This window comes from Sphaerisporangium album, from assembly GCF_003323745.1.
Classification (GTDB): Bacteria; Actinomycetota; Actinomycetes; order Streptosporangiales; family Streptosporangiaceae; genus Sphaerisporangium; species Sphaerisporangium album.
The window spans coordinates 56,840-149,660 of the sequence record NZ_QOIL01000024.1 but is presented as its reverse complement, the minus strand read 5'-3'; the positions used below and the strand labels follow the sequence as shown (position 1 = coordinate 149,660).

Sequence of the window (92,821 nt, the reverse complement as noted above, 5' to 3'; positions counted from 1 at the left end):
GTCCAGCTCGGGTCCAACGCCGACGTCAACCAGGTCGTCGTCAAGCTCAACCCCGACAGCTCCTGGGGCCCGCGCACCCAGACCATCCAGGTCCTCGGACGTGAGCAGAGCGCCACGGCGTTCACCACGCTGAGCCAGCCGATCACCGCGCAGTTCGCGCCCGCCAGCGGCAACACGGTGACGATCCCGGTCAGCGGCCGGGTCGCCGACGTCCAGCTCAAGTACACGAGCAACTCCGGCGCCCCCGCCGGCCAGGCCGCCGAGTTCCAGGTCATCGGCACCCCCGCGCCGAACCCCGACCTCACCGTCACCGGTCTCACCTGGTCCCCGGCCTCGCCGAACGAGACCCAGGCGATCACGCTGTCGGCCACGGTCAAGAACCAGGGCACGCTGGCCTCCCCGGCGGACACCGTCAACTTCAACCTCGGCGGCGCGCTGGTCGGCACCGCCAACGTCCCCGCCCTGGCCATCGGCGCCACCGCCACGGTGACCGCGAACATCGGCACCCGCGGCGAGGGATCGTACGCGGTCAGCGCCCGGGTGGACGCGGACAACAGCGTCTTCGAGCAGGACGAGACCAACAACCTCTTCACCGCCCCGTCGCAGCTCGTGGTCGCGCAGGCTCCCGGCCCCGACCTGCAGGTGCTGAGCGTCACCTCCAACCCGCCTAACCCGGCCGTCGGAGCCGCCGTCACGTTCACCGTGGCCGTGAAGAACCGCGGCACCGCCGCGACCGGGGCCACCACCGTCACCCGTGTGGCGGTGGGCGGCACGACGCTCAACACCAACACCCCGTCGATCGCCGCGGGCGCCACGTCCAACGTGGCCATCAGCGGCAGTTGGACGGCCACCGCCGGCGGCGCGACCATCACCGCCACCGCCGACGCGACCAACGTCGTCGCCGAGACCAACGAGACCAACAACACGTTCACGCAGGCCATCGTGGTCGGGCGCGGCGCGGCGGTCCCGTGGGTCGAGTACGAGGCCGAGGCCGCCCGCTACCAGGGCACCCTGCTGGAGGCCGACCCGCTGCGCACCTTCGGGCACACCAACTTCGCGACCGAGTCCTCGGGCCGCAAGTCGGTGCGGCTGAACAGCACCGGGCAGTTCGTCGAGTTCACCTCGACCAACCAGTCCAACTCGATCGTCGTGCGCAACTCGATCCCCGACGCGCCGAACGGCGGCGGCATCGACGCCACCATCAGCCTGTACGTCAACGACACCTTCGTCCAGAAGCTGACGCTCTCGTCGCGCCACAGCTGGCTGTACGGGACCACGGACGACCCCGAAGGGCTGACCAACACGCCGCAGGCCAACGCCCGGCGGCTGTTCGACGAGGCGCACGCGCTGCTGTCGACGAGCTACCCCCCGGGCACCAGGTTCAAGTTGCAGCGCGACGCGGGCGACACGGCGTCCTTCTACATCATCGACCTGATCGACCTGGAGCAGGTGGCGCCCCCGGCGAGCCAGCCGGCCGGTTGCACCTCGATCACGCAGTACGGCGCGGTGCCCAACGACGGGATCGACGACACGGCCGCCATCCAGCGGGCCGTCACCGACGACCAGAACGGCGTCATCAGCTGCGTCTGGATCCCCGCGGGGCAGTGGCGGCAGGAGCAGAAGATCCTCACCGACGACCCGCTGAACCGGGGCCAGTACAACCAGGTGGGCATCAGCAACGTCACGATCCGCGGCGCGGGCATGTGGCACTCCCAGCTCTACACGCTGACCGAGCCGCAGGACGTGGTGGGCGGCATCAACCACCCGCACGAGGGCAACTTCGGCTTCGACATCGACGGCAACACCCAGATCTCCGACATCGCCATCTTCGGCTCGGGCCGGATCCGCGGCGGGGACGGCAACAAGGAGGGCGGCGTCGGCCTCAACGGCCGGTTCGGCCTGAACACCAAGATCAGCAATGTGTGGATCGAGCACGCCAACGTGGGCGTCTGGGTCGGCCGCGACTACGACAACATCCCCGCCCTGTGGGGTCCTGCCGACGGGCTGCAGTTCAGCGGCATGCGCATCCGCAACACCTACGCCGACGGCATCAACCTGACCAACGGCGCGCGCAACTCGCGGGTGTTCAACTCCTCGTTCCGCACCACCGGCGACGACGCCCTGGCGATCTGGGCCAACCAGGCCGTGAAGGACCAGGTCGTCGACAACACGCACGACAACCACTTCGTCAACAACACCATCCAGTTGCCCTGGCGCGCGAACGGCATCGCGATCTACGGCGGCTACGACAACTCGATCGAGAACAACCTGATCTACGACACCATGAACTACCCGGGCATCATGCTGGCGACCGACCACAGCCCCCTGCCCTTCTCGGGGACCACGTTGATCGCCAACAACGCCCTGTACCGCGCCGGCGGCGTCTTCTGGGGCGAGCAGCAGAAGTTCGGCGCCATCACGCTGTTCGCGGCGAGTAAAGACATCACCGGCGTCACGATCCGCGACACCGACATCTACGACTCGACCTACGACGGCATCCAGTTCAAGACCGGCGGCGGCAACATGCCGAACGTCGCGATCACGAACGTGAAGATCGACAAGTCCAACAACGGGGCCGGAATCCTGGCCATGGGCGGCGCTCGCGGCAACGCGACGCTGACGAACGTGACCATCACCAACTCGGCCACCGGCAACATCGTCAAGGAACCGGGCAGCCAGTTCGTCATCACCGGCGGCTGACCCGATGACCGCCTGACAGCCGGTTCCTCCGGCCTGGCCGACGCAGCGTCCTGCGACGGCCAGGCCCTCGCCGACGTGGCGCCTTCACCGGGCGCCACGTCGGTGAGAGCGAGGACACCCGCTCACCCCACCACCATCCAGGACAGAGGGCCCGTCGCCATCAGCGCGACCAGGACGGCGAACGCCACCAGCAGGCCCGCACTCCACGGGAAGGTACGCCGGAACAGGGTTCCCTCCCGGCCCGCCATCCCCGCCATCGCCGCGGCCACGGCCAGGTTCTGCGGGCTGACGAGCTTTCCCAGCACACCCGCCTCGCTGTTGGTCGCCGCGAGCAGGACCGGGCTGATCCCGATCTTCTCCGCCGCCGACACCTGTATCGCGCCGAAGAGCGCGTTCGCCGAGGTGTCCGAGCCGGTCGCCGCGCCTCCGAGCCAGCCGAGCAGCGGAGACAGCAGGACGAACGCGCCGCCGGCCCCGGCCAGCCAGGTGCCGATGGTCATGACCTGGCCCGAATAGTTCATCAGATAGGCCAGCGCCAGCAGCAGGGTGACCGTGACCCCGGCCCGCCGGATCCGCGCCGCCGCCAGGCCGTACTCGCGTAGCGCCACACGGACCGGCAGCCGCAGGATCGCCGTCGAGACGAGCCCGGCCACCAGGACGACGGTTCCGGTGGCGGTGAGCCAGTTGAACTGGAAGACGTCCAGGCTCAGCGGCCTGCCGTGGACGTCGGCGACCTCAACGCCCGGCCAGCGGAACGTCAGCGCGAGCCGGTTCGCCGCACGGGCCACGGGGTTGTCGATCGCGACCAGCGCGAGGAGCACGATCAGCATCAGGTACGGCGTGAACGCGCGCAGCGTGGTCGCCGGAGAGCCTCGCGCGGGCGCGGAGTCCTGGAGCGGAAGGGCCCCCGGGCCGGCCGTCCCGAAGGCCGGCGCGGGATCGGACGGCGGCGCGGGGTCCCTCATGGGCTCGGACTGCGGCGCGGGGTCCCTCGTGGGGTCTGAGGCCGTCGCGGGATCCGAGCGCGGCCACAGTCTCAGCACGGCGGCGGTCGCCCCGCCGGCCAGCAGCGCGCCGATCAGGTCCGCCAGCGGGTAGGCGATGAAGTTGGACGTCACCGCCTGACCGGCCGCGAAGCCGAGCCCGGCCACCAGGCCGATCGGCCACAGTTCCCGCACCCCGCGCCTGCCGTCCAGCACGAGCAGGATGACGAACGGCACGCAGATCGCCATGATCGCGGACTGGCGGCCGACCATCTGCCCCAGTTCCGCCGCCGGCAGATTCGTCGCCTTGCCGAGGGCCGCGATGGGATTGCCCATCGAGCCGAAGGCGGCCCCTCCGGCGTCGGCGAACATGGCCACGGTCGCGGCCCGGATCGGCGCCAGGCCCAGCGTCATGAGGATCGCGGTGATCACGATCACGGGCGCGCCGAACCCGGCCATGGCCTCCAGCAGCGCGCCGAAGCAGAAGGCCACGACGAGCGCCTGGACCCGGCGGTCGGGTGACAGTCCGGTGAACGTGCTCCGGACGACCGTCAGGAGGCCGGAAGCGTCGATCAGCCGGTTAACCCATACCGCGTTCAGCATGATCCAGGTGATCGGGAAAAGGCCGAACGCCGCCCCCTGCGCCGTACCGCTCACCAGCGGCGTCACGGGCACGCGGTACACGAACACGGCGATCAGCACGGCGGCGAGCAGGCCGAACGCCGCCGCGACGTCGGCACGCACCCCGAAGACGCCGAGCAGCACGATCAGGACGAGCAGGGGTAGCGACGCCACCGCGGCGGACAGGCCCAGGGACCCGCCGATCGGGGCGAGGATCTGCTGGTACATCGGCCGTCCCCCCTCCGTGGCTGATACCCCGATCGGGCCGATGTGCTGCTCAGCGACGACAACTCAGGGGACGACCACTCAGGGGACGACCACTCAGCCGACGGTGCCCAGGGACGACCACTCAGGGGACGACCACGACCTTCAACGGGTCGCCCTCGCGCTCGCGGAGCACCCGGAACGCCTCGGTGATCTTCTCCAGCGGGAAGCGATGGGTGACCAGTTCCCGGCCCCGGATCATGCCCGCGGCCGCCAGCGCGACGGCGCGCCGGACGTTGTCGCCTCCCTCGCCGCGCGAGGTGAACATGGTGACGCCCTTGCGGACCAGCCCGCTCAGGTCCAGCCGGACGGCCTCCGGGTAGAACGCGACGAACAGGATCTTTCCCCCGCGCTTGGTCACCTGACCACACTGCTCGGGCACATCGGAAGATCCGGACGCGTCGATCGCGAGATCCGCGCCCAGGCCGCCGGTGAGGTCGAGCACCGCTGCCACCGGCTCGGCCTCGGTCGCGTTCACGGTGTGGTCGGCCCCCAGATCACGGCCGAGCCTCAGCCGGGACTCCCTGGTGCCGACCAGAACGACGCGGGCCGCGCCCATGCGCTTGCAGACCTGCACGGTCATCAGCCCGACCGCACCGGGGCCGAAGATCACGACGTCCTGGCCGACGATGTAGCCGCCGGCGACGTCCAGGCCGTACAGCCCGGTTCCGGCCGTGGTGAGAAGCACGGCGTCTTCGGCCGTGACCCGGTCCGGCAGCCGGTACAGCGCGCTGACGTGGTGGACGGCGTACTCCGCGAAACCGCCGTTCGACGTCATGCCGCTCGCCCGGTGCCCCTTGGCGGGGTCGCCGTAGTTGAGGCAGGCGGTGTACTTGCCGGTCAGGCAGTTGCCGCACCGGCCGCATCCATGGTGCGCCTCGATGCACACCCGGTCACCGGGCGCCAGCTCGTCCACCGTGGAGCCGCAGGCCACCACGGTGCCCGTCCACTCGTGGCCCGGGATGTACTCGCCGTACGGCGGAGTCTGCGGAAAGTGCCCGTCGAAGATCTTCAGATCGGTGCCGCAGATGCCGCACAGAGCGACCCGGACGAGAACCTCCTCCGCCTGGGGCTCGGGGACCGGACGGTCGACGACCCGCAGGTCCCCCGCACCGAACAGAACGGCCGCACGCATGGTGTCCGGAGCAACGTCGTCCAATCGGCTCATCGCCCCACCTCCCGACCTCGGCGCTCCGGTCGAACCGTGACCATCTGTACACACTAAGCGACGAGCCGGGCCGCCTCCCGTCCCGGCCATCACCACGTACTGCTTCCTACGGTTTCGGGGAACGTTCCTGATGAGCGGCGGTGGCCGTCGCGGGCCGCCGCCGAGGAGCGACGAGGGTAAGGCCCTCGCCACATCGCCACAATCGCGACGAAGGAAGTACAGCCATGACCGACACGCCGGCGAACCGCAGCGTCCACGTGGCCCGCAGCGGCACGTTCGACCGCAACACCCCGCAGACGCAGGGCCTGACCCGGGAGGTGGCGTTCGACAGCCGCAACCCGGACGCCGAGCACCTTTCCGCGTTCCGGAGCACCGTCAAACCCGGCGCGGCCACCGGGGCCCACCACCACGGATCCCAGGAGACCGTCCTCTACGTGATCAGCGGGAGCGGGCGCTATCGGTGGGGCGACAAGCTGGAGAACGTGGTGGAGGCGGGCCCGGGGGACTTCGTGTTCATCCCGGCCCACGTGATCCACCAGGAGATCAACCCGTCCACCGAGACGGAGACGGTCTGGGCCGTGGTGAGGTCGGGAGTCGATCCGATCGTCGTCAACCTCCCCGAGCTTGACGCGCTCGCGGAGGCCCCGGCGACCGAGTACGCGCCGTCGGAGTAAGAAATATCCCTTGACTTCCTCGGAGCCTCTTCGGCCGCAACCTCCTGGAAGGGCTGATCGTCCTCAACGACCTGTTCCAGCAAGGCATCGGCGTCAAGGTCCTGGAAGGCATCGCGGCCGGCGAGCACACCGAACGGTCCCTGATCCTCGACATCGCGCTCGCCCTGGCCGAGGACCGGCGCCGCGACATCATCCGCAAGACCAAGAACGGTCTGGACGCCGCCCGCGCACGCGGCCGCGCCCAGCTCGCCGCCGCAGAGGGCAACCCCCGCTGACCAGCCCGACCACCCTGGAGAACGTCGTGCCGCCGCCCCAGATCCCGACCGGCGACCCGCGCGCACTGGCTGTGTCGCACACCGATCGCTAGCGGGGCGCCCCGTCGCGCTCGCTTCATTGGGCGAGGCGCTGGAGTTGCCCTTCGTGCACGTCGCTCACCCACTCCCAGCCAGGCTTGGCCGATGGGCCGACCCGTGGGTCGGCGGGGATATGGCCGTTCCGCAACGCGAGTACGTACGCCCGATCCTGGTCGATCCGTGCCTGTACCTGGTCGGATCCGCCGACGGAACCGTGGCCCGGGACGACGACATCGACGTCGCTCGCCACGCTCTCGAGCAGCCGCAGCGCGGTGAGGTAGTCCTCGATCGGGTCCGCGGTGTCGTCCAAGTCGAGCATCGGAATCAGGACATCAGAAAGCATGTCGCCGGCGACGAGAACCCCGCGTTCCTCGATCAACAGCGCCGCGTGGCCCGGGGCATGCGCTTGATGCTCGATGATCCGGACTTGAGGGCCATCCCAAGGAATCTGCGCAGTTTCCGCGGGCAGGCCGGTAATGAGGCCGAGTAGGTCCAGCGGTACCTGCCCGGCGATTTCCGTCTCGAGCAGGTGGGCGGCGATGCGGGCCTTCGCACCTGCGTCCGACAGCTGATCTCGGACAGTGGCCGCGCAGCGCGCCGTGCCGTAACGTGGCGCCTCGCCGAGCCGGGCGTGCCAGAGCAGGTGATCCCAATGCGGATGCGTAGAAAACCCTGCCACAACGGGCTGACCCAACTCGCGAAGGTCGTTCGCGAGGCAGTCGATCTCGGAGCCGGTCACCCCGGGGTCGATGAGCAACACACCGGCCCGGCCCCGCACCACAACGGCGTTGCTCTGCACGAACCCGCTCTCGTGGACCAGCACACCCTCCGCGACCTGCCTCAGCACGAGCTCGCCTCCTTTGCATTCTGGATGGCGTAGCGATGCATCGTGACGCCCTGCTCGAACGATCGCTGCTCGAGCAGGTCGAGCTCGATCGGCACGTCGTAGTCGTCGAACAGCGGCCTGCCGAAGCCGAGGATCGCGGGATGGGTGAAGAGCAGCAGCTCGTCGAGAAGCCCGGCCCGGAGCAGCTGTGTGGCGAGCGCCGCGCCGCCCACACTGATGCTGCCGTCGGTCCCGGCCCGCAGGGCGGCGAGTTGCTCGATCGCGTCGTCTCCGCCGATGATCCGGGTGTTGTGCTCGGCGCTGCGGCGGGTGCGGGAGACAAGCATCTTGGGCTTGGCTGTCCAGATCTCGCCGTATTCACGCATGTAGTCCGGCAGCGACGCGTCCTCGCACGCCCGTGGCCAGTACTCCTCCATGACCTCGTAGTAGACCCGGCCCTGGACCATGAGCGCGAGCGCCTGCGTCTGCGCGTTGGCTTCGCGGTGCAGTTCCTCGTCGATGCGCAGCCACTCGCCAGCACCGTTGTCCCCAGGAACTTGCTCGATCCGCAGGTCGAGGGACACGTTCATCGAATAGACGAAGCGGCCCATCATCTCCTCTTCCCAAGAGTGATTGCAGCCTGCAACTACTATCGTTGGGACGAAATATCTGTCAAGGAGGAATCGTGGAACCACGGTCCGGGTGTCCGATCAACGCCGCCGTCGAGATGCTCGGAGATCGCTGGTCGTTGCTCGTGCTTCGCGACGTCATCTTCGGCGACCGCCGCTACTTTCGGGCGCTGCTCACCGGGTCGATCGAGGGCATCGCTTCGAACATCCTCGCCGACCGCCTCGTGCGGCTCGTCGACGCTGGGATCCTCACCCGCGGCACCGCCGCGCGGGGGCAGCGCGCTCGCTACAGCCTCACTGAAGCTGGTATCCAGACTCTTCCGATCATCTATGCCCTCGGCAACTGGGGCCTCGACTGGCGCCCGGGCAGCGACGAGCTCCGGAGCCGGCAGCAGCTCATGCGCGATGAGGGTCCGGCGTTCATCGAGGAGCTCATGGACGAGCTTCGCGTCCGCCACCTCGGCGCCCCGCCGAAGCCGCACGACGGTCCAGGCCCGTTCGAGCGCCTCGACGCCGCCTACGCCGCGGCCGCCGAGCAAGAACACGTCGATTAACGGTGACGGAACGGCCCCCGCCCTGACCTTCTTGGGCTCCGGTAGCTTGCCGTCACCGCGCACAAGACGTCACCGCCATGGGACAGGCACGCTGCCTGCCCGACGTCGGATGACTTCGCAACGCCCCGGAGCCGTTTGAACTCGGACCTTGCCGGAACCCCTGGTTGCTGACGAGGTGGCGCCAAGACGCGGTGGCGTACGGCTGTCTTACGCTCAACTTGCTGCAGTTCGGCCGTCCGCCACGATGTCGTTCGACGTCCCCGACTCCGGCATCGGTCAGCTCCTCATGCAGCGCGGCGTTGTCCCGGTGCGCTTTAGCGGGGACGCCGTCGTGGCGTGGGCCGACGGACGCACAATCTACTACAAAGGAACTGCCTGATCCGCAGAGATAGCGCGCAGTGAGCGTGACCCAGTTACTTCACGGGGTGGCTGAGCTAGAAGCACTGCGCTCGTCAGAGGATTTGGCATGCCGCATAGCGTCCATCTCGGAGGCCCTAATCACTGGAACAAGTGCAGCATATATGGCATAATCTATGATGCCACCCAAAGTGTTCAGGATGAGATCGTCGACGTCGAAGATCTGCAGGCGCCCACCGTATGGCGATTTCGTGGATTCCTGGCGGCGGATCGGAGAAATCGCGCGCTCTCCCACGATGGCCGGCGCATACGCGGTGGACCGGCTAATCGAAAGTCACGAATTCAGGCATCGCCGGGTATGCCCCGCACGGGCGGTGTGCCCGGACCCGGGGAGATGGCCGTAGCCGATACGACACAATCCGTTCCCGAGGAAAGTCCATACTAAGTTGGCGCATTCGTGAGTCCGGCGCGGACAGCGTGAAGTCGCCGGAGTGGGGCCGGTATCCGCATAGCGGGGTATCGGGTCAACGGGGACGGCAGGATACTCCGAACCATTCACGGCAAGGAGATTCACGTGTCAAAAGTGCTATTGTCCCCCGTGCGGTTCGCCGCGGCCGGAGCGGCAGTGGTCGCCGCCCTGGTCCACGGAGTCGTCCTCGATGACCACTTACAGAAGGCGCCGTACCTCGGCGTGACCTTTGTTGTTCACATCGTCCTCTGTGCGGCCCTCGCCCTTCTGCTCGTACGCCGGGACAGCGCCTGGGTCTGGTCGGCGACCGGCGCGCTGGGCGTGGCCGCGCTCGGCGCCTACGGGTTGAGCCGTTCGGCAGGGCTCCCGAACGTCCGTGGTGACCTGGGAAACTGGACCGACCCTGCCGATCTGCTGGCGATCACCGCTGAACTGACCATGGCCGGCCTCGCCGCGTTCGCCTTCTGGTGGCACCGCCACGGGCGGGCGGGCGAACGGCCGACGCGGGCACTGGCGCCGTGGGCCGCCGGCGCGTTGGTGGTGGCGCTCGGCATCGCCACGGTCGGTGCCACCACGACCGGAACCGCGGCCGGCGGCGCGTCGGCGAGCAGCGGTATGTCGATGTCGGACGTCACCGACTGGAACAACATGGGCGCGGCCTTCCACACCAACGGCACCACGCGTACGTACTACATCAGTGCCGACGAGGTGACGTGGGACTACGCTCCGCTCGGCCGCAACGGCACCACGGGACAGCCGTTCGACGAGGAAGCCGACACATTCGTCAAGTCCGGCCCAGGCCGTATCGGCTCCAAGTACTACAAGTGCCTCTACCGGGGGTACACCAACGACTCGTTCAGCACGCTGACCACGCGCAGCACGGACGACCAGTACCTGGGACTGCTCGGGCCGGTGATCCGCGGGGTGGTCGGCGACACCATCCGGGTGGTCTACCGTAACGCCTGCTCGATCCCCACCAGCGTGCATCCGCACGGCGTCTTCTACACCAAGAACGCCGAGGGCGCGCCGTACGACGACGGAACCTCGGCCGCCGACAAGTACGACGACGCGGTACCGACCGGCGGGCGGCACACCTACGTCTGGCAGGTGCCCGAGCGGGCCGGGCCCGGTCCGCACGACGGCACGTCGGTGATGTGGATGTACCACTCGCACACCGACGAGATCGGCGACACCTACGCCGGCCTGATGGGCCCGATGGTGATCACCAGGGCCGGGTCCGCACGCGCGGACGGCAGCCCCAACGACGTCGACCGGGAGGTGTTCGGGCTGTTCTCGGTGATGGACGAGAACAACAGTCCCTACCTGGAGCGCAGCATGGAGACCTTCGCCGCCGAGCCGTACCCGGACCTGGAGGACGAGGACTTCCACGAGTCCAACCTGATGCACTCCATCAACGGGTACGTGTACGGCAACATGCCGATGGTGAAGCTCCGCAGGGGGCAGCACGTGCGCTGGTACCTGATGGGCATGGGCACCGAGGTGGATCTGCACACCCCCCACTGGCACGGCAACACCGTCACGGTCGGCGGGATGCGCATGGACGTGGTCAACCTGCTTCCGGCGTCCATGGTCATCGCGGACATGGTGCCGGACGCGGTCGGCACCTGGCTCTACCACTGCCATGTCAACGACCACATCTCGGCGGGCATGATGGCGCGCTACCAGGTCACCACCTGACCCGGCGCCCCGGCCGCCCCTGAGCCCGGCCGCCGTCCCCGGACCGGCCTCCGCACCCCCGCCGCGCCGGGTGGGGGTGCTAGGCGGGCCGGGACACGGCGGCCCATGCGGGAAGTGTGAACCACCCGGGCACGGCGCGGCGTAACGCTTCGGGACCCCGCACCTCGACCGCCTGGGCACGCAGCGCGTCCGACCAGCTCAGGTCGCCGCGCCAGACCTCGACCATGCTGCGCACACCGGCGATCACCGTGACGGCGACGGCGTGGCCAGGGTCGGTGTCGCAGACGTCCACCTCGTCACGTGTGATCACGATCCACCAGCGGCGACTGCTGGGCGGCACGTCCGGGAACTGGAACTCGATCACCGTCCGCCCGTCCGGGACGGCGGTCTGGTCGACGTTGCGGTGCATGTCCCACAGCAGCAGCTTCGGGTCCAGGTCCTCGTCGCCCAGCTCTCCGATCCAGCGGATGCCCCAGGCGGCGAGCGCCTCGACCACTGGTCGCAGTTCGTGGCCGGCCTGGGTCAGGACGTAGCGCACATCGTTGTCCTTGACGTGCCTCTCCACGATGCCGGCGGCGGTGAGCTGGTGCAGCCGCCGGGACAGCAGCGTGGGTGACATACGCGGCAGACCGCGACGCAGCTCGTTGAAACGCTCCGTGCCGCACACGAGTTCCCGGATGACGAGCAGCGTCCAGCGTTCGTCGAGCAGTTCGACGGCCTTGGCGACCGGGCAGAACTGGTGATACGAGGAGCCCATGCCCCGAAGTCTAGATTCAGCCGCCATGAACGCCAGTGGCGGCAGAGCGGGCCTCGGCCGGCTGCCGGTACAGATCGTGTACTAGATGACGAATCCGTGCTTCCTTACCGTCGATTCCAGTCCGACGCAGATCACGATGAGGGAGAAGAACGATGACCGTGGAGAGCGACCCGCTAGAGGCCGACCGCGCCCTGAAGGCCAGGCATCGCGACATGTGGGCGCTGGGCGACTATCCCGCCGTCGCCGCCGAGATCATCCCTGATCTGGGCGCGGTCCTGGTCGATGCCTGCGGGGTGGGACGCGGGCACCGGGTGCTGGACGTGGCCGCCGGGTCCGGGAACGCCGCCATTCCGGCGGCGCTGGCAGGGGCCAGTGTGGTGGCCAGTGACCTGACCCCGGAACTGCTGGAGGCCGGACGGGTCCTGGCCGCGCGGCGCGGCGCGGAGGTCGAGTGGCGGCAGGGCGACGCGGAGGCCCTGCCGTACGCCGACGGCGAGTTCGACACGGTCCTTTCCTGTGTCGGGGTCATGTTCGCTCCCCACCACCAGGCCGCCGCCGACGAGCTGATCCGGGTCTGCCGCCCGGGCGGCACGATCGGCCTCCTCAACTGGACGCCGGAGGGATTCATCGGTCAGATGTTCAAGGCGATGAAACCGTACGCGCCCCCGCCTCCGCCCGGCGCGCAACCCCCGCCGCTGTGGGGCAGCGAGGATCACGTCCGTGCGCTGCTCGGCGAGGCGGTCACCGATGTCACCGTGCGTCGGCAGACGGTCACGATCGACCGGTTCGGGTCCCCCGGCGCGTTCGTCGACTACTTCAAGGCCAACTACGGCCCGACCGTCGCCGTCTACCGAGGAATAGCAGGAGATCCCGACCGCGTCGCCGCCCTGGACCACGCCCTCACCGAACTGGCTCGCGGCCATCTACAGGGCGAGGAGAAGGCGGTGATGGAGTGGGAATACCTCCTCCTCACCGCGCACAAGCGCGACTGACGACAAGCCTGGAGCCGGGCCGGCGCCGCCCCCGTTTCGACATCGACGGCAACACCCAGATCTCCGACATCGCCATCTTCGGCTCGGGCCGGATCCGCGGCGGTGACGGCAACAAGGAGGGCGGCGTCGGCCTGAACGGCCGGTTCGGCCTGAACACCAAGATCAGCAATGTGTGGATCGAGCACGCCAACGTGGGCGTCTGGGTCGGCCGCGACTACGACAACATCCCCGCCCTGTGGGGTCCTGCCGACGGGCTGCAGTTCAGCGGCATGCGCATCCGCAACACCTACGCCGACGGCATCAACCTGACCAACGGCGCGCGCAACTCGCGGGTGTTCAACTCCTCGTTCCGCACCACCGGCGACGACGCCCTGGCGATCTGGGCCAACCAGGCCGTGAAGGACCAGGTCGTCGACAACACGCACGACAACCACTTCGTCAACAACACCATCCAGTTGCCCTGGCGAGCGAACGGCATCGCGATCTACGGCGGCTACGACAACTCGATCGAGAACAACCTGATCTACGACACCATGAACTACCCGGGCATCATGCTGGCGACCGACCACAGCCCCCTGCCCTTCTCGGGGACCACGTTGATCGCCAACAACGCCCTGTACCGCGCCGGCGGCGTCTTCTGGGGCGAGCAGCAGAAGTTCGGCGCCATCACGCTGTTCGCGGCGAGCAGGGACATCACCGGCGTCACGATCCGCGACACCGACATCTACGACTCGACCTACGACGGCATCCAGTTCAAGAGCGGGAACATCCCCGGGGTCGCGATCACCAAGGTGAAGATCGACAAGTCCAACAACGGTGCCGGCATCCTGGCCATGACCGGAGCGCGCGGCAGCGCGACGGTGCTGCCCGCGTGCGCCGAACCGGGGTAGCCTCCCTGGCCGGGGAGCCGGGCAAGGACGTTCGGCGCGCGTCCCGAGAGTGGCGCGCCCCCGCCGGACGTGACGTCGGTCACGGACGTGTGACCGACGTCACGGACGTGCGGGGCGCGCCGAGGTCCGGCGGCGCGGTCAGGAGTTGGTGATCGTGATGTCGTCGAGGTAGGCGTTGAAACTACCGCCCGCGCCGCTGCGGTCGTAGCCGACGAGGATCTTGTCGATCGTCTTGCCGTTCAGCGCGGGCCCGAAGTCGCTCTGGATCCTGGTCCACGTGCCGACCTGGCCCTTGGGCGCGCCGGGGTGCATGTCGACGCCGGTCGTCGTGGTCGCGGCGCTGTCCCGGAGCGTGCTGCCGTCGGTCATCACGAAGTCGACCGCCACGCTGCGGCCCCCCTCGTCCTTCGGCAGGAAGGAGTAGGACAACTTCGTCGCCGCCGTCACCGGGATGTTGACGTCGAACGCCTGGTAGTACGCGTGGGAGTGGGCGGTCGCGGTCGCGCTGCCCTGGAACCGCAGGGCGGACACGCCGAGCTGGTTGTCCTCGTTGATCGCGACGGTGAAGGTCGGAGTCCCGCTGCCGCCGGGGCCGGCGACGTTCTGCGTGCCGCCGGGTCCGGCGGTGTTGGTCCAGGTCGGCTGGGCGTCGGTCTCCCGCTCGACGCTGGTGCGCAGGAAGACCGGGCCGGGCGCCAGCGGGATGGGCACCTGGGTGACCAGCGGGTCAAGACCCGTGATCATGCGGGTGATCCGGCCGGCGAGCCGGAGGTAGAAGTCGGACGAGACGTACCTGCCGTCGGCGCTGGTGGTCAGGAAGTACTGGTTGGTCGGGATCATCGAGGAGTCCTCGGCGGCCGGCAGGATCGCCGTGCCCTCGTCGTACTCGTCGAACATGGCGATGAACGCCTGCGGGACACCGGCCCTGCGCACGCTGGCGGCCTGCTCCCAGAAGTAGTCGCCCCCGCGGCGCGGGATCTGGTTGCGGGTGCCGCCGTTCCAGTTGGACCAGGCGAAGCCCGGGTAGATCACCGGCTGGTACCCCTGGCCGGTCGCGTTCAGCGCGTCCCGGTCGGCGGTGAGCTGGCCGGAGATGTCACCGACGTTGCCCACCATCCACGGCGAGATCATGTCGAACGTGCGGTAGACCTGGCCGAAGCCGGGCTTGGCGTTGGCGTCCGTGCGCCAGCCGCGCGGCACCCCGCCGATGACGTACAGCCCCTGGTTCTTGAACCACTGGACCACCCGCTGGGCCTGCGCGGCCGTGCCGGGCCGGTCGGAGAAGCCGAAGCCCCAGATCTCGACGACGGGCTTGCCGCCCTCCCGCGCGTACGCCGGGGAGTCGGTGAGGTGGAGCTGCCCGGTGATGACGTTGGTCCAGTCGGTCGTGAGGACCTGCTCCACGTTGGCGTCGGTGAGGCCACTGATGTCGTACTCGACGTAGAAGCCGCGGCCGTACTTCACGGCGGCGTCCCTCACCTTGGTCGTGACCGAGTTGCGGACCTGGGCGCCGGCCGAGGTCGGGGAGGCGATGTCGGTGCCGAACCGCTGGAGCGCGGCCCCGTCGATGCCGTACTCGCTCATCCACCGGAAGTGCTGGTCGACGACGGCCGTCGGGTAGGAGGAGAACAGCGTCGCGGGCTGGCCGTTGCCGAGCGCGGCGTACCCGGTCTGGAACCTCTCGGAGGCCGCGTACTTGCTCATGTCGGGGTACAGCTCGAAGGTCTGGCGGCCGGGCGCGGGCTGCGAGCCGGCCCAGTGCCGCCAGGAGTTGAGCGGCGAGCCGTCACCGGGGGCGTTGAACCACCCCTGGTAGCCGGCGTAGACCTTGTTCTTCACGGTCGGGGCGGCGAGTGCCTGCGCACCGAACGCCGGGGACATGGCCGACCATCCCAGGGCGGTCGACAGGAGGGAGAGGGCGAGGATCACTCTCAGCAGGGGTTTGCGGCGGTTATCCACGATTCGCCTTCAGGTGGGGGGTGGGTGATGGTGCCACGCGGGCGGAGCCTGGCCTCCACATTGCGGGCACATTTCGGATATTAACGGAATGTCGTAGTCAATGCCGCAGTAAACCCCATGCCGGGTTTCGTCGGAGATACACCGGAACCCTCCGTGATCCCGGCCACGAGCGGGGTTTCTCCTGCTTCCCGGCCGTTTCGGGGGGCTACTTGGCGGCCTTGACGAACTCGGTGGTGTAGGTCTTGGACAGGTCGATGCTGTCCTTCTTGCCCTGGACGTTCGGCGAGAACGAGCTGAGCACCTCCAGGACGTTCTTGGCGCCCTCCTCGTCCATCAGGCCGTCGGGGCGGAAGATGCTCTTGGTGTCGTTGATCGACTTGGCGTACAGCGCGGGGTCGCCGCCGGCGTACTCGGCGGGCATCTTGGCGGCGATCTCCTCGGCGGAGTGCTCGTTGATGAACTTAAGCGTCTTCACCAGGGCGTTGGCGAGCTTCTGCACGGTCGGCTTGTTGGCCTGCACCCAGGCGCAGTCCATGTAGAGCGAGCTGGCCGGGTAGAGGCCACCGAGCGCCGCCCGGGTGCCCTCCTCGGTGCGCATGTCGATGATGACCTTGCCCTTGCCCGACGAGGTGAGCTTCGCGGCGGTGGGGTCGGTGGTCATGCCCGCGTCGATGCCGCCGTTGTCCATGGCGGCGATGAACGTGGGACCGGCGCCCGCCTTGACGCGGGTGATGTCCTCGGTCTTCAGGCCCGCCCTGACGGCGAGCGCCTGGGTGAGGAAGTCGGTCGAGGAGCCGGGGCTGGTGATGCCGAGCCGCTTGCCCGTGAAGTCGGCGGGCGACTTGATCTTGTCGGCCTGCGCGGTCGAGACGACCTCGACCTCTCCCGGCACGTCGGCGAACTGCACGACGCTCTGGATGCACTTGCCCTTGGTCTGCAGGTCGATCGTGTGGTCGTAGAAGCCGACGACGCCCTGGACATCGCCGCTGATGAGGACGTTCTCGGCCTGCGCGCCCGAGGGCTCGGTGAGCAGCTGGACGTCCAGGCCCTCCTGCTTGAAGTGGCCGAGCTGCTCGGTCAGCTTGGGCGGCAGGTAGATGACCTTGTCGATGCCGCCGATCATGATCTTTACCTGGGGGGCCTTGCCGCCTTCGGCGGCGGTGGCGGTGCGGGAGTCACGGCAGCCGGTTGCGGCGGCGACCATCGCCAGGCCGGCGACGGCGGTGACCACGAGGCGGGAGGTGGGGTTCATGGCGGGTCTTGCTCCGATCAGATTCTTGCTTCGGTGGCGGCGGACGGCGGGCGCCAGGCGAGGAGCCGGCGTTCGAGGAGGGTGAGCAGCCATTCGGCGAGCAGCGCCATGACCGTGATGATGATCATTCCGGCGTAGATCCCGGCCGAGTCGAAAGTCCCCTGAGCGTGGTTGATGAGCAGGCCGAGGCCCTTGTCCGCGCCGGTGTACTCGCCGACGATCGCGCCGATCAGCGCGAAGCCGAAGGCGACGTGGAGGCTGGCGAGGATCCACGACGTGGCGCTGGGCAGCACGATCGTCGTCAGGATCTGGCGCGGCCCGGCGCCCAGGATGCGCGCGTTGTCGATCAGCGTCTTGTCGACCTCGCGCGCGCCCTGGAAGGCGTTGAAGAAGACCGCGAAGAAGACGAGGACGACGGCGGTGGCGACCTTGGAGGACATGCCGAGCCCGAACCAGATCACGAACAGCGACGCCAGGACGATGCGCGGGATCGCGTTCGCCGCCTTGATGAACGGCGCGCACACCTCGGCCAGGAACCGTCCCCGGCCGAGCAGGACGCCGAGGACGACGCCGGCCAGCGAGCCGATCACGAACCCGGCGACCGCCTCCTCCAGGGTGACGGCGATCTGCTCCCAGATCGTGCCGAACGCCGTGCCGGTGGTGAACCAGTCGACGATGCGTCCCCAGATGGCGCTCGGCTTGGAGTAGTAGAACGGGTCGAGGAACGTGCTCGCCGACAGCTCCCAGCTTCCGAGCCAGAGCACGACCAGCAGCACGCGCGTCGCGGTGATCTTCGGGGCGCGCAGGGCGCGGCGGCGGGGGCGCGCGGAGTCGTCCGCGACGGGACGCGCCTCGGTGGCGGGGGTCTCGACCTGGGCGGGCACGGCGTGCTCCTCCTTCGCGCCGCGTACGGCGTCCTTCGTCATGGGTGCGGGCTCAGGCGACACGGCCGGCTCCCCGGGCGCGGGTGATCTCGACCTCTTCGCGCAGCGAGTCCCAGACCTCGCGGTAGACCTCCAGGAAGGACTCCTCCAGCCGGATCTCCTCCACGCGGCGCGGCCGTTCGAGCCGTACCGGGATGACGTTCTTGGTGGTGGCGGGGGCGGCGGTCATGACGACCACCGTGTCGGCCAGCGCGATGGCCTCGGTCAGGTCGTGGGTCACGAAGACCACGGCGGCGCTGGTGCCCGACCACAGGTCGAGCAGCAGGTCCTGCATGTGCTCGCGGGTCTGGACGTCCAGCGCGCTGAACGGCTCGTCCATGAGCAGGATCGACGGCTCGTTGATCAGGGTCTGGGCCAGCGCGACCCGCTTGCGCATGCCGCCGGAGAGCTGGTGGGGGTAGTACCGCTCGAACCCGGCGAGCCCGACCTTGGCCACCCAGTCACGGGCGCGGTCGCGGGCCTCGGTCCTGGAGGCGCCACGGTAGCGGGGGCCGGCGGCGACGTTGTCGAGCACGGTACGCCAGGGCAGCACGGCGTCCTGCTGGAACATGTAGCCGAGGCCGTCGGGGATGCCGGTCACGGGCCTGCCCTGGACGAGCACCTGGCCGTCGCTGGCGGGCGCGAGGCCGGAGATCATCGACAGGCTCGTGGACTTCCCGCAGCCCGTGGGCCCGACCACGCTGACGAACTCGCCCTGGCGGACGCTCAGGGTCATGTTCCTGGCGGCGGTGTAGTCGCGGCCGTCGCGGGTCGGGAAGCGCTTGGTGACGCCGCGCAGCTCGATGGCGTCGCCCCCCGTCCGGGGTACGGCGGCGGGGGCGCTGGGGGTGGTCAATTTCGGCTCCTTCCGGACGAGGTCCGGCTCCTGACACGCGGAGGAAACATCGGCCTGGTAGTCATGAGGGGCACGGGGGATTCGTTTCCCGGGACCGTAGGCCGGTGTGACAGGCCTCACCAGCCTTGTGCCGGTTGTGTGAGCAATGCGCGTATTTCGCGTTTTGCTCTTTTTGCGCGCGGGCTCGCACGGGGCACGCGGAGGTATCGTGCTCCCATGTCCTGGCCTGGGCGGCGGCCCCCGCTGCGCTTCGCGACACAGGCCCTGCTCGTCCAGGTCGCCGTGCTCCTGCTCATCCTCGGATGCGGCTTCGCGCTGGTCGCCTACCTGCTCCACGCGGAGCTGGAGACGCAGTACGAGGAACGCGCCCTCGCCGTCGCGCGCTCCGTCGCCGCCGACGCCGACATCGTGCGCGCCGTCGCCGCCCACGACCGGTCCGGCTCCGTGCAGCGGCACGCCGAGGCGGCCCGGCGGCGCGCGGGCGTCCTGTTCGTCGTCGTCGCCGACGACCACGGCATCCGCTACTCGCACCCCGACGCCGACCGGCTCGGGCAGCGGGTCAGCACCGACCCCGAGGCCCTCGGCGGCCACGAGATCGTCACCTTCGAGACCGGGACGCTCGGCCCGTCCGCCCGGGGCAAGGTCCCCCTGCTCACCGCCACCGGCCGCGTGGTCGGCCAGGTCAGCGTGGGAATCGCCGCCGGCGAGGTGTCCCACCGCATCGGCGACCTGATGCGCCCCGCCGCCGGGTTCACCGGGCTCGCGGTGGCCCTCGGCGTCGTCGCCGCCGCCGGGCTCGCCCGCAGGCTCAAGCGCCAGACCCTCGGACTGGAACCGACCGACCTCGCCGACCTGCTCCGCGAGCGCGAGGCCGTCCTGCACGGCATCGACGAGGGCGTCCTCGCCGTAGACCCCGCCGGGCGGGTCACCATCTGCAACGACGCGGCCGCGCGCCTGATCGGCGGCCGGCCCGTCCTCGGGACCCCGGCCGCCGACGCCGGCCTGCCCACCGGTCTGCGCACGCTGCTGTCCGAGCGGGCCAAGGCGCGCGGCGTCCTCGTCGCCACCGAGGACCGCATGCTCGTCGTCACCGCCGCCCCCGTACGCCGGGGCGACCGGGACCTCGGCCACGTGCTCACCCTGCGCGACCGCACGGACCTGGACGCGATGGCCCGCGAGCTGGACGTCGTCCGCGCGCTCTCGGACGCGCTGCGGGCGCAGGCGCACGAGTACACCAACCGCCTGCACACGCTGTCGGGCCTGCTCAGCCTCGGGCACCGGGACGAGGCGATCGCCTACCTGCGGGAACTCGCCGACGACCCGCTCGCCACCGAGTACGGCGACGGCGGGCGGCTGCGCGACCCGTACATCCGGGGGCTGCTCGCCGCCAAGACCGCCGTCGCCTCCGAACGCGGGGTCGATCTGCGGCTGAGCGCCGACTCGTTCGTCCCCGCGCAGCTCAACGCGCCGCTGGACGTCGTCACCATCCTCGGCAACCTGGTCGACAACGCCACGGCCGCCGCGCAGGCCGGATCACGGCGGCCCGCGTGGGTCGAGGTGTCGCTGGTCGCCGAGGCGGGCGTCCTGCACATGGTCGTCGTGGACAGCGGCGACGGCGTCCCCGCCGAGGCCGTCGACCGGCTCTTCGACCAGGACTTCACCACCGCCGCCGACGACGCCCGGCCGCACGGCGTCGGCCTGGCCCTCGCCCGGCGGCTCACCCTGCGCCACTGCGGGGAACTGACCCTCACCCGCGCGTCCGGGGCCGACTGCGGCGCCGTCTTCGTCACCCGCCTCCCCGACGCCATCTCCCGGGGGGACGAGGCATGACCGGTCGGAAGGGGACACCATGACGTACGGGCCCGTGCGGGAAGGCGCGCCGATCCGGGTGCTCGTCGTGGACGACGACTTCCGCGTCGCCGACGTGCACGCCCGGTACGTGCGGCGGGTGCCCGGCTTCGAGGTCGCCGGCATCGCGCACACGGCCGCCGAGGCCGTCGAGATGGCCGGCCGCCTGCGCCCCCACCTCGCGCTGCTCGACCAGTACCTGCCCGACGCGCCCGGCACGTCCATCGCGCCCCGACTCGGATGCGACGTGATCATGCTCACCGCCGCCGCCGAACGCGCCGTCGTCCGCGAGGCCATGCGGCGCGGCGTCGTCAACTACCTGGTCAAACCGTTCAATGAGAACGACCTCGCCGAGCGGCTGCGCGCCTACGCCCGCTTCCACGGGCAGCTCGGCGGCGACCGGGCACTCGACCAGGCCGAGATCGACCGCGCGGTCCGCGTCCTGCACGAGGGCGACCGGGTGGACGCCGCCATGCGCAAGGGGCGGTCCAGCCAGACGGCGCGGCTGGTCATCGACGCCGTGCGCGCCGCCGGCGAACCCGTCACCGCCGCCGACGTCGCCGCCCGCCTCGGCATCTCACGGGCGACCGCGCAGCGCTACCTGTCGGACCTCGCCGCCGACGGGCGCGTCGCCGTCGGCCTGCGCTACGGCACCACGGGGCGGCCCGAGCACCTCTACCGCCGGCCCGCGCCGGAGTAGCCCGCGTCAGCGGGCGCGGCGCTCGGCGGACTCGACGACGTTGGTCAGCAGCATCGCGCGGGTCATCGGGCCCACGCCGCCCGGGTTCGGGGCGAAGAACCCCGCGACCTCCTTGACCTCGAGGGCCACGTCGCCGGCCAGCTTGCCGTCCAGGCGGGACACCCCGACGTCCAGGACCGCCGCGCCCGGCTTCACCATGTCCGCCGTGATCAGGCCGGGCACCCCGGCGGCGGCCACGACGATGTCGGCCCCGCGCACGTGGGCGGCGAGGTCGTGGGTGCCGGTGTGGCACAGGGTGACGGTGGCGTTCTCGGTGCGGCGCGTGAGCAGCAGGCCGAGGGGACGGCCCACCGTGATACCCCGGCCGATCACCGTGACCTCGGCGCCCTTGATCGGCACGCCGTACTCCTGCAGGAGCGTCACGATGCCGCGCGGCGTGCACGGCAGCGGCGCGTCCACCATGTGGACGAGGCGGCCGAGGTTCACCGGGTGCAGGCCGTCGGCGTCCTTCGAGGCGTCCATGCGCTCGATCAGCGCCTGGGTGTCCAGGTGGCGTGGCAGCGGAAGCTGCACGATGTACCCCGTGCACGCGGGGTCGGCGTTCAGCTCGTCGATCGCGGCCTCGACCTCGGCCTGCGAGGCCGTGTCGGGGAGATCCTTGCGGATCGAGGCGATGCCGACCTCCGCGCAGTCGCGGTGCTTGCCGGCGACGTAGATCTGGCTGCCCGGGTCCTCACCCACCAGGATGGTGCCGAGGCCGGGCGTGACGCCTTCGGCCGCGAGCCGGGCGACCCGCTGCGCCAGGTCCGCCTTGATCTTCGCCGCGGTGGCCTTACCGTCGAGAATCTGCGCGCTCACAACTCGCCATCCTTCCATGTCACCCCCGCAGGTGTGGTCCCGGCTCCCGCGGCACTCCTCCGGCGCGCCGGGCGCGGCCGGTACGGCCGCCGCGCCCGGCGGGGAGAGGAGGATCAGGTCAAATGCCCGGGAACGACCGCCGCAACTCGTCGAGGTCGACGCCCTGGACGGTGACCTCGGGGGTGTGCGCCGGGTCGAGGCGGCCGAAGACGAGGCGGACGAACGCCTCGGCCGGGAGCTCGACGGCCGCCGGGGTCTCCCCCGCGTCCGCCGCCTCCTCCAGCGTGACCGTGTCACCGAACCGCAGGACGAACCGGCGGTCCGGGCCCGTGGTGGTGACGGCGACGCTCGCCGGCGTGGCCGCCGGCTTGCCCGACCTGCTCACGATCGGGCCGAGCAGGTCCACCAGGTACTCCACCGGCTCCGGCGCGACCGTCGCCCGCGGATCGAGGGCGACGGCGATGTCCCAGCTGTGCAGAGCGTGCTCGCTCAGCCGCATTCCGGTGAGGATGGGGAAGTCGAACTCCATGCCGAACGCGGAGAGGCGCAGGCGCGCGCGTTCCGCGGAGCCGAGTGCCTCGAACCTCGTCAGCAGCGCGGCGTCGGCCGCCAGTCCGTCATCGGCCTGCTCCCGTGCGGCCTTGGCGTTCCAGCGGTCCCAGATGGCGCCGACCACCTCGGGGGCCGGCGGCTCCGCGAGGCCGAGCCCCGCGTCCACCAGCAACTCGGTGATCTCGGCCTGCGAGCCCAGGTGCGACAGCACCTCGGCGATCGACCACGCGGAAGCGTAGGAGGGCCGTGCCAGCGTCGCGTCGTCCAGGGGAGCCACCAGCTTCTTGAGCCGCTCGTGGGAACCGCGCAGGACACCGATCATGTCGTCCATGTCTCAGCCTTTCTCGTCGTAGCGCCGTCGGGAGTCGGAGATGTACGCGTAGTGCTGCTCGGCCCAGCCGATCAGCTCGCTCACCTGTCCGGAGAGCGTGCGGCCGACCTGGGTCAGCGAGTAGTCGACCTTCGGTGGCGTGGTGGGAGTGACCTTGCGCAGGACCAGCCCGTCGCGCTCGAGGCCGCGCAGGGTGAGCGTGAGCATTCGCGGCGAGATGCCGTCGATGACCCGCCGCAGGTCCGAATACCGGCGGGGGCCGTCCAGGAGCAGGGACATGATCAGCACGCTCCACTTGTCTCCGACCCGGTCGAGAACACCCCGGAGCAGGCAGTTGTCCGTGTTCGCGGATACGGAGTAAGGAACATCAATGTGCCTAACGCTCATTCTTGTGCCGTCTTCCGCCATGCCCGATCATCACCAACAATCTCCATTGGGAACAAGACTTAACGGAACACAGAAAGTCCGTCAGAACGCATGCTAATTGACCTGAGCGCACCCCCGGCCCGGACCGGCCCACGACCGGCGACCACCGGCGTGGCGATTCCCCATGATCAGCTCGAGCAATTCTCACCTCCGGACGTCCGCGAGGAGCTAATCGCGCAGGTTGAGGCGATGGACGGTGTCTTCACGGGCCCCAGTCAGGTATCCGACCCCCGCTCTCTCGCCTTTCGTGTCCGCGAGCCGCGGGGGCCGTGGGAGGCGTTTCTGACGCCCACCAGGGATGAATTCGGACACGTCCATACCTCCGGCTTCCTCCACCTCATGCTGCCCCTGCAGGTGATCACCGTCCTCGCCGAGGCCGGCTGGGTGGAGATGCATCCCATCACCCGCAGGCCGGACTTCCCCGACACGGCGGTGATGTTCTACGCCCCGCGCGACCACGACGAGCTGGCCGTCGCGCTGGCCGCCATCAGAGCCTCCCTGGCCCACGCCGCCGGGACCGGCTTCATCCGAACCTGACCAAGGAGATCACACAATGCGAGCCGTAGCTTTCGGCGCCATCGGAGCCGACCCGTCGCTGGTCGAGGTGCCCACGCCGGTGCCCGGTCCGGGCGAGGTGCTCGTCCGCGTCGAGGCCGCCTCCGTCAACGGCTTCGACCTGGCCACCATCGGCGGCATGTTCCAGGGGATCTTCGAGTACAAGTTCCCCGTCGTGCTCGGCAAGGACTTCGCCGGGACCGTCGAGGTGACCGGTGAAGGCGTCACCCGGGTGGCCCCCGGCGCCGCGATCTTCGGTGTGGTGGCCAAGCCGGTGCTGGCCGACGGCGGGTTCGCCGAGTACCTCGTGATCCCCGAGCAAGGGCCGTGGACCACCGTCCCGGACGGCCTGGAGCTCCAGAAGGCCGCGGCGCTCGGCCTCGCGGGCGCGGCCGCGCAGACCGCGATCGACGCCCTGGGCCTTTCCTCGGGGGAGACCCTGCTGGTGTCCGGCGCGACCGGCGGCGTCGGCGCCTACGCCGTCCAGCTCGCGAACGACCTCGGCGCCGTCGTCATCGCGACCGCCCGGCCGGGCGAGGAGGAGACGTTCGTCCGGGGACTGGGCGCCAGGCACGTGGTCGACCACACGGCCGATCTGGACGCGCAGGTCCGCCAGATCGCGCCGGACGGCGTGGCCGCTGTGCTCCACCTCGCGGGGGACGGCCCGCAGCTGGCCGCGCTCCGCTCGGCGAAGGGCCGGCTGGTCTCCACGCTGAACTTCGCGCCGGACGAGTCCGCCACCGCGATCCTGGCCCAGCCGGACCCTGGCACGCTCGACCGGCTCGCCCTCGCCGCGGCCGGGGGGCGGCTGCGCGTTCCCGTCCAGCGCACCTACACGCTCGACGAGGCGCCGCGGGCGATCGGCGACTTCGCCGCCGGCACGCTCGGCAAGCTGGTGGTCGTCACCGGCTGAGCTCCGCCTGTCCCGGGGGCGGTGCGCCGCCCCCGGGACGTTCACCACACGGGGGGAACGTGGACAACTCAATGGATCGACCATTCGAGCAGGTCATGGGGATGATCTGCGGATTCTGGGTTTCTCGGGGGATCTATGCCGCGACCAGGCTCGGGATTCCCGACCTGCTGGCCGGCGGGCCGAAGAGCAGCGCGGACCTGGCGGCGCTGACCGGGTCGCATCCCCGGTCGCTGTACCGGCTGCTGCGCGCGCTGGCCGGCGTGGGGCTTTTCACCCAGCAGGACGAGGTGTTCGGGCTGACCGAGCTCGGCGCCACCCTGCGCAGCGACGTGCCCGCCTCGCTGTCGTCGTTCGTGCTGATGGAGCTGGGCCCGAGCCACCATCGCGCGTGGGGAGAGCTGGTCCACGCCATCCGGACCGGCGAGCCCGCCTTCGACGAGGCGATGGGCATGTCCGCCTGGCAGATGTTCGCGCGTGACCCGGAGATGGCCGGGCATCTCGGACGCGCGATGCACGGCCTCACCGAGAACGTCGTCGCCGCCGTGCTGGAGACCTACGACTTCTCCGGGTTCTCCCGGGTCGTGGACATCGGCGGCGGCGAGGGCGGGTTCCTCACCGCCGTCCTCAAGGCCCAGCCCGCCGCCACCGGCGTGCTCTTCGACCTGCCCTACGTCATGGACAACGCCCGCGACAGGCTTCGCGGAACGGCCGAATTCGAGCGGTGCGAGCTGGTCGGCGGCGACTTCTTCGAGAAGGTGCCCGACGGCGGCGACCTCTACCTCCTCAAGTGGGTCCTGCACGACTGGGGAGACGACGAGTGCCGGGCCATCCTCGGCAACTGCCGTCAGGCCATCGCGGAGGGCGGGACGCTGCTGGTGGTCGACACGGTGATCCCGGCCGGCTCCGAACCGGCCCCGGGGAAGTTCATCGACCTCAACATGATGGTGCTCGGCAGCGGCCGGGAGCGCACGGCCGAGGAATTCGCCGCCCTCTTCGCCGCGTCCGGTTTCGAGCTGACCCGGGTGCTGCCCATGCGCTCGCCCAGCGGCCTCGTCGAGGCACGCCCCGTTTAATTCACCATTTGAGCGCCACGGAAACCCGGAATTCACATTCGCTCCGTATGATAGAGGCAGGGTAATTCATCCCGGGGTGTCCTCGCACATTGATCCACCCTTCTTCGAGCGTTCCGCTTGCTTTCGGTGACCGCACCTTCTCCAAGCGTTTCCGCTTGCTTTTCATTCACTTAGACGGGGGTCTTTGTCGTGCATTCAGAAAAGTCATTCCATTCCGCTGACGTCGCGAATCTCACGGAACTGCTGCTGCAAGCGGTTCACCGGCGGCCCGCCTCAGGTGTCCGCTATCCCACCGGCTCCACGCCCGGCGACACCGAGTTCCAGACCTATCCGGAGCTCCTGGCGGAGGCGAAGTGCGTGCTCAACGGGCTGCGGGGGCGCGGCCTGAGGCCCGTCACCCGCGTCCTGCTCACGCTCGACCGCCCGGCCGACTTCATCAAGGCGTTCTGGGGCTGCGTCCTCGGCGGCTTCGTCCCCTGTCCCGTGGCGCCGATGCGCGCGGACCCGCAGCGCTGGGCCGCACACCTGGAGTACCTGACGGGCCTGCTCGACGCGCCCCTCCTGGTGACCACCAAGGACATGGCCGACGAGGTCCCCGAGGTCACGGGCCTTCCGGTCGCCCAGCTGGAGGATCTGGCCGGCGCCGTGCCGGCCGACGACCTGCACCGGGCGGAATCGGACGCCCTCGCGCTGCTCATGCTCACCTCGGGTTCCACCGGCAACGCCAAGGCGGTCATGCTGACCCACGCCAACCTGCTGGCGTCGATGGCGGCCAAGGCCGAGCGGCTTGAGGTCACCGAGGACGACCGTCCCCTGAACTGGATCAACTTCGACCACATCGCGGCCTTCGAGGCGCACCTGCTGCCGATGCGGGCGGGCGCCACCCAGTCGCACGTTCCCCCTCAGGCCGTGCTCGGCGACCCGCTGAACTTCCTGCGGCTGATCGACGCCCACCGGATCAGCCTCACCTTCACCCCGAACTTCCTGCTCGGCCAGATCCTCAAGGAGCTGCCGCGCGCCGCCGGCCTCACGCTCGACCTGTCCTGCCTCCGCCACATCATCTCCGGTGGCGAGGCGACGGTCCGCGCGACGGCCACCGCGTTCATCGACGCGCTGGGCCCGCACGGCATGGCGCGCACCGTGCTGAAGCCCGCCTTCGGCATGACCGAGACCTGCGCGGGCAGCATCTTCTCCACCCGGTTCCCGCAGGTCGACGCCGGCCGCGAGTTCGCGTCACTGGGGCACCCGGTGACCGGACTGCGGATGCGTGTGGCCGACGGAGACGTCGCGGTGCCCGAGGGCGAGACCGGCGAGCTGCAGGTGCGCGGCCCGATGGTGTTCGGCGGCTACCTCAACAACGAGGCCGCCACCAGGGCCGCCTTCACCGCCGACGGCTGGTTCCGCACCGGCGACCTCGGCACCATCACCGAGGACGGGCTGGCGCTGAACGGACGCAGCAAGGACAGCATCATCGTCAACGGCGTCAACTACTTCAGCCACGACATCGAGTCGGTCATCGAACGGCTCGACGGTGTCGAGAAGTCGTACGTGGCGGCCTTCCCTTCCCGCGCACCGGGCAGTGACACCGAGCAGCTCGTCATCGCCTTCGCCTGCGCGTTCCCCGTGACGGACGAGGACCGGCTGCACCGGCTGCTCACCGCGATCCGCAACAGCGTGGTCCTGCACTGGGGCTTCCGGCCCGGGCTGATCCTGCCACTGACCAAGGCGGACCTGCCCAAGACCAGCCTGGGGAAGATCGAGCGGTCCCGGCTGCGCGCGCGGTTGCAGGCCGGCGAGTTCGCCGGCATCGAGGCGGGTCTCGCCGAGATGACCGAGCGCCAGCTCGGCGGGTACACCGCCCCGCGCACCGAGGCCGAACGCGACCTGGTCGAGATCTACGCCGACCTGTTCGGGCTCGACCCGCGGACGATCGGCGCCACGGTGAGCTTCTTCGATCTCGGCGGGACCTCGCTGGACATCCTGCGTCTCAAGCACCGGGTCGAGGAGCGCTTCGGCGTCCGGGACGTCCCGGTGATCTGGCTGCTGCGCGAGCCCACCGCCGCCGGGCTGGCCGCCCGGCTCGACTCCCCGCGGCCGTCCGGGGACGCCGACTACGAACCACTCGTCCCGCTCCAGCTCACCGGCTCCAAGACGCCGCTGTTCTGCGTGCACCCCGGCGTCGGCGAGGTGCTGGTGTTCGTCAACCTGGCGAAGTACCTGGTCAACGAGCGGCCGTTCTACGCGCTGCGGGCCCGCGGTTTCGGCGAGGGCGAGACGCACTTCACCAGCTTCGGCGAGATGGTCGACACCTACGTGGCGGCGATCACCGCCAGGCAGCCGCACGGCCCGTACGCCATCGCGGGGTACTCCTACGGCGGGGCGGTGGCGTTCGAGATCGCCAAGGTGCTGGAGGCGCGCGGCGAGCGGGTCGACTTCGTCGGCATCTTCAACCTGCCGCCGTACATCCGCAGCCGCATGAACGAGCTCGACTTCACCGAGGGCGCGGTCAACCTGGCGTTCTTCCTGGAGCTGGTCACCAAGCAGCAGGCCCCGCAGGTCGTGGCCCTGCTGCGCGCCTCCGGGATGACCGAGCGCCAGCAACTTCAGCACCTGATCGACCTGGCCCCCCGGCACCGCCTCGTCGAGCTCGACCTGGACCTGGAGAAGTTCGCCGCCTGGGTCGCGATCGCCCAGTCGATGGTGATGCTCGGACGCGACTACGAGCCCAGTCCGGGCGTCGAGTCCGTGACCGTCTTCTACGCGATCCCCCTCAAGGGCACCAAGGAGGACTGGCTGTACCACCAGTTACGCAGATGGGACGACTTCACCCGCGGGCCGAACCGCTACATCGACGTGCCGGGCGAGCACTACACGCTCATGGGCCCGAAGCACGTCGTGAGCTTCCAGGAGATCCTGCGGCAGGAGCTCGACCGCGCGCTGGGCGGGAACTGACACATGATCGCGGGCAAGAAGATCCTCATCACCGGCGCCACCGGGCAGGTGGCCCGCCCGGTGGCCGAGGCCCTCGCCAAGGACAACGAGGTGTGGTGCCTCGGCCGGTTCGGCGACTCCGGCGCCGAGCGCGAGCTGCGCGATCTCGGCATCCGCACCTGGCGGTGGGACATGGCCGAGCTCACCAAGGAGGGCCTGGACGGCCTTCCCGACGACTTCACCCACGTCATGCACTCGGCCGCGCACCGCGGCGACGGCACCGACTTCGACGCCTCGGTCGAGATCAACTCCGTGAGCGCCGGCCGGTTGATGACGCACTGCCATAGGGCCGAGGCGTTCCTGTTCGTCTCCTCCGGAGCGGTGTACGCGCCGCGGTCGCAGGAGCACCTGGTGCGGGAGGACGACCCGCTCGGCGGGCGGATGCCGTGGCTGCCGACCTACCCGGTCGGCAAGCTCGCCGCCGAGGGCGCGGTACGGGCCTTCGGCGCCACGCTCGGCCTGCCGACGATCATCGCCCGGCTGAACGTCGCCTACGGGCCGCACGCGCACGGCGGGATGCCGATCCTGCTGTTCCGGCGGATGCTGGCGGGCGAGCCGGTCGAGGTGCCGCTCCAGGGGCAGAACTGGTGCAGCCCCATCCACACCGACGACATCGTCCGGCAGGTCCCCCTGCTGTGGAACGCCACGACCGTGCCGGCGCGCGTGGTCAACTGGGCGGGTGACGACACCGTCGGCATCCAGGACATGCTGACGTACATGGCCGAGCTGACGGGCGCCGAGCCCCGGTTCTCGCCCAGCGAGGTCTACCGGGCGACCAGCGCCTTCGACAACACGCTGCGCGCGTCGCTGATCGGCGGATGCGAGGTCGGCTGGCGCGAAGGGCTTCGCGCGACCCTGCGGGCGCACTTCCCCCACCTGGTGAAGGAGTCCGGCGATGCCGTCCAACACTGAGATCATCCAGGCGTCCTACGCCGCGTTCCGCCGCCGCGACCACCGGGCCGCGCTGGAGGCGTTCGCCCCCGGCATCGAATGGACCCACCCCGAGGGGATGAGCGACCACGGGCTCGGCGGCACCAAGAAGGGCCACGCGGAGATCCTGGCGTTCATGGCCCGGGCCAGGACCGTCTTCAGCGAGCTACGCCCGGAGCCCGCAGAGTTCGTCGAGCAGGGCGACCGCGTCGTGGTCTTCGGCGTCCACCACATGCGGGGAGCGCGCAGCGGGGCCTCCGGCATGGTGCCGTTCGTCCACTCCTGGCGGCTGGCCGCAGGGCTGGCCACCCACTTCGAGGACATCCACGACACCGCCCTGGTGCGCAGGATCGTCGAGGGCGACAAGCCGCCCGTCGCCCGGCTGCTGGAGACGCACGAGGGGCACATCCGGGCCCGCGTCGTGCAGCTCATCGCCGAGCTCGGGCTCGGTGACCTGATCGGCGACGGCACCCGGGACGTCGCCGGCCTGGCGGCGGACACCACCACCGACCCGCGGGCGCTGCTGCGGCTGATGCGCACGGCGGCCGGGTTCGGGCTGCTGACCGAGCCGGAGCCCGGCCGGTTCGCCCTCACCGAGCTGGGCGCGCACCTGCGCTCCGGCCACCCGCTGTCGGTCCGGTCCGTCATGATCATGGGCGGCCTCTTCGGCCGCGTGTTCTCCGACGCCGAGCACAGCCTGCGCACCGGAGAGCCGGCGTTCCCCAAGACGCTGGGCCTGCCGCTCTTCGCGTACCTACGGCGCAACCCCGAGCTGGGCGCGGTCTTCACCACCTCGATGGCGGAGTTCAGCCGGCTGGAGACCGGCGGGATCGTCGCGGCGTACGACTTCGGCTCCGCCCGCCGGATCGTCGACATCGGCGGCGGCGACGGGACGCTGCTGTCCGCCGTGCTGGACGCCGTCCCCGAGGCGACCGGGGTGGTGTTCGACCAGCCCGAGGTCGCCACCGCCGCCCGGGAGCGGATCGCGGCCGCCGGGCTCGGCGGCCGGTGCGCGGTGGAGGGCGGCGACTTCTTCGCCGCCGTCCCGTCCGGCGGCGACCTGTACGTGCTGAAGTGGATCATCCATGACTGGCCGGACGAGCAGGCCGTGGCCATCCTGCGCAACTGCCGCGACGCCATGGCGCCCGGCGGGCGGCTGCTGCTGGTCGAGCGGGTGATCCCCGAAGGGGACGCGCCGCATCCGGGCAAGGTCACCGACTTCACCATGCTGGTCGTCCTCGGCGGGCGGGAACGGACCGAGGCCGAGTACTCGGCCCTGCTCGCCGCGGCCGGGCTACGGCTGGAGCGGGTGGTGGACGGCCCTGCCGGGAGCAGCCTCCTCGAAGCCGTACCGGACCGGCGACCATGACGAACCCCCTGGCCGCGGCTCCTCCGTGCCCGGCCCTGGGCGGGCGCCCGGGCGGAGAGCCCGTGGACGGCCTGGACAGCGCCCTGGTCGTCGGCACCGGCCTGATCGGCACGTCGGTGGCGCTCGCCCTGCGCGAGCAGGGGGTCGAGGTCTGGCTCGCCGACCGCGATCCGCAGGCCGTGCGGCTGGCCCGCGATCTCGGGGCCGGCCGGCCGTGGATCCCTCCGGGCGAGGGCGGCCCGACGGCCGACATCGCGGTGGTGGCGGTGCCGCCGGACGCGGTGGGCTGCGTGCTGCGGTCCCTCCAGGACCTCGGCGCCGCGCGGGTCTACACCGATGTCGCCAGCGTCAAGCGGGGGCCGCTGGCACGGGCGACGCGACTGAGATGCGATCTCGCCGGCTACGTTCCCGGCCACCCGATGGCGGGCCGGGAACGCTCGGGCCCGGCGGCGGCCAGCCCCGACCTGTTCCTCGGCCGGCCGTGGGCGTACTGCCCGCTGGAGGAGAACGCGCCCGCGGCCGTCGCCACCCTGCTGCAGCTGATCGGGATGTGCGGCGGCAGGCCCGTCATGACCGGCGTCACGGAGCATGACGAGAACGTCGCGGTCGTCTCCCATGTCCCGCATCTGGCCGCCTCGGCGGTGGCGGCCCGGCTGCTCGACGCGCCCGCGGCGGCTCTGGACCTGGCGGGGCCGGGCCTGCGCGACGTGACCCGGGTCGCGGCGGGCGATCCCGGCCTCTGGGCCGGAATCCTCCAGGACAACGCGCCGCCCGTGGCCCGGCTCCTTGAAGACGTCGCCGCCGACCTCGCCGCCGCCGCGGCGGCGCTGCGCGGGCTCGGGGAACCCGGCGAGGATCTCGGGCCGGTCACCGACCTGCTCTGCAGAGGAGCGGCGGGCACGGACTGCATCCCCTCCCCCAAGGAACCCCTCCGCCACGGAGGCCGGGTGACCGATCTCGTGTCGTGAGGTGCGGGGCGCGCCCGGCGCGCCCCGCACCCACTCCCGGAGGGGGACGGCCTTCCTTCGTTGCGGTGCCCGCGGGGTTCTCGGATGCTTGGAGCATGGAAACCGTGAATCCCCCGCGAGGTCGCGAACTGCTCATCGCTGCCAGGCACATCGCGGTCGCTCTTGGATACGACGCCGCCGACGTCACGGAACTCGCCGTCACCATGGGCAACGACGGCCGCCGCGACTGGCCCACCGCCGATCTGCTCCTGACCGCGCTCGCCGAGCTCGCCCTGCGCGTGCCCGGCGACCGCGAGATCGCCGGTCCCGCCCGGGAGACCCTCGGTGTCCCCCGCCCACGCGTCCACCGTCTCGCCGGGCTGCCGGACGACCCCCGGCAATAGGGGGACGCCCGCAGCCGCGTGGATCAGTGGAAGAAGTGCCGGGTGCCGGTGAAGTACAGCGTGATGCCCGCCTTGGACGCGGCCTCGATGACCTCCTCGTCGCGGATGGACCCGCCCGGCTCGACGACCGCCTTCACCCCGGCGTCGATGAGCACCTGAAGGCCGTCCGCGAACGGGAAGTACGCGTCCGAGGCGCCCACGGAACCCTTGGCCCGCTCGCCCGCGCGCGACACGGCGAGGCGCGCGGAGTCGACCCGGTTGACCTGGCCCATGCCGACGCCGACGGTCGCGCCGTCCGAGGCGAGCAGGATCGCGTTCGACTTCACCGACCGGCACGACCTCCAGGCGAACGCGAGATCGGCCAGCACCTCTGGCGAGGCCGGGGACCCCGACTTCAGCTCCCACGTGGACGGGTCGTCGCCGGGGGCGTCCACGCGGTCGACCGTCTGGACCAGCAGCCCGCCGTCGATGCGGCGGTACTCGGCGGCGTTCGACGGCCCGGCGGGGCAGCGCAGCAGCCGGATGTTCTTCTTCGTGGTCAGCACCGCGAGCGCCTCGGGGGTGAACCCGGGGGCGACGACGACCTCGGTGAAGATCGGCGCGATCTGCTCGGCCAGCTCGCCGGTGACCTCGCGGTTCACGGCGATCACGCCGCCGTAGGCGGACAGGGGGTCGGAGGCGTGCGCCTTGCGGTGCGCCTCGACGACGTCCGCGCCCACGGCCAGCCCGCACGGGTTGGCGTGCTTGATGATCGCGACGGCGGGCTCGGAGAAGTCCCAGGCGGCGCGCCAGGCGGCGTCGGCGTCGACGTAATTGTTGTAGGACATCTCCTTGCCGTGCAACTGCTCGGCGCTCGCGAGGCCGTCCCCGGACGCGGCGTACAGCGCGGCGCCCTGGTGCGGGTTCTCGCCGTAGCGCAGCACGGCGCCACGCGTCCAGGTGGCGCCCATGAACGCCGGCCAGCCGCCCTCCTCGGGCGCGTACACGTTGGCGAACCACGAGGCCACGGCGGTGTCGTAGGCGGCGGTGTGCGCGTACGCCTGGGCGGCGAGGCGGCGGCGCTGCGGCTCGGTGAACCCGCCCTCCTCGATGGCCCGCAGGACGTCGCCGTACCCGCGCGGGTCGACGACCACCGCGACCGTGCCGTGGTTCTTGGCCGCCGCGCGGATCATGGCAGGCCCGCCGATGTCGATCTGCTCGACGCAGTCCTCCTCGGACGCGCCGGAGGCCACCGTCTCCTGGAAGGGGTACAAGTTGACCACGACGAGCTGGAACGGCTCGATCTCCAGCTCTTCGAGCTGCTTCACATGGGAGGGGTTCGCCCCGTCGGCCAGCAGGCCGGCGTGCACGCGCGGGTGAAGGGTCTTGACCCGGCCGCCGAGGCACTCGGGGAAGCCGGTGAGCGACTCCACCGGGGTCACCGGCACGCCGAAGGAGGCGATCTTCGAGGCCGTGCCGCCCGTGGACACGATCTCGACGCCGGCGACGTCCAGCGCGCGGGCCAGTTCCTCCAGCCCGGACTTGTCGTAAACGGTGATCAGCGCGCGCCGGATGGCGATGCGGGTCACTTCGTGCTCCTCCCTGTGCCCGGGTGGTCCGGCGCACCGGACGGCCCGGAGGTTGCGACTGGCTCGGAGACTCTCACGCGCCCCGGCCCTCCGGCCCCGCGCCGAGCGCCTCCGCGCCCTCCCACCGCCCGCCGTCGCCGGCGGACCGGCCGAGGCGGACGTGACGGCCGGCCAGCGTCCAGCCGTGCCGGGCCATGCGGCCCACGACGTCCACGAGCAGGCGGCGCTCGACGACCTTGATCCGCTCGTGGAGCGAGTTCTCGTCGTCACCATCCTCCACCGCCACGGGCTCCTGCGCGATGACCGGGCCGGTGTCCACGCCCGCGTCGACCAGATGCACCGTGCAGCCCGTGACGCGCACGCCGTACTCCAGGGCCTGCGGGACCGCGTGGGCGCCGGGGAAGGCCGGCAGCAGGGCGGGGTGGGTGTTGACGACGGGGAACGATTCCAGCACCCGGGGGCCGAGGATCTTCATGAACCCGGCGGAGACGACGAGATCGGGGCCGTACGCGGCGATCCGCTCGTGCAGGGCCTCGTCCCAGGCCTTACGAGTCGGGAAATCGGGCACTTTCACCACGAAAGTGGGGATACTCGCGCGCCGCGCGCGGGCCAGGCCCTCGATGTCGTCACGATCGGCGCCGACCGCGACGACATGGGCGCCGTAGGCTTCGTCAGCGGCGGCGTCCATGATGGCCTGTAGGTTGGTCCCCGAACCGGAGACGAGGACCACGAGCCGAGCCGACAGGGCTGCACTCCTTCGGGGCGACGTTGACGGTACGGCTGTCAGCGTATCGGCCCCGCCACGCTCCCCAACGCAGAGGAGGTCAGGTGCTACCACCACCCGCGGAGACTTCGGGTGTCGAGATCGGGCGCCGGGCGCTGCTGCTGTCCATCGGCGCGCTGGCGCTGACGTTCCTGATACCGGTGATGGGCCTGGCCCTCGGCGTGTTCGCCGTCGTCGTCTGCGTACGGGCCTGGCGGGCGCTCAGCCGCAAGAAGGGCTCCGTGATCATGCCCCTGCTGGGGACGCTGGTCTCGCTGGCCTCGATCATCCTCGCGGCGTCGGTGACATGGCTCCAGTCGTACTTCAGCACCGAGCTCAGCACCTACTCCGAATGCATGAAGGGCGCGGGCACCGCGACGAGCCAGCAGGTCTGCGTCACCGAACTCCAACGCGGAATGGAACGCCGGCTCCCCTTCATGCCCAAGGGCAGCCTGCAGCTCCCCTTCCCCCCGTGAGCCTCGCCTTTCTCGATTTTTAGAATCGGGCGTCCTCGAAGCTCGCGGTTCGGTCTTAGATTGGAAGGTGATCGGGGTGGTCGTCGGCTTGGGTGGGTGGACCTGACCTGGTACGCGCGGGATCTCTCGCTGAGGGCGCCAGGACGCGGGTGAGCCGGTACAGTCGCGGTGCCCTGTGCCGTCCTCGGTGAAGGAACGACGGACGACCGCGTGGCCGTGGACCAGATCGCCGTACGCCCATGCATCGTGAGGAGAAGCCGTGAGCGCCTGCACCCACATCAGCTTCGTGCAAGATGTCGAACCGCACACCCCGCTCGGCTGTGAGGACTGCCTGGCCACCGGAGGGCGCTGGGTGCACCTGCGGACGTGCCTGACCTGCGGGCACGTCGGCTGCTGCGACTCCTCGCCGAACCGGCACGCGTCCCGTCACGCCGGCACCGTCGGACATCCCATCGCCGAGTCGTTCGAGCCCGGCGAGGACTGGGCCTGGTGCTTCGCCGACCAGGTCCTGTTCGAGCCCTCTCCCAGCGGCAAGGGCGCCCGCGCGCACGTGTAGGCCGGTTCTCAGCCGGCCTGTGGTTCGCCTGGGAAGGTCGTTCGCCGAGGCCGGGTGCTCACCGCCGCCCCGTCCGCGCGGGCGCGGGGGTCAGCGGTCGCGGTCCCAGGCGTAGGGGTCGACGTAGATGACGTGGCCGCCGCGGTCGTCGGACTCGTCCACGATGTCGCGGCGTGGGGGCCGGGTCTTCGCACGGGCGGGGGTGGACGGTTCCGCGGCGGCCGAGGCGTGCTCGTCGGTCCAGTCGGCGCGGATCACCGGGATGGGGCCGGTGTCGCACTCGGTGGCGTCCATCCAGTGACCGGACGGCTCGGGGGCCGGCGGAGCGGCGAGCCTGGCCCTGCTCGCCACGCTCGCGACCTTGGCGATGGCCTCCCCCGCCCGGCGCACGGGCGTGGGTTCGGCGCGGGCCGCGTGGTACATCAGCCACCAGTTGGTCAGCCCCGCGGAGATGCCGGCCGCCACGCCGACCTCCAGCGCGACCGAGAGCGCGACCTCCCAGGCGGACGGGCCCACCTCCGACAGGCGCGCGCCGCCGAGCGGGCCGCCGGCCAGGGCCGCGAGCAGCCCCGCCGACAGCCCCGTGGCGAGGCCGCAGACGAACCCCCACAGGGGGGCGGACTCCAGTTGCGGGGTCGGGGCGACGCGCGCCACCACCACCCCCGCGACCGCGCCCGCGATGAAGGGCACCGCCAGCACGCTCATGATCCAGGGGGACGTGACCCCGGAGTCGGGGAGCGCGCCGAGGATGGGCAGGGCCGGGACGCCGCCGAGCTGGACGCCGGTGGGCGCGACGAGGGTGCCCGTGCCGAGGGCGAAGCCGGGGCCGCTGAGGTAGGCCATGCCCCAGACGACGAAGTTGAACAGGTAGAGCACCTCGACGAGCAGCAGGAGCAGCCCGCCGACGAACCCCGGCGCCAGCACCCCGGACAGCCGGTGGATCTCGCCGAAGTTCATGACGACCGCCGTCAGCACCAGCACGAGCCCGGCGGCGAGCAGCGTCGAGAGGGCGACGGCCGTGCCGAGCACGACCGACCGCGCGCGCTCGGGAAGCAGCCGAAGCATCGAGCGCCATGGCCCGATGGTGCGCGCGGTCGCCACCGAGCCGGCCACGAAGGCCAGCAGGAAGTGGCTGAGCAGCGCCTCGCCGACGAACGGCTGCGTCACGTTGTTGCGTGCCACGAGCGCGATCACGCCCGCCAGCAGCGCGTACGGGGCCGCGAGGGAGATGCCCGCCTGGGCGATCAGGACGAGCTGGGCGCGGCGGCGGGCGTTCGCCAGGTCCTTGGGACTGCCCTTGGGCAGGCGGGCCGGCAGCCTGAGCCGCAGGTCGGCGTCGCGGGCCATCCAGATGGCGGCGCGGTAGAGCAGGGTGGCCGGCAGGACCATGAGCCCGAGCGGCAGCAGGCCGACCCGCCCGCTGGGAATGGCGAAGCCCGCGTGGTGGGCGGCGAGCCAGACCTGGCAGGCCGCGCGGAACACTCCCGGGAGCCCCTGCCCGAAGGCGCCGCGCGGGGCGGCGATCCACCCGATGAGGGTGAGCGTCGTGAGCACGGCCAGGCCGACGCCGAGCGTCCAGGCCGCGACGAGCATCCCGGAGACGGGCAGCGGACGGCGCGCCTCGTCGTCGTCGCCTCCGCCTCCCATGAGGGGGAGGCGGCCGAGGACTGTGCGGGGAGCCGCCCGGAGCTGATCGAGAAGGGCCGTCACAGTAGTCGATGGTCTCAGGCCGGGAGGCACCGGCGGACGTAACGCGGCCGCGTGTCGCCCGCTTTGTCCCGGGGACGATCACCTGTCCGGATGGCCCTCCGAGACCGCCGCACGCGCGTCCGTTTTCAGGACGAGGCTCTTTGTGTTTCCGGAGATGCACACCCGCGGCACCGGTCCGCATCTTTCAAAGTGCCGTTCCCCGCTCGTGTTGTGACCGCTTGCCGCCAGAGCCCACGGAAACGCAGAAGCGCCCAGCGGGTCGCCGGGCGCTTCTGATGGTCACCGGTCGGGCGGTGCACCGGTGGGCGTTCAGAGGGAACGCATGACCTCGCGCATGAGGCGGGCGGTCTCGCTGGGGGTCTTGCCGACGCGGACGCCGACCTTCTCCAGCGCTTCCTTCTTGGCCTGCGCCGTGCCGGCCGAGCCGGAGACGATCGCACCGGCGTGGCCCATGGTCTTGCCCTCGGGGGCGGTGAAGCCCGCGACGTAGGCGACGACCGGCTTGGTGACGTGCTGCTCGATGTACGCCGCCGCGCGCTCCTCGGCGTCGCCGCCGATCTCGCCGATCATCACGATCGCGTCGGTGCCGGGGTCGTTCTGGAACGCCTCCAGCGCGTCGATGTGCGTGGTGCCGATCACCGGGTCACCGCCGATGCCGACGGCCGTGGAGAAGCCGATGTCGCGCAGCTCGTACATGAGCTGGTAGGTCAGCGTGCCGGACTTGCTCACCAGGCCGATGCGGCCGGCCGAGGTGATGTCGGCCGGGATGATGCCGGCGTTGGAGGCGCCGGGCGAGGCGATGCCGGGGCAGTTCGGCCCGATGATGCGGGTCTTGGCGCCCTTGGAGATGCTGTACGCCCAGAACTCGGTGGTGTCGTGCACGGGCACGCCCTCGGTGATGACCACGGCGAGCGGGATCTCGGCGTCGACCGCCTCCAGGACGGCGGCCTTGGTGAACGCCGGAGGCACGAAGATCACGCTGACGTCGGCGCCCGTGCCCTCCATGGCCTCGGCCACGGTGGCGAAGACGGGCAGGCCCACGCCGTCGAAGTCGACGGTGGTGCCGGCCTTGCGGGGGTTCGTCCCGCCGACGACCTTGGCACCGGCCTTGAGCATGCGACGGGTGTGCTTCGACCCCTCGGAGCCCGTGATGCCCTGGACGATGATCTTGCTGTTCTCGGTCAGCCAGATTGCCATTACGCACCTACCGCTGCGAGCTCGGCGGCCCGCTTGGCCGCTTCGTCCATCGTGTCCACGAGTTCGACCCGGGGCAGGCCCGCGTCGGACAGAATCTGCCGCCCGAGGGTGGCGTTGTTGCCGTCCAGCCGGACGACGAGCGGGTGCGTCACGGCCTCGCCGCGCTCGGAGAGCAGCTTGAACGCCGAGACGATGCCGTTGGCCACGGCGTCGCAGGCGGTGATGCCGCCGAAGACGTTGACGAACACCGACTTCACGCTCGGGTCCGACAGGACGATCTCCAGGCCGTTGGCCATGACCTCGGCCGAGGCGCCGCCGCCGATGTCGAGGAAGTTCGCCGGCCGCTGACCGCCGAACTGCTCACCGGCGTAGGCCACGACGTCGAGCGTCGACATGACCAGGCCCGCGCCGTTGCCGATGATGCCGACCGAGCCGTCGAGCTTGACGTAGTTGAGGTCCTTCTCCTTGGCCCGGGCCTCCAGAGGGTCCTCGGCGGCCTTGTCGGCGTACCCCTCGTGCTCGGTCTGGCGGAAGGACGCGTTGTCGTCCAGCGTGACCTTGCCGTCGAGGGCCTTCACCTGGCCGTCCTGCGTCAGGATCATCGGGTTGACCTCGACCAGCGTGGCGTCCTCGTCGACGAAGACGGCCCACAGCTTCTCGATGATGTCGGCGGCGCCGTCCAGCGCGGCCTCCGGCAGGCCGCCGGCCTGGGCGATCTCGCGGCCGCGCGCGCGGTCGACGCCGGTCAGCGGGGAGACCGGGATCTGGGCGACCTTTTCGGGCGCGGTGTGGGCGACCTCTTCGATGTCCATGCCGCCCGAGGCGGAGCAGATGGCGAGGAAGGTGCGGTTCGCGCGGTCGAGCAGGAAGGAGAAGTAGTACTCCTCCGCGATCGCGCTGGCCTCTTCGACGAGAACCTTGTGAACGGTGTGGCCCTTGATGTCCATGCCGAGGATGCCCGTGGCCTTCTGCTCGGCGTCGGCGGCGTCGTCGGCGACCTTGACGCCTCCCGCCTTGCCACGGCCCCCGGTCTTGACCTGGGCCTTCACGACGACGCGACCGGTCAGCTGCTCTGCCGCCGCGCGCGCCTCCTCCACGGTGTGCGCGACGACGCCGCGCGGCACCGGGATGCCATACTCCGCGAAGAGCTCCTTCGCCTGATGTTCGAACAGGTCCACGAGGGTCCGTCCTTGCTTGTCCGGCTGACTTCTTCTCTACGTTGAGGACCAGACCCCGGGGCACCCGCGATCTGCCGGGAAGCCTGGCCTCAGAAGCCTAGCCGCCACCGGGACGTGGGGCGCCCGCCGGGGGGCCTTTGCCCCCTGGACTCACGTAATGAGATACGGCAAGTTTTCCTAAATTTCGCCAAACCCGGTTGAGAGCGGGCGGGTTCCGGCCGATTCACGGCCCGCGGACGACCGCGCCGGGCTGTGCCGCCGCCACCCTCGCCGCCTGCTTCACCCCCTGCTCGCCACCTGCCGACGACGTGCTCGCCACGGGCTCACGACCTGCTCACGACCTGCTCGCGAGGTGCTCCGCGCCGTGCTCATCGCCCCGGCGGTCGCCCGGTGAAGTCATCGCGTCACGCCACGCCTATTCACACATCCCGATATATCCCCCGGCGATCACCATTTCGCCTAAAAGGCGTCTATAACGCGGAATCCGTGATATCTACATGATCTTGACTGGCGAGAACGCCACGACCCCCCGCGACGGGACAGGGTCACACAACGGGAGGAACCCCTCAATGAGGCGATTGATCGCCCTAACCGCGGTCGCCGTGACCGCGCCCGCGCTGGCACTGACCGTGCCAACCGCAGCGCACGCCACCCCCCACACCATGACCGCGAAGCCCACCGCGGCCCCGGCCGGCCCGGTCGACGCCCTGCGGCAGCAGTTCGCCAAGAAGGGGTCCGTCCGGATCAGCGAGGACTCGCGGATGGAGTTCGCCGGAGACGTCGGCCTGCGCTCCCGTGTCGCGGGCACCGTGCGCTTCGGAAAGTCCGGCCCCGACGCCATCGACCTCAAGGTGACGAGCAAGGCCGGCAAGACCGTCAACAGGATGCAGGTCATCACGGTCGGCGGGAAGACCTACCTGAAGAGCCCGCTGTACGACGACATGCTGCCGGCGGGACGGAGCTGGGTGCGCACGACGGGCGACCTCTCCAGCACCAGCGGCACGATCGACATCCTGCAGCCGAAGGTCCTGAAGGCGGTGCTCGCGCACACCACGAGCAAGGCCCCCGGCGGCACGATCGGCGGCGCGCGCACCGTCCTGCTGCGCGGTTCGATCAAGCTGAGCGACCTGGCCAAGGTGTCGCCGTCCGTCGCCCCGCTCGCCAAGGGCCTCAGGAACAAGAAGACGATCAGCCTGCCTTGGAAGCTGTGGATCGGCGCCGACCAGCTGCCCCGGCGGTTCCAGTCGACATTCTCGCTCTCGGGCGGGGACTTCCTCGGCGACATGTCGGTCGCCACCGACACCCGCTTCACCGCGTGGGGCGCGAAGGTCGTCATCAAGGCTCCGCCGGCCGACCTCGTCGTGGACGAGAAGGACCTGACCGAGGAGCTTCCGGTGCTCCCCGACTTCACCACCAAGATCCCCGGCCTGGCCTCCCGTGAGCGCTGACCGCCCGCGCCCCGGCCGTCCGGCCAGGGACCACCGCTCCCTGCGATGGATCACCGCGACGACCGTCCTCGCGGCCGCCCTGGCCGTCCCCGCGACCGCCATGGCGAGCGCGCGGACGGCTCCGGCCACGCCGGTCGGCACGCTGGCCCGGCACCTGGCCACCGGCTCCGGCGTCAAGGTGACCAACCGGTACACCGTCGCGTCGAAGGGCACGAAGTGCGACTGGCGTGAGGCCGGCGCGCTGCGGCTCGGCCGCTCCGGCGTCGTCGCGTCCGACCTGACGGGCAGGTACGCGGCCTTCCCCGACCGCGATCTGGCCGAGGAGCAGGCCAAGCCCCGGCGGTTCCTCACCTTCCCGAAGGCGGACTACTCTTCGGGTCCCTTCTGGGAGCCGTACCTGCCCGCGGGGAAGACGTGGGTGCGCCTCACCGACCAGCAGACCGCCGGGCCGGGGCTCTCCACCCTCGTCGACATCTTCGAGCCGGGTGTGTACCGAGGGCTGCTCGCCACGACCTCGGTCAAGCGGCAAGGCGGCAAGGTCGGTGGCGCCTCGACGACCCTCTACGAGGGCGCCATCCCCTACGGCAAGCTGTACGCGCTGTCGCCGTCGCTGCACAGGCCCGGCTGGAAGCCCGACCGGGCCACCGCCAAGGTCGCGGTGCGGTGGAAGCTCTGGCTGGGCACGGACAAGCTGGCCCGGCGCCTCGTCACCGCATACGTGCTGGACAAGGGCTTCGAATACCGCTGGGAGAACGTGGTCGACACGCGGTTCTCCTCCTGGGGGGCCAAGGTCTCCATCACCCCGCCGCCGGCCGGCGAGGTCATCGACTACGACGATCTCGGCTCCGATGTCCCTGACGGTTTCACCACGATGATCCCCGGCATGGCCTCGCGCGAGCGCTGACCTCCGGGATCGACGAGACACGCACGACATGGGCCCCGGTGAGCACGCTCACCGGGCCCTCACGTCTCATGAGCCGTCGCCACGGCTCCCGTCCGTCCGCTCGCCGCGGTCCTTGACCGCCGAGCCCGCATCACCGGCCGGGCGGACGCCCAGGTTCAGAGTTTTTCGATCGGGGCGTACGCCACCAGCAGCGTCTTCTCGTCGCCGGAACCGAAGTCGATCTTGACCCGGGTCTTCTCGGCCGCCCCCTCGACCGCCACCACGGTGCCGAGGCCGAACGTGTCGTGCGTGACCCGGTCGCCGGGGCTGAGGCTGGGGATCACCCGCCCGCCCGTCTTCGCGGGAGCGGCGGGCCTGCGGGGCTCGCGGACGGTGGCCGCGGCCCACGCGGTCTTCTGCGGGTCGCTGCGCCAGTCCAGCAGGTCGGACGGGACCTCGGCCAGGAACCGGGAGGCGGGGTTGAACGCCGGAGACCCCCACGAGCTGCGGACGGCCGCCCGCGAGACGTACAGCCGCTGCTGGGCACGGGTGATGCCGACGTAGGCGAGGCGGCGCTCTTCCTCCAGCTCGCGGGGCTCGCCCAGGGAGCGCATGTGGGGGAAGACGCCGTCCTCCAGGCCGGTGAGGAACACGACCGGGAACTCCAGGCCCTTGGCGGTGTGCAGCGTCATCAGCGTGACGACGCCCTGGTGGTCCTCGCCTTCGGGGATCTGGTCGGCGTCGGCGACCAGCGAGACCTGCTCCAGGAAGTCGACCAGCGTGCCCTCGGGATTGGCCTCCTCGAACTCCTGGGCCACGGAGATCAGCTCGTTGAGGTTCTCCAGCCTGCTCTCGTCCTGGGGATCGCCCGAGGTCTCCAGCTCGGTGCGGTAGCCCGTGCTCGTCAGGACCTCCTCGGCGAGCTCGGACAGCGGGAGCTCCTTGCCGCGCAGGTCCTCGAGCAGCGCGACGAATTCCTTGATGGCGTTCAGCGAGCGCGTGGCGAGCCCGGGGGCCTCGTCGGCGCGGCGCAGCCCCTCCCAGAAACTGACGCGCTCACGCAGGGCGAACGCCTCGATCATGGCCTCGGCGCGGTCGCCGATGCCGCGCTTGGGGACGTTGATCACGCGCCGCAGCGAGACGGTGTCGTTGGGGTTGGCGAGAACCCGCAGGTAGGCCAGCAGGTCGCGGACCTCCTTGCGCTCGTAGAAGCGCACCCCGCCGACGACCTTGTACGGCAGGCCGGTGCGGATGAAGATCTCTTCGAAGACGCGGGAGGCCGCGTTGGTGCGGTAGAAGACGGCGACCTGGCCGGGCGTGACATCCTCGTCGTCGGCGAGGCGGTCGACCTCCTGCGCGACGAACATGGCCTCGTCGTGCTCGTTGTCGGCGACGTATCCGATGATCTTGGGCCCGGCGCCCTGGTCGGACCAGAGGTTCTTGGGCTTGCGGCCCTCGTTGCGCGCGATCACCGCGTTGGCGGCCGACAGGATGGTCTGGGTGGAGCGGTAGTTCTGCTCCAGCAGGATCGTGCGCGCGTCGGGGTAGTCGCGCTCGAACTCCAGGATGTTGCGGATCGTCGCGCCGCGGAAGGCGTAGATCGACTGGTCGGCGTCGCCCACCACGCACAGCTCGGCGGGCTCCACCGCGCCCTCGCGGCCCTCGCGGACGGGCTCGCCGTCGGCGGTGCGGGCCTCGGGCACGCCCACCAGCTCTCTGATCAGCATGTACTGGGCGTGGTTGGTGTCCTGGTACTCGTCGACCATGACGTGGCGGAAGCGGCGGCGGTAGTGCTCGGCGACGTCGGGGAAGAGCTGGAACAGCGTGACCGTCAGCATGATCAGGTCGTCGAAGTCCATGGCGTCGGCCTCGGTGAGCCGGCGCTGGTAGGAGCGGTACGCCTCGGCGAGGGTGCGCTCCAGGTGGGTCTGCGCCTTGTCCTTGGCGGTGTCGTAGTCGACCAGCTCGTTCTTGAGGTTGCTGACCTGCGCGGAGAACGAGCGCGGCGGGTAGCGCTTGGGGTCGAGGTCGAGCTCGCGGCAGACCATCGCCATCAGCCGCTGCGAGTCGGCCTGGTCGTAGATCGAGAAGCTGGACGAGAACCCCAGCCGCTTCGCCTCGCGCCGCAGGATGCGGACGCAGGCGCTGTGGAACGTCATCACCCACATCGCCTTGGACCGCGGGCCGATGAGGCGGTCGACCCGCTCCTTCATCTCTTTGGCGGCCTTGTTGGTGAAGGTGATCGCCAGGATCTCCTGCGGCTGGACGTGCCGCTCCGACAGCAGGTAGGCGATGCGGTGGGTGAGCACCCGCGTCTTGCCCGAGCCCGCACCCGCGACGATCAGCAGAGGGGTGCCCTCATGGACGACGGCGTCGCGCTGCTGCGGGTTGAGACCGTCGAGCAGGGGATGATCTACGGCGGGATTCGCGGCTCGGGTGGACACCCCCCTAGATTATGGCGCTCCACCGACAGGAGACGCCGCTTCGGCGCCCCCTGCCGCCCCTGATTCACCGCCGGATCGGCTCGATAGTTTCTGCACACATGCGAGACGCTGGAAATATCGGGTTGATGCCGTTTCGAACCGGCGTAGCGAACGTAGGAGGATCATCGTGACCGCACTTGACGATGCCGAGGTGAGCACCGTCCTCGTGGTGACCGCTCACCCCGACGATGTGGACTTCGGCGCCGCCGGGACGGTGGCCGCCTTCACCGACAAGGGGATCCGCGTCGTGTACTGCGTGGTGACCGACGGCGACGCGGGCGGCTTCGACCGCGAGCTGGACAACGGCGGCATGGCCGAGCTGCGGCGCGCCGAGCAGACCGAGGCGGCCAAGCGGGTGGGGGTCACCGATCTGCGGTTCCTCGGCTACCACGACGGCACCGTCGAGCAGACCCTGGGCCTGCGCCGCGACATCGCGCGGGTGATCCGCCAGGTGCGCCCGGACCGGGTGATCACCTCGACGCCCGAGCGCAATTACGCCCGTATCCAGCCGAGCCACCCCGACCACCGCGCCGTCGGCGGCGCCACGCTCGACGCGGTCTACCCCGACGCGCGCAACCCGTACGCCTTCCCCGAGCTGCTGAACGACGAGGGCCTGGAGGCGTGGTCGGTCAAGGAGGTGTGGCTGACCGGCGGGCAGAGCAGCGACCACTACGTCGACATCACCGCGACCGTGGACCGCAAGATCGCCGCCCTGCGGGCGCACGTCAGCCAGACCGCGCACATCGCCGACGGCATCGAGCAGTTCGTCCGGGGCTTCCTGGCCGCCAACGCCAAGGCGGCGGGCCTGCCCGAGGGCAGCTACGCCGAAGGCTTCCAGGTGGTCTCCACCGGCTGACCTCCGGGTCGCCGGGCGCGGCCGAGCCTGCGCGCGGCCCGTCCGGCGACGTACCCCAGCGTGTTGGTGGCCAGGTGCAGCAGCGACGGCGCGAGTAGGCCGCCGCGGCGGCGCAGCTCGTGGAACGCCACGCCCGCCAGGCCCGTGGCCGCCACCGAACCGGCCACCAGGCGGACGGCCCCCGCGCCGGGCCGTCCGGACCGCCCCTCGCCCGAGGCGAGCCGGCCGAGGGACGGGTTGGCGGACGCCATGTCCAGCGAGGGCAGGACGTGCCACAGCCCGAACAGCGCCGAGGCGCCCGCGACGGACGCCACCGGGCCGTGGCTCCGACGCAGCGCGGCGGGCAGCACCCCGCGGAACGCGACCTCCTCCAGCAGGACGGTGCCCAGCGGCACCTGGACCAGGACCTCCTCCAGGAGGCGGGCCCGGGAGAGCCGCAGCGCCCGCTCGTCCAGGAACAGGGGGCGGGTGCGCGGGGTCAGGACCCCGGCGGTGTAGACGGCGGCGACTGCGGCGGCCAGCGCGCCGCCGATCTTCGCGCCCCTGGCGGCGTCCGTGAACCCCATCTCCTGCCACGTGAGGCCCGCGCGCCGGGCCAGCGCCACGAGCGTGCCCGCCGCCACGGCCGAGGTCACGGGCGCGAGGCGGCGCGCGACCCGGTTGTTCAGCACGTTGGCCGAAACCAGCACGCCCACGCCCGGCACCACGACCCGCGTGAAGGAGGAACGGGTCGTCAGGACCGGCGCGAGGCGAGCACCGGTCTCCGGACGCGGCACGAGGACACGTTGGAGAAAATCAGCGGGCCCGAGCCGGGCACCGGTCTCCAGATGCGGGGCGAGGACACGTTGGAGAAAGTCAGCGGGCCCGAGGCGGGCACCGGTCTCCGGACGCGGGGCGACTACGCGCTTGAGAAGGGAGCAGGTCACGAGGCCCGCCGGCCCCAGCCCGGGGGGAACCGCAGGCGGCGGCGCTCGGCCGTGGTCAGCCCGCCCCAGATGCCGTCCCGCTCGCCCGCGCGCACCGCGTAGGCCCGGCATTCGAGGATCACCGGGCACGAGGCGCACACCGCCTTGGCCTTCGCCTCCTGCTCGGGGAACGGCGCCTCCGGGAAGAACAGCTCGGGATCGGCCGTGCGGCACGCCCCTCTGCTCGCCCAGCCCGCCTCGCGAACGGCCCGCGTACCCATGAACCACCTCCCGGCCCGCGCGGCCCCCGCTGGTGACCCCCGCGTGCGTCGTCTCCCCTACCGGCCCCCTTGGCGGCCCGGCGTCGCGGACCGCGTGTCAGAGCGCCAGACTACGGGCCCGCTGATGGCGGCACATCCACCTCCAGGCGGATCCGCCCGGTCGGCGGATCACCGCCACGTGTACGCGAGGCGCGTGTCAGCACGCGTCGACGCCGTTGTTGAACCCGTCGGCGAAGGACTGCTGGCGCTGGGCGGGGGTGCCGTGGGCGTCGGGCCGCAGCCACTCGTCGGTCGGGTCGCCGGCGGCGGCGAGGTTGGCGAGCAGTTCCTCGTCGTCGCCCGGCTCGGCCTCGATCTCCCCGGCCTGGATCATGCCGGCCAGCGCGCCCCCGGCGTAGCAGTCGGCCTGGAGCTCGCGCTGGACGTTGAGGGTGAAGTCGCTCATGAGCTGAGCCTGGACGGCGTGGCCCAGCTCGTGCGGGACGATCACGTACACCGCGCCGTCGCCGCCGTTCTCGTACAGCTTGCGCATCCACGCCTCGTCGTAGGCGACGAAGTGCCCGATCGGGCAGTAGAAGGCGTTGTCGGGCACGGCCGGCTGGTCGCCGCAGGCCGGGCCGTCCTCGCCGGAGTACGCCTCGAAGGCCTGGATCGGCCGGTAGGCCCGGCCCGCGGCCTCGAACCTCCCCTGCCAGAACCGCTCGGTGAGCGTGCGCGCGAGCTGCACGTCCTCCTCGAAGCTCTGCCCGAGGGAGCGGCTGGGCGAGGAGGACGCGGGGCGGGGCTCGGCGTCTCCGGTGGTGCCGGAGTCCGGGACGGGGCCGGCGGAGCCGCAGCCGGCGGCGAGCAGCGCGGCGAGAAACAACGGAAGGAACGGGAGGATGGTGCGGCGCATCACATATCCCATCCTGGCCGACCCGCCGCGCCCGCGCGCCGTCCTCACACGAGACGACGCGCCGTAGCCCAGCGAGACAGCTCGTGCCGGTTGGAGAGCTGAAGTTTGCGCAGGACGGACGAGACGTGGGTCTCCACCGTCTTCACCGAGATGAACAGCTCCTTGGCGATCTCCTTGTAGGCGTAACCCCGGGCGATCAGGCGCAGCACCTCCCGCTCGCGCGAGGTCAGCGAGTCCAGCTCGGGGTCGATGGACGGCGCCTCGGTGGAGGCGAAGGCGTCCAGGACGAACCCGGCGAGCCGCGGCGAGAAGACCGCGTCGCCCTCCGAGACCCGGACGATCGCGTCGGTCAGCTCCCTGCCGCTGATCGTCTTGGTGACGTAACCCCGCGCGCCGCCGCGGATCACTCCGATCACGTCCTCGGCGGCGTCCGACACCGAAAGCGCCAGGAAACGGACCTGGGACCCCGAGCCGAGCACCCGGCGCAGGACCTCCTGGCCGCCACCCCCGGGCATGTGGACGTCGAGCAGGACCACGTCGGGCTTGAGGGAATCGATGGCGCCGACGGCCGACTCGACGTCCTCGGCCTCGCCGACCACCTCGATCTGCGGGCCCAGCTCGGCGCGGACGCCCGACCGGAAGAGCCGGTGGTCGTCCACGATCAGTACCTTGACCATCGTCACAGCTCCCTCGCGCACCGGGTCGGATCGCAGATCACGATTTCTCCCGCTTCATCGTCAGCATTACCTCGGTTCCGTCGCCGGGCTCGGTCTTCACCCGCGCGCTGCCGCCATGGCGCTCCATGCGGCCGATGATCGACTGGCGGATGCCCATGCGGTCCTCGGGAACGTCGTCCATGGTGAACCCCTTGCCGCGATCCCTGACGAACACCGTGACCTCCTCCGCCTCCACCTCGACATAGACCGATATGACCGACGCCTCAGCGTATTTCGCCGCGTTGACCATCGCCTGCCGGGCCGCCTGCAACATGGCGCGCAGCCCGTCGTCCAGGTCGCAGTCACCCACGCAGACGATCTCGATGGGGATGCCGTGCTCGTCCTCGATCTCGGCCGCCGCCCGGCGCACCGCCGCCGCGATGGTCGCGTCGGCGTCGGCCTTGGGCTGGTAGAGCCAGTTGCGCAGCTCGCGCTCCTGCGAGCGGGCCAGGCGCGTGACCTCGAACGGGTCCTGCGCGCTGCGCTGGATCAGCGTGAGCGTGTGCAGGACGGAGTCGTGGACGTGCGCGGCCATCTCGGCGCGCTCCTCCTGGCGGATGCGCTCCCTGCGCTCCTTCTGGAGCTCCTTCCACAGGCCGGTCAGCCAGGGCGCGGCGATCAGCCCGATGCCCCCGACGACGACGGCCGTGAACACCAGCCCGGGACGGGCCTCGGCCAGCTTGCCCTGGGCGGCCAGGAAGCCGATCGCGCCGATCACCACCAGCACCAGGCCGATGCCCGTGCGGATCCAGGAGCTGCGCACCTGCCGGACGGCGTCGGTCATCCAGCGCTGGCGCCGGCCGGGGTCGGCCTGCTGTCAGAGGATCAGCGTGCCGATGCCGCCCACGGCGATCGACCAGGTGCCGACCCCGCCGGTGGACGCGCCCGTGAGCCAGCCGAAGGACGTCAGGGCGATGCCCAGCACGCCGTACGCGGTCGCCTGGCCCCAGTCGCGGCTCGGCGGCTCGCCGGCGGGCATCGGCTCGCGGGGGGTGAACATCCACAGGGCGGCGTACGCGAGGACGCCGAGCCCGTCCAGGACGCTGAGCAGCACGAACGCGAGCCGCAGCACGACAGGGTCCAGGTTGAGCTGGGCCGCGGCTCCTTGGGCGACGCCCGCGACGACCCGGCCGCGCAGCGGGCGGATCAAGCGAGGGTAGGCCTCGGGAAGGGTGGGGGTCTCAGACATCTCTCGAGCATCGTCACACGTGGAAGGGCCGGCACGCATCAGGGCGCTCCCTGACTCCTGCCCTGAGGGGTCCGGGACGAGTCAGGGGTTCCCCGGATGGTGAGCCGGAGGTCGCGGCGGCCACGATGGTTCCATGACCGAAGCAGGCAGTGCCGGCACGACGCACGAACCGGAGGAGGCCCCGGACGAGCCGCGCGTGCTCCAGCGTAGCGACGAGGGACGGATGCTCACAGGTGTGTGCGCCGGGCTCGGCCGCTACGTGGGAATGGACCCGGTGATCTTCCGGGTGGGCTTCGCCGTGCTGGTCGTCGGGTCCGGCATCGGCATCATGCTGTACGTCGCGGCCTTCCTGCTCATGCGGAACTCCAACGGCGGCCCCGGCTACGTCGAGCAGTGGAGCCGCCGCGTCTTCGACGCCGACACCGTCATGGCGATCCTGGCCGCGATCCTGGCGCTCGGCCTGGTGATCAACGTGGCGGCGGACGGCATCGGCACCTCGACCATCGCCGTCGGCACCCTGCTCGCGATCGCGCTGCTGGCCGCGCACGGCAGGGGCGTGGACCTGCTGGCCGTCACCAAGAGCCTGCCCGAGCGGGTGAAGGGCCGGCGCGGCGTCGAGCCGGTGCCCGGCCCCTGGGCGCACGGACCGCAGGACGCGGGCGCGTACGCGCACAACCTCGCCCAGAACCTCGCGCAGAGCTTCACCCAGAACTTCGGGCGGACCTTCGGGCGGCAGGACACGCCGGAACAGGCGCGGTCCACCGCGTCCGGCACGACGGCCGGCCCGGCGTACGCTCCCGGCACGACGGCCGGCCCCATGGACGCTCCCGGCCCGGCAGCCGGCCCCATGGACGCTCCCGGCGCGGCGGCCGGTCCCGCGGACACTCCCGTGGACGCGCCCCCGGACTACCCGCCGCCCTCGGACGCCCCCGCCGACCCCCGGCAGGCCGCCCCCGGCGCGGGGCAGGCCTATGAGCGGCCCGAGCCGGAGTACCGCCGCCTGTCCGACCTGGCCCGTGAGGCGCGCGGCGGCGGGTTCGACTCCTCGGGCGAGCCCTTCGCCCCGCGCGGCCCGTACAGCTCCCAGCGCGCGCACAGCGCGTACGGCTCCACCGGCTCCCTTGGCGCGTACGGTCCGCCGCAGGCGTACGAACCGCACGACTGGGGCTACACCAGGCGCGCCGCGACGGCCCCGGCCCGGCCCAAGCGCCCGAAGTCTTTCATCGGCGGCATAACGGTATTCGCCGCGTTCGTGGTCGGAGGGATCATGGTGGCCACGCAGTCGTCCTCCAGCACGCTCAACTTCCCTGTGGTCGGCGCCGCCGTGCTCATCACGATCGGCGCCGGGCTTCTCGTGGCGACGTGGTTCGGCCGGGGCGCGGGCCTCGTGGCGACCGGCACACTGATGTCAATTCTCCTGGTGGCGGGGTCGACGGTGAACGGTATTCCGAAGAAGATCGGCAGCTACACCTGGGAGCCGCTGGACAGCTCCCAGGCCGTCCGCGCCTACGCGGTGGGCATCGGCGACGGCACGCTCGACCTCAGCGACACCAAGTTCGCCCCCGGGTCGTACACCCGCTTCGACGCGTCGGTGTCGATCGGCGAGCTGAAGGTGATCGTCCCGGCCACGGCCCGCGTCAAGGTGTTCGGCTACACCAAGCTCGGCGACGTCAAGATCGAGCACGCGGTGCAGGGCGGGACGGACGTCCACCACGACAAGATCCTTGAGCCGGACGTGACGCCCACGGGCGCCCCGGCCGTGATCGAGCTGCACGTCAAGGCCGGCATCGGCGATGTCGAGGTGCACCGTGCGGCATAGGACCGACTGGCTGTCGCTGCTGTGCGGCCTGCTGTTCGTGGGCGTCGGCGTCCGCTACCTCACCGGGCCGCCGCCGGACGTGTTGCTGATGGCGCTGATCCTGCTGGTCGGGCTGGGTTTCGCCGGGTTCGTGGCGATCATCGCCAAGGCGGTGCGCAAGCGCTGACGGCCCCGCCCCCGCGAGGCGCCGCGCCCGCCTGCTTCGAGATCGAGCGCGGGCTGCGGGAGATCGTGGACTGGGGAGGGCGCCGCGCTCGTGGGTATGCCCAGGCCATGGCCCGTCCGACCTGGGAGGATCCGCGATGACCTCGATCACGCCGCCGTTCACGGAGGACTCCGCGCGGGCGAAGGTCCAGACGGCCGAAGACGCGTGGAACACCCGCGATCCGCACCGCGTGGCCCTCGCCTACACGCCGGACTCGGTGTGGCGCAACCGGTCGGAGTTCGTGACCGGCCGCGAGGAGATCACCCGGTTCCTCGCCCGCAAGTGGGCCAGGGAGCTCGACTACGCGCTGCGCAAGGAGCTGTGGGCCTTCACCGGCGACCGCATCGCCGTCCGGTTCCAGTACGAGTGCCACGACGCGGACGGGCAGTGGTGGCGCAGTTACGGCAACGAGCTGTGGGAGTTCGACGAGGCCGGCCTGATGCGGCGGCGCGAGGCCAGCATCAACGACCTGCCGATCGAGGAGACCGACCGCCGTATCTTCGGCCCCCGGCCGCCGGCCGAACTGGGCCGTCCGTTCCCCCTCGAATGACCGCCCCGCCGCCCTCGGAACGACCGTCCGCAGCCCCGGAACGACCGTCCGCGCCCTCGGAGAGCGACCGTCCGCGCCATCGGATGACCGTCCGTGCCCCCGGATCACCGTCCGCCGCCGGAGGACACGGAAGCGACGCGGCCGGACCGACGGCGCGCCGAAGTGCCCTGGGGGTTGACCGTGCACCTCAGGGGCGTACGTTCGCTCTTGTCGGCTCTCACTACGTGAAATCATTGTCAGTGCGCTCGCCACCGTGTGACCTCTGGGCACCCCACGGCGGGCCGCCTCCCGCGAGGGGCGCACAGTCCGGCGCACGGCGATGGACGTCCGGCCCGCGTGCTTGGAGGAGCGATGACCCGCATCACCGTCACCGTCGACGGCGTCGCCCACGAGGAGGAAGTGGAGCCGCGCCTGCTCCTCGTCCACCTGCTGCGCGATCGGCTCGGCAAGATCGGCACCCCGGTCGGCTGCGACACGAGCAACTGCGGCGCCTGCACGATCATGATGGACGGCAGGAGCGTGAAGAGCTGCTCCGTCCTCGCCGTACAGGCCGACGGCAGCGAGCTGCTCACCGTCGAGGGGCTGGCGGACGGCCCCACCTGGCACCCCATGCAGCGCGCCTTCCACGAGGAGCACGCCCTCCAGTGCGGCTACTGCACCCCCGGCATGATCATGGCCGCGCTCGACCTGCTCAAGGACGACCCCGACCCCTCGGACGAGGCGATCCGCCACGGCCTGGAGGGCAACCTGTGCCGCTGCACGGGCTACTCCAACATCGTCAAGGCCGTACGACGCGGCGCGCGGGCCATGAGCGACCAGGAGGTGACGACGTGACCGAGGAACTCGACGCCGGGATCGTCGCCCGCCAGATCGCCGAGAGCGGAGAACTCGGCGAACCCGCCCGGAACCGACACGAGGTCGGCGCGGCGCGCAGGCGCAAGGAGGACGCCCGGCTGGTGACCGGGCGCACGCGGTGGACCGACAACATCCAGCTCCCCGGCATGCTGTACGTCGCGTTCCTGCGCAGCCCGATGGCGCACGCCCGCGTCACCCGCGTGGACGCCTCCCCCGCCCTGCACAGGCCCGGCGTCGTGGCCGCGTTCACCGGCCGCGACCTCGCCGGCGAGCAGGGCAGCCTGCCGTGCGCGTGGCCCGTCACCGAGGACATCGTCGTCCCCGCGCACCCGCCGATGGCGGTGGACGAGGTCCGGTACGCCGGCGAGGCCGTGGCCTGCGTCGTCGCCACCGACCGGTACCGGGCCTACGACGCGCTGGAGTCGATCGAGATCGACTACGAGCCGCTGCCCGCCGTGGTCGACATGAACGCCGCCCTTGAGGACGACGCGCCCCGCGTCCACGAGGAGGGCAACCGCGCGTACGTCTGGAAGTTCGGGACCGGCGACATCGACGCCGCGTTCCGCGACGCGCCCGTGGTGGTCGAGCGGACGTTCGTCCAGCAGCGGCTGATCCCCACGGCGATGGAGCCGCGCGCGGTGGTGGCGCAGACCGACGGCGACTCCTTCACGCTGCACTCCTCGACGCAGGTCCCGCACATCCTGCGGATCATGCTGGCCACGGTGACCGGGATCCCCGAGCACAAACTGCGCGTGATCGCCCCCGACGTCGGCGGCGGGTTCGGCTCCAAGCTCCAGGTCACGGCCGAGGAGGTGCTGCTGCTCCTTCTCGCCAGGCGGCTCGGCAAGCCCGTCAAGTGGACCGAGTCCCGCTCGGAGGGCAACCTCACCGTGCACCACGGCCGCGACCAGATCCAGCGGCTCTCGCTCGCCGCCGAGGCCGACGGGCGGCTGCGCGGCCTGCGCGTGGACCTGCTGGCCGACATGGGCGCCTACCTGATGCTGATCACGCCGGGCATTCCGATTCTCGGCGCGTTCATGTTCAACGGCATCTACAAGATGGACGCCTACGACTTCACCTGCACGGGCGTGTTCACCACGAAGATGCCCACCGACGCCTACCGGGGCGCGGGCCGTCCCGAGGCGACGTTCGCGATCGAGCGGCTGATGGACGAGCTGGCCGCCGAGCTGGGCCTGGACCCGATCGAGGTCCGGCGGCGCAACTGGATCACCCGCGACGAGTTCCCGTACACGACGGTCGCGAACATGACCTACGACTCGGGCGACTACGAGGCCGCGACCCGCAAGGCGCTCGCGCTGTTCGGCTACGACAAGCTCAGGGCCGAGCAGTCCGAACGCCGGGACCGGCGCGACCCCGTCCAGCTCGGCATCGGCGTCTCCACCTACACCGAGATGTGCGGCCTGGCGCCGAGCCGGGTGCTGGGCTCGCTCAGCTACGGCGCGGGCGGCTGGGAGTACGCGGCCGTGCGCATGCTGCCCACCGGCAAGGTCGAGGCGGTGACCGGCGTCAGCCCGCACGGCCAGGGCCACGAGACCGCGTGGAGCCAGATCGTCGCCGACGCGCTCGGAGTGCCGTTCGAGGACGTCGCCGTGGTGCACGGCGACACGGCCATCGCCCACAAGGGCATGGACACCTACGGCTCCCGCTCGCTCGCGGTCGGCGGCGTCGCCCTGGTCCGGGCGTGCGACAAGGTCAGGGAGAAGGCACGGCACGTCGCCGCCCACATGCTGGAGGCGTCCGCCGAGGACATCGAATTCTCCGAGGGCACGTTCCGGGTCCGCGGCACCGAGGCGGGCACGACGATCCAGGAGATCGCGCTGGCCGTGTTCGGCGCGCACGACCTGCCGGACGGCGTCGAGGCGAGCCTGGACTCCGACGCGACCTTCGACCCCGACGACTTCTCCTTCCCCCACGGCACCCACCTGTGCGCCGTCGAGGTCGACACCGAGACCGGGGCCACGAGCATCCGGTCGTACGTCGCCGTGGACGACATCGGCAAGGTGATCAACCCGCTCATCGTGGAGGGCCAGGTGCACGGCGGGATCGCCCAGGGCATCGCGCAGGCGCTGTTCGAGGAGGCCGTCTACGACTCCGAGGGCAACCTGCTCACCACGACGATGGCCGACTACCTGCTGCCCTCCGCCGCCGACCTGCCCGACTTCGTGACCGCCAGGACCGAGACCCCGGCGACGGGCAACCCGCTCGGGGTCAAGGGCGTCGGCGAGGCGGGCACGATCGCCTCGACGCCCGCCGTCGTCAACGCCGTCGTCGACGCCCTGCGCCCGTACGGCGTCCGCGACGTCCCGATGCCCTGCACTCCCGAACGGGTGTGGCGCGCGATCCAGGGAGGCGCCTCGTGACCCCTGCGCGTCGAACGAACGAAACCTGCCCACCCACGAGACGTCCCGTCCGGATACGGCCGGTGACCGGCGACGCCACGTCACGATCCGCCTCGCCTTCGAGACGAACTGTCCCGATCCGGCCGACGGTATGCGGAGGTCTGTCATGATCCCGGCGAGCTTCGACTACGTGCGCGCGTCCTCCGTGGACGAGGCCGTCGAGGTGCTGGCGGACGCAGGCGAGGAGGCCAAGGTGCTGTCCGGCGGGCAGTCCCTGCTTCCCCTGCTGCGGCTGCGGCTGGCCTACCCCAGCGTGCTGGTCGACGTAGGACGGCTGCCCGAGCTGCGCGGCGTCCGCGACGAGGGCGGGCACGTCCACATCGGTGCCACCACCACCCACGACGAGATCATCCGCTCGCCGGTCGTCCGCGCCGGATGCCCGCTGGTGGCGCTGGCCACGGCGACCGTCGCCGACCCGGCCGTACGGCACCGGGGGACATTCGGCGGCTCCATGGCCCACGCCGACCCCGCCGGCGACCTGCCCGCCGTGGCGGTGGCCCTGGACATGGAGTTCGTCCTGCGCTCCACGACGGGCGAGCGGGTGGTCACGGCGACGGACTTCTTCACCGACTACCTGGAAACCGCCCTCGAACCGGGCGAGATCCTCACCGCTGTGCGCGTCCCCAAGCTGGGCGAGGGCTGGGGCTACCACTACGAGAAATTCCACCGCACCGCCCAGGCCTGGGCGATCGTCGGCGTCGCGGCGGCCGTACGGGTCACGGTCTCCGAGAGCGGCGCCCGCCACGTGGCCGAGGCCCGCGTGGGCCTCACCAACATGGGCCCGACCCCACTCCGCGCCACCGCAGTGGAGTCCGCCGCCGTGGACGCCGAGCTTCCCCCCGTCCCGCACGCCACCGCGAACGGCTCCCCGTCCACCGCACGACTGCCCTCGGCGAACGGCTCGGGCCCGCACGACACACTGCGCGAGGCAGCGTCCCTCGCCGACGGGGACACCTCCCCGACCGCCGACCTCCACGCCACCCCGGACTACCGCCGCCACCTCGCCCGCGTCCTCACCCACCGCGCCCTGACCCACGCCGCCGCGACCGTCTAGAGCACCGTCGAAGGCGCCGCATTCTTGGTCACCGGGGAGGCGGCGCCGACAAGCCGGTCCGACATGGCGAGCCGAAACCGTAGTAGACGACCGCACGCACTACCCTGCCGCCCGCCACAACTCATAAGCGCCGCCAACGCCGTCTTCAGGAGGGCTGGCTCAGGCCCAGGCCGCCCGGGGTCTTGAGGCCGAGCCGCTGGGCGCCCCCCGGCGCGCCGCTCGGGAGGACCTCCAGCGCGCCGGCGCCGTACACGCCCGGCAGTCCGGCGATGACGTCCGCGCGCCGGTCGCCGCGGACGTCCGCCAGGCGCAGGCTCGTGCCGTACCTGGTCTCGTAGGTGTCGTGCGCGTACCGCCGGATCGGCTGCGCGCCCACGCCCGTGGCGGTCCCGGCGTACAGCAGGGCCCAGTCGTGGTCGCCCTCGGCGGAGATGTGGACGGCCAGGTCGGCGCGGCCGTCCCCGGTGATGTCGCCGAGGGCGACGTTGGCCGGGTAGTAGTCGTCGCCCGTCGCCACCGTCCGCGCCGGGGCGAAGCCGTTGCCCTGGCTGAGCTGGACGAGCACCCGGAAGTTCTCGCCTTCGGTCGAGGTGATCCGGACGAGGTCGGCCCTGTGGTCGCCGTTCACGTCCGCGACGGCGAGGTCACGGGCGGCCCGCTCGGTCGGAGTGATCGACCACGCGCGGGTCAGCGAGAGCCCGGCACGAGAGCCGGGCACGACGGTGATCCGTTGCGGCCCGACGGGGTCGGGCAGGGCCACGCGGTGCTCGGTGGCCACCAGGTCGGGCCTGCCGTCGCCGTTCACGTCGCCGGCGGCGAGGTCCGCGCCGAACCGCGGGGCCCCGTTGGCCAGGCCCCCCGCCACCCGCAGGCCGGACCTGCCGCCGCGCAGCACGACGATCCGCTCGCTGCCGGTGACGGCCACGTCCCCGTAACCGTCGCCGTCGAAGTCGGCGGCCGCCATGGCGGGCTCGGTCACCGGCCACGACAGCACCTTGGCGTCCGCGCCGCGCAGCCCGGTCGGCGACCCGCGGAAGACCACGAGCTTCTTGCGTGCGGACGCCAGGACGTCGGCGTAGCCGTCCGCGTCGAAGTCGCCGGAGGCGAGCACCCGCCCGAGGTTCTCCCGCGCGACGGGAGCGGCGAGCGTGACGACCCGCCCCTGAGTGGAGACCTGCTTCGCGCCGCCGAAGTAGACGACCACGCCTCCGGCGTCGCTCTTGCCCTTCACCTTCAGGAGGGGCAGCCCGGCGATCACGTCGACGCGCCCGTCACCGTTGACGTCGCCCGCCACCGCCGGCCTGACGGGCTTGGCCTCGGCGGGGACCGCGACCCCCGCCAGCCCCACCGCGACGGCCACGACGAGGCCGCCCTTCCGCATCCCCTTGAACGTCCCGCGCATGACCGTCTCCTTCGGAGTCCCTGCCCCATGGGACGCCCGTCCGGGCCCCGATGTTGGCGGGGTCCCGAAGAATTCACCTTCGGGGTAAGACGTCCCCGAACGCAGCCGGGCGCCCTGTCGTGAAGGCGCCCGGCCGGCGCGTGAACGGGGTCAGGAGGCGAGGACCCGCAGCTCGGAGAGTTGTGCGGCGGGCCACGCGGTGTTGGCGGTGAACACCAGCCGGACGTACCGGACGGAGGCCATGTTGAAGCTCACCGCCACGGTGTTCGCCGACGCCGGACTGAAGCTGTACGCCCGCGACCCGACGATCGGCTTGTAGGTGACGCCGTCCGTGCTGCCCTCGATGGTCGCCGTCTGGGTGCGAGCGCCCCACGACGGCGGCAGCGCCATCTCCACCTGGTAGATCCGGCAGGTCGCGCCGAGGTCCAGGGTGACGGACTGCGGGAAGGCGTTGTTGGCGCTCTCCCAGTAGGTGGAGGTGTTGCCGTCCACCGCGTTCGCCGTGCCGTAGCCCGGCTGGGCGGTACCCGTGAGCGGCCGGCCGAGGGCCGCGTTCTTGCCCGCCGCCGAGAACGCCTGCACCTCGGCGATCTTGATGGTCGGCGTCCAGGGGCCGCTTGGGAAGTTCAGCGACAGGCAGCACCCGTAGACCGGCGGGAAGGTGATCGTGACCTTGTTGCCGGTGGCCGGGTTGAAGCTGTAGGTCTGCTGCGGGACCACCGTGACGGCGTCCACCGTGCTGTCCACATAGGCCGCCTGGACCGACATCGTCAGCGTCCGGGCCGGCTCACCGGCCGGGAGCTGGACCACTATCTTGTCCGTCGTGCGGCGGCCGCCGTCGAAGGCGTAGTTGATGCCGACCGTGTTCACATACGACGGCACCTCCCAGTAGGTCGCGGGGTCGTGGTCGACCGAGTAGAAGCCCCAGTGACCGTCCGTGCCGGGCAGCGACCTGTTGTAGCCCATCACCAGCGGCAGTTCGGTTCCCGGCGCGATGACGCCCGACCTGGCCCGCGCCACCGCGGCGTAGGCGTCCAGCTTGCCGTGCCCCCAGACCTCGTTGGCCGTCCCGGCGGAGGCGCAGGAGGTGTCGGGGGTCGGCACGGCGGTGCCGTCCAGTACCACCCGCGTCGCGTCGACGTTGCCGCGCAGGGACGGCACCGCCGCCCAGATCAGCGCCACCGTCGCCGCCGTGTGCGGGGACGCCATGGAGGTCCCGCTGTAGCCCGCGTAGGCGCCGCCCGGCACCGAGGAACGGACGTTCACGCCGGGGGCGGCGATGTCCGGCTTGATGTAGGTGTCGCCGGTGCCGCGGCTGGAGAACGGCGCGATCACGTCATTCGCGTCGAAGGCTCCCGAGCTGTAGGCCTGGATGAGCCCGCCCGGGTAGTTCGCCGTCCCACAGGCCGGTCCGGAGTTGCCGTTGGAGAACGCCGGGAAGATGCCCGCCTTCACCCAGGCGGACAGGACATCGGCATACCACTCCGAGTAGCCCGGGGCGCCCCACGAGTTGTTCACCACGTCGGGGGCCAGGTCGGGCCGGGGGTTCGCGCCGGAGAGGTCGGTGGGGGCCAGCATCCACTGGCCGGCCGCCATCAGGTTCGCCGCCGCGCAGGTGGTGCCCTCACAGCCCTTGGCCGCGATCCACTTCACCCCGGGAGCGACGCCGATCTTGTTGGACCCGCCGTCGTCTCCAGCCATCGTCCCCATCGTGTGCGTGCCGTGCCCGTCGGTGTCACACGGCGCGGAGGTCGGGCATCCGCCCGTCGGGTTGTACCAGGCGTAGTTGTGGTTCACGGTGCCGCCGGAGTTGCCCCGGTACTGGCCGATCAGGGCAGGGTGGTCCCACTGGACGCCGGTGTCGATGTTGGCGACCACGATCCCCTGACCACGATCGGAGTACTCGCTCCACACGCGGTCGGCCTGGATCTTGTTGACGTTCCACTCGACGCCGGCCACCGTGGCCTGCGCCTTTGGGGCCGCGATGGGCTTCGGGATGACGGCCGGGACGTCCGGCTCGATCTTCGAGACCTCGGGCAGCGCGGCCAGTTGCTCCAGCAGCGCGCTGCCGCCGGTCACCTTGACCGTGTTGGAGATCCAGAACGCCGTGAAGTCGGCGTGGGCGGCGCGCGCGGCGGCGATGACCCGCTTCTGGGACGAGTCGGCCGCCTCCTTACGGACGCGGATCACCTCGGCGGCCCGCCCGGCCCGGGTCTTCTTCCCGGCCACGGTGCTGAAGTCGGCGCGCTTGGCGAGGCGCACCCAGAAGGTGCCGGTACGACCGTCGGCCACGCTGCCGCGTACCGCCGCCGCCACCTTGGGCGGCGGGGTGGGCTCTTTGTTCGTCGGGCCGCCCGCGTGGGCGGCGGTGGAGGAGAAGACGACGGCCGTGGCGACGGCGACCGTCCCCAGGGCACGCAAAAGCCGCATGGATCGCGACAAGGGAGAGGTCCTTTCCTAGGGGGACGCCCGGCGGCAGTGCATGACAAACCGCACGGACGGTGAAGGCTCCGGACGGCTCGCGCGATGCCGTACGGAACATCCGGGTGGCGCCTCAGCCCGGATGGACCTGGAATTCAGGGATTCAGGAGAGCTGTCCAGCCCGTCGGCTTGGATCAGCGGGAATGGCGAGCCGCCACCGGCCGGGGGAGGCTTCGCCGACGGCGAAGATCACGGTGTTGCGGCGGGCGGTTTTCGGACGGCGCGACTTGTGGCGAGCGAGGCTCGCACGCCCACCGCCCCGAGCACGTACACGGCCCGTCGAGGGCCACCCACCCCCGGGACCCACCGAACAGACCTGGCCAAGATTCCCCGTTCCAGCCACACCCCCACACCTTAGCGATCTAGCCCCTCGAATGCGGTCCCATTTATGCGCCCTCTTCCTGTTTCGGTATGAATTCTGCGTAAATTCGTTTGTTTCTTGCAGACGGGTTCCCCTGCGGAGTCGTTCCGCTCGGACCCCGAACGCTACGAAAGGGCCAGACCCCGCTATCCCGACGCGTTGGTGGAGCGCATCGTCGCCGAAAGCCCCCGGCCCGACTTCCTCGACGTCGGCATCGGTACCGGCATCGCGGCCCGGCAGTTCCTGGCCGCCGGTCGCAAGGTGCTCGGGGTCGAGGTCGACGCGCGGATGGCCGAGTGGGCGCGACAGCGCGGGCTCGATGTCGAGATGATGGCGTTCGAAGCCTGGGACCCGGCCAGCCGGCAATTCGACGCCGTCGTCTCCGGACAGGCATGGCACTGGGTGGACCCGGTCGCGGGAGCGGCGAAGGCCGCCGAGGCGCTACGGCCCGGCGGCCGGCTGGCGGTCTTCTGGAACGCGGGCCACCCTTCGCCCGACCTGGCCGAAGCCTTCTCCGCGGTCTACCGCCGGGTCATCCCCGACTCGCTCGCCTCCCGCCAATGGACCACCGTTTCGGACGCGTACTCGGTGCTGAGCGGCAGGGCCGCCGACGGCATCCGGGACGTGGGCGCGTTCGGCGAGCCGGAGCGAAAATTGCACTGAGCCCGGCGACCAGCAACCCGCACCGCGTCAAAAGCGGGGACGATCGCCTTGACCGCGGCCGTGGCCTCCGAGACGACAAGCCTGACGTCCTCCGTAACCCGACGAATCCATGACCGTGGTTCCAACCGGGACGTGCCCAAAGGTGGCACGCCTGTCGGCGACCGGCGGTTGGGATCGGCCCTGGGAGCGCGTGATGACGCCCCCGGACACGACCTAGTGGCCGGAGGCGCACTTGTGACCGACAGCGTCAGGACAGGCCGTACCTCTGGGCTATCGACCTGGCCTCGTGTTCGGTCACCTCTCGGGGGGTGCGGGCCAGGGCCAGTCGTAGCTCGGAGAGGATCTTGTCTCCGGAGCCCCGGACGCGCGTGCGGTAGTGAACGAGCTGGGCGTCGAACCGCACGGCGGTCGGTCCTGTCCAGACCCCGCCCCCGTGAAACGCCCGATACGGCCCCTCGATGTCGTCATCCACCTCACGGATCATCGTCTCCACCGCCCGCAACGCCTCCTCCAGCGCCGCACAAAGCGGGTTCGGCACCAACTGCGGCATCCCCGCTCACCCCTTCGTCTTCGTCGGCGAAGGAGAAACACCCTCCCCTGACGGCCCGGGCGACGGCGCACTGGCATCCGTGATCAGCTTCGGCGCGATCAACTTCATAAGCGCCACCACATCAGCCGCGTTGTCCCGCCCCGAGACCCCAATATCCAGTTGGATGCTGAGCATCGCCTTACCACGCACGAGAAGCGCGTTCGCGCGGTTGTAATTTCCATCGGGGGGCTTGAAGTAGTAGCCGATGGCCCCAGGGACGATCTCCGGCAATGGCGAGGCTCCGGCCGAGATCTGACTTTCAACTAGTTCCGAGTACCCTCCCGGCGCGAGATCGACCAGTAGCACCTTCGACTTCTCGTCGGTCGGCTGATATATCGTACACGTTCCGGCACCTAAGCCATTCGAGATATCTAGATCGAAGAATCCATGCGCGATCGGATCGCGTACGCCGGTCATCAGTTGCACCGCTTTGATTGGAATATATTCGCATGCGAACGGCGGAGCGGCTGATTTCGGGATGGGTGTGCGATCGATCCCGACATCATCGTTCTGACATGCCGTTGATGTGGCAAGCATACATAGCATGGCCGCCATGGAGGCGAGCGGCTTCAACTTCATGATCCGTGATGCCTCAGACCACCGAAGAAGCTCACATCCAGTTGATTTTCGAGATCTCGCCATGACCTTCCCGACAGCCCTTCGCGGAGCCATCGCTCATACGCTTCAACCCGCCGGTACATGTCAGTTTCGTTGGCAGCCTTTTTGTCGATCATCTCATCCCTGGTCATGAGCGTCCGGCCATCGTCTTTAAGAAAGTTATTGGGGTTGTCGCGAGGATCATCACCCTTGTTCAGCCCCTCCAGCGTGGCCCAAGGATGAGTCCGTGCCGGAGGTTCAGATTTTCCGAACAGGCCGTGCTTGAGCATCGCTTGGGCGGCGAGATCATGGACGAAATTTCGAGTTAGATCGAGGGCCTGGTCAGCCTGGAGGCGGGCCTTGTCCTCCGCGTTTCCCTTGTTCATGTCCTCGATCATGCCAGTCCAAGCCCCGATGCCGCCGGCGAGCCGTGCCCAAGGCACCTCCTGCGGCCAGGCGAGACCCATATCGACGAGGGCTGCCAGAATCTTCATATTCCGCGCTTTCGCCTCGTCCATCTCCTTGCCGCTCTCGATCCCGGCCAGCCCCGCCGCATCCCTGATCAAGCCGAAGCCGGCCGCCGCCTGCTTTACGCTTGCAACAAGTGCGTCATCCCCCCGCCCTGCGGCCACCTCTGCAGCCCCATGATCGAGAAGGCGGGCCGCCAACACGGTCTGGGCGGCCAGGACAATAGCGAACGCTTTTTCATCCGTGAACGCCTGCTTCATCACCTCGTTCAGAGAGACCCGATCGAACTGCCCAACCCCCCAAGGGTCCTGCCCGGGACTGAGAGGATTATCGGCACCTGAAACCACGCTCGGGATTGTGGTCCCAGATTGAGCGGCACCGTTGATATCGATGATGTAGCCCGCGAGGACACGGCCAGTTGTAAGAGGCGGAACATGGGATTCGAACGAGTCGTCGGCCATGACGCGATCAATTTCCAATTTGATGAACTCTGAAGCGAGTTTAGCTGATAGGAAACCGCGCGACGGTTTTTGCGGCGTGCCGTCATGGTCGCGAAAGTACAGGGTTGCGGCTTCGATGGCCTTGCCCAACGCATCACCGTTATCACTAAGCCGCCGCTCGGTCATGAAGCGCTTCAGCATGTTGGGATCGCTCAGGAAGAAATCTTGAGCGGCTGCGGGGTCCTTGCTGAGCGCTTCTAGAACGGTGATCATCATTGGCTGTTCCAGCCCGATCGGATTGGCGTGCGCCTTGCGGTCCCACGCGTCGAGCTTCTTGGCCACCGAGGTCAGGAACTCGGTGGGGAACGTGCCGTGCTTTAGGGCCAATGCGAGGCCGTAACCCTCTTGCCAGTTCATACGGGACCAGTTCGTGCGTATCCCCGACAGCAGTTCGTTAAGTTCGTTGCGCCAGGCGGTGCTCAGCTTCGGGCTGGCAGTCCCCAGAGTCTGGCCTAGGGCCACAAGCAATCGATTCATGCCCACGTCGTTCTTGTGGGCCACGATCTTGCCCATCAGCTTGGTGTACGCCTTGGCGCCCATTGCGTTCATCAAGGTAGTGGCGAAGCCGGGGTCCTTGGCGCGTTTTTCCAGTTCGGCCAGGGTGTTCGCGTCGACCTTGCCGTTCTCTGCGGCCTGGCCCAGTTTGAGGGCGGCGGCGTAGACGTCGGGGTGGTGGGCGGCCTTGGCGTACAGGGCCTCGTCGAAGGCGGTCAGGCCGCCGGGGAGGCTTGAGGAGGCGCTCCAGTCCGAATGCTCGGCGCGGATCGTCTGGCTGCGGCGGCGCAGGTCGGGGCGGCTCGTCGCGATCCAGGTCCGCATCTCGCGCAGGACGTCCAGGCCCGAGGTGTCCAGGTCCAACTGCTGGAGTGTGCGGCGGATCCGGGGCTCGTTGCGTCCGAGGGTGTCCTCGGCCCGGCCCAAGCCGCGTTCGAAGGCGTCCATCGAGGCGGGATCGATCCCGGAATAGCCGCCTTTCACTCCCGAGGGCGGGTGAGGGAGCGGAGTCGGGCCGGTCGCCGAAGAGGTCCGAGCGGTCTTGGGAGCGCTGTCCCCGGAGGGAGGAGCGACCGGAGCGGGCTCGGCGGTCGGAGAGGGTTCGGCCGTGGGGGACGGCCGCCGGGTAGGGACGTCCTCAGGTGCTGGAGACGGCGTGGGTAAGGGATGGGTCATGAGGTCAGGGGGCTCCAGCGCGGCCGACGACAGCGACAACTCCGACGGCGAGATTAATTGCATCCTCGCCATGAGTAAAGATCTTAATAAATATGGATATGTCTGCCGACGCCCTCCGCTATTCCCAAATAGGGCACAGGCTCATGGCCGGAACCAGCCCCCGACGAGACGACGAGCAGGTCAGCCGACACGGACGGAGCCGCCGCCCCCCGCAGTCGGCGCTACCGATTCGCATGACCGCGGCAAGAGGGGTAGCAAGGTAGCGACGGGTCGTTGAGCGGTCATAATGGCGCGAGAGCGACGAGGGCCGTCCGGTCGTTCGCCGGCCGGGCCTGGCCTGGGAGGGCGGCACCATGGCGATGCGGTTCGAGCACGAGTTCACGGTTCCCGTGCCGGTCGAGCAGGCGTGGTCGGTGCTTCTCGATGTCCAGAGGGTGGCTCCCTGCCTGCCGGGGGCGACGCTCGACGGCGTGGACGGCGACGTGTTCACCGGCCGGATGAAGGTCAAAGTAGGGCCGATAACCGTCACCTACCGGGGCGAGGCGGCGTTCGAGTCGGTGGACAAGGACGCGCACACGCTCAGCCTGAAGGCGTCGGGCAAGGAGGCGCGCGGCACCGGCACCGCCGGGGCGCTGGTCAACGCGACGCTCACCGGCGAGGGGGCTCGGACCAGGGTCACGGTCGAGACGTCGTTCAACGTGACGGGACGTCCCGCGCAGTTCGGGCGGGGGGTGATGGCCGAGGTCGGGGCCAAGCTGATCGACAAGTTCGCCGAGAACCTCGCCGCGGTGCTGCGCGAGGCCCCGGAGGAGAGGACCCTCACGGTGGTGCCCGACGAAACGACCGAGGAAACGGCCCCGGGGACGGCCGGAAAGACGGCACCAGGGATCGTCGGCGGGACGGCCGAGGAGATGCCTGCGCCGGAGCCGGCCGGGGAGGTCGAGCCCGGCGCGCTCGCCGAGCCCGCCACCACCCCGTTCAACCAACCCGAGCCATCGCTTCTGCCCGAACCCGCCACCACTCCGGTCGACGAGCCGGCGCCGTCGCCGCTCGCCGAGCGCGCCTCGGTGTTCACCGAGCCCGCCACCGTGCCGTTCCGCGAATCCGGCGAACCCCGGGAGCCCGGCGAGCCGGCCACCGCCCCGTCCGGCGAGCCGGCCACCGCCCCCTCCGGGGAGCCCGCGAGCGTCCCCGTCGCGGAGGCCGCGTCGCCCTTCGGGGCGCCCGCCGAGGCCGGGGAGCAGGACGACCGGGTGTCCGGGGGTCGGAAGCCAGAGGGACGGGTGTCTCGGGGTGGGGAGCCGGAGGAGGGGGTGTCCGGCGGTGGGGAGACGAGGGCGCAGCGGCATCTCAGCGCCGTGCCCGACTCCTACGCCGAGAGGACGGCCGGGCGGGAGGCACACCCAGCGGGCACCACCCGTACCTCGCGGACGCCCGACGAGGAGGCGCTGGACCTGCTGCGGATCGCGGGCATGCCGCTGCTCAAGCGCGCGGCCCCGCTGGTGGCGGCGCTGGCGGGCGTGGTGCTGCTCGGCTGGCTGGTACGGCGGCTGCTCACCCGCCGCTGACCATAGCGGCTGCTCACCCCCCGCTGACCATGAGCGCGGCGGGGACACACGCCGACTCCCGCGGGGAACGCGCTCCGCGAGCCCACAGGTCGGAGACACCAGCGGAGGACCACCCGGGCCGTGGGTGGTAAAAGTCGGGAAAGGGCTGGTCAGCACTCCTTCGGGAGGGGCGGTACGCGGGGCTGGCCGGGAATACCCCGGGGCAGCGTCGGTGCCGACTGGGGGGAACCAGCATGCAGCCGGATGTCAGCGTCGTGCTCATCACGTTCAACGATTCGGCCAGACTGCCGCGTGCCCTCGCCTCGGTGCTGAACCAGTCCCTGCGCAATCTCGAAGTGATCGTCGTGGACGACGCGAGCACCGACCACACGCCCCGCGTCCTCGCCCGCCACGACGACCCGCGCGTGCGCTACATCCGCAGGGAGTCCAACAGCGGCGGCTGCGGGGCCCCGCGCAACGCCGGGATGGACGCCGCCCGCGCCCCGCACATCATGTTCCTGGACAGCGACGACGAGTTGGCCCCGCACGCGTGCAAGAGCCTGCTGGAGGAGGTCGAGCGGACGGGCGCCGACTTCGCGGCCGGGCAGATCACGCGGCTGTTCGAGGAGACGGGCCGCACCCAGCGCTACTACCCGTCCCTGTACTCCCCCCGGCGCGTGGTAGAGGGGATCCGCGCCGAGCCGCACCTGTTCCTGGACGGCTTCGCGACCAACAAGCTGTACCGGACGGCCTTCCTGCGCGAGCACGGGCTGCGCTTCGCCGAGAACATCCACTACGAGGACCACGTCTTCACCGCGGCCCTGTACTGCGCGGCCCGGACGTTCGCGGTCGTGCCCTGGGTGGTGTACGTCTGGCACCGCGCGGCCGGTTCGACGTCGATCTCGTCGTCGGTCCAGGACCTGGACAACGTCCGGCAGCGGGTGCGGGCGGCGCTGGTCAGCGACGCGATCCTGCGCGACAACGGCTGCTCGGACCTGGTCGCCGACCGCCAGCACCGCTTCGTGCAGCAGGACCTGCGCGTCTACCTGAACAAGCTGCCCGGCCGCCCCGCGGTGTGGGTCAAGGAGTTCGCCGCGGTGACCCGTCCGTACCTGGACGACCTGGAGCCCGGCGTGCTCGGCCGCGCCGACCCGATGATCCGGGTGTGCGCGCATCTGCTCCGCACCGACCACCCCGAGGACCTGGTGGTCGCGGCACGCTCGCTGACCGGCCCGAAGGCGCCGCCGCGGCACGCGCTGCGCGTGGACGGCCGGACGTACTGGGGGACGCGCGCCGACCCGGCCATGGACATCACCGCGCTGCGCCTGGCGGAGCTGCCGTTCATGGCGTCGCGGATCCGGCACGAGGTCACCGAGATGGCGTGCGAGGGGACGATCGTGTCGATGACCGTCCGCACGTACGACCCGTTCGCGGTGCTGCGCCGCTGGAAGTGCGCGGCCGACCTGACGCTCAAGGGCCTGACGGTGCCGCTGGAGCCGCGGCGGCAGGCGGACGGCAGCTACCTCACCCAGGTGGAGTTCGACCTCGGGGGCGCGAGGCTGGGCAGGCTGGGGTTCCAGGGACGGCGTGACCCGCGCGTCGGATTCACCCGCGCGGACGGGCACCGCACCGCCGACCGGCTGCTGGTCGACCCCACCGCGCCGCCGCTGGTGCTGACCGTGGGCAGGCACGAGGTCACGGTCGGCCCGGCGGGCGACGGCGCGGTCCTGCGCGTCTCCTGGCGGCCGGACCCGGCGCTGCGGCGGGCATCCGCGCTGCGCGTGCTGCGCGACCTGGCGGGCCGCGCGGACGTGAAGCTGTGGGCGTACCGGCGGCTGATCCACATGGTCCCGCGCCGCCGCGACCTGGCGCTGTTCGAGTCCGACACAGGCGGGGGGTACACGGGCAACCCCCGGTACATCCACGAGGAGATCGTCCGCAGGGGGCTGCCGCTGGACGTGCGCTGGTCGGTGCGCGGGGACGCGACCGGCTTTCCCGCGGGCGTGCCGCTGGTGCGGCGGATGAGCTGGCGGTACATCTGGATCATGGCCCGCGCGGGCTACTGGGTGGACAGCCACGGCCTCCCGCTCGGCTTCCCCAAGCCGAAGGGGACCCGCTACCTGCAGACCTGGCACGGGCAGACGCTCAAGACGGTCGGGTTCGACTCCCCCGACCTGCGCGGCGACTTCCCCGGCCCGCGCGAGCGCTGGCGGGCGGCCGTGGCGCGCTGGGACGCGCTGGTGTCGCCGGGCGCGGAGTTCGAGCGGGTCTTCGTGCCGTCCAACGAGTACACCGGCACGGTGCTGCGCTTCGGCTCGCCGCGCTGCGACGTCCTGGTCAACGGCGACCCCTCGGCCGAGCCGCGCGTGCGCGAGGCCCTGGAGATCCCGTCCGACCGCAAGATCCTGCTGTACGCGCCGACGTACCGCGACCGGGCGAAGTCGGGCGGCGCGTCGGTGCGGGCGGACCTCGACGCGCTCGGCGACGCGCTGGCGGACGAGTGGGTCGTCGTGCTGCGCACCCACCCGGTCGAGCGGTTCGCGGTGCCCGAGCGGGTGCGGCACCTCGTCCGGGAGGCCGGGTCGTATCCCGAGGTGAACGATCTGATCCTGGCCTCGGACGCGCTGCTCAGCGACTACTCCTCGATCATCTGCGACTACGCGTGCACCGGGCGGCCGATCCTGCTGTACGCCGACGACTACGACGAGTTCGCCCGGGTGGAACGCGGGCTGAACTACGACCTGCGCGAGATCGGCCCCGGCCCGGTGCTGGCCACGACCGGGGAACTGGTCGCCGCGCTGCGCGACCTGCCCGCCGTCGCGGCCGAGTACGCCGGGCGGTACGCCGACTTCGTCACGCTGTTCTGCGCGGACGAGACGGGCAAGGCCGCGCCGCGCGTCGTGGACGCCTTCTTCCACGGACCAGGTCCCCGCCCATGAGGGCTGCCGGGACACGCGGCGGCCGCGCGGGGAGGACCGTGGTCTTCGCCTGTATGGACGCCGACACGCTCGGCGGCGTCCAGCAGGTCACCCACACCGTGGCCCAGGGACTCGCGCTGCGCGGCCACGACGTGCACGTGATCGGCCTGCACGAGGCGGCCGACCCGTTCCGCTACGTCGAACGACCTCTGTACGAGCAGCACGTGGCGCAACACAGGCCGGTCGGCGAGGGCAGGCGCGGGACGGCACGGGCGCGGGTCTCCCGCCTGCTGTCCTCGCTGCCGCCCGGCTACGTCGTCCTGACCTCGCCGACGGTGGTGTCGTGGCTGGCGGACGCGGTGCCGCGCCGGCTGCGGGCCATCGGCCAGTACCACGGCTCGTTCGAGCACGCGCGCGGCACCTGGCACTTCGGCGCGGTGCGGCGCGCCTACGTCGGCCTGGCGCGGTCGGTGTTCCTCAGCCCGGAGGACGCGGCGCGGTTCGCCGAGCAGGCGCTGCTGCCGAACGCCGACCACGTGCCGAACCCGCTGGGGGCGTGGCCGGAGACGACGTCCTTCCTGGACGTGCCCCGGGTGCTCGGCATCGGCCGCCTGGCGGGGGTGAAGCGCTTCGACCGGCTCATCACGGCGTTCGCCCGCGCCTCCCGCACGCGCACGCAGTGGGAGCTGCACCTGATCGGCGACGGCCCCGAGCTCGCGCGCCTGCGCTCGCACGCCGCGTCCCTCGGGGTGACCGGCCGCGTGGTCTTCCGCGGCAGGGTGCCGGCCTCGCGGATCGGCCAGGAGTACCTCAACGGGTCGATCCTCGGGCTGTCCAGCGAGCACGAGGGGTTCCCGCTGGTGGTGGCCGAGGCGGCCTCGTACGGCATGCCCGCCGTCGCCTTCGACGTCTCGGGAGGGGTGCGCGCGCTGGTGCGGGACGGCGCGACCGGCGTGCTCGTGCCGCCCGCGGACGTCGACGCGCTCACCGGCGCGCTGAACGGCCTGATGGCCGACCACGCCCGCAGGCGGCGGCTGGGCGCGGCGGCGCGGGCCCACGCCGAGGCGTTCCGGCTGGAGAAGGTGCTGGACCGCTGGGAGGACGTGTTCGCCCGCATCAGCCGGTGACGGACGCGATCCCCATATCGGCCGCTGGTGGACGTCCACCCCCGGATCGACCGCCGACGGACGTCTTCACCCGGACCACGACACCTCGCCGCGACCGGCCACCGGTGGGTGTCAGCGCCTGGTGAGCTGCCCCGAGGTCGTGCGCTGGCGCGGGATGCTCGCGAGCGAGAGCTGCCCTGAGGTCAGCATCGCGGCCAGCGGCCCCGGCTCACGCATGCGGTTGATCCGGTCGCGGCCGAACGTGCGGGCCCGCGACAGCGCCCGCCGGGCCGCCGTCCTGCGGTAGGCCAGCAGGTGCCGGACGGACGCGCCGGAGACGCCGGACAGCTCGTAGCCATGCCCGCGCAGGCGGTCGCCGAGGACCTCCTCGCAGAGCGCGGCCTCCCACGATTCGAGCCGAGTGGTCCAGCTGCCCACGCTCGCCTGGCTGACCTCCCGGTGGGTGTTGCTGTGCCAGACCTTGTGGGCGGGCACCGCCGTCACCGCCACGCGCCGCGGCTCGCACATCGCGGGGTCGTAGTCCTCGCCGAGGAAGGTGCAGATCTTGGCGAGCTCCCCCTCCGGGTCGGCGGTCAGGTCCTCGTAGCGCAGCTCGTGGTAGCTGTCGGCCGGCAGCCGCGCGGCGTGCCGGCGCCCGTAGTCGACGGCCTCGGCCCAGATGGCGACGGCGTGGTAGACGTCCAGCGTGAACCAGGGCATCTCCTTGAGCGAGGCCACGCAGTCGCGGCCGTCCCTGATCAGGTGGATGAACTGGGCATCGGGGAACAGCCGGAGCAACACGTTCACGTGCTTGGAGTAGCCCGGCCGCTTGTCGCCCCAGCGCGGCTTGCCGAAGCGCTCGGCGTACGCGCGGAACGTCTCGCCGACCACCGACCCCAGCGACCCGGGCCCCGCGGCGGCCCGCTCGACGTAGGCGTCGGCGTCGATGCCGAGCGCGCGGAACTTGGTGGTCTTGTCCGTGGCGATCCACTCGGCGAGCCCGCGCCGGTTCGCGGCCTCGCGCATGTCCCCGTACCACCGGCGGTGGTAGTACGCCGGGAGCAGGTAGCGGGTCTCCGGCGGCACCGCGATGCGCTCGTGCGCGTGCAGCATGAGCTGCAGCATCGTCGTGCCGGAGCGCGGGCAGCCGATGATGAAAATGGGCCGGTCTGGACGCATCGCTCTACACCCCCGTGAAGAAAGGATCGGTCCGCACGTGCGGCTGCTCGTCCTTCTCGGACGCGCCGGGCCGGGCCCGCCCCGCGAGCGCCCGGGTGGAGAGCCACATGCGGTAGACAAGGAAGATCTCGTTGGCGACGAGCAGGGCGCCGGCGAGGGCCGTGACGGGCAGCAGCGCGCCGGGGCCGATGACGGGCGCGACGACGAAGACCGCCGCGTGGAACTCGATGCCGCTCATCAGGTGGGAGCGCACGCGGTGCCGGGCCAGGAAGTGGCCGATCCGCTGCCGCGCGCCCACCGGGGCGTCGCCCTCCGGCTGCGGCGGCGCCGGGTCGTACCCTCCGGGGTCGTACGGCCGGCCGTGGTCGAGGGGGTCGTAGGGCCGGCCGTGGTCGAGGGGGTCGTAGGGCCGGCCGTGGTCGAGGTCGTCCATGTGACCGGGGGCGTCGCGCTCCTGGTCGTACGGCTCGGACGCCGCCGCGCGGGCCGGCACCGGCCGGTCGTGCGGGAGGAACCCGGCCGGCGGAGGGACGCGCGGGAACGGCTCGCGGGGAATGGGCTGGGTGGAGCCGAGCGAGTCCGGGAACCGGGACGCCTGCCGGGGGATGCTGGGCGCGGGTTCGGAGGGCTCGTGCGGCGCGGGCGCGCCGGCGGCCCGGTCGGCGTCCGAGGAGCCTCCGGCGTCGCCGGCGCGCGGGGGCTCCTGGTCGAGGGGGCGGTGCGGTGACGGCGCGTACTCGTGGTCGAGGGGACCCTGCGGAGGCAGCGGGTACTCGTGGTCAAGGGGACCCTGCGGAGGCAGCGCGTACCTGTGGTCGAGGCGGCCCTGCGGCGGCAGCGGGTACTCGTGGTCGAGGGGCCTCTGCGGAGGTGACGCGTACTCGTGGTCGAGCGGGGCGTGCGGCGGGAGCGGGTAGTCGTGGAACTCCTCGGCGGTGGCGGCGTGGCAGTCGTGCGTCACCACGCCCGGCGCCCCGTACGCTCCCCTGTCGAGCGACTCGACGGCCATCGCCTCCCGTACCGCGGTGAGTTCCTCCCTGCGCGCGGCGCGCCGCCGGGCCTTGACTGTCTGGCGCACGCGCTTCATCTGAGGGGCGTTGACGTAGCGGAACAGGTCCAGGATCGCGATCCCCGCCCCCAGCAGCACGTACGCGAGCCGTCCCGTCGCCGCGTACTGCCCGTAGGCGAGGCCGGCGGCGCAGCAGACGACGCGGATCCGGTCGCCCACGTAGTCCAGCCAGAGCCCGAACGGCGTGCCCGTGCCCTTCAGCCGGGCGATCTTGCCGTCGACGCAGTCGATCATGAAGCTGACATAGAACAGCAGCGCGCCGAGAACCAGGCGGTTCACCGCGAAACAGGCCGCCGAGGCCATACCGAGGATCAGCGAGAAACGCGTCAGCGCGTTCGGCGTGATCTCGGTGCGATTCGCTACGAACAGTGCCACCCGGCACGCGACCGGGTCGACCATGAACACCGTCCACCATGAGTCTCTGCGTTTGCGCGTCGCGAGGACGTCATCCAGCGAATAGGACCTCATGAGTGCCAGCATGGCGACGTGAAGCCACCGAAAACTCACCGTCTGTAACTAGCATGTGATCTCTAGATGCTTTCTTGACCGCCGTGGGCGACTGGCCTCGACGGCTTGACCTCTCGCCACACGACGGCTTCCGGGACGGGGATCGGGCCCCCGCTCGGTGAACGATTAATGCCGATTTTGTGTGTTTTTTACGTTCCAATGGAAACCAGAGTAGGGTTACGCGGCGTCGACGGCCTGCCCGATCACCCCGGCCGGACGGTGCACCCCGGACGGTGCACCCCGGACGGTGGAGCGCGACATTGGAGGAGATGTCATGCGGCGATGGATCCAGGTCGCGGCCGCGGCCGCCCTGGCGCTGACGACGGCGGCACCCGCCTCGGCCATGTCCACTGTGTCCAGCTCGTCCAACTCGGACAACTCGTCCAACGGGTCCTCCGCGTCCACGGTGCCGGCCGCGTCGCCCCACTCCCTCCGCCCCGCGACCGAGTGCGCGCGCGTGAAGTGCATCGCGCTGACCTTCGACGACGGGCCGGGCCCCTACACCGGCAAGGTGCTGGACATCCTGCGCGCCCACCGCACGAAGGTCACGTTCTTCCTGGTCGGCGGGAACGTCAAGAAGCGCCCCGGCACCGTCCGCAGGATGGCGCGCGAGGGCCACCAGATCGGCAACCACACCTTCGACCACCCGCACCTGACCACGTTGTACGACGACGAGATCCGCGACGAGCTCAGCCGCACGCAGGACGCCATCGAAGCCGTCACCGGCAGGCGCCCGGACCTCATGCGCCCCCCGTACGGCGACACCGACGCACGCGTGGGCGCCGTCACGGCCGAGCTGGGCCTGGCGCAGATCCTGTGGAACGGCAGCTCGCGCGACTGGGAGCTGCGCGACCCCAAGGCCCTCACCGCGAAGGTCCTCGGCCTGGCCAAGCGCGACCGGGTGGTCCTGATGCACGACATCCAGCCCCACACGGTCAAGGCCCTGCCGAAGATCCTGTCCGGCCTGGAGAAGAGCGGATACCACGTCGTCACGATCCAGAAGCTGCTGCGCGGCCGGACGCTCGCCCCGGGCGAGGTCTTCCCCGTGGGCGGCTGGAACTGATCCTCCCCGCGACCGCGCCCGGGCCGTTCGCGCGGACGGAGTAATGGCGGACTATCGGCGGAATCGCTTGCGCGGCCTCCCCGCGACGGTCATAAGGTGGGGTGAACGCGCCGGCGGGCCGGGTGTCCGCAGAGACACCGGCCGATCTCGCCGGCCGCCGTCATGTGCGGTTCGTCATGGCCGTTTCCGGCCGCCACAGAGGGAGACCTGGTCGAGGGATGAGCGACGTACGCGAGAAGGCCGAGCTCTACGCCATGGACATCTCTGACGTCACCTGGCTGAGCGCCCCGGGCAGCGCCTCGGAGGACCGCATCGAGATCGCCTACCTCCCCGGCGGCGCGGTCGCGATGCGCAACCCGTCCGACCCCGCCGGCACGGTGCTGCGCTACACGGCGGCCGAGTGGAACGCCTTCGTCCTCGGCGTCCGCGACGGCGAGTTCGACGACTGAGCGGCCCGGGGCCGACGACCCGGGCGCCGGGCCCCTCACGCGCGTGCGGCGTGACCCCGGCCGGACCGCCCGCGGCTAACGCTCCGCGGGCAGGGACCTCGCCAGGCGGCGGCCCAGGCGCTGCATCGGACGCTCGACGTAGCGGTACGTCAGCGCGCTGACGCCGAGCACCACGGCGACGAACGCGGCGGCGAGCGCGGCCTGCGTGATCACCGGCATGCGGGCGGGATCGCCCACGATCGTCAGGAACAGCTTCAGCAGCGGGACGTGCACCAGGTACACCGAGTAGCTGATCACGCCCAGCCACACCAGCGGGCGCGGCACCACCCGGTCGCGTACGGCCATGCCGAGCGCGAACGTCGCCCCGGCCAGCACGACCGTGGTGATCCAGACGCGCGGCGCGGCCCACCAGGTGCTCGGCGTCGCGAAGAACGGAACGCTCGCCAGCAGGACGACGGCCGGCGCGACCGCGCGCGGCCCGGAGACCCGCCCGGCGTCCCAGCGGTACAACGCGGTCCCGATGAACATCACGGCCAGGATCGCCGGGCCGAGCCACGGCGTGCGCCCGCCGAGCAGCACCAGCGTCACGGCGAGCGCCCCGAGGGCGAGCGTGCCCGCCGTCCGCACCCGTCCCGGCCCGGCGGCCACACACCCGAACCCGGCCGCGAAGACCGCCAGCGTGACCAGGGAGGCCGGGCCGGGCGCCAGTGCGGGCACCGTCACCGACACGCTCACGACCAGCGCCGCCGCCGCGAACGCCGCCGCCCACAGGCCGCTGCGCCGGTGGGTCCCCGTGACGAACAGGGCGGCCACGACGAGGTAGAAGACCATCTCGTACGAGAGCGTCCAGATCGTCTCGACGACGCCGGGCGAGCCGAGCACGTCGACGAGCATGGTCGCGTGCCCCGCGAGGGCGGCCAGGTCCGGCGTGAGATCGTCCCGGATCGGCACGATCGGCGCCGCCGCCACCACGGCGGCGATGACCACGAGGTACAGCGGGTAGAGCCGGAACAGCCTGCCGACCCAGAACGCCCGCACGTCCCCCCGATGCTCCAGCGACGCCGGGATGACGTACCCGCTGACCAGGAAGAACACCAGCACGCCGTAGATGCCCAGGTTGAACCAGTAGGGCCGTAGCCCGGGCAGGAACCGGTAGAGCATGTGCTCCAGCATCACGGCCGTGGACCCGAGACCACGAACGGCGTCCAGCCACGCCAGCCTCGGTCGCGCGGACGGGGAGACGGCGGTCGTGGGGGGCGGCCCGGCCGTAAGCATTTTCCGCAATTTACCGGACTACGGCGCGGTGAGACGCGTCTAATCGCGTTTTCCGGCCGAACGCGGTCAGGCCCGGGCTACCCGGGACCGGGCGACCCCCGGAAACCGCTCACTCCCACTCGATGGTGCCCGGGGGCTTGCTGGTCACGTCCAGGACCACGCGGTTGATCTCGCGGACCTCGTTGGTGATGCGGGTCGAGATGCGGGCCAGGACGTCGTACGGCACGCGGGACCAGTCGGCCGTCATCGCGTCCTCGCTGGTCACCGGCCGCAGCACGACCGGGTGGCCGTACGTGCGGCCGTCGCCCTGCACGCCGACCGAGCGGACGTCGGCCAGCAGCACGACCGGGCACTGCCAGATCTCGCGGTCGAGCCCGGCCCGGGACAGCTCCTCGCGGGCGATCGCGTCGGCCTCGCGCAGGATGGCCAGGCGGTCGTGGGTGACCTCGCCGACGATGCGGATGGCGAGCCCGGGGCCGGGGAACGGCTGCCGCCACACCATGGCGGACGGCAGGCCGAGCTCCTCGCCCGCGCGGCGGACCTCGTCCTTGAACAGCGTGCGCAGCGGCTCGACCAGCGAGAACTTCAGGTCGTCGGGGAGCCCGCCCACGTTGTGGTGGGACTTGATGTTGGCCGTTCCCGTGCCGCCGCCCGACTCGACCACGTCGGGGTAGAGCGTGCCCTGCACCAGGAAGTCGACGGGCCCGTCGGCGAGGATGGCGCGCTGCTCGTCCTCGAAGACGCGGATGAACTCACGTCCGATGATCTTGCGCTTCTCTTCCGGGTCCGAGACCCCGGCCAGCGCCTTGAGGAACCGCTCTTCGGCGTCCACGACCCGCAGCCGCACGCCGGTCGCCGCGACGAAGTCACGCTCGACCTGCTCGGCCTCGCCCTTGCGCAGCAGCCCGTGGTCGACGAACACGCAGGTCAGCCGGGCTCCGATGGCGCGCTGGACGATCGCGGCGGCCACGGCGGAGTCGACCCCGCCCGAGAGGCCGCAGATGGCGCGCCCCTTGGGGCCGATCTGCGCGCGGACGGCCTCGACGGCGTCCTCGACGATGTTGAGCATGGTCCACGACGGGCGGCAGCCGGCGGCGTCCAGGAAGTGCTTCATGACGGCCTGGCCGTGCTCGGAGTGCAGCACCTCGGGGTGGAACTGCACGCCGTACAGCCCCTTGCCGCGGTGCTCCATGGCCGCGACGGGCGTGTCGGGCGTCCACGCGGTGACCTCGAAGCCCTCGGGGGCCGCGACGACGCTGTCGCCGTGGGACATCCACACTGACTGGGCCGAGGGCAGCCCGGCGAACAGCACGCCCTCGCGGGCGACGGTCAGCGGCGTGCCGCCGTACTCGGCGATGCCGGTCTGCGCGACCTGCCCGCCGAGGACCCGGGCCATCTCCTGGAAGCCGTAGCAGATGCCGAAGGTCGGCACCCCGGTGTCGAACAGGCCCTCCGGCGCGGCGGGGGCGTCCTCGGCGTACACCGACGCGGGGCCGCCGGACAGGATGATCGCCTTCGGGTTCTTGGCGAGCATCTCGTCCACCGGCATCGTCGAGGGGACGATCTCGGAGTACACGTGGCACTCACGGACCCGCCGCGCGATCAACTGCGCGTACTGCGCGCCGAAGTCGACGACCAGGACCGTGTCGAACTCAGACACCGAAAAGACCCCCCAAAAGACGCCGCGGTCCTCACAGTCTAGCGACGGCGGCCGATGCGAACGCTGCCGGTGATCTACGGTCGCCTGCCGGTCCGCTGAACCGTGTCACCACAGAATGCGTCGTAGGGGCATGAGGACTTCGATCGGTACGGCAGCGGCCGTCGCGCTGGCCTGCGGCCTGGTGGTGACGGCCTGCACGAGCGGCGGCGGGCCCGTCAAGCCAACGGCCGAGGAGCCCGTGGCGCTGGGGAACATCAAGCTCGTCGCGTACACCGGGTGCGACGACATGCTGGACGGCCTGCGCGAGGCCGCGGCGAAGAACGTCGGCCCGTGGGGCTTCGGCGGCAACATGATCTTCTACGCCGCCGACGGCGCGGCCAGGACGGACCAGAAGGCCGCCACGCCCTCGTACTCCACCACCAACGTCCACGAGGCGGGCGTCGACGAGCCCGACATGGTCAAGACGGACGGCAACCGGATCATCAGCTACGCGCAGGGCGTGCTGCGCGTGGTGGACGCCGCGTCCAAGAAGGTGACCGGCACGCTGCGGCTCGTGCCGAAGGAGCAGTCCTGGGCGCCCGGCGATCTGCTGGTCCACGGGGACCGCGCGCTGGTGATGTTCAACGGCGGCGACGTCATCCCGCTCGGCGCGGTCGCGAAGCGGCCCGCCACCAGCGGCCCCAAGTACATGCTGGTCGACCTGAAGGAGCTGAAGGTCCTCGGGTCGATCACGCCGCAGGGCACGCACGTGGACGCCCGGATGGTCGGCTCGACCGTCCGCCTCGTGGTCAGGTCGCAGCCCGACATCGCCTTCCCCGAGTCCCGCCCGGACCAGAAGGAAGACGAGCTGACCCGGCGTAACCAGGACATCGTGCGCAAGGCGCCCATCGAGGCGTGGCTGCCGAGCTACGAGGTCGGCGTCGCCGGCCAGCCCGCCCGCACCGAGAAGCTGAAGTGCGAGGCGATCAGCCACCCGGCCGACTACACCGGCACCTCCGTGCTGACCGTGCACACCCTCGACCTGGAGGCCGGGCTCACCTCCGACGACCCGATCGCGGTGGCCGCCGACGGCGACACGGTCTACGCGACGCCCACCAGCCTGTACGTCACCAGCAACCCGCGCTGGTGGTTCCCCCGCAGGATGATCGAGGACACGGGGCCCGTCCCGGACACCACGACCGCCCCAGAGACCACGCCGAGCGCGGCGGTCTCCCCCGGCGCGGCGGCCCCGGAGACGGCGCCGACGGCCGTCGCCCCGCGCGACCCGGCCACCACGCCGCCCGCGGAGAAGATCGAGCCGAGCAACGACCCGTCGATGCCCTCCCTGCTCCCCGAGCCGACTGCCTCGCCCTCGGGCACTCCCCCGACGACGTCCGCCCCCGCGTCCCCGACGGCGACCACCCCGGGCCCGACGGCCCAGGCCGAGCCGCCCGAGCAGACCGAGATCCACCGGTTCGACATCGGCGGCGCGGGCGCGCCCCGGTACGTCGCCTCCGGCGTGGTCCCCGGCCGCCTGCTCAACCAGTACTCCCTGTCGGACTTCGACGGGAACCTGCGGGTCGCCACCACCTCCGACGCCGTGGTGGGGGCGAACCCCTCCCGCGGCTCCAGCGGCGTGTACGTCCTGAAGGCGGACACGCTGGCCAAGGTGGGCGAGGTCACCGGCCTTGGCAAGGGCGAGCGGATCTACTCGGTGCGCTTCATCGGCCCCGTGGGCTACGTCGTGACGTTCCGGCAGGTCGACCCGCTGTACACGCTGGACCTGCGCGACCCGGCGAACCCCAAGGTCACCGGCGAGCTCAAGATCACCGGCTACTCGGCCTACCTGCACCCGGCGGGCGAGGGGCGGTTGCTCGGCATCGGCCAGGAGGCCAGCGAGCAGGGCAGGACGCTCGGCATGCAGGTCTCGCTGTTCGACGTCAGCGACCCGGCCAAACCGGCGCGTCTGTCGCAGTTCCACCAGAAGGACTCCGGGTCCGAGGCGGAATGGGACCCGCACGCCTTCCTGTACTGGCCGGAGTCCGGCCTGGCCGTCGTGCCGGTCAACAGCTGGGGCGGGCCTGATCCCTCGAAGGCCGAGATGGCCGCTATGGTGCTGAAGGTCGGCGACGGGGCCATCACGAAGGCCGGGCTCGTCACGCACCCGAAGCAGGCCAGGACGGACGAGCCCATCCAGTTCGACACGGCGATCCGTCGTTGCCTGATCATCGGGGACACGCTGTGGACCGTCTCCGACACGGGCATGAAGGCCAGCAGCGCCACCACGCTGGCCGACCAGGGCTGGATCCCCTTCGAGGTGTGACGCGCCGCCTCACACGCTTCCGGGCCGTATCGCGCAGTACGGCCCGGAGTGCCCCGGCCGCACGGCATGGGTCCCCGTGACGGGACCCGGCCGTGCGGCCGGACGGCAGATCGCTCCGGATCAGACCTTCTTGGCGTCCGGCTCGCCCACCGGGACGATCTCCGGGGCGCCGAGGCGGATCGCGTCGGCCTCCTGGTCGGTGTCCTGCTCCTGGGACAGCCGCTCGGCCTCGACCCGCTTGGTGTAGTACTCGACCTCGCGCTTGACCTGCTCGGCGTCCCACCCGAGCGGCCCGGCCATCAGCTCGGCGGCCTCCTGGGCGACGGCTGTGCCGCGGTGGAAGGTCTCGATCGAGATGCGGGTGCGGCGGGTGAGCACGTCGTTGAGGTGGCGGGCGCCCTCGTGGGTGGCCGCGTAGACGACCTCGGCCCTGAGGTAGTCGTCGGCCCCGGCCAGCGGGCGGGCCAGCGACGGGTCGCGCTCGATCAGCGCGAGCACCTCGTCGATCAGCGACCCGAACCTCTGGAGCAGGTGCTCGATGCGGGCGACGTGCAGGCCGGAGGAGCGCGCCAGCCGGTGCCGCTGGTTCCACAGCGCCTGGTAGCCCTCGCCGCCCACCAGCGGCACCCTGTCCGTGCAGGACGGGGGCACGCGCTGGTCGAGGCCGTGCGCGACCGCGTCCACCGCGTCCTTGGCCATGACGCGGTACGTCGTGTACTTCCCGCCGGCGATCATGACCAGCCCTGGCACGGGGTGGGTGACGACGTGCTCGCGCGACAGCTTGGACGTCTCCTCCGACTCCCCGGCGAGCAGGGGGCGCAGGCCCGCGTACACGCCCTCGACGTCGTCGCGGGTGAGCGGCACCGACAGGACGGCGTTGACGTGGTCGAGCACGTAGTCGATGTCCTGGCGGGAGGCGGCCGGGTGGGCCTTGTCGAGGGACCAGTGCGTGTCGGTGGTCCCGACGATCCAGTGGCGGCCCCACGGGATCACGAAAAGCACCGATTTCTCGGTGCGAAGGATGATTCCGGTGAGCGACTGGATCCGGTCGCGCGGCACCACCAGGTGGACGCCCTTGGACGCGCGCACGTGGATCTGCCCGCGCCCGCCCACCATCTCCTGGATCTCGTCGGTCCACACCCCGGTCGCGTTGACGACCTGGCGGGCGCGGATGTCGAACTCGGCGGTGCTCTCAAGGTCGCGCACCCGCACGCCCGTTACCCGCTCGCCCTCGCGCAGGAACCCGACGACCTGGGTGCGCGAGGCGACGTGCGCCCCGTAGGCGGCGGCCGTGCGCAGCATCGTCGTCACGTAGCGCGCGTCGTCCACCTGGGCGTCCCAGTACTGCACCGCGCCGGTGAGCGCGGACTTGCGCAGCGCCGGGGCCAGCCGCCGGGCGCGGCGGCGCGACAGGTGGCGATGGCCGGGCATGCCCCGGGTCAGGCCGGTCGAGAAGCCCAGCGTGTCGTACATGGTCAGGCCCGCGCCGACGTACGGCCGCTCCCACACGTGGTGGGTGAGCGGGAACAGGAACGGCACCGGGCGCACCAGGTGGGGGGCGATCCGCTGGAGCAGCAGCGCCCGCTCCTGCAGCGCCTCGCGCACGAGGTCGAAGTTGAGCTGTTCGAGGTAGCGCAGCCCGCCGTGGATCAGCTTGGACGAGCGCGAGGACGTGCCGGACGCGAAATCGCGCGCCTCGACCAGGCCCACCGACAGCCCGCGCGTGACGGCGTCCAGCGCGACGCCGGACCCGACCACGCCGCCGCCGACCACGATGACGTCCAGCTCGTGCGCGGGGTCGGCCATGTGGGCCAGGGCGGCCGATCTGTCCGCGGGGCCGAGCCGGGCGGAGTGCGTCCCGCCGCCCTCCCTGCCCAGGAGATCGGCGCCCGCGCGGGGCGCCACGCCATCCGTTTCGCCGTGTTCGCCGAGTCCGGCCCGCGCGCCCGCACCACCCTCCTGCGCCGCCCGTTCCCTCGCACCGTCTTGGCTGTTCATCGCGCTCCCCCTGGGGTGCGGCCGTCGCGCCTGCGTCCCATTTCTACCCGTGAGTAGATACCTGCATACCCTTGCGGGCCCCGGCGGGCGCGGCCCTTCTCGCGGGCATGCGCCGCCGGAATGCCTGTCTCCTCGATAACGAGAGGTCACCCGGCCGGGCATCCCGGGCATCGGGTAGATCTTTCGCCCAAGACCTTCTCGTGGAAGATTCTCTTCCTCCCCAGAAGGAACGGGATTGCACCTCTCGCGCCCGGATCACGCCCCGATCACACCCGGAGCACCTGGACGCCCCGGTCGCCGAACGCGCCCGCCGCGGCGTCCGAGAGCCCGGCGTCGGTGATCAGCGTGTGGATGCGGTCGATGCCGCAGATCTTGGCGAAGGCCCGGCGGCCGATCTTGGAGGCGTCGGCGACGGCCACGACGCGCGCCGCCCGGCCGATCAGCAGGTTGTTCACGCTGGCCTCGCCCTCGTGGTGGGCGAAGGCGCCGGCCTCGGCGTCGATGCCGTCCACCCCGAGGAAGGCGATGTCCAGCGTCACCTGCTCCAGCACCCCCGACGACAGCGGGCCGATCAGCTCGTACGACTGCGGCCGCGCCACGCCGCCCGTCACGACCAGCTTGACGTTCTGCCGCACGGTCAGCTCGGCCGCGATGTTGAGGGCGTTGGTCACCACCGTGAGCCGGGCGCCCGGGTCGGCGCGCGCGGCCAGCGTCCTCGCGACCTCGGAGGTCGTGGTGCCGCCGTTCAGGCCGACGACGCCGCCGGACGGCACCAGCTCGGCCGCCGCCTCGGCGATGCGCTGTTTCTCCCCCGCGTGCCTGGCCGTCTTGTAGCGCAGCGGGAGGTCGTAGCTGACGCTCTGCGCGACGGCGCCGCCACGGGTGCGCATGAGCATCTGCTGCTGGGCGAGCTCGTCGAAGTCGCGCCGGATCGTCGCCGTGGACACGTCGAGCGTCTCGGCGGCCTCCTCGACCGTCAGCCGCCCCTGGTGAGCGAGAAGCTCCAGGAGGGCGTTCCAGCGTTCATACCGGCTCATGGGCACAAAGCGTGGCACATGAACGCCGCCTCTCACCGCGCCGGTGGCCGCTCGGTCTGGCACTGCACAATTCTGCTCGATAATGCTATACAAAATGCAGAACCCGGCAATCCAGGAGGTCGCGTGGCAGGGCACACCGCGTCCGAGATGGAGGGGGTCGCCGTGGCCCGCGCGCACGCCCGCGGACCGGACCCCGGCCGTCCGCTCCACCTGAACCGATCTGTGATCCTGTCCTCATGAGCATCACACTCGCCGACGCCCGCGTCGTCACCCCCGGCGGCGTGCACGAGGGCTGGATCACCATCGAGGACGGCCGCTTCACCCACATCGGGCACGGGCGGGCCCCTCGCGACGGGCACAGCCTCGCCGGACGGCACGTCGTCCCCGGCTTCGTCGACATCCACACCCACGGCGGGGCCGGGGGTTCCTTCCCCTCGGGCGACCAGGAGGAGGCTCGGCGGATCGCCGCCTTCCACGCCCGGCACGGCACGACGACCATCATGGCGAGCCTGGTCACCGCCGCGCTGCCGGACCTCGCCCGCGCGACCTCCGCCCTCGCCGACCTGTGCGACGACGGGCTGCTGGCCGGCATCCACTTCGAGGGGCCCTACATCGCCCGGTCCCGCTGCGGGGCGCACAACCCCGCGCTGCTGCGCGACCCCTCCACGGCGGAGCTGGCGGACCTGCTCAAGGCCGGGCGCGGCCACGTGCGCATGCTCACCCTCGCCCCCGAGCTGCCCGGCGGGCTCGACACCGTCCGCGCGGCCGTGTCGGAAGGCGTGATCGCCGCGCTCGGGCACAGCGACTCGACCTACGACCAGGCGCGCGCGGCGATCGACGCGGGCTGCACCGTCGCCACCCACCTCTACAACGCGCTGCCCCCGCTCCACCACCGCGACCCCGGGCCGATGGCGGCGCTGCTCCAGGACGAGCGGGTCACGGTCGAGCTGATCAACGACGGCGTGCACGTGCACCCCGCGATGGTGGGGCTCGCGCACGGCGTCGCGGGCACCGGCCGCACCGCGCTGATCACCGACGCCATGGGGGCCACCGGCATGGGCGACGGTGTCTACCGGCTCGGCTCCATGGAGGTCGAGGTCTCCGGCGGCACCGCGCGCCTGGTCGAGGGCGGGGCCATCGCGGGCAGCACGCTGACCATGGACGTCGCCTTCCGGCGCACCGTCGAGCGGGTCGGCCTGCCGATCGCCGAGGCGTCCGTCATGGCCTCACTGACGCCCGCGCGCGTCCTCGGCGTGGACGACCGCGTCGGCTCCATCGCCGTGGGCAAGGACGCCGACCTGGTCGTCCTCGACGACGACCTGACCGTCCACTCCGTGATGCGCCGGGGCGCCTGGCTCGGCTGACCGGCTCCCCCAGGCCCCTGTGCGGCGGGGCCTGGGGCCGAAGAAGGTCAGTGGGGGTGCGGGGCGACGACGACCTCGACGCGCTGGAACTCCTTCAGGTCGGAGTAGCCCGCCGTGGCCATCGTGCGGCGCAGGGCGCCCATCAGGTTCATCGAGCCGTCGGCGACGCTGGACGGGCCGTGCAGGATCTGCGCCATCGTGCCGATGGTGCCGACCTCCACGCGGGCGCCGCGCGGCAACTCGCCGTGGTGCGCCTCCGAGCCCCAGTGGTGCCCCCGGCCCGGGGCCTCGGCCGCCCGGGCGAGCGGGGAGCCCACCATGACCGCGTCGGACCCGCAGGCGATCGCCTTGGCGATGTCGCCGGAGCTGGTCATGCCGCCGTCGGCGATGACGTGGACGTACCGGCCGCCCGACTCGTCCAGGTAGTCGCGGCGCGCGGCCGCGACGTCGCCGATCGCCGTGGCCATCGGGACGGCCACGCCCAGCACCGTGCGGGTGGTGTGGCCCGAGCCGCCGCCGAAGCCCACGAGCACGCCCGCCGCGCCGGTGCGCATGAGGTGGAGGGCGGCGGTGTAGGTGGCGCAGCCGCCGACGATCACCGGGACGTCCAGCTCGTAGATGAACTGCTTGAGGTTCAGCGGCTCGGCGCGGCCGGAGACGTGCTCGGCCGAGACCGTGGTGCCGCGGATGACGAAGATGTCGGCCCCGGCGTCGATCACGGCCTTGTAGTGCTGCGCGGTGCGCTGCGGGGACAGCCGGGCGGCGGTGGTCACGCCGGCGGACCTGATCTCCTCGATGCGGCGGCCGATGAGCTCGTCGCTGATCGGCGCGGAGTAGATCTCCTGGAGGCGCTTGGTCGCGGCCTCCCCGCGCAGCTCGGCGACCTCCGACAGCAGCGACGAGGGGTCCTCGTAGCGGGTCCAGAGCCCTTCCAGGTCGAGCACGGCGAGGCCGCCGAGCCGCCCGATCTCGATCGCCGTCTTCGGCGAGACCACGCTGTCCATCGGGCTCACCACGACGGGCAGGTCGAAGCGGTAGGCGTCGATCTGCCAGGAGATCGAGACCTCCTCGGGGTCACGGGTGCGCCGCGAGGGCACGATGCCGATCTCGTCCAGCGCGTAGCCCCGGCGCCCGCTCTTGCCACGCCCGATTTCTACCTGAGTCATGCTTTTCGTCGTTCCCGTCGTCTGGAAAACCGATTGCTCGTGGTGGATATGTCCTGGCTCGGCGCACCGGCAACGGACGGGCGGCACCCCCCTTGGCTTCTTCCCGGGGTGGATGCCGTCATGTCCGGCGCGGGGCGCCCGTCCGAGATCGCGTCACCTCGGCGGGCCGCCCGTACGGCCGGGGGCTCAGCGCCCGTGGTAGTTCGGCGCCTCCACGGTCATCTGGATGTCGTGGGGGTGGCTCTCTTTGAGGCCGGCCGCGGTGATCGGCATCAGCATGGCGTTCTCGTGGAGCTGGTCGATCGTGCGGGCGCCGGCGTACCACATGCCCTGGCGCAGGCCGCCGACGAGCTGGTGGGCGACGGCGGCCACCGGGCCGCGGTAGGGCACCTGGCCCTCGATGCCCTCGGGGATGAACTTGTCCTCGCCGGAGACGGCCTCCTGGGCGTAGCGGTCCTTGCTGAAGGAGCCGCCGCGCTCGCGGTTGCGCACCGCGCCCAGCGAGCCCATGCCCCGGTAGGACTTGAACTGCTTGCCGTTGATGAAGATCAGCTCACCGGGCGACTCCTCGCACCCTGCCAGCAGCGAGCCCAGCATCACGGTGTTGGCGCCGGCGGCCAGAGCCTTGGCGATGTCCCCGGAGTACTGGAGGCCGCCGTCGCCGATCACCGGCACGCCGGCCGGACCGCAGGCCAGGGACGCCTCGTGGATCGCGGTGACCTGCGGCGCGCCGACGCCCGCCACGACGCGGGTGGTGCAGATGGAGCCGGGGCCGACCCCGACCTTGACGGCGTCGGCGCCCGCGTCGATCAGCGCCTGCGCGCCCGCCCGCGTGGCGACGTTGCCGCCGATGACGTCGACCCGGCCGTTCGCCTTGATCTTGGCGATCATGTCGCACACGCCGCGCGAGTGGCCGTGGGCGGTGTCGACGACGATGACGTCCACACCGGCGTCGATCAGGGCCATCGCGCGCTGCTCGGCGTCGCCCGCGACCCCGACGGCCGCCCCGACGACCAGGCGGCCGTCGGCGTCCTTGGTCGCGAAGGGATATTGCTCGCTCTTGGTGAAATCTTTGACCGTGATGAGGCCGCGCAGCCTGCCGTCCGGGTCGACGATCGGGAGCTTCTCGACCTTGTTGTGGCGCAGCAGGCGGAACGCCTCGTCGCGGGACACGCCGACCGGGGCCGTGATCAGAGGCATCGAGGTCATGACCTCGTGCACCGGGCGGCTGAGGTCGCTCTCGAAGCGCATGTCGCGGTTGGTCACGATGCCCACCAGGACGCCGTGCTCGTCGGTGACCGGGACGCCGGAGATGCGGTACTCGGCGCACAGGGCCTCGACGTCGGCGAGGGTGTGGCCGGGCGCGCAGGTCACGGGGTGGGTGACCATGCCGGCCTCGGAGCGCTTGACCAGATCGGCCTGCTGGGCCTGGTCGGCGATGGACAGGTTGCGGTGGAGCACGCCGAGCCCGCCCTGCCGCGCCATCGCCACGGCCATGCGCGCCTCGGTGACGGTGTCCATCGCGGCGGACACCAGCGGGATGCGCAGGGTGATCGACCTGGACAGGCGGGTGGTGGTGTCGGCCTCACCCGGCTGCAGGTCGGAATACGCGGGCACCAGGAGCACGTCGTCGAACGTGAGCCCCGGTTCGGTGAACTTGGCCATCTACGACCCTCCTGCCATGGCGCGCTGAAGATGGGGTAAGGCGCCGGCCCCCGCAGTCAGTTTAGTGTCCCGCTGGTCACGGCCATTGCGGTCCTGTGGATAACCTGGCGGCGACCGCTCGGTCACCGCTTGCCAACGGGCGGCCCTCGCCAAGGTAGGTCGGCTTACTGGTTCCCCACCCACTTGCCCTCATCAGGGTAGGTGGGGGTCATAAGGTGGAATGCGTGCTGGAAGACGTCCCCCGCGATCCCTTCGCGGACGACCCGAACGACCCCGCGTCGGCGCTGGGCGAGCTCGACGACTCCGAGCCGCTGACCTTGGCCGAGCGCGACGAGGCGCTCACCGACCTCGCCGACGTGGAGGTCTTCCGCTCCCTGCTGGAGCCGCAGGGCGTGCTCGGGCTCGTGCTCGACTGCCCGGAATGCGGCGAGCAGCATTACTTCGACTGGGATCTGCTGCGCGGCAACCTGCGGCAGATGATCGACCACGGCCGTCCACAGGTGCACGAGCCCGCCTTCGAGCCCGACCCCGCCGACTACGTCACCTGGGAGTACGCCCGGGGCTACGTCGACGGGGTGATCGACACCGAAGAGAGCCGCTGATCGACGTCCTCGGTGAGGGCGCGCAGCAGGCTCACCACGGCATCGTCCTGCTCGCCGGTCGCCTCGCGGCGCGCGAGCGCGTCGATGATCGCGTCCGTGCTGAGCACCCGGGGGTCGGTCTCGGCCCCGCGTTTTCGTAGCGAACGCGCCGGATGGACAGCGGTCAAGCTATCGACTCCATGTCGGCCATCGCCCGAAGCCTTGCCAGCGCCCGATGCTGGGCGACGCGAACCGCACCTGGTGACATACCGAGTACGTTACCCGTCTCCTCGGCCGACAGTCCCGAGACCACCCGCAAAATGATCAGTTCGCGCTGGTTCTCGGGAAGCCGGGAGAGCAGCTCCCGGGCGTGCGCCGCCTCGATGTAGCGGACGACGGTCTCCTCCGGCCCCGGCCCCTGGTCCGGTCCGTCCGGAAGGTCCTGCGTCGGCACGGCCGAGCGGACCGAGCTGCGCAGGGCGTCCGCGACCTTGTGGGAGGCGATGCCGAACACGAAGGAAGCGAACGGGCGGCCCATGTCACGGTAGCGCGGCAGGGCCGCCAGCACCGCGATGCAGACTTCCTGGGCCACGTCGTCGGCTATGTGGTAATGACCGGACACCCGGCCCAATCGAGCACGGCAATAGCGCACCACCATCGGGCGCAACTGCCCCAGCAATGTTTCGATCGCGGTGCGATCCCCCTGTACGGCAAGGCTCGTCAGATCCCTGAGGTCGGACTCGTCCGATCTCGTCGCAAGCCTTACCCCAGTCTTGGCGTCGGCGACGCATCCCTCGGTCACGTTAGGCATGATGCCCGCCACGATCGCGCATGTCGTCATGGTGAACGGATACGGATTGGTCACATTGACGCGACGATAACGCAGGGTAATCAAACGCACACAGCCACGTTTGCGCATTTCACTCGCGCACCCGAATTCGCGGGATATTCGTCAGATGTCGCGCCTGCTCGCGAGGGGCCTCGGCTGACGCCCCGGCCCGCCGATCGGTTTACCTCGGCGTCAAATCCGCGGACGCGAAAATCGATTCAACAAAAAGTACGGCCCGCGTCCGTGAGGACGCGAGCCGTACTCGGAGCCGTACCGGGGCGAGGGCCGGGCTCAGTGGCCGTGGCCGTGCCCGTGACCCTGGCCGCCGGCGGCCGGGGCCTCCTCCTCGGGCTTGTCGACCACGAGGACCTCGGTGGTGAGCAGCATGCCGGCGATGGACGCGGCGTTCTGCACGGCCGAGCGGGTGACCTTCACCGGGTCGATGACGCCCTGGGCCACCAGGTCGCCGTACTCGCCGGTCGCGGCGTTGAGGCCGTGGCCGACGGGCAGCTCGCTGATCTTCGCGGTGACGACGTAGCCCTCGTGGCCGGCGTTCTCGGCGATCCAGCGGGCCGGCTCGACCAGCGAGCGGCGGACGATGGAGACGCCGGTGGCCTCGTCCCCGGTCAGGCCGAGGTCGTCGAGGTCCTTGGACAGGTGGACGAGCGCGGAGCCACCGCCGGAGACGATGCCCTCCTCGATCGCGGCGCGGGTCGCGGAGATCGCGTCCTCGAGACGGTGCTTCTTCTCCTTGAGCTCGACCTCGGTGGCCGCGCCGACGCGGAGGATGCAGATGCCCCCGGACAGCTTGGCGAGGCGCTCCTGGAGCTTCTCGCGGTCCCAGTCGGAGTCGGTCTGCTCGATGGCGTACTGGATCTCACGGACGCGGTCGGCGATCGCCTGCGGGTCGCCGGCGCCGTCGACGATGGTCGTGTTGTCCTTGGTGACCACGATGCGACGGGCGCTGCCGAGCACCTCGGTGCCGACGTTGTCGAGCTTGAGGCCGAGCTCCTCGGAGACCACCTGGCCGCCGGTGAGGATCGCGATGTCCTGCAGCATGGCCTTGCGGCGGTCGCCGAAGCCGGGCGCCTTGACCGCGACGGAGGTGAACGTGCCGCGGATCTTGTTGGTGACCAGGACGGCCAGGGCCTCGCCCTCGACGTCCTCGGCGACCACGAACAGCGGCTTCTTGGTCTGGGCGACCTTCTCCAGCAGCGGGAGGAACTCGGCGATCGAGGAGATCTTGCCGCTGTGCAGCAGCACGAACCCGTCCTCGAGCACGGCCTCCATGCGCTCGGGGTCGGTCACCATGTACGGCGACAGGTAGCCCTTGTCGAACTGGAGCCCTTCGGTGAACTCCAGCTCCAGGCCCATGGTGTTGGACTCTTCGACGGTGATCACACCGTCCTTGCCCACCTTGTCGAACGCCTCGGCGATGAGCTCGCCGATCTTGGCGTCCTGCGCGGAGATCGTGGCCACATTGGCGATCTCCTTCTTGTCCTCGACCGGGCGGGAGCGCTCGAGGAGGCGGTCGCTGACGGCGCGGGCGGCCAGGTCGATGCCGCGCTTCAGCGAGAGCGGGGAGGCGCCGGCCGCGACGTTGCGCAGGCCCTCGCGCACCATGGCCTGGGCCAGGACGGTGGCGGTGGTGGTGCCGTCACCCGCGACGTCGTTGGTCTTGGTCGCCACTTCCTTGGCGAGCTGGGCGCCGAGGTTCTCGTACGGCCTGTCGAGCTCCACCTCACGGGCGATCGTCACGCCGTCGTTCGTGATGGTGGGGGCGCCGAACTTCTTGTCGATGACGACGTTCCGGCCGCGCGGCCCGAGGGTCACCTTGACCGCGTCCGCGAGAGCGTTCACGCCGCGCTCGAGAGCGCGCCGCGCGTCCTCGTCGAACTCCAGGATCTTGGGCATTTAAGGTCCTCTCAGCATCAGAGGCCCCGGGGCCTCAGTTACAGGACCCGGGGCATGACACGCGTATTTTGTAAGGCTCCGGACTGGTAGTCGCTCGCGCGCTCCGGGCTTTACTTCTCGATGATCGCGAGAACGTCACGGGCGGAGAGCACGAGGTACTCCTCGCCGCCGTACTTGACCTCGGTACCGCCGTACTTGCTGTAGAGGACGACGTCCCCTTCCTTGACGTCGAGCGGAATACGCTTCTCGCCGTCCTCGTCCCAGTTGCCGGGGCCCACCGCGAGGACCTTGCCCTCCTGCGGCTTCTCCTTGGCGGTGTCCGGGATGACCAGACCGGAAGCGGTCGTCTGCTCGGCCTCAAGCGGCTGGACCACGATGCGGTCGCCGAGCGGCTTAACGGGAACCTTGGTGGCGGTCGTCACGATCGGACCTCCCCTTCAGAATGCGTTGATGGCTGAAGAGGCGACCAGCGGCCTGCCGTCGCGGGTGTCAGACCTGCCTCGTCGCATTTTCGTCTTGGCACTCTCAATGGTCGAGTGCCAACACTGAACAGTATGCAAGGCCGCCGACACAGTCAACACGGACAGGCCGCCCCAGCTCAGAACGCTTTCCCCCTCGCGCGAACACGCCGCACGTCTCGCCCACAATGTCTGTATTTATGGCGCGATCTCCGGTCGCGAGGCGTGCGGGCACGCCCACGGTCCAGGTCCGGGGCTGTGGGCCTCGCCATGCGCGGGGCGCGCTAGCGTCAGTACGCGTGGAGCTTGATGCTTTTCGCGAGTTGCTGACGCCGCATGGGCAGGAGGCGCTCGGCGAGGCCGAGGCGGCGGTGGCGGAGGGCGCGGATCCGGTCGTGGCGGCGAGCCGGCTGAGGAAGAGCCATGACGCGGCGCTCACCGGCGCGGCCCTCACGCAGGCCCGGTTGCGGGCGCGCGGGGTCGTGAAGTTCGGCGAGGACGCCGCGCGCATGTACTTCACCCCCGACGGCCTGGAGCAGGCCACCCGCGCCGAGGTCGCCGCCCACCGCGCCCGCCGCTTCGCGCCCGGCACGCGGGTGGCGGACGCCTGCTGCGGCATCGGCGGCGACCTGATCGCCCTGGCCCGCGCCGGCTGCCGGGTGGACGCCGTGGACCTCGACCCGCTCACCGTGGAGGTGGCGCGGGCCAACGCCGCCGCGCTGGGCCTCGCGGACCGCGTCACCGTCCGGCGGGGCGAGGCGTCCGAGATCGAGCCAGAAGCCTACGACGTGCTGTTCGCCGACCCGGCGCGGCGCTCGACCGGCAGGCGCGTGTTCGACCCGATGGCCTACTCCCCGCCGTGGCCGGTCGTGCTGGACCTGGTGGCGCGGGCGGGGGCGGCCTGCCTGAAGGTCGCGCCCGGCATCCCGTACGAGCTGATCCCCGAGGGCGCCGAGGCCGAGTGGGTGTCCTACCGGGGCGAGGTCAAGGAGGCCGTCCTGTGGACCGGCGCCCTCGCCGCGCGCCCCGGCGGCCGGGCGACGATGCTGCCGTCCGGCGAGACGCTCACCGCCGACCCCTCGCTGGGGCCCGCCGGGCACGGCCCCGTCGCGCGGTACCTGTACGAGCCGGACGGCGCCGCGATCCGCGCGCATCTGGTGGCCGAGGTCGCCGCCCTGGTGGACGGCCACCTGATCGACCCGCAGATCGCCTACATCACCGGCGACGCGCCCGTCCGCACGCCGTGGGCGACGCGGTACGAGGTGCTGGAGACGCTGCCCTTCTCGCTGAAGCGCCTGCGCGCGGCGCTGCGCGAGCGCCGGATCGGCACGGTGACGCTGAAGAAGCGCGGCTCCGCGCTGGACCTGGAGCGGCTGCGAAAAGACCTCCGCCTTTCTGGCGACAAATCGTGTGTTGTTGCCCTTACTCGCATCGGCACGCATCCTTTCGCGTTCATCTGCCAACCGGCCTGAGGCACGCTAACCGACCGGCGTTCGACTCACCCGCCGACCGCTCTGACCTGCGCAAACGTTTCACAACCCGCCAAACCCACCATAATCACGAAGTTTTAAAGTCGGCCCCGAAAGTCTTCGGCCGAGCCACTACAGTTGGCCAGCGCGGGATTTTGGCCGGATCGATCGCCGACCCGCCTTATTCGTCAACTACGTCAACTAT

Annotated in this window: 76 protein-coding genes and 2 pseudogenes; 38 read left to right on the top strand and 40 right to left on the bottom strand. The window is 71.0% G+C overall.

Annotated elements, in window-relative coordinates; genetic code table 11:
• Positions 1–2,700, top strand: a 2,700-nt coding sequence (locus DQ384_RS33295; RefSeq protein WP_114032839.1) for a CARDB domain-containing protein, incomplete at its 5' end; no start/stop codon positions are given.
• A gap of 122 nt (positions 2,701–2,822) precedes the next feature.
• Here DQ384_RS33295 and DQ384_RS33290 read toward each other — a convergent pair.
• Entirely contained in the window at positions 2,823–4,532 is a 1,710-nt protein-coding gene (locus tag DQ384_RS33290; protein ID WP_114032838.1) for an L-lactate permease, read from the bottom strand.
• A 121-nt stretch (positions 4,533–4,653) separates the two neighbouring features.
• Positions 4,654–5,736 carry a zinc-dependent alcohol dehydrogenase gene (locus DQ384_RS33285; RefSeq protein ID WP_181871553.1) on the bottom strand — a complete coding sequence of 361 codons (1,083 nt, stop codon included), beginning with the start codon at positions 5,734–5,736 and terminating at the stop codon, positions 4,654–4,656.
• A gap of 224 nt (positions 5,737–5,960) precedes the next feature.
• Here DQ384_RS33285 and DQ384_RS33280 point away from each other — a divergent pair, with 224 nt between their 5' ends.
• Both DQ384_RS33280 and DQ384_RS33275 read left to right on the top strand, forming a co-directional pair.
• Complete coding sequence (locus DQ384_RS33280; protein ID WP_114032836.1) at positions 5,961–6,410, top strand: cupin domain-containing protein; 450 nt, start codon at positions 5,961–5,963, stop codon at positions 6,408–6,410.
• Positions 6,411–6,451: 41 nt separating this feature from the next.
• Positions 6,452–6,685 (top strand): annotated as a pseudogene (locus DQ384_RS33275) (recombinase family protein); the annotation flags it as partial.
• Between the two features lie 115 nt (positions 6,686–6,800).
• On the opposite strand, the gene DQ384_RS33270 reads toward DQ384_RS33275, so the two are convergent.
• Complete coding sequence (locus DQ384_RS33270; RefSeq protein WP_114032835.1) at positions 6,801–7,610, bottom strand: MBL fold metallo-hydrolase; 810 nt, start codon at positions 7,608–7,610, stop codon at positions 6,801–6,803.
• Positions 7,604–8,203 (bottom strand): dihydrofolate reductase family protein, encoded by a 600-nt coding sequence (locus tag DQ384_RS33265; RefSeq protein WP_245966949.1) that lies wholly within the window; start codon positions 8,201–8,203, stop codon positions 7,604–7,606. Before DQ384_RS33265 ends, DQ384_RS33270 begins: the two co-directional genes overlap by 7 nt.
• A gap of 71 nt (positions 8,204–8,274) precedes the next feature.
• On the opposite strand from DQ384_RS33265, the gene DQ384_RS33260 reads away from it, so the two are divergent.
• Positions 8,275–8,772: a winged helix-turn-helix transcriptional regulator gene (locus DQ384_RS33260; RefSeq protein WP_220183268.1), complete on the top strand. Its 498-nt coding sequence runs from the start codon at positions 8,275–8,277 to the stop codon at positions 8,770–8,772.
• 931 nt (positions 8,773–9,703) lie between these two features.
• A complete protein-coding gene (locus tag DQ384_RS33255) occupies positions 9,704–11,296 on the top strand; it encodes a multicopper oxidase domain-containing protein (RefSeq protein WP_220183267.1) in 1,593 nt (530 codons plus the stop codon).
• A 79-nt stretch (positions 11,297–11,375) separates the two neighbouring features.
• Here the strand turns inward: DQ384_RS33255 and DQ384_RS33250 are convergent, their stop codons facing one another.
• Positions 11,376–12,053 (bottom strand): winged helix-turn-helix transcriptional regulator, encoded by a 678-nt coding sequence (locus tag DQ384_RS33250; RefSeq protein WP_114032834.1) that lies wholly within the window; start codon positions 12,051–12,053, stop codon positions 11,376–11,378.
• Between the two features lie 152 nt (positions 12,054–12,205).
• Here DQ384_RS33250 and DQ384_RS33245 point away from each other — a divergent pair, with 152 nt between their 5' ends.
• Together DQ384_RS33245 and DQ384_RS33240 are read left to right on the top strand one after the other, a co-directional pair.
• Positions 12,206–13,045: a class I SAM-dependent methyltransferase gene (locus DQ384_RS33245; RefSeq protein WP_114032833.1), complete on the top strand. Its 840-nt coding sequence runs from the start codon at positions 12,206–12,208 to the stop codon at positions 13,043–13,045.
• Positions 13,006–13,935, top strand: a complete 930-nt coding sequence (locus tag DQ384_RS33240) for a right-handed parallel beta-helix repeat-containing protein (protein WP_245966948.1) — start codon at positions 13,006–13,008, stop codon at positions 13,933–13,935. Before DQ384_RS33245 ends, DQ384_RS33240 begins: the two co-directional genes overlap by 40 nt.
• 138 nt (positions 13,936–14,073) lie before the next feature.
• On the opposite strand, the gene DQ384_RS33235 is transcribed toward DQ384_RS33240, so the two are convergent.
• The 4 genes from DQ384_RS33235 to DQ384_RS33220 all read right to left on the bottom strand — a co-directional run bounded on the left by DQ384_RS33235 (position 14,074) and on the right by DQ384_RS33220 (position 18,925).
• Positions 14,074–15,894, bottom strand: coding sequence for a glycoside hydrolase family 99 protein (locus DQ384_RS33235; RefSeq protein ID WP_220183266.1), 1,821 nt, complete (start codon positions 15,892–15,894; stop codon positions 14,074–14,076).
• Between the two features lie 205 nt (positions 15,895–16,099).
• The gene (locus tag DQ384_RS33230; protein WP_114032831.1) at positions 16,100–17,146 is read right to left on the bottom strand and encodes an ABC transporter substrate-binding protein; all 1,047 of its coding nucleotides are present in this window, start codon (positions 17,144–17,146) and stop codon (positions 16,100–16,102) included.
• Positions 17,147–17,163: 17 nt separating this feature from the next.
• Entirely contained in the window at positions 17,164–18,072 is a 909-nt protein-coding gene (locus DQ384_RS33225; protein ID WP_114032830.1) for an ABC transporter permease, read from the bottom strand.
• A 10-nt stretch (positions 18,073–18,082) separates the two neighbouring features.
• Positions 18,083–18,925 carry an ABC transporter ATP-binding protein gene (locus DQ384_RS33220; RefSeq protein ID WP_220183265.1) on the bottom strand — a complete coding sequence of 281 codons (843 nt, stop codon included), beginning with the start codon at positions 18,923–18,925 and terminating at the stop codon, positions 18,083–18,085.
• Positions 18,926–19,141: 216 nt separating this feature from the next.
• On the opposite strand from DQ384_RS33220, the gene DQ384_RS33215 reads away from it, so the two are divergent.
• Together DQ384_RS33215 and DQ384_RS33210 are read left to right on the top strand one after the other, a co-directional pair.
• Positions 19,142–20,755: a sensor histidine kinase gene (locus DQ384_RS33215; protein WP_114032829.1), complete on the top strand. Its 1,614-nt coding sequence runs from the start codon at positions 19,142–19,144 to the stop codon at positions 20,753–20,755.
• A gap of 19 nt (positions 20,756–20,774) precedes the next feature.
• Positions 20,775–21,473, top strand: a complete 699-nt coding sequence (locus DQ384_RS33210) for a response regulator (RefSeq protein WP_114032828.1) — start codon at positions 20,775–20,777, stop codon at positions 21,471–21,473.
• A gap of 6 nt (positions 21,474–21,479) precedes the next feature.
• Here the strand turns inward: DQ384_RS33210 and DQ384_RS33205 are convergent, their stop codons facing one another.
• From DQ384_RS33205 to DQ384_RS33195, 3 genes are all read right to left on the bottom strand, one after another.
• A complete protein-coding gene (locus tag DQ384_RS33205; RefSeq protein ID WP_114032827.1) occupies positions 21,480–22,331 on the bottom strand; it encodes a bifunctional methylenetetrahydrofolate dehydrogenase/methenyltetrahydrofolate cyclohydrolase in 852 nt (283 codons plus the stop codon).
• A gap of 118 nt (positions 22,332–22,449) precedes the next feature.
• Positions 22,450–23,214: a maleylpyruvate isomerase family mycothiol-dependent enzyme gene (locus tag DQ384_RS33200; protein ID WP_114032826.1), complete on the bottom strand. Its 765-nt coding sequence runs from the start codon at positions 23,212–23,214 to the stop codon at positions 22,450–22,452.
• Between the two features lie 3 nt (positions 23,215–23,217).
• Positions 23,218–23,601 (bottom strand): winged helix-turn-helix transcriptional regulator, encoded by a 384-nt coding sequence (locus DQ384_RS33195; protein ID WP_114032825.1) that lies wholly within the window; start codon positions 23,599–23,601, stop codon positions 23,218–23,220.
• A gap of 90 nt (positions 23,602–23,691) precedes the next feature.
• Between DQ384_RS33195 and DQ384_RS42435 the strand changes: the two genes are divergently transcribed.
• The 8 genes from DQ384_RS42435 (at position 23,692) to DQ384_RS33155 (ending at position 32,822) form a co-directional block, all read left to right on the top strand.
• Positions 23,692–24,177 (top strand): luciferase domain-containing protein, encoded by a 486-nt coding sequence (locus tag DQ384_RS42435; protein ID WP_281274155.1) that lies wholly within the window; start codon positions 23,692–23,694, stop codon positions 24,175–24,177.
• A gap of 16 nt (positions 24,178–24,193) precedes the next feature.
• Positions 24,194–25,108 carry an NADP-dependent oxidoreductase gene (locus tag DQ384_RS33185; RefSeq protein WP_114032823.1) on the top strand — a complete coding sequence of 305 codons (915 nt, stop codon included), beginning with the start codon at positions 24,194–24,196 and terminating at the stop codon, positions 25,106–25,108.
• A 71-nt stretch (positions 25,109–25,179) separates the two neighbouring features.
• Positions 25,180–26,181 carry a methyltransferase gene (locus DQ384_RS33180; protein WP_114032822.1) on the top strand — a complete coding sequence of 334 codons (1,002 nt, stop codon included), beginning with the start codon at positions 25,180–25,182 and terminating at the stop codon, positions 26,179–26,181.
• 189 nt (positions 26,182–26,370) lie between these two features.
• Entirely contained in the window at positions 26,371–29,133 is a 2,763-nt protein-coding gene (locus DQ384_RS33175; RefSeq protein ID WP_114032821.1) for a non-ribosomal peptide synthetase, read from the top strand.
• A 3-nt stretch (positions 29,134–29,136) separates the two neighbouring features.
• Positions 29,137–30,084, top strand: a complete 948-nt coding sequence (locus tag DQ384_RS33170) for an NAD-dependent epimerase/dehydratase family protein (protein ID WP_114032820.1) — start codon at positions 29,137–29,139, stop codon at positions 30,082–30,084.
• The gene (locus tag DQ384_RS33165; protein WP_114032819.1) at positions 30,068–31,471 is read left to right on the top strand and encodes a methyltransferase; all 1,404 of its coding nucleotides are present in this window, start codon (positions 30,068–30,070) and stop codon (positions 31,469–31,471) included. The genes DQ384_RS33170 and DQ384_RS33165 overlap by 17 nt, the downstream gene beginning before the upstream one ends.
• On the top strand, positions 31,468–32,439 hold the full coding sequence (locus DQ384_RS33160; protein WP_114032818.1) for a prephenate dehydrogenase: 972 nt from the start codon (positions 31,468–31,470) through the stop codon (positions 32,437–32,439). The genes DQ384_RS33165 and DQ384_RS33160 overlap by 4 nt, the downstream gene beginning before the upstream one ends.
• A 95-nt stretch (positions 32,440–32,534) precedes the next feature.
• Complete coding sequence (locus DQ384_RS33155) at positions 32,535–32,822, top strand: hypothetical protein (protein ID WP_114032817.1); 288 nt, start codon at positions 32,535–32,537, stop codon at positions 32,820–32,822.
• Positions 32,823–32,845: 23 nt separating this feature from the next.
• Here DQ384_RS33155 and purH read toward each other — a convergent pair whose 3' ends face one another.
• Positions 32,846–34,390, bottom strand: a complete 1,545-nt coding sequence (gene purH / locus DQ384_RS33150) for a bifunctional phosphoribosylaminoimidazolecarboxamide formyltransferase/IMP cyclohydrolase (protein ID WP_114032816.1) — start codon at positions 34,388–34,390, stop codon at positions 32,846–32,848.
• Between the two features lie 73 nt (positions 34,391–34,463).
• Positions 34,464–35,078: a phosphoribosylglycinamide formyltransferase gene (gene purN, locus DQ384_RS33145; RefSeq protein WP_425451543.1), complete on the bottom strand. Its 615-nt coding sequence runs from the start codon at positions 35,076–35,078 to the stop codon at positions 34,464–34,466.
• Positions 35,079–35,218: 140 nt separating this feature from the next.
• Here purN and DQ384_RS33140 point away from each other — a divergent pair, with 140 nt between their 5' ends.
• Both DQ384_RS33140 and DQ384_RS33135 read left to right on the top strand, forming a co-directional pair.
• Entirely contained in the window at positions 35,219–35,629 is a 411-nt protein-coding gene (locus DQ384_RS33140; RefSeq protein WP_147268981.1) for a hypothetical protein, read from the top strand.
• 259 nt (positions 35,630–35,888) lie between these two features.
• Positions 35,889–36,185 carry a UBP-type zinc finger domain-containing protein gene (locus tag DQ384_RS33135; RefSeq protein ID WP_114032814.1) on the top strand — a complete coding sequence of 99 codons (297 nt, stop codon included), beginning with the start codon at positions 35,889–35,891 and terminating at the stop codon, positions 36,183–36,185.
• 90 nt (positions 36,186–36,275) lie between these two features.
• Here DQ384_RS33135 and DQ384_RS33130 read toward each other — a convergent pair whose 3' ends face one another.
• The 3 genes from DQ384_RS33130 to sucC form a co-directional block, all read right to left on the bottom strand.
• Positions 36,276–37,895: a cell division protein PerM gene (locus DQ384_RS33130; RefSeq protein WP_114032813.1), complete on the bottom strand. Its 1,620-nt coding sequence runs from the start codon at positions 37,893–37,895 to the stop codon at positions 36,276–36,278.
• 309 nt (positions 37,896–38,204) lie between these two features.
• Complete coding sequence (gene sucD, locus DQ384_RS33125) at positions 38,205–39,092, bottom strand: succinate--CoA ligase subunit alpha (RefSeq protein ID WP_114032812.1); 888 nt, start codon at positions 39,090–39,092, stop codon at positions 38,205–38,207.
• Positions 39,092–40,270 carry an ADP-forming succinate--CoA ligase subunit beta gene (sucC, locus tag DQ384_RS33120; RefSeq protein ID WP_114032811.1) on the bottom strand — a complete coding sequence of 393 codons (1,179 nt, stop codon included), beginning with the start codon at positions 40,268–40,270 and terminating at the stop codon, positions 39,092–39,094. The genes sucD and sucC overlap by 1 nt, the downstream gene beginning before the upstream one ends.
• Positions 40,271–40,839: 569 nt before the next feature.
• Between sucC and DQ384_RS33115 the strand changes: the two genes are divergently transcribed.
• The gene (locus tag DQ384_RS33115; RefSeq protein ID WP_147268980.1) at positions 40,840–41,718 is read left to right on the top strand and encodes a hypothetical protein; all 879 of its coding nucleotides are present in this window, start codon (positions 40,840–40,842) and stop codon (positions 41,716–41,718) included.
• Entirely contained in the window at positions 41,708–42,622 is a 915-nt protein-coding gene (locus tag DQ384_RS33110) for a hypothetical protein (RefSeq protein ID WP_114032809.1), read from the top strand. Before DQ384_RS33115 ends, DQ384_RS33110 begins: the two co-directional genes overlap by 11 nt.
• Positions 42,623–42,777: 155 nt before the next feature.
• Here DQ384_RS33110 and pcrA read toward each other — a convergent pair whose 3' ends face one another.
• Entirely contained in the window at positions 42,778–45,006 is a 2,229-nt protein-coding gene (gene pcrA, locus DQ384_RS33105; RefSeq protein ID WP_114032849.1) for a DNA helicase PcrA, read from the bottom strand.
• A 202-nt stretch (positions 45,007–45,208) separates the two neighbouring features.
• On the opposite strand from pcrA, the gene DQ384_RS33100 reads away from it, so the two are divergent.
• Positions 45,209–45,940, top strand: coding sequence for a PIG-L deacetylase family protein (locus tag DQ384_RS33100; protein WP_114032848.1), 732 nt, complete (start codon positions 45,209–45,211; stop codon positions 45,938–45,940).
• Here the strand turns inward: DQ384_RS33100 and DQ384_RS33095 are convergent.
• From DQ384_RS33095 to DQ384_RS33075, 5 genes and pseudogenes are all read right to left on the bottom strand, one after another.
• Positions 45,904–46,716 carry a CPBP family intramembrane glutamic endopeptidase gene (locus tag DQ384_RS33095; protein WP_245966946.1) on the bottom strand — a complete coding sequence of 271 codons (813 nt, stop codon included), beginning with the start codon at positions 46,714–46,716 and terminating at the stop codon, positions 45,904–45,906. The two genes, DQ384_RS33100 and DQ384_RS33095, sit on opposite strands and share 37 nt — an antisense overlap.
• Before the next feature lie 146 nt (positions 46,717–46,862).
• The gene (locus tag DQ384_RS33090) at positions 46,863–47,126 is read right to left on the bottom strand and encodes a WhiB family transcriptional regulator (protein WP_114032807.1); all 264 of its coding nucleotides are present in this window, start codon (positions 47,124–47,126) and stop codon (positions 46,863–46,865) included.
• A 196-nt stretch (positions 47,127–47,322) separates the two neighbouring features.
• Complete coding sequence (locus tag DQ384_RS33085) at positions 47,323–48,021, bottom strand: neutral zinc metallopeptidase (protein WP_220183263.1); 699 nt, start codon at positions 48,019–48,021, stop codon at positions 47,323–47,325.
• Between the two features lie 44 nt (positions 48,022–48,065).
• Positions 48,066–48,698: a response regulator gene (locus tag DQ384_RS33080; protein WP_181871552.1), complete on the bottom strand. Its 633-nt coding sequence runs from the start codon at positions 48,696–48,698 to the stop codon at positions 48,066–48,068.
• Positions 48,699–48,735: 37 nt separating this feature from the next.
• Positions 48,736–49,926, bottom strand: a pseudogene (locus tag DQ384_RS33075) (ATP-binding protein).
• A gap of 133 nt (positions 49,927–50,059) precedes the next feature.
• Here DQ384_RS33075 and DQ384_RS33070 point away from each other — a divergent pair.
• The 6 genes from DQ384_RS33070 to DQ384_RS33045 all read left to right on the top strand — a co-directional run bounded on the left by DQ384_RS33070 (position 50,060) and on the right by DQ384_RS33045 (position 56,829).
• Positions 50,060–51,745 carry a PspC domain-containing protein gene (locus DQ384_RS33070; protein ID WP_114032805.1) on the top strand — a complete coding sequence of 562 codons (1,686 nt, stop codon included), beginning with the start codon at positions 50,060–50,062 and terminating at the stop codon, positions 51,743–51,745.
• Positions 51,735–51,911 (top strand): hypothetical protein, encoded by a 177-nt coding sequence (locus tag DQ384_RS33065; protein ID WP_245966945.1) that lies wholly within the window; start codon positions 51,735–51,737, stop codon positions 51,909–51,911. Before DQ384_RS33070 ends, DQ384_RS33065 begins: the two co-directional genes overlap by 11 nt.
• A gap of 136 nt (positions 51,912–52,047) precedes the next feature.
• A complete protein-coding gene (locus DQ384_RS33060; RefSeq protein WP_114032803.1) occupies positions 52,048–52,500 on the top strand; it encodes a nuclear transport factor 2 family protein in 453 nt (150 codons plus the stop codon).
• Between the two features lie 351 nt (positions 52,501–52,851).
• Entirely contained in the window at positions 52,852–53,334 is a 483-nt protein-coding gene (locus DQ384_RS33055; RefSeq protein ID WP_114032802.1) for a (2Fe-2S)-binding protein, read from the top strand.
• Between the two features lie 35 nt (positions 53,335–53,369).
• On the top strand, positions 53,370–55,736 hold the full coding sequence (locus tag DQ384_RS33050) for a xanthine dehydrogenase family protein molybdopterin-binding subunit (protein WP_114032846.1): 2,367 nt from the start codon (positions 53,370–53,372) through the stop codon (positions 55,734–55,736).
• A gap of 145 nt (positions 55,737–55,881) precedes the next feature.
• Entirely contained in the window at positions 55,882–56,829 is a 948-nt protein-coding gene (locus DQ384_RS33045; RefSeq protein ID WP_114032801.1) for an FAD binding domain-containing protein, read from the top strand.
• A gap of 145 nt (positions 56,830–56,974) precedes the next feature.
• Here the strand turns inward: DQ384_RS33045 and DQ384_RS33040 are convergent, their stop codons facing one another.
• Together DQ384_RS33040 and DQ384_RS33035 are read right to left on the bottom strand one after the other, a co-directional pair.
• A complete protein-coding gene (locus tag DQ384_RS33040; RefSeq protein ID WP_114032800.1) occupies positions 56,975–58,231 on the bottom strand; it encodes an FG-GAP repeat domain-containing protein in 1,257 nt (418 codons plus the stop codon).
• 150 nt (positions 58,232–58,381) lie between these two features.
• Positions 58,382–60,661 carry a S8 family serine peptidase gene (locus DQ384_RS33035; RefSeq protein WP_114032799.1) on the bottom strand — a complete coding sequence of 760 codons (2,280 nt, stop codon included), beginning with the start codon at positions 60,659–60,661 and terminating at the stop codon, positions 58,382–58,384.
• 574 nt (positions 60,662–61,235) lie between these two features.
• Here DQ384_RS33035 and DQ384_RS33030 point away from each other — a divergent pair.
• Positions 61,236–61,736, top strand: a complete 501-nt coding sequence (locus tag DQ384_RS33030) for a class I SAM-dependent methyltransferase (RefSeq protein ID WP_245966952.1) — start codon at positions 61,236–61,238, stop codon at positions 61,734–61,736.
• Between the two features lie 247 nt (positions 61,737–61,983).
• Here the strand turns inward: DQ384_RS33030 and DQ384_RS33025 are convergent, their stop codons facing one another.
• Genes DQ384_RS33025 through DQ384_RS33015 form a run of 3 tightly spaced genes read right to left on the bottom strand, consistent with a single transcriptional unit; the run spans position 61,984 to position 64,832 of the window.
• Entirely contained in the window at positions 61,984–62,286 is a 303-nt protein-coding gene (locus DQ384_RS33025; RefSeq protein WP_114032798.1) for a hypothetical protein, read from the bottom strand.
• A gap of 6 nt (positions 62,287–62,292) precedes the next feature.
• Positions 62,293–62,904 carry a hypothetical protein gene (locus tag DQ384_RS40615; protein ID WP_147268979.1) on the bottom strand — a complete coding sequence of 204 codons (612 nt, stop codon included), beginning with the start codon at positions 62,902–62,904 and terminating at the stop codon, positions 62,293–62,295.
• Positions 62,901–64,832 (bottom strand): hypothetical protein, encoded by a 1,932-nt coding sequence (locus DQ384_RS33015; protein ID WP_114032796.1) that lies wholly within the window; start codon positions 64,830–64,832, stop codon positions 62,901–62,903. Before DQ384_RS33015 ends, DQ384_RS40615 begins: the two co-directional genes overlap by 4 nt.
• Before the next feature lie 581 nt (positions 64,833–65,413).
• Here DQ384_RS33015 and DQ384_RS44015 point away from each other — a divergent pair.
• From DQ384_RS44015 to DQ384_RS33000, 3 genes are all read left to right on the top strand, one after another.
• Positions 65,414–66,628 (top strand): SRPBCC domain-containing protein, encoded by a 1,215-nt coding sequence (locus DQ384_RS44015; protein WP_342769475.1) that lies wholly within the window; start codon positions 65,414–65,416, stop codon positions 66,626–66,628.
• Between the two features lie 233 nt (positions 66,629–66,861).
• Complete coding sequence (locus tag DQ384_RS33005; protein ID WP_114032795.1) at positions 66,862–69,546, top strand: CDP-glycerol glycerophosphotransferase family protein; 2,685 nt, start codon at positions 66,862–66,864, stop codon at positions 69,544–69,546.
• A 38-nt stretch (positions 69,547–69,584) separates the two neighbouring features.
• Positions 69,585–70,652 (top strand): glycosyltransferase, encoded by a 1,068-nt coding sequence (locus DQ384_RS33000; protein ID WP_245966944.1) that lies wholly within the window; start codon positions 69,585–69,587, stop codon positions 70,650–70,652.
• A 111-nt stretch (positions 70,653–70,763) separates the two neighbouring features.
• Here the strand turns inward: DQ384_RS33000 and DQ384_RS32995 are convergent, their stop codons facing one another.
• Together DQ384_RS32995 and DQ384_RS43335 are read right to left on the bottom strand one after the other, a co-directional pair.
• Positions 70,764–71,810: a sulfotransferase family protein gene (locus DQ384_RS32995; RefSeq protein WP_114032793.1), complete on the bottom strand. Its 1,047-nt coding sequence runs from the start codon at positions 71,808–71,810 to the stop codon at positions 70,764–70,766.
• Between the two features lie 4 nt (positions 71,811–71,814).
• On the bottom strand, positions 71,815–73,347 hold the full coding sequence (locus tag DQ384_RS43335; RefSeq protein ID WP_245966943.1) for a CDP-alcohol phosphatidyltransferase family protein: 1,533 nt from the start codon (positions 73,345–73,347) through the stop codon (positions 71,815–71,817).
• Between the two features lie 313 nt (positions 73,348–73,660).
• Here DQ384_RS43335 and DQ384_RS32980 point away from each other — a divergent pair, with 313 nt between their 5' ends.
• Both DQ384_RS32980 and DQ384_RS32975 read left to right on the top strand, forming a co-directional pair.
• Positions 73,661–74,449: a polysaccharide deacetylase family protein gene (locus DQ384_RS32980; RefSeq protein ID WP_114032792.1), complete on the top strand. Its 789-nt coding sequence runs from the start codon at positions 73,661–73,663 to the stop codon at positions 74,447–74,449.
• A 218-nt stretch (positions 74,450–74,667) separates the two neighbouring features.
• A complete protein-coding gene (locus DQ384_RS32975; protein ID WP_114032791.1) occupies positions 74,668–74,898 on the top strand; it encodes a DUF397 domain-containing protein in 231 nt (76 codons plus the stop codon).
• A gap of 75 nt (positions 74,899–74,973) precedes the next feature.
• Here DQ384_RS32975 and DQ384_RS32970 read toward each other — a convergent pair whose 3' ends face one another.
• A complete protein-coding gene (locus tag DQ384_RS32970) occupies positions 74,974–76,173 on the bottom strand; it encodes an acyltransferase family protein (RefSeq protein ID WP_114032790.1) in 1,200 nt (399 codons plus the stop codon).
• A gap of 109 nt (positions 76,174–76,282) precedes the next feature.
• Entirely contained in the window at positions 76,283–77,833 is a 1,551-nt protein-coding gene (gene guaA, locus DQ384_RS32965) for a glutamine-hydrolyzing GMP synthase (protein WP_114032789.1), read from the bottom strand.
• A 130-nt stretch (positions 77,834–77,963) separates the two neighbouring features.
• On the opposite strand from guaA, the gene DQ384_RS32960 reads away from it, so the two are divergent.
• Positions 77,964–80,135: a beta-propeller domain-containing protein gene (locus tag DQ384_RS32960; RefSeq protein WP_114032788.1), complete on the top strand. Its 2,172-nt coding sequence runs from the start codon at positions 77,964–77,966 to the stop codon at positions 80,133–80,135.
• A gap of 120 nt (positions 80,136–80,255) precedes the next feature.
• On the opposite strand, the gene DQ384_RS32955 is transcribed toward DQ384_RS32960, so the two are convergent.
• Both DQ384_RS32955 and DQ384_RS32950 read right to left on the bottom strand, forming a co-directional pair.
• A complete protein-coding gene (locus DQ384_RS32955; protein ID WP_114032845.1) occupies positions 80,256–81,941 on the bottom strand; it encodes a glycerol-3-phosphate dehydrogenase/oxidase in 1,686 nt (561 codons plus the stop codon).
• 458 nt (positions 81,942–82,399) lie between these two features.
• Positions 82,400–83,170, bottom strand: coding sequence for a DeoR/GlpR family DNA-binding transcription regulator (locus tag DQ384_RS32950; RefSeq protein ID WP_114032787.1), 771 nt, complete (start codon positions 83,168–83,170; stop codon positions 82,400–82,402).
• 236 nt (positions 83,171–83,406) lie between these two features.
• Between DQ384_RS32950 and nagA the strand changes: the two genes are divergently transcribed.
• Positions 83,407–84,534: an N-acetylglucosamine-6-phosphate deacetylase gene (gene nagA / locus DQ384_RS32945; protein ID WP_114032786.1), complete on the top strand. Its 1,128-nt coding sequence runs from the start codon at positions 83,407–83,409 to the stop codon at positions 84,532–84,534.
• Between the two features lie 47 nt (positions 84,535–84,581).
• Here the strand turns inward: nagA and DQ384_RS32940 are convergent, their stop codons facing one another.
• Together DQ384_RS32940 and guaB are read right to left on the bottom strand one after the other, a co-directional pair.
• Entirely contained in the window at positions 84,582–85,700 is a 1,119-nt protein-coding gene (locus DQ384_RS32940) for a GuaB3 family IMP dehydrogenase-related protein (RefSeq protein ID WP_114032785.1), read from the bottom strand.
• Between the two features lie 186 nt (positions 85,701–85,886).
• A complete protein-coding gene (gene guaB, locus DQ384_RS32935; RefSeq protein ID WP_114032784.1) occupies positions 85,887–87,365 on the bottom strand; it encodes an IMP dehydrogenase in 1,479 nt (492 codons plus the stop codon).
• Positions 87,366–87,589: 224 nt separating this feature from the next.
• Between guaB and DQ384_RS32930 the strand changes: the two genes are divergently transcribed.
• Complete coding sequence (locus tag DQ384_RS32930) at positions 87,590–87,967, top strand: DUF5319 domain-containing protein (RefSeq protein ID WP_114032783.1); 378 nt, start codon at positions 87,590–87,592, stop codon at positions 87,965–87,967.
• On the opposite strand, the gene DQ384_RS40610 is transcribed toward DQ384_RS32930, so the two are convergent.
• From DQ384_RS40610 to groES, 4 genes are all read right to left on the bottom strand, one after another.
• Positions 87,928–88,134 carry a hypothetical protein gene (locus tag DQ384_RS40610; RefSeq protein ID WP_147268978.1) on the bottom strand — a complete coding sequence of 69 codons (207 nt, stop codon included), beginning with the start codon at positions 88,132–88,134 and terminating at the stop codon, positions 87,928–87,930. The genes DQ384_RS32930 and DQ384_RS40610 overlap by 40 nt on opposite strands.
• Positions 88,131–88,757, bottom strand: a complete 627-nt coding sequence (locus tag DQ384_RS32925) for a sigma-70 family RNA polymerase sigma factor (protein ID WP_114032844.1) — start codon at positions 88,755–88,757, stop codon at positions 88,131–88,133. The genes DQ384_RS40610 and DQ384_RS32925 overlap by 4 nt, the downstream gene beginning before the upstream one ends.
• A 309-nt stretch (positions 88,758–89,066) precedes the next feature.
• Positions 89,067–90,689, bottom strand: coding sequence for a chaperonin GroEL (groL, locus tag DQ384_RS32920; protein ID WP_114032782.1), 1,623 nt, complete (start codon positions 90,687–90,689; stop codon positions 89,067–89,069).
• Positions 90,690–90,799: 110 nt separating this feature from the next.
• Positions 90,800–91,111 (bottom strand): co-chaperone GroES, encoded by a 312-nt coding sequence (groES, locus tag DQ384_RS32915; RefSeq protein WP_055482820.1) that lies wholly within the window; start codon positions 91,109–91,111, stop codon positions 90,800–90,802.
• A 335-nt stretch (positions 91,112–91,446) separates the two neighbouring features.
• On the opposite strand from groES, the gene DQ384_RS32910 reads away from it, so the two are divergent.
• Positions 91,447–92,619, top strand: coding sequence for a class I SAM-dependent methyltransferase (locus tag DQ384_RS32910; RefSeq protein WP_245966942.1), 1,173 nt, complete (start codon positions 91,447–91,449; stop codon positions 92,617–92,619).
• The last annotated feature ends 202 nt before the right edge of the window (positions 92,620–92,821 follow it).

Bases quoted from the DNA above. Each gene is read 5' to 3' on its own strand.
- DQ384_RS33290 (WP_114032838.1), bottom strand. From the start codon at position 4,532: ATGTACCAGCAGATCCTCGCCCCGATCGGCGGGTCCCTGGGCCTGTCC.
- DQ384_RS33285 (WP_181871553.1), bottom strand. From the start codon at position 5,736: ATGAGCCGATTGGACGACGTTGCTCCGGACACCATGCGTGCGGCCGTT.
- DQ384_RS33280 (WP_114032836.1), top strand. From the start codon at position 5,961: ATGACCGACACGCCGGCGAACCGCAGCGTCCACGTGGCCCGCAGCGGC.
- DQ384_RS33265 (WP_245966949.1), bottom strand. From the start codon at position 8,203: ATGATGGGCCGCTTCGTCTATTCGATGAACGTGTCCCTCGACCTGCGG.
- DQ384_RS33250 (WP_114032834.1), bottom strand. From the start codon at position 12,053: ATGGGCTCCTCGTATCACCAGTTCTGCCCGGTCGCCAAGGCCGTCGAA.
- DQ384_RS33245 (WP_114032833.1), top strand. From the start codon at position 12,206: ATGACCGTGGAGAGCGACCCGCTAGAGGCCGACCGCGCCCTGAAGGCC.
- DQ384_RS33230 (WP_114032831.1), bottom strand. From the start codon at position 17,146: ATGAACCCCACCTCCCGCCTCGTGGTCACCGCCGTCGCCGGCCTGGCG.
- DQ384_RS33225 (WP_114032830.1), bottom strand. From the start codon at position 18,072: ATGACGAAGGACGCCGTACGCGGCGCGAAGGAGGAGCACGCCGTGCCC.
- DQ384_RS33215 (WP_114032829.1), top strand. From the start codon at position 19,142: ATGTCCTGGCCTGGGCGGCGGCCCCCGCTGCGCTTCGCGACACAGGCC.
- DQ384_RS33210 (WP_114032828.1), top strand. From the start codon at position 20,775: ATGACGTACGGGCCCGTGCGGGAAGGCGCGCCGATCCGGGTGCTCGTC.
- DQ384_RS33200 (WP_114032826.1), bottom strand. From the start codon at position 23,214: ATGGACGACATGATCGGTGTCCTGCGCGGTTCCCACGAGCGGCTCAAG.
- DQ384_RS33195 (WP_114032825.1), bottom strand. From the start codon at position 23,601: ATGAGCGTTAGGCACATTGATGTTCCTTACTCCGTATCCGCGAACACG.
- DQ384_RS42435 (WP_281274155.1), top strand. From the start codon at position 23,692: ATGCTAATTGACCTGAGCGCACCCCCGGCCCGGACCGGCCCACGACCG.
- DQ384_RS33185 (WP_114032823.1), top strand. From the start codon at position 24,194: ATGCGAGCCGTAGCTTTCGGCGCCATCGGAGCCGACCCGTCGCTGGTC.
- DQ384_RS33180 (WP_114032822.1), top strand. From the start codon at position 25,180: ATGGATCGACCATTCGAGCAGGTCATGGGGATGATCTGCGGATTCTGG.
- DQ384_RS33170 (WP_114032820.1), top strand. From the start codon at position 29,137: ATGATCGCGGGCAAGAAGATCCTCATCACCGGCGCCACCGGGCAGGTG.
- DQ384_RS33165 (WP_114032819.1), top strand. From the start codon at position 30,068: ATGCCGTCCAACACTGAGATCATCCAGGCGTCCTACGCCGCGTTCCGC.
- DQ384_RS33160 (WP_114032818.1), top strand. From the start codon at position 31,468: ATGACGAACCCCCTGGCCGCGGCTCCTCCGTGCCCGGCCCTGGGCGGG.
- DQ384_RS33155 (WP_114032817.1), top strand. From the start codon at position 32,535: ATGGAAACCGTGAATCCCCCGCGAGGTCGCGAACTGCTCATCGCTGCC.
- purN (WP_425451543.1), bottom strand. From the start codon at position 35,078: ATGGACGCCGCCGCTGACGAAGCCTACGGCGCCCATGTCGTCGCGGTC.
- sucD (WP_114032812.1), bottom strand. From the start codon at position 39,092: ATGGCAATCTGGCTGACCGAGAACAGCAAGATCATCGTCCAGGGCATC.
- DQ384_RS33115 (WP_147268980.1), top strand. From the start codon at position 40,840: ATGAGGCGATTGATCGCCCTAACCGCGGTCGCCGTGACCGCGCCCGCG.
- DQ384_RS33090 (WP_114032807.1), bottom strand. From the start codon at position 47,126: ATGGGTACGCGGGCCGTTCGCGAGGCGGGCTGGGCGAGCAGAGGGGCG.
- DQ384_RS33085 (WP_220183263.1), bottom strand. From the start codon at position 48,021: ATGCGCCGCACCATCCTCCCGTTCCTTCCGTTGTTTCTCGCCGCGCTG.
- DQ384_RS33080 (WP_181871552.1), bottom strand. From the start codon at position 48,698: ATGGTCAAGGTACTGATCGTGGACGACCACCGGCTCTTCCGGTCGGGC.
- DQ384_RS33070 (WP_114032805.1), top strand. From the start codon at position 50,060: ATGACCGAAGCAGGCAGTGCCGGCACGACGCACGAACCGGAGGAGGCC.
- DQ384_RS33060 (WP_114032803.1), top strand. From the start codon at position 52,048: ATGACCTCGATCACGCCGCCGTTCACGGAGGACTCCGCGCGGGCGAAG.
- DQ384_RS33055 (WP_114032802.1), top strand. From the start codon at position 52,852: ATGACCCGCATCACCGTCACCGTCGACGGCGTCGCCCACGAGGAGGAA.
- DQ384_RS33045 (WP_114032801.1), top strand. From the start codon at position 55,882: ATGATCCCGGCGAGCTTCGACTACGTGCGCGCGTCCTCCGTGGACGAG.
- DQ384_RS33040 (WP_114032800.1), bottom strand. From the start codon at position 58,231: ATGCGCGGGACGTTCAAGGGGATGCGGAAGGGCGGCCTCGTCGTGGCC.
- DQ384_RS33035 (WP_114032799.1), bottom strand. From the start codon at position 60,661: ATGCGGCTTTTGCGTGCCCTGGGGACGGTCGCCGTCGCCACGGCCGTC.
- DQ384_RS33025 (WP_114032798.1), bottom strand. From the start codon at position 62,286: ATGCCGCAGTTGGTGCCGAACCCGCTTTGTGCGGCGCTGGAGGAGGCG.
- DQ384_RS40615 (WP_147268979.1), bottom strand. From the start codon at position 62,904: ATGAAGTTGAAGCCGCTCGCCTCCATGGCGGCCATGCTATGTATGCTT.
- DQ384_RS33015 (WP_114032796.1), bottom strand. From the start codon at position 64,832: ATGGACGCCTTCGAACGCGGCTTGGGCCGGGCCGAGGACACCCTCGGA.
- DQ384_RS44015 (WP_342769475.1), top strand. From the start codon at position 65,414: ATGGCGATGCGGTTCGAGCACGAGTTCACGGTTCCCGTGCCGGTCGAG.
- DQ384_RS33005 (WP_114032795.1), top strand. From the start codon at position 66,862: ATGCAGCCGGATGTCAGCGTCGTGCTCATCACGTTCAACGATTCGGCC.
- DQ384_RS32995 (WP_114032793.1), bottom strand. From the start codon at position 71,810: ATGCGTCCAGACCGGCCCATTTTCATCATCGGCTGCCCGCGCTCCGGC.
- DQ384_RS43335 (WP_245966943.1), bottom strand. From the start codon at position 73,347: ATGAGGTCCTATTCGCTGGATGACGTCCTCGCGACGCGCAAACGCAGA.
- DQ384_RS32980 (WP_114032792.1), top strand. From the start codon at position 73,661: ATGCGGCGATGGATCCAGGTCGCGGCCGCGGCCGCCCTGGCGCTGACG.
- DQ384_RS32975 (WP_114032791.1), top strand. From the start codon at position 74,668: ATGAGCGACGTACGCGAGAAGGCCGAGCTCTACGCCATGGACATCTCT.
- DQ384_RS32970 (WP_114032790.1), bottom strand. From the start codon at position 76,173: ATGCTTACGGCCGGGCCGCCCCCCACGACCGCCGTCTCCCCGTCCGCG.
- DQ384_RS32960 (WP_114032788.1), top strand. From the start codon at position 77,964: ATGAGGACTTCGATCGGTACGGCAGCGGCCGTCGCGCTGGCCTGCGGC.
- DQ384_RS32955 (WP_114032845.1), bottom strand. From the start codon at position 81,941: ATGGCCGACCCCGCGCACGAGCTGGACGTCATCGTGGTCGGCGGCGGC.
- DQ384_RS32950 (WP_114032787.1), bottom strand. From the start codon at position 83,170: ATGAGCCGGTATGAACGCTGGAACGCCCTCCTGGAGCTTCTCGCTCAC.
- nagA (WP_114032786.1), top strand. From the start codon at position 83,407: ATGAGCATCACACTCGCCGACGCCCGCGTCGTCACCCCCGGCGGCGTG.
- DQ384_RS32940 (WP_114032785.1), bottom strand. From the start codon at position 85,700: ATGACTCAGGTAGAAATCGGGCGTGGCAAGAGCGGGCGCCGGGGCTAC.
- guaB (WP_114032784.1), bottom strand. From the start codon at position 87,365: ATGGCCAAGTTCACCGAACCGGGGCTCACGTTCGACGACGTGCTCCTG.
- DQ384_RS32925 (WP_114032844.1), bottom strand. From the start codon at position 88,757: ATGCCTAACGTGACCGAGGGATGCGTCGCCGACGCCAAGACTGGGGTA.
- groL (WP_114032782.1), bottom strand. From the start codon at position 90,689: ATGCCCAAGATCCTGGAGTTCGACGAGGACGCGCGGCGCGCTCTCGAG.